Raw genomic sequence first — 115,343 nt, 5'->3', positions numbered from 1 at the left:
ATCCAGAATTGTTTGCTTTCACTGAAGAATGCCGTAATACCAAAGTTGCAGAAGCAGAACTAGCAACGATGGAAAAGAAAGGTATGGATACAGGCTTACGTGCTATCCACCCCCTTAATGGTCGTGAAGTGCCAATTTATGTCGCAAACTTCGTATTAATGGATTACGGCACTGGTGCTGTAATGGCGGTTCCTGCTCACGATCAACGTGACTACGAATTTGCAACTAAATACGGTCTAGATATCATCCCTGTAATCAAGCCAGAAGATGGCTCTGATGTTGATGTATCTGACGTTGCTTACACAGAAAAAGGCGTTCTATTTGATTCTGGTGAATTCGACGGTCTTGCTTTCCAAGACGCATTCGATGCGATTGCTGCGAAACTAGAAGCAGAAGGTAAAGGCAAGAAAACGGTAAACTTCCGTCTACGTGACTGGGGTGTTTCTCGCCAACGTTACTGGGGTGCCCCAATCCCAATGGTAACCACTGAAGACGGTGAAGTTCACCCAGTACCTGCGGATCAACTGCCCGTAATTCTTCCTGAAGATGTGGTGATGGATGGCGTAACTAGCCCAATCAAAGCTGATAAAGAATGGGCAAAAACAACATTCAACGGCGAACCAGCACTGCGTGAAACAGATACCTTTGATACCTTCATGGAATCATCTTGGTACTACGCACGTTACTGTTCTCCACAAGCTGACGATATTCTAGACCCAGAAAAAGCAAACTACTGGTTACCAGTAGACCAATACGTTGGTGGTATTGAACACGCTTGTATGCACCTATTGTACTCACGTTTCTTCCACAAGCTTTTACGTGATGCTGGTTATGTCACGTCAAACGAACCATTCAAGCAACTTTTATGTCAAGGTATGGTGCTTTCTGATGCATTCCACCACACCAATGAAAAAGGCACAAAAGAGTGGATCGCACCAACAGACGTTACCATTGAACGTGACGCTAAAGGTAGAATCGAAAAAGCAGTTGATGATCAAGGCCGTGAAGTTCAACACTCAGGCATGATCAAAATGTCTAAATCTAAAAACAACGGTATTGACCCTCAAGAAATGGTTGATAAGTTTGGCGCCGATACGGTTCGTCTATTTATGATGTTTGCAGCACCTGCAGATATGACACTAGAATGGCAAGAATCTGGCGTTGAAGGTGCAAGTCGCTTCCTAAAACGTGTGTGGAAATTAGTACACGAGCACACAACAAAAGGCACAACTGAAGCGTTAGATGTTGCCGCTCTTTCTGGTGACCAAAAAGCACTACGCCGTGATGTTCATAAAACAATTGCTAAAGTAAGTGATGATATTGGCCGTCGTCAAACATTCAACACTGCTATTGCTGCAATCATGGAATTAATGAACAAGCTAAACAAAGCACCTCAAGGATCAGCACAAGATCGTGCTCTTCTTGATGAAGCATTGAAAGCCGTTGTTGTTATGCTTTACCCAATGACTCCACACGCAAGTTTTGCGATGTGGGAAGCATTAGGTGAATCAAACATTGATACGACAGCATGGCCAACATTCGATGAGAAAGCACTGATTGAAGATGAAAAAACAATCGTTGTTATGATTAACGGAAAATTACGTGCAAAATTAATTGTTGCTGCTGATGCAACAGAAGAACAAGTGAAAGAGCTTGGTCTTAACGATGAAAATGCACTTAAATTCCTAGATGGCCTAACTATACGTAAAGTTATCTATGTTCCAGGTAAGCTTTTAAACATCGTAGCTAACTGATCATAAAGTTAAACTATAATAAAAAATGAAATGGAACTATTTTATCCATTTCATTTCTATAAAGCATAAGCAGTCTATCTGCTTATGCTTATTTAAGCGCTTTAATTATCATTACTTACTATGAGCCAAATTATTAAACACGTTTAAATAAGCATTTTTATCACCATTTGAGGGAGTTCTCGGTGAAACGACTTTTATCTCTATTTTCAATCCGCGCAGTCATCATTATTGCTCTTTCTATTATGACCTCAGCTTGCGGTTTCCAGTTACGTGGTAGCTATTTACTTCCAGAAGAAGTTCATGAGGTATCATTAACGAGTTTTGACCAATACAGTAATTTAACCCGTGATGTTCAAAAACAACTGAGAATGAATGGGGTTAAACAAGTTGCACCGACAACGGTAACGCCTACGCTCAACCTGATCAGCGAAACAACAAGTGAGCGTACGCTTTCACTTTATCAAAATAGCCGTGCGGCAGAAATAGAACTGACTTATACGGTTCAATACAGTGTTCTTATTCCTGGCCATGATTTAAAAACCTATACCACCACCGTAAATCGTAACTATCTTGATAACCCATTAACTGCATTAGCCAAATCAGTTGAACGAGACATGATTGAAGATGAAATGCGAACTCAAGCCGCAGAACAAATTCTACGTCAAATGGCGCGTTTAAAAGCAGATGGCGAATTATTAGATGATACTGATATTATTAGCAACAAAGACGAAACAGAAACTAAAGTAACAACAAAAGAGATGGCTCAAAGTATGGCTACCTCTACAGATAATAAAAAATAATCATGCGAGTATTCCCTGAACAGCTAGTACAAAACTTAGAACGTGGTTTACGTCAAAATTACCTATTATTTGGTAATGAGCCACTTCTAAAACAAGAATGCCTCGATCAAATCCGTAAGCACAGTTTTCAACAGGGTTTTGAAGAAAAGCATCAATTTACGTTAGACAAACAATTGGACTGGAACCTGATCTTCGATTGCACTCAAGCATTAAGTCTATTTTCATCAAGACAAATTATCGAATTAACCGTTTCAGATACAGGTTTAACTGCGGCTCACACCAGTAAAATAAAAGAACTCGTCCCTATGTTACACGACGATATTTTGTTGATATTTCAAGGCCCAAGAGTCAATAAAAGCCAAGAAAGTACCCAATGGTTTAAAGCATTAACACAACAAGGGTTATTTATTCCTTGTAACACCCCTGATAACCAACAATTACCTCGTTTTATTCAACAACGTTGTAAATTATTAAAATTAAAACCTGACGCAGAAGCAGTACAAATGCTAGCGCAATGGCATGAAGGTAACCTACTTGCACTTGCTCAAAGTTTAGACAAACTGTCTTTATTATACCCCGATGGGTTACTGACTCTTATTAGAATAGAAGAAGCGTTAAACCGTAATAATCACTTCACTCCTTTCCAGTTAATGGATGCTTTATTATTTGGTCAAGCAAAGCGTGCACAACGAATCCTTCGTCAATTAGAAGGTGAAAGTGTTGAAGTTGTGATTCTCTTACGTACGATCCAAAAAGAAGTGTTCTTATTGCTCTCATTTCAACAAGCAATCAGCCAAGGTGAAGCAATGTTTACTGTTTTTGATCGTTATAAGGTATGGCAAAACCGTCGTTCATTGTATCAAGCAGCATTGCAACGCTTATCAATGACACAAATTCAAGCATTAATAAAATCATTAGCTCAGCTTGAAGTTGCCGTTAAAACCGATTTTGATACCAACTGTTGGCCACAACTTAGCCAGTTAAGCTTAGATATCTGTAATATTCACATTTCAGTGACACCTCCACCATCTCATTCATAGACGTTCACTGATATACTTCCTTATAAATAATCGATCCTAGGTGATACTTTGCAAGATAAAGAACTGCACGACTTTCTATTCAATCATGTTGATGACATGAAAGCTGAAAATATTACAACAGTTGATGTACGTGATAAATCAAGCATTACAGACTTTATGATTGTATGTACGGGTACATCAAAACGCCACGTCAGCTCAATTGCTTCAAATGTATCGGACAAAGCAAGAGAAGCTGGGCTGATCCCTTATGGTGTTGATGGAGAAGCCGAAGGTGAATGGGTTGTTGTCGATATGGGTGATGTAATGATCCATATTTTACAAGCTGAGCACCGTGAGCTATACCAACTTGAAAAACTGTGGAGCTAATCCATGAAACTTCAATTAATTGCTGTTGGCACTAAAATGCCTAAATGGGTAGAAGAAGGTTATAAAGAATATAGCCGTCGCTTCCCAAAAGACATGCCTCTTGAACTTATAGAGATCACCGCAGGTAAACGCGGTAAAAATGCAGATATAGCACGAATTCTTCAAAAAGAAGGAGAAGCAATGCTTGCTGCCGTTCCTAAAGGAAACCGCATTGTCACGTTAGACATCCCAGGTAAACCTTGGAATACAGAACAACTAGCAGAACAATTAGAAGTCTGGAAATTAGATGCTCGCGATGTATCAATTCTTATTGGTGGTCCTGAAGGTTTATCTCCCGCTTGTAAAACCGCAGCAGAGCAAAGTTGGTCTTTGTCACCATTAACGCTTCCTCACCCTCTTGTTCGTGTAGTTATGGCTGAAAGCCTGTACCGAGCATGGAGTATTACGGCCAACCACCCTTACCACAGAGAATAAGAGTTGTTTAAGCGCAGACGCACACAGATACGTGACTATCATGCAGAATCGAGATTATTTGTTTCTAGAGCAATAGTCTCTTTTGTCGGGATATTGGTTCTCATTAGCCTCTTATTGACTAATTTATACAATATCCAAATCAATGAATTTCAAGATTATAAAACACGTTCAAACGATAACCGCATAAAAATCGTACCTATAGCCCCAAATCGAGGCCTTATTTATGATCGTAATCGTATGCCACTCGCGGAAAATCGTCCTGTTTTTAATTTAGAAATCACACCAGATAAAGTGAAAGATCTGTCTGCGCTATTTACTGAAATACAGACTATCTTGCCTATTTCGCAAGATAATATTGATGACTTCACAAAAGAGCGTCGTCGTACTCGTCGTTTTAAATCCATACCAATTCTGTCTCAATTAACCCAAGAACAAGTGGCCATTTTCTCAGTAAACCAACACAAATTTTCTGGTGTAGAAATAAAGGCTTATCTAAAACGCTTCTATCCTTATGGAAAAACGTTTACGCATGTACTGGGCTATGTTGCAAAAATTAATGATAGAGATTTAGCTCGATTAGCTAGAGAAGAAAAAGATGCCAATTATCAAGCTACCCGAGATATAGGTAAGCTAGGTATCGAACGCTACTACGAAGATACCCTTCATGGTACGGCGGGTTATCAAGAAGTCGAGGTTAACAGTCGCGGTCGCGTAGTACGTACATTAAAATACGTCCCACCAATCCCAGGCAAAGACATTGTTTTAAATCTTGATATCGAAATTCAAAAATTTGTGGCTAAACAATTAGACGGCCGTCGTGGTGCTGCAATTGTATTAGAACCGAACACAAGTGCCGTATTAGCGATGGTATCAAGCCCTAGCTATGATCCAAATTTATTTGTACATGGCATTTCCAGTAAAAACTATAACGCATTATTGAATAATCCAGATCGCCCATTAGTTAACCGAGCGACGCTGGGTATCTATCCACCAGCGTCAACGGTAAAACCTTTTATTGCCGTCTCTGCATTAGAAGAGAAGATAGTTACTCCGCTCACCACCCGCAATGATCCGGGCTACTGGCGTATTCCTAACTCAAAAACCAGACCATTCCGAGATTGGAAACGTTGGGGTCATGGAACCGTGAATTTAAAACAAGCGATAGAAGAATCTGTTGATACTTTCTTCTACCAAATATCTTTTGATATGGGAATTGACCGCTTATCAGCATGGATGATGAAATTTGGTTTTGGTGATTATACCGGCATCGATATCCATGAAGAAAGCAAAGCAAATATGCCAACTCGAGATTGGAAAGTCGCTCGTTTCCGTACACCTTGGTATCAAGGCGATACGATTCCAGTCGGTATTGGACAAGGTTATTGGACTGCAACACCGATGCAAATAGCTAAGGCGACTTCTGTGCTCGTGAATCGCGGTAAAGTTCAAGCGCCTCACTTATTGAAAACAATTATTGATGGTAACGTTGAAACCCCGTTTGAACCAGAACCGTACCCTCCAATAGAAGGGATTAGAGACAGTTATTGGCAGCTCGCCATTGATGGCATGATCTTAGTGAATAATGGTGCTAAAGGTACAGCCAGACGTGTGTTTGCTGGCACTCCTTATGTTAGTGCAGGTAAATCAGGCTCATCTCAAGTCTTTGGTTTAAATGGCCAAGAATACAACGCTGATGAGATTGCAGAACGTTTACGTGACCATGCTTTGTTTACTGGCTTTGCTCCAGCAAAAGATCCAAAAGTCATTATCTCGCTCGTTCTTGAAAATGGCGGCGGCGGTTCTAGCCAAGGCGGCCCAATTGCACGAAGTGTATTTGACCATGTGTTATTACCAGCAACAGGAGAGGTGAGTAATAAATAATGAGAGTTGATATCGCATCAGGAAAAAATCGTGACTTTTTCCATCGAATTCATATAGATTTGCCCTTACTGCTTGGCATCTTATTATTAATGGCTTGTGCTCTTGTCATTATGTACAGTGCCAGCGGGCAAAGCTTATTGATGATGGATAAGCAAGCAATGCGAATGTTACTCTCCTTAGGCGTTATGGCTTTACTTGCCCAAATACCACCAAGAACTTATGAGGTCGCTGCACCTTATCTCTTTGCTATTGGTGTTATCTTATTATTAGGGGTTTTATTCTTTGGTGAATCCTCTAAAGGCGCTCAACGTTGGTTAAACTTAGGATTTGTTCGTTTTCAACCTTCGGAATTAATTAAGCTCGCCGTTCCCTTAATGATTGCCAGATATATAGGTAATAAACCTCTTCCTCCAACGGTTCGTACCTTGTTTATCGCGTTATTGATGGTATTTGTTCCTACCATTATGATCGCCAAACAGCCCGATTTAGGTACTTCTATCTTAATCGCAGCTTCAGGTGTTTTTGTTATCTTTCTAGCGGGCATTAGTTGGAAAATAATTACTGCCGCCGCCATTGCGGTTGGGGGGTTTATTCCTATCCTATGGTTCTTTTTGATGCGGCCTTACCAAAAAGTAAGGGTTGAGACATTATTTAACCCAGAATCTGATCCTTTAGGCGCTGGCTATCACATTATCCAATCTAAAATTGCTATCGGTTCAGGAGGGTTATTCGGCAAAGGGTGGTTGCATGGTACCCAGTCTCAACTCGAATTTATTCCTGAGCGCCATACTGATTTCATTTTTGCCGTTATCGCAGAAGAATGGGGACTCATTGGAGTCATGGTATTGCTCACGATCTATTTATTCATTATTGGCCGAGGATTATTCTTAGCAAGCCAAGCCCAAACTGCTTTTGGACGAATGATGGGGGGCAGTGTCGTTTTAAGCTTTTTTGTTTATATTTTTGTAAACATAGGCATGGTTAGTGGTATTTTGCCCGTCGTTGGCGTTCCTCTTCCCCTCGTTAGTTATGGCGGTACATCAATGGTAACGTTGATGGCAGGATTTGGCATTTTAATGTCAATACACACACATAAAAAAATACACTCCAAGGCAAACTAACTCATGCGTATTCTTCTACTGGTTATTTCTCTTATTTTGGTTGGTTGTGCTTCTGAACCACCAATAAAAAATACAGATGAGCCTAATGCAGGGCGTTATCAAATAGATAATGATATTGCCCCAAATACCCCAATTTCGGTGGAACATATAGAAGATGCCCATCCTCGTTATGAACCTAAAAGCTTATACGGCAACAAAGACTACACGTTATTAGGTAAAGACTATCCTATTGTTCGAGATCCTAAAGGATTTAAGCAAGAAGGGAAAAGCTCTTGGTACGGCAATAAATTTCATGGTCATAAAACCTCCAATGGTGAGATTTATGATATGTACTCAATGAGTGCTGCACACAAAACACTTCCGATACCAAGCTATGTAAAAGTCATCAATAAGGACAATGGAAAAACAGCCATTGTTCGAGTAAATGATCGTGGTCCTTTCCATGAAGGACGCATAATAGATTTAAGCTTTGCTGCTGCCACAAAATTAGATGTGATAAAAACGGGAACAGCCAACGTAAAAATTGAATATATTTCTATCGATAAACCAACGAATGCTCAGGAATGGCACGCGATCGATCCTAATCAATATTATATTCAAATGGTGGCAGTAAAAAGTGAACAAAGTGCCAATTCAATAGCAAAAAAACTACAAACACAATTTAATGCACCGACACATATTGTGAAATCAAAATCGATTTATCGCGTTCGTCTGGGCCCGTTTATTGACAGAGATATTGCAGATAAAACATTGCTCGATGCAAAAAATGGACAATACACCTCAGCGTTTATCATCCAAGAAGCAAAGAAATAAACACCTAATTGGTTCATATTATCAACAGAAATGTCAATATTAAGTAAAGATTGTAACTAAATCGCCTGAAGCCGTAATAAATGCAATTTTATATGAACTAATTATTAGCCGTATTGTCTTTAGAATACAATAAGATATATCCATATTAAAAATGAAGCCGATGAATTTTTATTACCTTTCTTTCTCATAGAAAATCAGTTATTTAATTACACATCTGGTTATGATATTCAAATCTGCTATTATGTACGCAGTTTCACTACCTCAAAGTGCAAAGTTATTATTATGAAAAATTCAGCTAAACAGTTAAAACGAATCATCTTATCGAGCTTTATTTTAGGCTCCACCGTTGCTGTAGCTGCTCCTGCAGTTATTCCAAATGCACCACAAATAGCTGCAAAAGGCTACGTACTAATGGATTATCATTCAGGCAAAGTTCTGGCTGAAAAAGACATGAATGTTCGTATGAATCCTGCAAGCTTAACCAAAATGATGACAAGCTATGTTATCGGTCAAGAGATTGCGAGTGGTAATATTTCAATGGATGACGATGTTGTCATCAGTAAGAACGCATGGGCGAAAAACTTCCCAGGTTCTTCTAAAATGTTTATTGAAGTCGGTAGCGTTGTTAAAGTTCGTGATTTAAACCAAGGTATTATCGTTCAATCAGGTAATGATGCTTGTGTGGCAATGGCTGAACATGTTGCTGGTTCAGAAGACGCTTTTGTTGATCTAATGAATGCATGGTCTAAAACATTAAATCTTCAAAACACACACTTTGCAAACGTTCATGGTTTAGATCGTGACGACCTATATTCAACACCTTATGACATGGCATTAATTGGCCAAGCATTGATCCGTGATGTACCCGAAGAATATCGCGTATACTCTGAAAAATCATATACTTATAACGGCATCACACAATATAACCGTAATGGCCTATTGTGGGATAAAAGCATGAATGTAGATGGCATCAAAACAGGTCATACTGACGGTGCAGGTTACAATCTAGTAAGCTCAGCAACCGAAGGTAAAATGCGTTTAGTTGCTGTAGTAATGGGAACTAAATCAGGTAATGCTCGTAAAGCAGAAAGCAAAAAATTACTGAATTATGGTTTCCGTTTCTTCGAAACAGTTTCTCCACACAAAGCAAACGAAACTTTCGTAACAGAAAAAGTATGGATGGGTAGCACGGATGAAGTAGCCCTTGGCGTTGCTGAAGACACTTATGTTACTTTACCTCGTGGTCAAGCGAAGAAAATGACAGCAAGCTTTGTTCTAGAAAAAACATTGAAAGCACCAATATCTAAAGGTGATGTCGTTGGTAAACTTTTCTATCAAATTGATGGTGAAGATATTGCTGAGTATCCTCTACTTGCTTTAAATAATGTTGACGAAGGTGGTATTTTCAGTCGTCTTATTGATTACATTGTTTTGACATTTAAAGGTTGGTTAAGCTAAACGCTGACTAACTAATTGATTAAGGCGGCTTAGGCAGCCTTTTTTATACCTGATTTTTAGTGATGTAAACTCGATGACTTATAACTCTTGTTATCTGACTTAGGTCACAGTAAAATTGCTTTCTAATATTTATCCACTCTCGATTGGAGACGGTTATGCAAGAGCAACCAAAGCTAAAAGATCTTCTTGAATTCCCATGTAAATTTACCTATAAAGCCGTTGGCCTTGCTCATGAAGACCTTCCTGTCCTTGTACTTGAAGTTATTCAACGTCATGCTCCAGGTGATTACACGCCACACGTAAAAGCAAGCGGCAAAGGTAACTACAACTCTGTATCTGTAAGTATTACGGCGACATCGATTGAACAAGTAGAAATACTGTATAAAGAACTTGCTGACATCGAAATGGTTCGTATGGTTCTTTAATATATTTGGTAGGTAATAAGCGTACTATTTAGTAGAAAATATTACCTGCCATTTTTAAATTTTGATATACCCCTACATTTCTTATCTATTCCTTCCTTTCTATCCTTGCTATCATTAGCCAAATTTTCAAATCAAGTGTGATCCTATTGAACAAGCGTCTAGTAGTTAAAAACCTTGGCCGACAAGATTATGAGCCGGTATGGAAAGCGATGCATACCTTTACTGACGAACGCGATGAAAACTCGTGTGATGAAGTATGGTTAGTTGAGCACAATCCAGTATTCACTCAAGGACAAGCAGGTAAAGAAGAACATGTTCTGGCTGCTGGAGATATCCCTGTCGTAAAAAGTGACCGTGGCGGGCAAGTAACCTACCATGGACCAGGTCAACTCGTCGCTTATGTTTTGATTAACTTACGCAGAAAGAAAATAGGTGTCCGTGAATTAGTCACACACATTGAAAACACGGTAATCAACACATTAAGTCAGTTTACTATTGAATCAGCAGCAAGACCTGATGCTCCGGGTGTGTATGTTGATAATAAAAAAATATGTTCTCTTGGTTTGCGTATCCGCAAAGGATGTTCATTCCACGGACTGGCACTAAACGTAAACATGGATTTATCTCCTTTCCTAAGAATTAACCCTTGTGGTTATGCTGGAATGGAAATGATACAACTGCACGATTTAATTAAAGAAAATGATACGGTAGAGAACAAAGCAGAACACGTTGAAGATGTTCACCCTTTACTTATTAAAGAATTAACAACATTACTTGATTACACTGATATTGAGTACATAACGGAAAGCAGCCATCATGAGTAAGCCAATTCAAATGGAAAAAGGCGTTAAATACCGCGATGCCGATAAAATGGCATTAATTCCAGTTAAAAACATGCCAACAGAGAAAAAAGAAGTATTACGTAAGCCTGAGTGGATGAAGATCAAACTTCCATCAAGCAGTAAGCGTATTGATGAAATTAAATCAGCAATGCGTAAAAATAATCTTCACTCTGTATGTGAAGAAGCATCTTGCCCTAACTTAGCAGAATGCTTTAACCATGGTACGGCAACCTTCATGATCTTAGGTGCAATTTGTACCCGTCGCTGCCCTTTCTGTGATGTTGCTCATGGACGCCCAGTCACTCCTGAAGCTGAAGAGCCGAAGAAACTGGCAAAAACGATTAAAGACATGAAACTGAAATATGTGGTAATCACATCAGTCGACCGTGATGATTTACGTGATGGCGGAGCACAACATTTTGCGGATTGTAATCGTGAAATTCGTGAATTAAACCCTGAGATCCGTATTGAAACGCTAGTTCCTGATTTTCGTGGTCGTATGGATCGCGCATTAGATGCGATGCATAGCAACCCACCAGATGTATTCAACCACAATTTAGAGACCGCTCCACGCCTATACCGTAAGGTTCGCCCTGGCGCAAATTACCAGTGGTCACTTGACCTATTGAAGAAATTCAAAGAACAACACCCAACAGTACCAACCAAATCTGGTGTGATGATGGGTCTAGGCGAAACAAAAGAAGAAATAGTCGAAGTACTAAAAGACTTACGTGCTCACGGTGTAACGATGTTAACACTGGGTCAGTATTTAGCACCAAGTCGCCATCACCTACCCGTTGAGCGTTACGTTCCACCTGCAGAGTTTGATGAATTAAAAGTGATTGCTCTTGAACTTGGATTTACCCATGCGGCTTGTGGTCCATTTGTTCGCTCTTCTTACCATGCTGATCTTCAAGCGAAAGGCGAAGAAGTTAAATAGGGTCTAGGGTCTAGGGTCTAGGGTCTAGGGTCTGAATAATAAAAAAGGTTGACGTTTTAGCGTCAACCTTTTTTGTTTTTACTAAACATTAATCAATATGATTATGGGCGAATAAGATAATCCGCTTTCCCCACCCATTTGTAACTTGTCAGCTCTTCTAAGCCCATTGGACCACGAGCATGAAGCTTCTGGGTTGATACCGCAACTTCAGCGCCTAAACCAAACTGAGCCCCATCAGTGAAGCGTGTTGATGCATTCACATACACGGCAGCTGAACCTGCGGTATTAATGAACTTTTCAGCAGATTCAATATTATTTGTTAAAATAGTATCAGAATGACTCGCGTTATGTGTTTGCATATGAGCCGCTGCTTCATTTACATCAGACACCACTTTCACACCTAATGTGTAACTTAGCCATTCAGTATCAAAATCACCGTCTTGTGCTTCACGTAATGACACGTTTTTAAACTCTTTTAGTAACGAATAAGCTTTTGGTTCAGCAACCAATTCAACACGACCTGCCATTTTATTCGCTAATAATGCTAAGAATTGTGGAGCCACTGCCTCATGAACTAACAGTGTATCAAGTGCATTACATGCAGATGGGCGTTGTGCTTTTGAGTTATCAACAACCAACAAGGCTCTTTCTAAATCAGCACTGTCATCAACAAACGCATGGCTAATACCAAACCCGCCAATGATGACTGGAATTGAACTGTTTTCTTTACACATTTTGTGCAAACCAGCACCACCACGTGGAATGATCATATCAACGTAGTCATCCAGACGTAATAGCTCTGAAACTAGTTCACGATCTGGTTTCTCTATGTATTGTACTGATGCAGCTGGTAAGCCGGCTTTTTCAAGAGCAACTTGAATGACCTTAACTAACTCCATATTAGAGAAGAACGTCTCTTTACCACCACGTAGAATACTCGCATTACCGGTTTTTAAACATAATGAAGCGATATCGATCGTTACATTTGGACGAGCTTCATAGATCACACCAATCACACCAATTGGTACACGGCGGCGAGAAAGTGACATGCCATTTTCAAGCATTTTACTGTCAATTTCACTACCAACAGGATCATTTAAGTTGATCACATTACGAACGTCATTAGCAATAGCAACTAAACGCTCTTCTGTTAGTAATAAACGATCTTGCATTGCCTCTGAAATGCCCGCTTCTACCGCTGCACTAATGTCTTTTGCATTAGCCGCAAGAATCGCCTCTTTGTTCGCTTCAAGTTCATCAGCAATAATCGCCAATGCTTTGTTCTTCTGGGCTGTTGGAGCTACCGCTAAGTCAAACGCTGCATTTTTTGCTGCTTGACCCATTTTTGTTAAATTCACAATAAATATCCTTTACTAAATCAGTACTAAATCATCTCGGTGGATAGCTACAGGCCCATATTCATAACCTAATACTGCGTAAATATCCTGACTGTGTTTTCCTAAAATCTTATGTAAATCGTCACTTGAATAACGAGAAATACCTCGGGCAATTAACTCACCTTTCGTATTTACAATCTTAGCAACACCACCGCGAACAAAGTGGCCAGAAATCGACGAAATCCCTTTGCTCAATAAACTGCTGCCTTTTTGCTGTACTGCATTCACAGCACCGTCATCAATAACAATCGTACCATTAGATGCAGGACCAGCAAGAATCCAACGTTTACGACTCTCTAACGCACATTCAACAGGCAAGAATTTTGTTCCTTGAGGCTTTGAATCTACAACATCAGTAATCACATTCTCAGCGCTGCCAGCAGCAATAACAACTTCAATACCCGCTCGACGAGCAATATCAGCCGCTTGAAGTTTAGTTGCCATGCCACCGGTGCCTAATGCCGTCCCACTACCACCTGCAATCTTACGTAGTGTTTCATCAATGGTGTGCACTTCTTTAATCAATTCGGCTTTTGGATCTTTACGCGGATCAGCCGTAAACAAACCAGATTGATCCGTTAACAGCAATAATTTATCTGCACTCGCCAAAATACCAACTAAAGCAGAAAGGTTATCGTTATCCCCAACCTTAATTTCATTTGTTGCAACCGCATCATTCTCATTAACGATAGGAACAATGCCATTTTTTAATAAAGCTTGCAGCATGTCACGGGCATTTAGATAACGTTCACGATCATCTAAATCCGCTCGAGTTAATAACATTTGGCCAACGTTAACACCATAAATAGCAAATAAACTCTGCCAAGCTTGAATTAAGCAACTTTGACCAACAGCAGCTAATAACTGCTTGTTAGCCATGGTTTTGGGTAGTTCGGGGTAATTTAAATGTTCACGTCCAGCCGCAATTGCGCCAGAAGTTACAACAATCACTTGATGACCTAACTTTTTCAGATGCACACATTGGCGAACTAATTCAACCATGTGTGCTCTGTCTAGTTTTAATGTGCCACCAGTGAGTACACTTGTACCAAGTTTAACGACTATGGTTTGAGATTGTGTATTCAATTCCCTACTACCTATATTAACTAATAATGTTTTGTATTACGAAATACATTCATCGTAATAATAATATAAAAATCACCCTATTTTTAGCAAGCAAATCAGAACAGTACAAGCCTAAAATAAGATTTTATGACATTTCATCTAAATCAATGAAATAAAAAGCCAGATTAGTGTTTCATCTCTTCTTTTATCCATTCAATCATTTGGTTTAATGCGTCTTCATAACCACTGTGCAATGTCTTATTTTTTAGCTCAACACCTTTACCATATTTACTGAACATTGCCGCTAATTTATTATCTGATTTTGGAGAAACAGGATCCCCCGCTAACCCAATAGCTAAAATAGATACCGATGTTTTTCTTCCACCAGATAAAAAACCTTGGAACTTAAGAGACCATGCTTTCATTTGCCCAGTTAAACTATTAACGTCCACCACTTGTTTTGCCAAGCGAGATGCCAATATGTCTAAATACATTTTTGGCATTTTCTTTAGTTGTGTGGAGTTTGACAACACTTGATGGATTGGAGCACCAAGAGCAACGCAAGTTTTCAGTTTATTCGGTTCAAGAAAAGACAAACGCAATGCGACATTTCCACCAAATCGGAACCCCATAACAGCAGCATGAAAACGATCAACCCAAGGAATATGAGGTAAATAATTTAGCACAGCTTGATGCAAGCAACTTGAGTCTTCAGTTAGCGGCCAGTACGAACTGTGTCCAATCGATGGCATATCTAATGTTAGCATTGCCATATTATTTGGCGCTAAATAATCACGGTACAAAGACCACATGTCCGTTTGTAACGAATCCATACCGCCACTGACAATAACGACAGGTAACGGTTTTTCAGTATTCGGTAAATGCAAATAACAGGTGATTTTTCGACCATCATAAGGGACTAAAATCTTTTCAATTCGATGAGAGGTCTGTTTTGCCGCCATATCATAAGCTTTGCTAGCAAGCACCTGTGCCTGAGTGGCTAAATTATCCCCTTTTATATGCGGATAACCGGCAATGCTAAAATATAAACTGGCTTTAAACAAACGTTCCGCAGCCTCGTTCCCTTCAAGGTCTGACGCACATTTCTGATGCTCCATTCCTGCATTAATCCACTCATAAGCCCAGTTACCAGCGCGATATCCAGTGACAGTATCTAACCATTCAGGTTTCGTTCTGTCTTTATCACTGCTTGCCATTTTAGACAAAATTCCTTCTAACTCAATCGGATAAACCCCTTGCCAAATCCATTGAGGACGACGAAGTTCGCGATACCAATTTCGTTCTGAATTTTTTGATATCTGTTCTAAACTGCTTGGAAGATAAGGCACAAGGCAAGAGGTTTCTAAAGCTTGCTTATTGGTTTTAAACAACTTAACAGAGAGATTTTCGCTTTCAGGCTGGGTCATATCAAACACCGATATACATAAAGTAATTAGGCCTACTATATACTGAAAGCCTATAAATAGGGTAATCAACTTACTCTTGAATTTAATTAATATCGATAAATGACAAGCAAAAAAAATGACCCTTAAAAGAGTCATTTTCTATTGGTTATAACGTAAGTTTATTTTTTACAAATAGGATCTACGTACGTTACAGCCATGTCCCATGGTTGCTCGATCCACGTATCTTGTGGAATATCGACAACATACGCATCAACTAAATCAATGCCTGCAGGTTTTGCACATACAGTGACTAATTTACCTTTAGGGTACATCTGGCGCAATTTAACGGCAGTGTCACCACTATCAACTAAATCATCAATGATGATGAAACCTTCACCATCACCTTCCATCGCTTTAACAACCGTCATATCACGCTGATGATCGTGGTCATAACTTGAAATACATACGGTATCAACATAACGAATATTTAATTCACGAGCTAGAATTGCCGCAGGGACAAGTCCACCACGGCTCACAGCCAAAATACCTTTCCATTGTTCAGCAGGAAGTAACTGTTCAGCAAGCTGACGAGTATACATCTGCATGTTATCCCAAGTTATTACAAATTTATTAGCCATAATAGACAAAACCTCTCAGTGGCACAGTTAACAACAACTATGCCGTAAAAATAAATTTCAGCGTGAATAGTGCAGCAAGAACCCAAACACTGATATGAACATCGCGACCTTTACCACTTAACAACTTAATCGCTGCATAAGAGATAAAGCCTAGTGAAATACCATCAGCAATAGAGAAGGTTAAAGGCATTAGCAAGCATACCACAACAACTGGCGCCGCTTCAGTAAGATCTCTCCAATCAATACTCACAAGACCCGACATCATTAAGATTGCGACATAAAACAACGCACCGGCCGTTGCATAAGCAGGAACCATCCCAGCTAATGGAGCAAAGAATAAAGCCAATAAAAACAGAATGCCCACAACAACAGCCGTCAAACCAGTTCGACCACCGGCAGCTACACCAGCAACACTTTCAATGTATGATGTTGTGTTTGATGTACCTAATAAAGCCCCTACAGATGTCGCCGTTGAATCCGCCAGCAAAGCTCTATTTAGACGAGGAATATTGCCATCTTTATCCATGATCCCTGCCTTTTGAGATACACCAACTAACGTACCGGCAGTATCAAATAAATCAACGAATAAGAAAGCAAAAACAACGCTTAGCATACCAATGTCAAAAGCACCTGAAAAATCGAGTTGTAAAAATGTAGGTGCAAGACTTGGTGGCATTGACATAATGCCAGCATATTGAACTTCACCAAAAAGCAAGGCAAGTCCAGTAACGGCTAAAATAGCGATCATAACAGCCGCTTTATAGCCACGATGAACTAAAGCGATAGTTAAAAATAAAGCCAATGCCCCCATAGCGGCAGGAAAGCTATTAATATGACCAATAGACAATAAAGTTGCCGGATTATCGACAACTATGCCTGAATTCTTTAGAGCGATGAAAGCCAAAAATAAACCAATACCCGCCGAAATACCAGTGCGTAAAGAAAGAGGAATCGAATTAATAATCAACTCTCTTATTTTACATAAACTTAGAAGAATAAATAACACACCTGACATGAATACAGCAGCGAGCGCTACTTGCCATGTATGACCCATTCCCAGTACAACAGTGTAGGTAAAGAACGCATTCAACCCCATACCTGGAGCTTGAGCTATTGGGAAGTTGGCAACAAATCCCATGATAAAACACCCTATTGCAGCAGCAATACACGTTGCAACAAAAACAGCGCCTTTATCCATTCCAGCATCAGCCAAGATTGCTGGATTCACAAAAATAACATAAGCCATTGTTAAGAAGGTGGTTAACCCGGCAATAATTTCAGTACGAACGTTCGTACCATTAGCTTTAAGTTGAAATAGTTTTTCAAGCATTGGGGCTCATTCCTAGTCTGCTTTATACTGATTAAACGTTTGCGTAATCGATTGGCTGAGAATTATAAAGAGGTATTATGGGAATTTCTAGCGATTATTTATCTTTTACTGTGTTAATAGTAAATAAAGTGGATGCTCTAATAGAAAAAGATAATATTTATTAATAGGTTGGATACATAGAGGAGAATGTTTAGGCAAAAAAACGCCACCCAAATATTTTGGATGGCGGAGAATGTAATATAACCCAAGCGGGTAAATTAGAATTCCAATTATAGGGGTATAACTTTAACGTATAAAACCGAAGTTTTATTAGTAACCAAAGCTCATTGGGTATACAAATTGACTTGTGTATACAGAGCGTTGATTCCAGAATTTAGAAGAGCTTATGCAATACATAACATCACCTTATCAATTGATAGTTAAAAACAATAAAATTGATCTCGGTTCCTTGGAGGCGATAAATCGGACTCATCCTATGAGCATTTACAGTATCTGAAGACTCTCTAGCAGATGAGAAAACTATACTCTCAATGAAACTTTATTACAATAAAAACTTGAAGTTGATCACATAAAACACATTAACCAGTCAGTCAATTGAAATATTACGTAACTAAATAACGAAAACGCTCGCTATTTATCCGTCTGTATTTTTCCTTAATCCCAGTAAAGAAGATTCAATAAATTTACGATATCAAACAGGGTAATTAGCTAATTTGAGGGGTATACTTATTTGTATTGGTAATCAATTACCCAAAAAGACAGCGCATTAATTTGCTATTTACTGTTTTCAAAAGGAGATACTTGTGTCTGAGATCAGTCAACTAACACCACAACCTATTTGGCAATTTTTCGATAAAATTTGTTCTATCCCCCACCCATCTAAACATGAAGATGCATTAGCTCAATATATTATTGATTGGGCAACAAGCGAAGGTCTTGATGTTCGCCGCGATCCTACGGGTAATGTATTCATCAAAAAAGCGGCAACGCCGGGAATGGAAGATCGCAAGGGTGTTGTACTTCAAGCCCATATTGATATGGTTCCACAAAAAAATGAAGATACTGACCATGATTTTACTAACGATCCAATCCTTCCATATATAGATGGCGAGTGGGTTACAGCAAAAGGCACAACACTGGGTGCCGACAATGGTATGGGCATGGCTTCATGTCTTGCTGTTTTAGCCTCAAAAGAATTGAAGCATGGCCCATTAGAAGTATTATTAACCATTGATGAAGAAGCAGGCATGACTGGTGCCTTTGGTCTAGAAGCCGGTTGGTTAGAAGGTGATATTCTTCTTAATACCGATTCAGAACAAGAAGGGGAAATCTACATGGGTTGTGCTGGTGGTGCTGATGGTGCTATCAAATTAATGATCGAACGTGAAGCACTGCCTGCTGGCTATGTTACTCGTCAAATCACACTAAAAGGCCTAAAAGGCGGCCATTCTGGTTGTGACATTCATACTGGTCGTGGTAACGCGAACAAATTACTGGGTCGATTCCTTGCTGGCCACGCTGTTGAACTGGATTTACGCCTTGTTGAATTCCGTGGTGGTAGCTTACGTAATGCTATTCCTCGTGAAGCATTCGCAACGGTTGCCGTTCCTGCTGAGAATGAAGCAAAACTGGCTGAGCTATTTACTTTTTATACCGATCTATTGAAAGACGAATTAGGTCGAGTAGAAACGAATATTGTAAGCATCAACGAGACAGCCTCTGCTGAAAATGTCTTGACACTAGCCACTCAAACTCCGTTCATTGCGACACTAAATGCCTGTCCAAATGGTGTTATCCGCATGAGTGATGATATTGAGGGTGTGGTAGAAACGTCTTTAAATGTGGGCGTTATTACTACTGAAGAAAGCACAATCACAATTCTATGCCTAATCCGTTCATTAATGGATTCTGGCCGTAGCATGGTTGAAGGAATGCTTTCATCTGTGGCTGAATTAGCAGGAGCACAAGTCAGCTTCTCTGGTACATATCCAGGTTGGAAGCCAGACGCAGATTCTGAAATCATGCATGTGTTCCGTGATGTCTACGAAGGCATTTACGGAAATAAGCCAAACATCATGGTAATTCATGCAGGTTTAGAGTGTGGTCTATTTAAAGAACCTTATCCTAAAATGGACATGATCTCATTTGGTCCAACCATCAAATTCCCTCATTCTCCAGATGAGAAAGTGAAAATTGATACGGTTGCTCTTTACTGGGAACAAATGGTTGCCATTTTAGAGAACATTCCAAAAAAATAATCCTTTAATATTAGGATTATAAAAAACGGTCAGCTTATGCTGACCGTTTTTATTTATAGTCAAATGACGTCAATCATTAAAAATAAACTTTTGGGTTAGTTGCCCCCCAAATAACATAAAGCTCAGGCATACTTCGGCTACTAAATGCTTCCATTTCTTTAGTTTCAATCGTCTGCTCATTTTGTTTACCAAATAGAACAACTTCATCACCAGGCTGAACATTCTTAATATCAGTCACATCAACCATTGTTGTGTTCATTGATGTCACACCAACTACATTCGCTTTCTGACCATTGATCAACACATACCCATTATTACCAATAGAGCGAACATACCCGTCAGAATAACCTAAAGGTAAATTAGCTAAAATTGAATCTCGGCCTAACACATAAGTGCTGCTGTAGCCTATCGTGCTGCCCTTTGGTAAGTAATTCAAAGAAGCAACTGAGGTCTTAAAACGAACAATACGCTGATATTCAGGGTTACTTGGCATATCTCCATACAACAATCCACCTGGACGAACCATATCTAAATGTGCTTCAGGTAAATTAATCGTGGTGTAAGAGTTTGCGACATGCAGAGTGATGTTTTCACGATTTAACTGAGCTTCATCAATAAGCCATTTACTTTCTTGCTTAAATAAATCCAGTTTTGTACGGATCTCATCAACTGATTCATTAGGGAAATGCGTCATAATACCAACAATATTAATATGACCATTAAAGGCAATATTTAACGCCTCTTTTTTCCCTTGAGGTTGAGATAAATCAAGGCCATTGCGTCCCATTCCGCCCGCATTCAATGCAAGATGAACAGGTATTACGGTATTATTTTTTTTTGCTAATTTAGCAATAGTATTTGCTTGCTCACTTGAACCAATAAGCTCTTCTATTTGATAATTTAAGCCTGATTCAATTTCATTTGGTGTCGCAGCACGAACACGCATGATCTCACCAGAGAATCCTTTCGCTCGAACAATACGCGCTTCTTCATTACTTAACCTGAATTCTGGATAAGGCTGAACTAATTGCCCACCTAACGATCAGATCTTTCGACCAAGAATTATTTGAACGTATTTTAAAAGGTGGGCAAGATGAATAAATTAGTTGATATATTTTGTGATGTCGATGATTTTTGTTATCAATTCTTATCTCAATGGGAAAAATACCTTGTTGAGGCTAGTGAGAGAAAAAGAAAACGTCAGTCAGTAATGTCTACTAGTGAATGTATGACTATTGTCATCGCTTTTCATCAATCAAATCATAGAGATTTCAAGAACTTCTATATCGGGTTAGTTCATCAATATTGGAAAGGATACTTTCCAAATTTACTTAGCTACACTCGATTTGTGAGCAAAATGCCTAGCCTAATCGCCCCAATGTGTGCCTATTTTCAATCTATCAAAGGTAAGCCGACTGGCATTGCTTTTGTTGACTCCACGAGTCTTAAAGTATGCCATAACATTCGAATTCCTCGCCATAAAGTCTTTGATGGTGTTGCGAAAAGAGGAAAAGGTACCATGGGATGGTTTTTCGGCTTCAAACTTCATTTATTGATTAACCATCTTGGAGAAATTATTTCGCTGAAAATCACAGCTGGCAATGTAAATGATAGGACTCCTGTACCTGATTTATGCAAAGAACTCTCGGGGAAATTGTACGCTGATAAAGGGTACATAGGTAAAAAGTTGAGTGAGAGCTTAAAGAACTCTGATGTCGATTTAGTGACTACCTCGCGAAAAAACATGAAAGCAAAAGAGATAAGTGCTTTTGATAAGGCTATGTTATCAAAGAGATACATTATCGAAACGATAAATGACCAATTGAAGAATATCTCTCAAATTGAACATAGCCGTCATCGTAGCGTGACTGGTTTCATGCTAAATGTAATTTCAGGCGTTGTGGCTTATTGTTTAAAAAAACAAAAGCCACGAATTAAGCTATCAGAATGTGAATTTGAACTAATCCTCGCTTAAAGCATGTTTTATCCAGAATTCAGGTTACTTATGATACCAATACATTCAACATCACGACTAATCACAGAATCCATGAGTCCTTCAATTCCATTACCGTATGCATCCGCTTTCATGATCGCACAGATTTTAGTGTCTGAATTAAGTGATTTTTTTAATGTATCAATATTATGTTTAAATGCTTGAGTATCAATTTCTAACCATGCATTTGTTTGTTGAATTTTCTCTTGAGAAGTGAGTGTGTCTAGCGTTAATAATGGCGCAGAAATAGCTGATGTCGGTAAAATAAGGCTTAACGCCAAAGCACATTTTGTAAAGTTCATAAACAACCGTATGTATAATAATTATATCGTAAATTACGACGTTATATTATATAGAGATGGTTATTTAGCCTCTATGATATTTGTCTATACAACAATCGGTTGCCCATTATATGCTCGATAAACACCAAATTGAAATCACCTATATATATACAAGTAATCTAACCAAAACAACTGCTACTCAAATGCAACATTTTATAAACCATCAAAAGTGAGAATTATTGATAGTTTTATTAGAAGAAACTTAATTGTTGAGTGACTTCCTTATCTTTAAGCATTACGTTTAATCCGATAAGTCGGATCTCCCTCCCTTTTTGCCTTTCTAATACTTCAATCAAAAGCTCTTCAAAAAATGCTAACGTTAATTGATTATGCACATGCTCAATCGTCGTTTGATTTGATTCCCAAAGCTTAATTCTTATCAATAATTACTAAACAGTTAAAAATAAAGAAAAAAGAATAAGTAGAATACCCGAAACTTAATTGACAGTTATCAATCGTCTACATATGCTTTTATTATGTACAATTATTTAAGTGATATGCATGAATTCCTCAACACTTAAGAGCTTATCCAAATTAGAAGTCATACGCTCTAGCAAATACTTTGAATGGTTAAACTCTATCGCAAGAACACACATCAATGATGACTCCTATCGCAATAGAGTTTTAAATATTTATGCAGCCTATATTTACATAACAGAACCCAAACCCTATTCATTCTCAGGAACGAATATATTAAATAACAGTCATGCAATAAATGAACACCTTCAATTACTGATTGGATTTATCTATTCAGAAATAAGCTTCGGAACCAGAGCAAAATATGACCATACAAGATACGTATATGCGATATTTTCCACTATAGCGAGTAACTTACAGCTAAGCTTATCTAGCATTGATATTAAAAAAAGTAGAATTAGCGATGATATAACGCAATATATAGTTGAATATAATGATCTAGACCTTAATCAAGGTAAGTTGAACTACCTCAATGGCTGGCAAATTAAATCAAAAGAAGGGGCAGTTTTAGAAGTCAATCTTGACTCAATTTTTTGCCAGTATGGCTCTAACTTTACTGAAAAAATTCATCATGCATTACAAAATTATGGACTAAAACACAAATCTGCAACATTAAAAAGCACTACATCCGCTCTTTGTTATCACTTATTGTACTTTTTCACCCTCAATAAAAATCAATCACTTAAAGAGCTCTATATCAAATTATCTGCTAGAAATGTTCAACATTACTTTGCTGAGATTATGGATATAGGTTTTGCTAGAGCCAAAATTGAAGGTCACGATGAAAACACTTTTTATATTCTCTGGAATCGAGCGATCCAAACCTATATTGTATGTTTTATTAAAATCGGTTTTTTTGAAGCTCCTATTAAACCTTTCTTAACTCCTAAATGGAAAAAACCTGTTAATGAAAACTTATCATTCAGCATTGGTGGTAAGACAACGGAAAATGAAGCTGAACGTTGGTTTAGTAATATAGGTCTACACATCAAAGACGAAGAGGCAGTAGCCGAAATTCAATATCGACTCAATAAAGATTTAAACTATATTCACTTAGTATGCACACATATTTTTGAGCAAGTAAAAGCCATTAATATCCGTAATAAGAAATACCTTCTCGCGGGTAAGATTAAACCTCTAAAAAAACTAACACATAACGATCAATGCCCTATTGGTCCAGAAAATCTTGAAAACACCATAGCCACATTTTTCCATCACGGTATTGGAGGAAAACATAATGCCTATAGTAGTTTTTTAGGATTTGTAGGCAATACTCCTCTCCTTACCAAAGAACTAGCACTCCCTACCCTTTTAACATTGAACGCAATTCTATCTCTATTGATTTTAAATCATCCCAAAATTACACCTAGTTGGCTTCAAGAGTGGGAGCTGCTTGACAAAAAAGGGAATAGATCTGGTTACAAACAGGTTGGGGACCAATGGATGATTATATCCCTCAAAAATCGAAGAGGAGCAACTCTTGCACAACAAGAGGTTGTTCTTAATAAGAAATCTAAGGAGATAGTTGATTTTTTAATCGAACATACTCTTTTGGCGAGAGAGCGATTAAAGGCTCTCGGTGATGCTAACTGGCGAAAAATGATCATCACCGCCACACCAAGTAAAGTAGCTACATATAAAAGCTTAGGCTCCAGCTTGTCCTGCGATATTTCTTTTTACGAAACCTTAAGAAACTATAAAAACTTACCTCATGGACACATACTTAATCAAAACGATGTTAATGCTATTTCTGAAATATTTTCACTACGTTCACTTCGCCGCCACCGGGGCTTACAAATCTATCTTGAAACAGAATCCATGGGGGCTGTTGCAAGAGCATTAGGACATAAAAGAGTCCAATTACATTTGCTAGAAGGCGTTTACCTACCTAAGCCTCTTATGGATTTTTTCCTTGAGCGCATTATACGTCAATTTCAAAACTCCATTTTATTTGAAGCAATGAAAGAGTCTCAGTACCTCTTAGATGCTGTCGATATATCAGAAGGAAATATCACCGAGTTTCTTGAACATCATGGTATCAGCGACATTCCTTTCTATCTAGGGAACAGTGCGAATACACAAACAAAAGTAAAAGATATAGTTCTTTCTTTTGATGGTATCGTATTCACTATCAGTACAGCATTGTTGCAATTGCTTATTGCGATAAAAACAACAGTTGAAACAGCAATTGAAGATACACAATTTAAAGAGATTGTCGAACATTGGTATCAATGCGCGTTATTTATTCTATTATCTTTAGAAACAGACCAATACAATGAAGAAGATGATTATAAAAATATGCTAGAAAATGCTAGGGCGAACCCAATGGATAATAATAGAATCATGGGAGCGTTAATATGCTAAAACCTCATTTAAAGCTAATAGAAGATATAAAATCAGAAGAACGTACATTTTCCTCTCTTTCTAAATTCGAACTTGAAGAAATGTATAAAATTTCAATTGCTAGTGGTGATTTCACAGCTTTAAGGATGTTAACAAATCACAATACCGGTATTTATAATTATAATGAACGAGAACCATCATGGCTTGATTCAGAATTTTGGGCTCCTATATGGACGCTAATGCTAACAAGTAAACCTAAAACTATTCGATGGGACTCTGTTTTCCTTAATGATGGTAAAAAGCTCACTGACCCCAAGCACATAAAACTACTTAATGCTTTTAAATACTGGATAACCGCAACGGATAACCCACTAGAGAACGGCGGTAATATTGAGTTCTCCAAAAAGACAATTTATATAAAAGTTACTTATATTATTAAATTAATCAATGCCATCTTATTACACAGTAAAGAATTGCAATTAGCTGAATATCACCTACTTCATGTTGATGATAGCTTTTGGTTATCTATTTTTAGTAATATGGCAACCTACGATCCATTTGAAGGGGTATATCGGTTTAAAGATAGAATAAAAGCATTGATTGATAAGGAAGCAACTACCATTAGTGATGAAGAATGCGTAAATTTCGTTGCCAAATATCCTCTATTACTATCAAAACTTCCAACTGATGACTTATCGATCTATCCAGAAAACAGACAAAAATCATGTGTGTGGCTATTCAAACAGGGATACTACAAATCCTATAAAGGAAAACCAAAATATGATGGTAATAGCGCTGTTCTCACCCGCCTTATTTTAAATGGAAAATGTTTATTTGAAGATATCAATACCCCTAATTTTGTAGAGTTTCATTTAAAACAAAAAAAAACATCTACAGAGTACATACCAATTAACAATCATGATTCATCAATTGGTATGAATGCTCAGTCCTTGGGTCAATATATTTCATACCTAAAGTTGATACATACCAATTTAGACCGCAATGATTCCTGCACACCTTCAATGATCACTGACACACTCACGATAAATTCCATTAATAATATAAAAGGAGTGCATCTAAAAAAGACTATGCGTACTCGGACGCAGCCTCCATCACTTATTTTTAACCTAATTGAAAAATGCTTTCAATTCACGCAAGAGAACCAAGATGAATTGCTAAATCAATGTTTAACTGCGCTCAAAGAAGGTCGAAGTAAACTAGGGAAATCAAATAGCAACAAGCTTAAACCTCAAGCAACATTCAAAGCATTTGATGAAGCAATTCATAGTGACATGTCTGGCTCTGAACGCGGACATTGGTTTGATACAGAAGCTATTAATTGCGTGACCAGCAAATGGAAAAAAAAAGGGATTAAGCAAGTTGCTGCGTTTGATATCAAAACGCCCAACCGTCATCAGCGCATCAGAAATAATGAAAGTTTATTTGAATTATTTCAAGCACTTGAAGGTTCAGTTCAGTTTTTAGTCGGTGCGATAATGGCTAGACGACAAGATGAACTGTCATCTCTAAAGCCATACGGCAATCTAATTCCTAACAAAAATCCTTTTTCTATTGATGATGAAGACTACTTTATCAAAAAAGGAAAAGACGGTTCAGTTAAGGCTCAATATAATTTAAAATTCAAGCTAAAAAAATCAGGTTACAAAGGGAAAAACACACACCTTATTCGTCCAATCCCAGTATCGATTGCAAAACTCATTTGGCGTTTGGAAGAATTTAATCAAGAAACTGAAAAAGCAGGATTAACCACCGGTAAGTTATCACTTTTTAATAGTTTAGAATCCAAAGCTTGTAATCTATCAGCAGCTAACACACATAGCTTCAATAACAATTACGATGCTATGTGCGATTACTTTGAAACGGACTTGGTGTTAATGGATAGTGGAGAGTATCGTCGCAACTATATCCGTCAGCATCAGCTTAGACGCTTCTTTGCGTTAGTCTTTTTCTGGTCAAAGAAAAAAGAAAGCTTCGATGCTCTTCGTTGGATGCTTGGTCATACTGATATGGAACATCTTTATCACTATATTTCAGAATCAGAAACAGGTGCAGTCTTAAATAGTGCTAAAGCTAGTGTTCTCGCAAGTAGCGTACTCAATAAGGATATCAGCGATGTAGACGCCAAACAGCTGGATAAACTTCGAGAACTCCTTGTAAAACGATTAGCTGGAAACGAAAGAGCTGAAGTGATCATTAATACTCTAAGTAATACCATTGATGATTATCACGAAAGTGATTACGAAACTACTCCACACATAAGCGTAATCGAAAAAAATCAAATTATGGAGAATGAAGTTCTCCGATTATTAGATAATGAAGTGATCTCTCTTGAACCTAATTTTTTTATTGTAACAACCCCCAATGGAAGCACTGAAAGTACTTTTAATTTAACATTAACATTCAATGAGATAAATTAGATGTCGGCAAAAGAAATTAATCAAATAAAGGTATTTAATACCATCGCATTTTTGAAGTGTATTATTACTACACCGCATAAGTTTAAAAACGATGAAGTCCTGAAGAAAGCATTAAAATCTCAAACTGGTATTGCGAAATATGAAAATAAAGATCAAGAAATCACCATCTGCTCCTTAAATACACTAAAAACAACTTCTGACACACTCTTAGGTAGAGGTTTCCTTGAACTAAATGAATTGCGCTTAAACGCAAAAGATGCTCTTGAAAATACTATAGAGGGTAAAAAATCGAATAAAAGAACAAAAACCGGACTGAACAACAGAGTGACAGAGTTAGAAGCTAAACTTGATATCGCTTACCGTAGCAACTTCTTACTTACAACAATGATAAGTGAACTTCGATCTCAACTAAAACAAATCGCTATTTATGAAGGTTCTGTAGAAGAACGAAAGGAACTCTATCGAAAATTCAACGAAGGGGCCGAAACAAAATTAAGTTACACCCTTAATGGGAAGTTTTAATATGCCTTATCGTAAATTAAGAAATTTTAAAAGTTGGAGTCATATTGACCCACTAAGCAAAAAATTAAAATTTAATTATTCTAAAGACATACAATTCTTTACGTGGAGCAATCATAATCCTTGTTATGAAGCAAATATGTTCGTGCATCAACGAATGCTAGCTAAAATAGCAAATTCAACATTAAAACAAGAAGCAGGATTAATTATTCATCTTATCCACTTTGTTGAACAGCAACCCTCCCTTACCTCTTTTAATCAACTTACCGACGCTACTTTCACTCTCTTTGTTCAAAATTTACAAAACGAAAGAGAACCTACCGGCGAATTAAAACGCTCCAACAATCGTGTTATTGATATTGCAGAAAAATGTTTGGACTTTCTTAAATTCATTCAAGACCTTAATGATTTATCTCACTTCATAGGGAGTGATAAAGCCAATGCTATACGAACAACCGAAAAACCTTACAAAATAAAAATAGATGGACATAAGGGATATAAAATATGTATTTCAATTTCTCATAATAGTATTCCATCTAAAGATGCCATTAGAACAAGACACCCAATATCTTCAAGTGATTCCTTAAAACTCTGGAACTACCTCAAGGCACAACCAGTAGGAAGAGATAAACGAACTAGAGATAAGGCAATGTATGTTGTGATGGAGCAACTTGGTGCGAGGATCACAGAGTTTCACCTTATAACAATCTCAGATTATGAGGAGGCAAGAAAAACAGGGTCGATAAAACTAACTACATTAAAGCGAAAAGAAGATAAACACCGCTTCCTTCCTATTCCCCAAATGGTTTTGAATTACATAGCTCCCTATATAAAAATTCGAAAGAGAGTCATGAATAAGAAAAGAACAAAACATGACATGCTGTTTATTAATTTAAACAATGGAGAAGCATTTTCACCTAGTTCTTGGGGCGCTTACCTAAACCAGTGGAAAAGGGAAATAGGTATAGAGGGAAATTTACATGCTCACCTTTATAGACATGCGTTTATTACTGATAAGTTGAAAGAAATCATCCTTGCCCACAATGAAATAAATGGAAAGGATGGTTTTCGTAAACATTTATTGCACACGAAAGCATTCAAACAAGAGTTGCAGCAATGGACTGGGCACACTCTATTGAGCTCATTGGATACCTACATTGATTTAGTTTTTGAAGATATCAACGGGTATACTGAGACCTATAATGCTGTTTCATTAAAAAACAGTGTTACACTTATAAAACGTCAACTTACTGATTTAAAAGACATCTATAAGAAAAAAGAACTAACCCTAGGTGAATATAACTTACGTCTGAATGAAATGTTAAATAGCTTTGAGCAAGATATCGACAATAGTATAAACACATAATTTTGATACTCATCAGCGAAGATAATTAAAGCCTCAATTGACTGTATATTTAAACAGTTATCGCGTACAATTTAGACTTAAAGAACTAATCTAAAACAACCCGTCATGAAACCTAATCTTAGTATAATGGTATAGACGATTATTGAATTGAATCCGTTAGGCTAAATTGTTTTGTCTCAAAAAATAATTCACATTGACCTTGATTGTTACTACGCAGCTGTTGAAGCGAGAGACAACCCAGAGTTACGGGGAATCCCTATTGCCATTGGAGGCTCTCAACATCATCGTGGCGTGCTTTCAACATGTAATTATGAAGCACGGGAATTTGGCGTTCGCTCTGCCATGTCTACCGCTAAAGCCCTACAGTTATGCCCGAATTTAACCGTTGTACCTGGTAACATGGATAAATACAAAACCGTTTCAAAACAAATTCATAAAATATTCTCAGAATATACTGACCTCATTGAACCACTTTCATTGGATGAAGCCTATCTCGATGTCACCGACTCTCCATTATTTCACGGTTCCGCTACTTTAATTGCAGAAGATATTAGGAAAACGATCTGGAACGAGTTACAACTAACAGCAAGTGCGGGAGTAGCACCTTTAAAATTTATAGCTAAAGTTGCATCCGATGTAGATAAGCCTAATGGAATCTGTGTTGTTCCCCCAAACAAACTAGATAGTTTCATTGAACAGCTTGAACTAGGAAAAATATCCGGCGTTGGTAAGGTAACTTTAGAAAAGCTACATAAGTTTGGTTTCTATAAAGGTCAAGATATTAGGGAGTGCGATCATCATACACTGCTAAGCAACTTTGGAAAATTTGGTCAAGTTATATGGGAAAGATGTAATGGTATAGATAACCGTAAAATTGAAACAAATCGAACTCGTAAATCTGTTGGTGTAGAAAGAACCTTCCAAACTGACATTTATTCTGAACAAGAATGCATTGAAGCTATTGAAGTTCTTTATCCAAAACTAATTGAAAGACTACAAAAATCCTCAAGTAATAACAGCATTATAAAGCAAGGGTTAAAGTTAAAATTTCAGGATTTCAAGCAAACTACTATCGAGCATAAAAAATCACAATTAGATAAAGATTACTTCTTAGAATTACTACGAGAAGGGTTAAAAAGACAACAAAACCGAGGCATTAGATTAATAGGTATATCTATTGGTTTAAATACAGAAAAAGATAGTGGTCAAATTAACTTATTCTAGAATAGATTAGCATTTAAATTAACTCGTTGTTGTCCCAAATTTTGTTACGTTACAAATTTCATTATTCAGATAATTAGCTAGTTTTAAAATACAAAAAAATAATATGTCGGTTACCCATTGCGACCATATTTTATTGTTTATTTATGGTTCTCATGAAGCTGATTTCCTTCAAAGTATTCCAGTTCAATTTCGCTTCCATCAGTCAGCCAAAACCACTATGAAAATTCATACATAGCTCTCCTCTCAAGACAACCTACGTTATAGTAGGATGAGTGACGAAGTAATGACTATATAGAATAGGGCGGTTGCTTTTCTTTTAATATTTAAACTACTTGTTTCATAACTTTGATCCTTGAGGTTCCTTTAACCATCTGATTATAATAAAATATCAGAAATATAAATTTTTAGGTGACTTCATTATGATTGAGTATGTATTCGGTAAAAAAAGTAACCCACAGGCAGTCGAATGCTTAGTTGAGTGTCTTAACACCCTGGAGTTAGAAGGTACATTGTATGTTGGATATCCGATATTCGATGTCGATGATGAGTCTTTATTAACAGATGCTTTACTCGTAACTAAAGAGCACGGTGTAGTTGCGTTCGACTTAACAACTCAAGTCGGTTCTACTGAAGATGATATCCTCAATTACCAAGATGATATATATAGAGGTCTGCTGAAACGATTCTTGACTGAAAAGTCATTGGTAATCAGGCGTAAACTAAGTTTCGAAATTACAATTTTTAGTTTGAGACAGTTATCTGAAACTGATATTGAAGTTGAAATTATTACTCCTGCAGATTTTGAAAATCAATTGATTTCATGCGCTGCTATTAGTGACGAACAGTTCAAGCTAATTAATGCATCTATTCAAAAAACTTCAGTATTAAAACCTCAGAAAAAGCGTAATAAAGCAACAACTGATGGTTCATATGGAACCATTATGAAGCAAATTGAAAAAGAAATAGCTAACCTTGATAAATGGCAAAAAAAGGCTGCAATAGAATCACCAGAAAAACCTCAACGAATTAGAGGACTAGCAGGCTGCGGTAAAACTATTATTTTAGCTATGAAGGCTGCTTATTTACATGCGTACAATTCAGAACTTAAAATTGCTGTAACCTTTCAATCAAGGGCTCTTTACCAGCAATTCGAAAAGCTTATAGATAAATTCTATTTTCAACATCTTGCAGATGAACCTGATAGGGATTTTCTAAAAATTCGCCATGCGTGGGGAAGTACTAGAGAGGTTGGACTTTATTCAGAAATCTGTGAGCAGCTTGGAATTGAGCCTTTAAGCTTTTATGCTGCTCAGAGTAAATATGGTCAGGATAAAGCCTTTGAAGGAGCATGCCAAGAAGCTTTGGAAGTTGCAGAAAAGATATCAATTGAACCATTGTATGATTATATTTTGATTGATGAAGCGCAAGATTTTCCTACATCATTTTTCAAACTTATATACAAGTTTGCATCTAGTAAAAAACAAGTTATTTGGGCGTATGATGAACTACAAAATCTAGGTGAATTTGTAATGCAGCCACCAGAAACATTATTTGGACGTACTAGTCTTGGTGCTCCTTTAGTAACCTTAGAAAATGAATCAAACAAGCCGCTTCAAGATATCATGCTACCTATATGCTACAGAAATCCACCATGGACCCTATCGTTGGCACTTGCTCTTGGTCTTGGTCTTGGTATTTATAGAGAGCAAGGCTTGGTTAGAATGTTTAATGACCCAAGTTTTTGGAAACATATTGGTTATGAGGTTATTGGTGGTAAATTAGAATTAGGGGGTACCGTTAACCTTCAACGTAGCGCAGAACGTACTCCTGATTATTTTTCTAGACTATTAACTCCTGAAGATTCAATTAAGTATGAAAGTTTTAATTCAAAACAAGATGAAGCTGTATGGGTCGCTAACGACATAAAAATAGCATTGAAAACAATGAATTAGATCCAAGTGATGTTTTAGTCGTATTCCCTAAAGCCTATACCCTTGGCAGTGACAGTGCTTTCTTAATGAATGAATTAAGGAAAAGAAATATTAATTGTCATGTTGTTGGCAAAAATACAAGTCGAGATATCGTGTTTGTTGATGACTCCATTGCTATTACTCATATTTATAGAGCTAAAGGAAATGAAGCACCTTTAGTTTACGCAATGGGAGCTAATTATAATAATTCAGGTCTTGAGTTGGGCAAAAAAAGAAATGCTCTATTTACTGCAATAACTCGAGCTAAGGCGTGGGTCCGCATTACTGGAGTTGGTGATGAAATGGATGACCTGTCAAAAGAGATAAATAAAGTTTTTGAACGTCAATTCCAATTAGAATTTAATTATCCAACGGCAACTAATCTTGCCTTACTAAGCACGGCTTACCAAGATAAAACAGATGATGAGAAACAAGACTTATATGAAGGGTTCGGTCAGATTAAAAAGTTGAAAGCCATGTATGAAAGTGGTGAACTCTCGAGAGAAGATATTCCAGAAGACCTTAGATCACTATTTGAGTAACGTACTATGGAAATTAGAGATGTTCATTTAGTAGAGTCCATTAATAAATTTATTTTTCAATGGCAAATTAAAGGCTTAGTTCACGACTCTCGTAATCATTCTGTTTTTAGAAAAGCAGGAGGCTTAAAAGAAATTACTTGGGGCAATGATGGATATATTCTAAAAGACGAAGAGTTTTCATCAATATCAGAATATTGTAGTTTGGTCGAGAATAGGCAATATTCCATGCTTCTTTGTGATGGTTCACTGTTTCAGATCTCATATACATTAGACCGATCTACCATCGTTAAGCATCGGTTATGTTGGTATCCTTGTCCAATTCATGTCGATTCATCTGATTTAGATGGTAATGATATTACTGATATTATCCTAGAAAAAATGAGCACTGGTGATATAGAGTCTTTTAGAGCTAGGAGTCCCTTGCGGTTTGATTATGCGCCAAGTCAAGCTACGGAAGATCATCCTACTGTTCACATGCATTTAAGTGAGGAAACGTGTCGAATTCCAGTAAAATCACCATTATGCTTAAAAGAGTTTGTTACTTTTATAGTCCGGAATTTTTATGATGTCCTCACTCAGGATCCTTCTTTGTATCAAAATTTAAAAACATGGGGAAGGATTGACACTCTGACTCAGGAGCAAAAAAATCGATTGCACATAAATACACTCTAAATGCGTAATTACTAACTAACAGAGGAAGAACTTATCATCGTTCTTCCTCCTCATTCACTATATAGTGGCTCGTAGATGATTTTCATTCTGCCATTACATTGACTCCCATGGAGTTAACAACATTTTAAATGCTTTTAACATTTTTCTATCCACAGCGAGATAGAAAAACCAAATTGAATATCTCGCAATGGGTGCATATCACTTTATTTTGAGCGTATCATTGTGTGATTGAACATATTTACCATTACTATCTATCGAAACACATCTACGATTTGTTGCCTAAAGCTACCCACAATATCAAAGTAGTGTTCATCCGATTCTTCTAAATAGTTAGAAACTCCCGTAAACGGGAACTCACTACTCTTTTCATTTAAAGGACACCACTCTCCCAGACCGATTCTTATGTCAGATATTAAGCCTTTTGAGTCGTTTTCTTTTGGTTCTAAAGGAGTGAAGACCGCCACGTCCATATCCTCACAAAAAATTAAATTCTGTTCTGGGATTTCTTGATCAATCCTATGAGCATATTCAACCAAATTTGGTTCGGCGAATGTGTATAACCATGCTTCTTGATTATCACCATTGTTTACTCTAAGAATCCGACCTAATACCTGCCTAAAATAGAGCTCGGTTTTTACTCTGCTTAAGTGGCAGCATACTTGAAGTCGAGGAATATCAGTCCCCTCACTAACCATACCAACACTTACAATCCATTCAGCCTCGCTGTGTCGAAAGTGATTTATCGTACTGGTTGGATCATTATGTTTATAAGTAACCAATACAGTATCTTTCTTGAATTCATTGGATAGTATTGAGAATAATCTTATTGCGTGTTCAACTGATGATGCTACGACTAATCCGGCCGCATTTTTTTTATTTTTACGGATTTTTTCAAGTTTTTCTATGCCTTTTTCAAGCAGGTACATCATGCACTTTTCATCATTAATTAGTGTCTGATAAGAACCAAAAGAATCGTTTAAAAAATCATTAATACAGGTAAAACTCTTTGCTTCAGACTTTGAGCTCTTTAAAGTAATCTTTTCGTTATCGACTAAAACAATTTTAGGGGAACGACAAACACCATCGCTTATAGCCTGATTTAACCCGTAAACGTAATTACATTCGATTTCATTATTAGGATTGATATAATTAGATAAGCATATTGGAGCTTTGTCAGAGCGCCAAGGTGTTCCCGACAGAGCCAGAGTGTATGTTGCTTGAAATTGAATATTTTCAATTATTTTTTCTCCCCAGGAATTTGCATCCTTAAGGCTTGATCCTGCACAATGATGAATTTCATCAAAGACCACTAATACACGATTTTTCTTTATCAACTCCCAGAACTTGTCATCAAAGAATTGTAAGTTTTGATAGGTATAAGATGCTCCTAAAGCACCTATAATGCCATCAAAACGGCAATTTAAACGTGAAGTAAAGGTCTGTTCTAATCCTTGAGAGATTGCTGTAGAGGGAGAAAAGCACAACACAAAATCAATTTTGTTTCCCTTAAAAAGACTAAAAGCGACTTCTGCGGCCATAACAGATTTTCCAGCTCCTGGGGTAGCTAAACAAAGAAAGTGTTGATGCCCACTATCATAACGCTCTAGCGTCAACTTTACACACTCTGCTTGCCATTGACGTAAAGGCATCATGATAAAGTAAGAGCCATCTTAATAGCTCGCATTTCACCAACAAGCTTGGAGCTCTGCGTTTTAGTTTGACCCTGGACATCAAGTAAGCTATCCGCTAAATGAGGATATTCCGAACACAAGCTTTTATAGGTTTCAAATTCATGAATACATGCTAGAAAATCACTTTCGCATTGCTCAAGCCGCTTTTGAAGTGTCATTTTAGGAAAAAGGAAGCTTCCCTCCTGATGCTTAGGTTCTATTAATTCAGGAGCTCTTTCTTCAATGACTGTATTCCATACTGCTTTAGAAAATAAGACTGTTTTTCGATATTTAGCTTTTTGGGAAGTTTTTTCTATAACTCTCTCCAGTAACTGCATCCTTTCAAGACGTAAGATATGACGATAAACAAAACGCCTTACATTATCTTTATCTTGGAGTAACTCAGAGGATTTCATAAATGCATCTCTTAGCTCTAACACTGAGAAGCTATCCAGTTGGTCTTCAATCAGGATTTTGTAAAGAGAATGGTTTAAATCTATTGATTTGGTTGTCATGGTTAATGGTTACCGGAGTTAAATAACTTTACTTTCAATATGCGGATTATAGTCCGTGGCTTTATATGTCGCAACTAAGGATAGTTTTTGTCTTTGTCTGGGCGATAAATGAAATACTTAGCGGCAAATTTTGGTAAAAAACTACGAGAAATACGAAAGGTGAAAGGAGTATCTCAAGATAAGTTAGCATTAATAGCAGATATAGATAGAAGTTATGTGGGTCGTATTGAGCGCGGTGAAGTAAATATCACCCTTGAGAAAGTCTACAAACTTGCCGACGCTCTTGAATGTGATGTAACGGAGTTGCTGCCACTAACCTGAAAGTAAACAATGTTAAGGATCATCTCTGATTCAGTTATTTTTAATGCCTATCGAACCATAAGATTCTCTCCATCAGATAAATTGGGCAACAAGTTGTTGCCCAATTGCTCAAAATCCTGTTTCAACATTTTATGAATATATATATTTCCTAATTATGCGCGGAGCTATTGTACAAATTTAGGCAGAACACTACACCTCGTCTTTTATTAGTACAAAACTTTACATACGCTACTAATACTTAAAAGCAAAGGTGACCCACACATCAACACCATCAAAAAACCATCTAATCTTACTAAAAATAATTTATTTGAAATCAATTATATCGACACGTGATCGCCAATAAAATCGGACTTGATTTTAGTTAGTTTGAATAAAAAAACCGCCTAAAGGCGGTTTTTTACTAACAATATCTTTTATAATCGTACGCACATAGCAGTCGTCGATATCCAGTTCCTTTTTTATCAGGCATCTGCTTAAGAAATACTTCAACCTCATCTAAAGGGACTTTGTCATGCCATACTGACCACATAATGGCATTGAGCTCATTCGCTCGTGTGACTGAATCATCATCAAAAATACCTTGTAAACACATATGTGTCGTTTCAACGGTACTTGGCAAACCTGAAACGTTATCATCAATTTTTCTTAATTGTTGATCTTTTAATACTGCTGAATTTTCTAGGTCAGAATAAATCAAATCGAATGCATAAATAGGAAACCATTGCGAACTCGCTATTTTTATCTTATCGATTAGTCTAATCAAATGATGGTTTGATTCTTCAACAATTTCAAAGTAGTCAGACATAAAACTTGATGCGTTTTTATGTTCATATGTAATGGATTTAGCCGAACCGATTACGAGAATCTTGTCGCTATTGTTAAGTGAGTCTATATCTTCTGTAATGTTTACCTTAATACTACTTCCATCATCACTAGCACCAGAATAGATATCTTTAACAATGCTCTGAACCTTTCGAATATCCATTGCAGAAACAGGTAAGTTCAGATTAGAAAGCGATGTATAGATTTCATTAAAGTCATCTGTTTTCAGCTTATTGATTCGAATGGTTGAAAATCCCTCTAAATCAATATCATGCTCACTAATTTCATGCGATAGAGAATCACGTTCATACTCAACTAATAAAAAATTATTACGGATTCTTTCTGCATCTGCAGAATTAGATTCAACATAAGTGAAAATAGTCTTCAACAGACTCTTAATATTATCATCCCCAATACCGTACCCCATAAAAATAATAGGGTTATGGATAAAGATTGAAAGTAGCTGAGCTCGAATTAATTCGTATTTATCATTGAATTGGCTGTAGTCCTCTTCTGTGATTATTACTTTCGATGGGTCAATACAACAGCCATGGATTTTGTAAACTGAACCATAAGGGTTACTAAGTAACCTGAATTCTGGATAAAACATGCTTTAAGCGAGGATTAGTTCAAATTCACATTCTGATAGCTTAATTCGTGGCTTTTGTTTTTTTAAACAATAAGCCACAACGCCTGAAATTACATTTAGCATGAAACCAGTCACGCTACGATGACGGCTATGTTCAATTTGAGAGATATTCTTCAATTGGTCATTTATCGTTTCGATAATGTATCTCTTTGATAACATAGCCTTATCAAAAGCACTTATCTCTTTTGCTTTCATGTTTTTTCGCGAGGTAGTCACTAAATCGACATCAGAGTTCTTTAAGCTCTCACTCAACTTTTTACCTATGTACCCTTTATCAGCGTACAATTTCCCCGAGAGTTCTTTGCATAAATCAGGTACAGGAGTCCTATCATTTACATTGCCAGCTGTGATTTTCAGCGAAATAATTTCTCCAAGATGGTTAATCAATAAATGAAGTTTGAAGCCGAAAAACCATCCCATGGTACCTTTTCCTCTTTTCGCAACACCATCAAAGACTTTATGGCGAGGAATTCGAATGTTATGGCATACTTTAAGACTCGTGGAGTCAACAAAAGCAATGCCAGTCGGCTTACCTTTGATAGATTGAAAATAGGCACACATTGGGGCGATTAGGCTAGGCATTTTGCTCACAAATCGAGTGTAGCTAAGTAAATTTGGAAAGTATCCTTTCCAATATTGATGAACTAACCCGATATAGAAGTTCTTGAAATCTCTATGATTTGATTGATGAAAAGCGATGACAATAGTCATACATTCACTAGTAGACATTACTGACTGACGTTTTCTTTTTCTCTCACTAGCCTCAACAAGGTATTTTTCCCATTGAGATAAGAATTGATAACAAAAATCATCGACATCACAAAATATATCAACTAATTTATTCATCTTGCCCACCTTTTAAAATACGTTCAAATAATTCTTGGTCGAAAGATCTGATCGTTAGGTGGGCAATTAGTTCAGCCTTATCCAGAATTCAGGTTAAGTAATATATCGTTACCCACTAGAGGCTCAAAACCAAAAACATCCTCTACCAGTCCATCATAATTGGTAGTGATTACAGAACCAATATTTTTGCGTATCTTCTTTAGCTCAGCGAGTTCTTCTCGCTTTTCTTCTTTGTAGTCAAGTTCACTAACTAACTGTGAAATATATATTTTGAAACGGCTAAGGTAGTTTTCCTTTTCCATCTCACGATAGAAAACATCATTGATTTCTTTAAATTTTCCGTTTCGATTTTTTCCCAGTTCAGCATTGAACTCTTGCTCTATTTTTGTAGCGACCTTGGTGTAATCATATCTACCGTTATCTCGACATTCAGCTTTGGTATCAAGATAAAACTCATTATTCCCTTTTAGCTCAAAAGAGATGTATTTTAATAATCCATCCCATGTAAAAGCATTATTTAGATAGCGTAGGCTTAAACTTGCCCCTACAAACAAAACAGGGTGGTTTCTGTAATGCCCTATAAACTCACGTATGTTCATTTTTATCCCTGCCAATTCATGTTTCTAATAGTGTACTATAAGTTATAAACTCTTCTATAACATCATTAAAAAACAATGATGTAACTCAATATACTAAAACAACACCACGCAATTTCTGGTGAAAAAACATCCATACAGCTGACTAAATCAGTAAATTTACAAACACACATCTATCTAAAAGGTATTGGTATACCGTTAGTGAACAATGACAAACTATTATCGTTCCATACAATAGGTTAATTAAGAATTAAACACACTATTAGTACATTATGCGCTAATTATTATAATTACTTACATACTGTTATTCATTGACAATAAATCAGCTAAAAACATGCATTAGGAAAATGTTGGAAGTCTGCGAACTTAATTTTAATACCTTGCTTAGCAATATAATTATCACCATTTGCTTTTATTAGTCTCGACTCTAATTCAGGATACAAGCGTGTTTTAATGACTTCCCAGCATTCTTCAAACATGCTGATATTATGAGAAAATGTTCTTTCTACGCCTACGGACTTTCGATTACGCTCTGTAATCACTTCTCTTTCATCAATTCCATGAGATCGCTTCCATAATGAAGCCCCCATTTTTCCAAATAACAATAATAATTCACGTTGGTCAAACTGTTGGACGTCCTTGCAAGTATGCAGTCCTGATCGATGTAACCGCTCTAAGCTTACTTTTCCGACCCCTGGTATTTTCTCCAATGGTAATGAGTCAATTTCATCCATAACCATATTCGGAGTAATCACATACTGACCATCAGGTTTATTTAAATCAGAAGCGATTTTAGCTAAAAATTTAAGAGGGGCAATTCCTGCTGATGCGGTTAATTGCAGTTCATTAAATATGTCTCTACGTATTTGTTGAGCTATCAATGTCGCCGAACCATGCAACAACGTACATTCACTAACATCGAGATAAGCTTCATCTAAAGAGAGTGGTTCTATTTTATCGGTATAGCGACGAAATATACGGTGTATATGATGAGAGACTTGCTTGTAGACCTGCATGCGACCAGGTACAACCACTAAGTGAGGACAAAGGGATAACGCACGTCCTGTTGGCATTGCAGAATGAAGACCAAACTTCCTAGCTTGATAGTTACACGTACTTAATACACCACGCTGTCTTTCACTTCCACCAACGGCCAAAGGAACGTCACGTAATACAGGATTATCTCGCATTTCAACCGCTGCATAGAAACAATCCATATCAATATGAATGATTTTACGCACCTTTTTATCTGCTTCTAATTCCACGTTTTCAATCTCAACACTCACATCAACTGTATAAATACACAGTTAAATAATAGCGATGAAATGATTTTTTTACAATAAAAAACAGCATCTATAAAGATGCTGTTTTAAGATAGTTATAGAGTAAAAAACTTACGCGATGCGATCTTTTTCCCATGCAGCTAGTTTTTCAGCTCGAATGATTTCTTTAGCTTCACGTTTTTTTCGTGCATCACAAGGTTCTGGACAGTTACACACTTTATCTATCCCAACAGAACCAAGGCCACCACAACTGCCTTTCACTACTTTACGTTGTACAATATAACCAATAGCCATTGCACCAATAACAGTAAGAAAAACACCAAACGTAATTAGAAAAGTATTCATTATCTACTCACTTATTTCAAAAAAGGCTTAAAGGCTTCAGAAGAGAGTTCTTTAAAGCCATTTTTAGTTTTCACAATCATGAAAACAGGAATGTTATGTTTATTCGCAACGGCCATGCCTTGCTCTTCACCTAACACCATTAACCCTGTAGCAAGTCCATCAGCAGTCATTGATGATTTATCAAGTACTGTAACTGAGACAACTTTATTTGCTATTGGGTTCCCTGTAATAGGATTAATAATATGAGAGTAACGTACACCTTCTTTTTCAAAGTAAATACGGTAATCACCAGACGTTGCAACCGCATGATGCCCTGGTTCTATTATTTCTTGAATAGAACGTTCATCAACCGTTGGCTTTTCTATCGCGATACGCCAAGCAACATTCTCTTTATTATTCCCTTTAACTCGCATTTCACCACCGACTTCGACCATATAGTCAGTAATGCCTAATCCTTCTAAATAATTAGCAACAACGTCAACTCCCCAGCCTTTTGCTATTGTTGATAAATCAACATAAAGGTTAGGGATATCTTTTGTAACGGTTGTTTCTGTCGCACTTAAATGCTGAATACCGACAATAGCACGACGAGCATTCAATTCATCTTCAGTAGGAACAACCTCAGGACGAGCTTCTGGACCAAAACCCCATATATTAACTAAAGGACCAACCGTGATATCTAATGCACCCAAAGTGACTTTATTTAAGCGAATCGCTTCACTAATCACTGTGGCTGTATCTTTAGAAACCGTAAATGGCGTTAATGCTGTACTCTGATTAAATTGACTCAGTTCTGAGTCTTTACGGTACGTCGACATTTGGTCATTTACTAACTCTAGTCGTTTATCTATCTCTGCATGAATAACATCTTGCTTTGGTAAGCCATCTTTATTAATAAATTTAATATTATAGCTTGTCCCCATCGTTGGACCATTTAAATACACTTGTTCACGTTGTTGTTCACCACAACCGGTAAGTAGTAGTAAAGCAAAACAAGATAACAAAATCAGTTTGGTTCTATTCACTAAATGAGTAACACTGACAATCACTGCCAACTCCTTAATTAACATAAATTTAAATAACAAAACAATACACAGGAATATACATTCCAAAAAACCTATAACCCTGTACTTTGTCTGGTTAAATGTAGTGCACTAATACGAAAAAAGGCTGACTCAATTGATGAGCCAGCCAATATTTTTCACTTCGAGAGATTAACCACCGAAGTCATCTAGTAAGATGTTTTCATCTTCAACACCAAGATCTTTCAGCATACTGATAACAGCAGCATTCATCATTGGTGGACCACACATGTAATACTCACAATCTTCTGGTGCTTCATGATCTTTCAAGTAGTTTTCATAAAGTACGTTGTGAATGAAACCTGTGTAACCATCCCAGTTATCTTCTGGCATAGGATCAGATAAAGCACAATGCCATACGAAGTTATCATTGTTAGCCGCTAGGCCATCAAAATCTTCAACGTAGAACATTTCACGTTTAGAACGCGCACCATACCAGTAAGACATTTTACGCGTTGATTTAAGGCGTAGAAGTTGGTCAAAGATATGAGAACGCATTGGCGCCATACCAGCACCACCACCGATAAATACCATTTCATTATCAGTGTCTTTTGCAAAGAATTCACCAAATGGACCAGAAATAGTACATTTGTCGCCTTCTTTTAAAGACCAGATATAAGATGACATGATACCAGGCGCTACGTTTGGATTATTTGGTGGCGGAGTAGCAATACGTACATTAAGCTTGATAATGCCTTTCTCTTCTGGGTATGAAGCCATAGAGTAAGCACGGATCGAATGCTCTTTAACGATTGACTCGTAACGGAATAAATTAAATTTATCCCAATCACCACGATATTCTTCAGGAATATCATAATCAGCGTATTTAATATGATGTGGTTCAGCTTCAATTTGAATGTAACCACCAGCACGGAACGGAACTTCTTCGCCATCAGGGATAGCAAGAACCAATTCTTTGATAAAAGTGGCTTCGTTGTCATTCGAAGTAACAGTACATTCCCACTTTTTAACACCAAAGATTTCTTCTGGAAGTTCAATTTCCATGTCAGTTTTCATTGCAACTTGACATGCTAGACGCTCGCCTTCACGAGCCTCACCTTTAGAAATATGATCAAGCTCTGTTGGTAGAATATCACCACCACCAGACTTCACTTTTACACGACACTGACCACAAGAACCACCGCCACCACACGCAGATGATACAAAGATACCAGCGCTACCAAGAGCACTAAGTAGCTTGCTACCTGGTTGTGTAATGATCGCTTTTTCAGGATCGCCGTTTACAGAGATAGTAATGTCACCTGCAGGTACTAATTTAGATTTAGCGAATAAAATCACTAATACTAAAATTAATACAATAATGGTAAACATCGCTACACCAAGAATAATGCTTTGCATTTTTTATTCCTTATAATTGGGTGCTTACCCTACAGTTGAACACCAGAGAAAGACATAAAGCCTAACGCCATCAAACCTACTGTAATGAAAGTAATACCTAGGCCACGAAGACCTGGAGGTACATCTGAATATTTCATTTTCTCACGAATACCCGCAAGTGCCACGATAGCTAACATCCAACCAACACCAGAACCAAATCCGTATACGATCGATTCAGTGAAGTTATAGTCACGTTGTACCATGAAAGATACACCACCGAAAATTGCACAGTTAACTGTGATTAACGGAAGGAAGATACCTAATGCATTGTACAAAGGTGGGAAGAAACGGTCTAAAACCATTTCTAAGATTTGTACAAGAGCGGCAATAACACCGATGAAAGTTATGAAGTTAAGGAAACTTAAATCCACACCTTCTACTAGCGCGCCATCTTTTAATAAGTAGGTATAAACCAAGTTATTTAAAGGCACAGCAAGAGTCAGTACAACAACTACTGCAACACCAAGACCAAATGACGTCTTTACTTTTTTAGATACGGCAAGAAACGTACACATACCTAAGAAAAATGAAAGTGCCATGTTCTCGATGAAGATCGATTTTACAAGCAAACTAATATAATGTTCCATTTCGACCTTACTCCTTCGCTTCTACTTGTTCAGGCTTAAAGATACGGATAGCCCAAATCATAAAACCAATTAAGAAGAATGCTGATGGTGCTAGTAACATTAAGCCATTTGGTTGATACCAACCGCCATTAGAAACTAACGGAAGAACTTCAACACCAAACAATTTACCAGAACCTAATAGCTCACGGAAAAATGCAACAGTGATAAGAACAAAACCATAGCCTAAACCATTGCCAATACCATCAATAAAAGATGGTAACGGCTTAGATTTCATAGCAAAAGCTTCAGCACGTCCCATTACAATACAGTTTGTAATAATCAGACCGACAAAAACAGACAGTTGCTTAGAAATATCGTAAAGATAAGCTCTTAAGATTTGGTCAACAACAATTACTAATGATGCGATGATTGCCATTTGAACAATAATACGCACACTACTAGGTATATGATTACGAATTAATGAAACAAAAAAGTTAGAGAATGCAGTAACAAACATTACTGCAATAGTCATAACAAATGCTGTTTCTAATTTCGTTGTTACTGCAAGCGCAGAACATACACCAAGAACTTGCAACGCGATTGGGTTGTTATCCAATACTGGCGCTAAAATATTCTTTTTAAGATCTTTAGTATTCATTAGTTAAGGTCTCCTGCTTTCACTTTAGCAAGGAAAGGACCGAAACCCATATCGCCAAGCCAAAAATCAAACGTATGCTGAACACCGTTACTTGTTAATGTTGCGCCAGATAATCCATCTACGCCTGATACAGAATCAGCAGGAGCGCCACCTTTAACGACTTTAATAGCAAGAGTGCCATCAGCGTTAAACAGTTTCTTTCCGATGAATTGTGCGCGCCATTGTGGATTTTCTACTTCGCCACCAAGTCCTGGGGTTTCAGCTTGATCGTAATATGTAATACCAGCAATAGTATTACCATCAGTCTCAATCGCTAAAAACGCGTACATCATCGACCAAAGACCAGACCCATGAATAGGTAAAATAATACGAGTAAGCTCATTGTCTTCTTTTACTAGGTAAACTAACCCAATATTAGAACGACGAATGATTTTCGCTTTATCTTGTTCAGGCGTAAGCTTAATTGATGTTGCTGAATCTTTAGCAGAAGCACGTTGGTTAAAACTTGCTGCATTGCCTTCAACGAATTCACCTGTTGAAAAATCAACTAAACGAGGCTCAATATATTCTTGGTATATCGCAGGAATATCTGTGCCTTTGTCATTTAAGCTAGCAACAGCAACAATATTTTTTTGCTTATCAAGAACCGCATTATATTGTTGCTTATCTTTTAATAAAGAAGCCGCCATTGATACGACAAGTGAGCACACTAAACTCAAGCCGACAACAACTAGCAGTGTCTTTTTAATGCTATCGTTATTACTTGCCATAGCGTTTTAGTCTCCGTTTCACGTTACCTTCAACAACAAGGTTATCAAACAGTGGAGCAAATAAGTTTGCAAACAGAATAGCTAACATCATACCTTCTGGGTACGCAGGGTTAACTACACGGATCATTACAGCCATACCACCAATTAAAATACCGTACCACCACTTACCTTTACTGGTAAATGAAGCCGATACAGGGTCTGTTGCCATAAAGATCATACCAAACGCAAAACCACCAAGAACTAGGTGCCAGTGCCAAGGCATGCTAAACATTGCGTTTGTATCAGAGCCGATAAGATTAAACAGTGTAGAGACTGCAACCATACCAATCATAACACCCGCAATAATACGCCAAGATGCAATACGCATGTAAACGATCATTAGGCCACCAAGGATCAGAGCAAGTGTTGAAACCTCACCAATTGAACCTGGGATATTACCAATGAATGCGTCCATCCAAGAGATAGTGTTACCAGTGACTGTATTAACTAAGCCACCTTGACCGCCTTGTGCCCATTGGCTAAGTGCTGTAGCACCAGAGAAGCCATCAGCAGCAGTCCAAACTGTATCACCTGAAATTTGAGCTGGGTATGCAAAGAATAAGAATGCACGACCCGCAAGCGCTGGGTTTAGGAAGTTACGACCAGTACCACCAAAAATTTCTTTTGCTACAACAACACCAAAGGTAATACCTAACGCTGCTTGCCATAGTGGAAGAGTTGGTGGAACGATCAATGCGAAAAGAATCGAAGTAACAAAGAAACCTTCGTTTACTTCATGCTTACGCACCATACAGAACAACACTTCCCAGAAGCCACCAACAATAAACACAACGGCATATATTGGTAAGAAGTAAGTTGCACCCAGTAGCATGCTACTGCCCCAACCTGCATCAGCACTTATAGTGCCGCCAAGCATTTCGGTAAACCAGTAGTGCCAGTCACCAGAAACGACAGCTGCTAATTCAGCGCCAGAGTACATGTGCTCAAGAGCAACAATCGCTTGATGACCTGAGTTGTACATACCCCAAAATGTTGCAGGGAATACAGCAAACCAAACCATGATCATGATACGTTTTAAATCAACGCTATCACGTACATGTGAACCACCTTTGGTAACTAAACCAGGCGTATAAAACAGAGTTGCAGCCGCTTCATAAAGCGCAAACCACTTCTCATATTTACCGCCAGGTTCAAAATGAGGTTCAATTTTTTCAATAATCTTTAACAGGCTCATTGATTACCCTTCCTTCTCGATGGTATCCAAAATCTCACGAAGCATTGGACCATACTCATATTTACCAGGGCACACATACGTACATAGACCTAGATCATCTTCATCTAATTCTAATGCACCTAAACGTGCAGCACTGTCAACATCACCAGCACAAAGGTCACGCAATAACATGGTAGGTTCCATGTCTAAAGGCATTACACGTTCGTAACTACCAATTGGCACCATTGCACGATCACTACCATTGGTAGTTGTTGTCATGTTAAACAATTGACCTGAGAATACATGGCTTAGGAATGAACGAGTAACAGAGAATTTGTTTTTACCAGGGACAGCCCAGCCTAAAAACTCTTTCTCACGACCTTCACGAAGAACACATACTTGCTGATGGTAAGGACCAAGGTAGGCATGAGGGCCAGACGCTTGAGTACCATTTAATACAGAACCAGAAATGATTCGTACTTCACCAGGCATTACTTCGCTGTCAGTTAATTCAAGTAAGCTAGCACCAGTAATAGTACGAACTAAACGAGGATTATTTACGGCAGGTCCAGCTAAAGATACGATTCTGTCAGAGTAGATTTCACCCGTTAAGAATAATTGACCAAAAGCAATAACGTCTTGGTAGCCAATGCTCCACGCCACATTATTTAGATCCACAGGATACAAATAATGCATGTGAGTACCCGCTAACCCTGCTGGATGAGGGCCATCAAATACATGTTCTTCAACATTGCCTTGAGAAGAGCGAGGTAAACTCCCACCTTTCTTACATACATAAACCTTCTCACCTGTTAACACAGATAATAAATCTAGGCCTGCAACAAAAGCGTCTTCTTGTTGGTTGATGATCACTTCTGCATCAGCTGCTAAAGGATTAGTATCCATAGCAGTTACAAAGATAGCCTTTGTTTCAGAATCGATCGCTGGAACCTTGCTGAACGGACGAGTACGTAATGCAGTCCATGCACCAGAATCAATAAGCTGTTGCTTGATCGCATCACGATCAAGAGAAGCCAACTGATTTGCTGCATAGCTATTAAAAGTAACCTGCTCTTCGCCTTCAACTGCAATTACTACAGATTGAAGTACACGTTTAGCACCACGGTTAATTTCAACAACTTTACCACTTACTGGAGATGTAAAAATAACACCAGGATTCTTTTTATCAGCAAAAAGAATCTGACCTTTTTTAACTACATCTTCAACGCGAGCATGCATCGTAGGACGCATACCAACATACTCTTCGCCAAGCAAGGCGACTTTAGTGATGGAATTACCATCATTAATCACCTGAGTTGGAACTCCTGCTATAGGAAGATCCAAACCCTTTTTTATTGTAATCATACGCACTTGCACTAATTTAATTGGGAAAAAGGATTCTATATAAGACACGACATTACTAATTCATGTTCAGTGTTAATAATTAAAACTATCAACACAATAACAATCTAGTAATATGCTTTTTACATAAAGACGAAAAAAGCTATTTTAAGGCGGAAGATTCTAGCATTTTTTATAGTGTGCATGCCACGCTCAATAGCCAGATTCCCACAATTTTTTGCTCTTCATTGTTAGAAATCATTGAAATGCTTTACGCATTTTAGATCCAGTGCACAATTATTGCTCAAAAATCAAAAATACCACCTTAGTGGCAATGACATGGGTAACACGTAAAAAATCAACAAGAAAAAGTAACCATTGTTTGCTTAATGTTAAGGAATAAACAATCTTGTTTCATCATTAACTTTTTGATCCACCCATACAATTAGGTGAGCTCGGAACCAATTCAGAATCCAACGCCTGCCATTCTGATTCCGTGTAAGTATGAATGGCTAGTGCATGAATATGGTTCGCCAATTCATCCGCTAATATTGCATTAATCATTCGATGACGAGCTAATAAGCGCTTATCATTAAACTGATCACTAACCACTATGACTTTAAAATGGCTCTCAGATCCTTCTGGTACATTGTGCATATAACTCTCATTCAATACTTTTAAGTATGATGAAGACAGCTCTGAGTGTAATTTTTGCTCTATTTGTTGCTGAATCATATAAATCCCTTCTTTATTTCAATTCTTCTATTTCCACTTTATACACCATTTGCGACAATAGCCAGAAGCGTTCCTTATTTGAAGATCCTATATATGAAAACTGAATTATGTTTGTTTGATCGTACTCTCAATCTACAGCGTTACCCAAAACGTGCTCAAGAATTATTACAAGCATGGGATGCCGGTGATGAGTTCATCATTAAGCATGTAGAAGAAGAGCTAAACCTAGAAGACAATAAAAACATCCTTATCTTAAATGATAATTTTGGTGCTTTATCTTGCTGGTTCTCTGAAAAGCACAATGTCACCATGATGACCGATTCGTTTGTTTCTCAACGAGGTACATTAAAAAACCTACAACGTAATCAATGTAACCGCGTACAGTTGATCTCTTCAACGGAGGAAATGCCTGAAGGTTTCGACCTTGTGATAATGCAAATCCCAAAAAACAATCGAATGCTCGCTTGGCAACTTCAACAGCTTCGCCAATCAATGACGGCTGAATGCCCAATTATTGCCGTAAATAAAGCGAAAGAAATACACAGCTCAACACTTGAAGTTTTTGAAGACTATTTAGGGGAAACCAAGACATCATTAGCTTGGAAAAAACACCGCCTAGTTTTCTCAAATGCAAATGCAACCAATCCACTAACCATTGCAGAAGCCGTGTGTTGGAGTGTTGATAATGAAGATATCGATCTGCTAAATTACCCTAATGTGTATTCAGGTGAGCGTTTAGATCAAGGCGCTCGTTTTATGCTTGAACATATTCCAGTTGATGCAGAATTGCGTCATATCATCGACTTAGGTTGTGGCAATGGTGTTTTGAGTGTTAAAGCTGCTCAACTAAATCCAGAAGCACGAATTACCTGCATAGATGAAAGCTTTATGGCTGTAGAATCAGCTCGTCGTAATTTAGAAGTCAATCTAGGCAAAGAACGTCAATTTCAGTTTATTGCGAATAACTGTTTGGATGGATTTAAAAAACACAGCAGTTACTTAGTATTATGTAATCCTCCTTTTCATCAAGGCCAAGCCGTTACTGACCATATTGCATGGCAAATGTTCTGTGATGCTAAGCACATCTTATGCAAAGAAGGGAAATTATTAGTTATTGGAAACCGTCATCTTGATTATGATGATAAATTATGTCGCTTGTTCGGTGAAGAAAACGTCACCACCATTGCTAGCAATTCCAAATTCGTTATTTTAGAAGCCGTTAAAGCTGAAAAATCAAAATAAAAAGGATTCCCCAATGAAAAAGGCCATTATTGCCCTTTCTGCTCTATTTTTAGCTGCATGTAGTGCTCCTTCTGATCCTCAGTTGGATATCCGACCTGTTGCTTCTTCAAGTGCACACCAAATTGTTGATGGCACGACGCTTACTTTGGATAGTAGCGATCTTAGAACAGCACAATACGTCGCTGTTATTGATAACGGACGCCAGAACGTACAACCTATTCACGCTAAGCAAAATTTACGCGTAACGCTGGAAGATGCGTTATCTACTCAATTGAAAGCTCAAGGGTTTGTAATTACCGTAGACAGTGATAACACCTTACGTTTAGACATCATTGAAGCATTAGTCAGTGTTCAACACTCTCTAATGAGCAATGACATGAAAACAGAAGTGAAACTTCAAATAACCGCTGAAACTCCACAAGGTAAATTTGTTAAAACCTACACTGGTGTTTCTGAGAAAACGGGCGCGATGAGTGCTGATAATGAAGCAATTGAAGGCGTACTTAACGATCTTATCAATGCAGTATTAGATAAGATTGCCGTTGATGAAGAACTTCAAACCTACATTAAAGGTAATTTCTAATCATGAAACTAACATCAAAAGTGGCTCTTTTAATTGCCGCACTTGGCTTCAATCAATCAGCATTGGCTGAATCCGTAAAATTTGATACCACATTAGGGAGCTTTACTATTGAGCTCAATGCAGAGAAAGCGCCAATTTCTGTCGCTAACTTTATTCGCTATGTCGAAGATGGAAGCTACGTAGGAACGCAATTCCATCGAGTGATCCCTGGCTTTATGGCTCAAGGCGGCGGTTTTGATAAAGACATGCTGAAAAAATCGAATTATGGCCCAATTAAAAACGAAGGTTATAACGGTTTAGGTAATGATACCGCTACGGTTGCAATGGCTCGTACCAATAACCCGGATTCAGCAACTCGTCAGTTTTACATTAACTTAAATGACAATGATTTCTTAAACGCAAATCAACGTCCACCAGGTTATGCTGTTTTTGGTAAAGTAACCCAAGGTTTTGACATTATTCAAAAAATGGCCTCAAAACCAACCAAAGCCCTTGCCAATGGGATGCGTGATATTCCCGTTGAGCCAATTATCATAACTAAAGCAACATTGATTAAATAATCAAGTTAAGATAATCCAATTACAGAGCAGCTTTCGAGCTGCTCTGTTGTTTATGCTGAATTATTTCCCTCTTTTATTCCTATTATAAGAATAACAAGGAGCGTTACATGTCCCATTCGATGCAATGGAAAACCGCAATTAAAAGTTACATGGATAAACGCCTACTTTGGGTTTTTATGCTTGGTTGTTCAAGTGGTTTCCCGTGGGTTCTTATCGGCTCAAATATGTCAGGTTGGCTTCAAGATGCAGGGTTAACTCGTGCTGCTATTGGCTATTTCGGTTCAGTATTTGCAGTTTATGCCATTAATTTTATGTGGGCACCTTTGGTTGACCGTGTAAAATTACCTTTCCTGAGTAAAAAATTAGGGCAACGTAAAAGTTGGATTTTCCTCTGCCAAGGCATTGTATTAGTCTCAACCTTCCAAATTGCAGGTTTAAACCCTACCGATAATCTGGTGCTTATCTCAATGTTCGCACTCGTTATTTCAATCGCTTCTTCTACTCAAGACATTGCCATTGATGCCTTCCGTATAGACACTTTTCCTAAATCAGAGTCAACCAAAATGCCACAAGCTTCTGCAATGGCCGTTATTGGTTGGTGGACTGGTTACTCCCTCCCTGGATATTTTGCTTTTGTTAATGCAGATACTATCGGATGGAATAATGTCTACTACGGTATGACCGCGATTGTGGCTCTATTAATGGTCTTCACTTTATTAGTTGGAGAACCAAAAACTAAACGTGATGAACTGCAACATGAAGCAGAAGAACGATACAATAAAGTCATTGGCTCAAAAACGGCTACTTGGTTTTCCGTAACGATCATCGAACCATTTTATGATTTCTTTAAACGTAATGGCGTAAAAACCGCTTGTACCCTGTTGTTATTCGTTTTCTTATTTAAAATTGGCGAAGCCTTTTTAGGAAGAATGTCGATTACGTTTTACAAAGAAATTGGATTCAGTAATGAACAGATTGGTTATTACTCAAAATTAATTGGTTGGGGAGCGACCATCTTCTTTACACTTTTAGGCAGTTTAATTAATGTCCGTTTTGGTGTTATTAAAGGTCTAATGATTGGTGGGGTAGCGATGGCAGCAAGTAATTTGATGTTTGCATTGATTGCAAATGTTGGCCCTAACGAACACTTATTCTTAGCAACCATCATTGTTGATAATTTCACAACGGCTTTTTCTACCGTTGCCTTTGTGTCCTTCTTAACTATTTTAACTGGCGAAGCTTTCTCTGCAACGCAGTACGCCTTACTTGCCTCTTTAGGGAACTTAGGTCGGACGACATTAGCCTCTTTCAGTGGAGAGCTTGCCGACTATCTAAATAGTTGGCCTCTATTCTTCATATTGACAGCGGTAATGGTTATCCCAAGCCTAATTATGTTGCTTATGCTTAAAGATCACTTTAAAGCCCTACTTGATAAGTCTCAAGGTTCTTAAACCAGAGAAGTCATAACAAGTTTGCTACCAAAGCCCCCCTAACTCGGGGGCTTTATTGTTTCCAGATCACAAAATCATGTCAAATTAACGTCAAGTAAGTGATTTTGATCACTGTTTATTTAAAGTTAAATTTATAAACAAGATCAAGATCTACATATAACATCAACATTACATTTTTTGCATTTAAAAAAGTGAACTTTATCTATATTATGTGCACAACTTAAGGGCAAGAATTAAACCTACTTGCTGATTATTAGTAATACATAACTATAGAGATGCCATTATGCGTAAATCCCTTTTAGCTCTATCTGTTCTTGCTACTCTTTCTGCTCCTACTTTCGCTGCTGATTACACCGACGGCGATACTCATAAAAACGATTTTAAATTCATGTAGTTTAACTACATGTATTCAATTGATGAGAAGCCAGCATCAAGCACAGCTGCAGAAAACACACATGACTATTTAGAGATGGAATTTGGCGGTCGCTCTGGGATCTTTGATCTTTATGGTTACGTTGATGTATTCAACCTAGCAAACAAAGACGACACAGATAAATCTACATCACCAGATAAAATGTTCATGAAATTTGCACCACGTATGTCTTTAGATGGACTAACTGGTAAAGATTTATCTATGGGTCCTATTCAAGAACTGTACGTTGCAACTCTATTTAACTGGGGCGGCAATAACGGCGGCGTAAATAACTCTTTCTGGGGTTTAGGCTCTGATATCATGGTTCCTTGGTTAGGTAAAGTTGGTCTTAATGTTTATGGTCTTTACGATTTAAACACTAAAGATTGGAACGGCTACCAAGTGTCAGCTAACTGGTTCAAACCATTCTACTTCTTCGATAATGGTTCATTCATTTCTTACCAAGGTTACATTGATTACCAATTAGGTATGGACGATGATAAGGCTGGTACAAAGAGCAATGGTGGAGCTATGTTTAATGGTATCTACTGGCATTCAAACCAGTTTGCTGTTGGTTACGGCCTAAAAGCTTACCAAGATATTTACGGTTTAGATGATGGTTCTGCAACTAACTTCTTCACAGGTGATACTGGCAAATGGGAATCATCAGGCGTGAGCCACTATGTAAGTGTTACTTACAAATTCTAATTTAAGCTAGAATCTCGATTTTATTAAGGCGCTCATCATGAGCGCCTTTGTTTTTTCCAGTAAACCCATTACACTACTTTCATTATTTATCTTCGACGGATATGAGTGTGAATATCACCATTCTTGGCCCTGGAGCCGTAGGTTCATTGTGGGCATGTTATTTTCAAAAAGCAGGTCATAACGTCTCTTTATGGACAAGAAATACCGTCCCTTCAGATATATCACTGTCTTTGTCTGCACAAGAAAACTCATCTCATCAATTCTCTTGTGACAATCCTGAATCATTACCCCATTGTGATTTACTTTTTATTACAGTCAAAGCATGGCAAGTTAACCTCGCCCTTCTTCCGTTACTTCCTCTTTTATCAAAAGAGACCATATTGCTTTTCATGCATAATGGTATGGGTGCAATTGATACCATGGAAAATGAACTAACGCATCACCCTATACTGCAAGCCACAACGACGCACGCGGCACTAAAACACAATAAAAACCACGTAGAGCATACTGGTGTAGGTGCAACGGTTATTGGTCCATTTAACTCATTAGGTAAGCAATGCTTATTTATGAAAGAGGTACTCGATCACTCTCTTACTAATGTTGAATGGAATGACTCAATCCAACCCGCACTTTGGAAAAAGCTCGCCATTAACTGCGCAATAAACCCATTAACCGCAATCCATCAATGCAAAAATGGCGATCTACTGCATCCTAAATTGCATAGTGATGTTTTAACTATCTGTAATGAAGTCTATCTGGTGCTTGAAAAAAATCACAGTGATTGGTCTTTAAAGGAATTAATCACCACCGTTAATCAAGTGATTACCGCAACGTCTGTAAATTACTCGTCAATGAATCGAGATTGTTTTTATCAACGAAAAAGTGAAATCGACTTCATTACTGGTTATCTTTTACAGCAAGCCAAGAAACATCGCATTTCAATCCCAACCAACCAAGCCTTGTATAATAAAATTAAACAATTAGAAGAGTACTTATTATGACCACCAATATTCTAGTCTGTCTTGCTCCCGGAACGGAAGAACTTGAAGCAATTACCGTTATTGATATTTTAGAGCGCGCTAAATTTAAGGTCACCATTGCTAGTACGGCCTTTGATGGTTCATTAACAATGAAAGCAGCTCAACGAGTAACACTAACGGCAGACGTAAAATTAGTCGATGTGGCTGATGAAGAATTTGACTGTATTGTCCTTCCTGGTGGATTAAAAGGCTCTGAAAACTTCCGCGACAGTACATTATTAATTGAGCTACTAAAACAACAAAAAGACGATGGTAAATGGGTTGCAGCAATTTGCGCAGCGCCTGCCATCGTACTCCAACATCATAATATTTATCCTGCCGCTTTAATGACGTGTTACCCAGCACTAATGCACCACATCCCAGAACAAAATCGCCGAGTAAAACGTGTGTTTACCGATGTACTAAATAACCTAATTACAAGTCAAGGCCCGGGTTCTGCACTGGAGTTTGCAATGGAAATTGTGACGCAATTTGGTGGTAAAGAACTGACCGCTCAATTAGCGACTGACTTAGTAACACTACCAACATTAAATTACCATCAAGCCTAATCGGATGCTTGAAATCCCAATACCAAATAAAATTGCCATTGGGATTTCCTTCTTTTTTCTTTCTCTACACTATGATACGGTTTCTTTTCTCGTCACTATGAAGGTTACGATAAAAATAAGACTTGCTCCCATTATTTGAATAACAGTAAAACTTTCACTCAACCATAAAAAAGCAAACAGAGCACCGAATATAGGCTCACTTCCCATTAAAATAGACACTCTGATCGGTGACATCCTCTTCACGCTGTAATTTTGAGCATAGAAAGCAAATACGGTACAAAATAAAACAAGATAAAGAGCTAACAGCCAGAAAGAGAACTCCATTGGAATGGTGTCAATAAATTCAGTACCATGAATAGACAACAATAAAATAATAGAAAGAATCGAGACAACACTTGATTGAACGCTTGTCACCATAATAGGGTCAACCTCTTTATCAACCATCACTTTTTTAGTCAATACGACCATAAACCCTCTTAATACGGCCGCCATTAACATTAAAACATCGCCAATATTTATATTAATTTGATGAACGTTAGCATTGGTTAATAAAAACACACCAATGACAGACATAATAGATAAAAAGAAGAGCTTATTCGTGGGTCTATTTTTATTTATCAGCCATTCAACAAATGGAGTAAAAACGACAAATAAACTAATAAGGAAAGCAGCATTAGACGCTGTCGTGTTTTTTATTCCATACGTTTCACAAATGAAGATTAAAAATAAAATAAATCCTGTTGGAATAACCGATTTCCAATGCGCTATATTTTTTCGATAAATAACGATGGGTAATAAAATGAGTGTCGTCATAACAAACCGAATCATTAAAAAAACCAACACTCCAGTAAATAAAAGGGCTTCTTTCGCAATCCCATAACTTGTTCCCCAAAATATAGCGACAAGTAATAACATCAAAGGAGGAATATATTGATTAAGGGAACCTTGTTGCTCTCTAGTTACACAGCTTTCCATCGCTATTCTCTTTTTTCTTTGTGAGATAACATAACTCACATCCTTATTTGCACTAACATACTGGAAACTGATAGGTTAAATAATCCCCTCTTAAATCAAATCTTTTGTGACTGATGGACATAAATAAGCTAATTACCCTATTACCAGATATGGCTGCCTTTGTAACCGTGGTGGACTCAGGAAGTTTCAGTAAAGCTGCGATCATTCTTGATATGACACCATCAGGAGTAAGTCGTCAGGTTTCTCGTCTTGAAAAAGCACTACAAGTGAAGCTATTAGAAAGAACGACTAGAAAACAAATTCTGACCGTTGCTGGACAAGATACTTATAATTATTGTAAAAACATTGTCGATAACGCTCAAGAGGTTGTAAACGTATCTGACAGTAATAACAATAAAATTGAAGGTGAATTAAGGATTGCCACACCGAAAGCCTTTGGTAATAAAGTGCTGCAACCTCTTCTTCGTATCTTTGTTCATCACTACCCACACATTACTCTCAAGATAAAAGTAACCGATCAACCTTGCGATCCTATTCATGACAATCTTGACTTAATTTTCAAACTTACAAATAGTCCTCAAGAAAACTTAGTCGCTAAAAAACTAGGGGATGTAGATTTGATCCTTTGTGCTTCTCCAGAGTATTTAAAACAAAAAGGAATCCCCAACCATCCTATGGAATTAAGTGCTTACGACTGTTTATACCTTGGTGAAACTCAACATGATAACCAATGGCTATTTGAGAAAGGTAATGAGTGCTTAACCATGACGGTTAATGGTCGGTTTATTGTTAACCACACAGAAATGCGATTGGATGCAGTTAAACACCATCTTGGTATTGGTGTCTTTCCTGACTTTGTTGTAAGAGAAGATCTTACTCATGGGAAGTTAATAGAAGTAATGCCAGATTGGACACTTCAGGGAAATTACACAGGTGAGATCATCATGCAGTTCTTAAGAAGTAATCATATGCCTAATCGGTTGAGAGTATTTATTGATTTCATGGTTCAACAATTTAAAACGCAGACATAAAAAAAGAGAGCTAATTATTCAGCTCTCTTTATCTCATTCTACCGAATTAACACGTCGCGTGTTACGGACGGTAAACTTTCACATTTTTATAGCCATTTTCAATTAACAATAACGCTTGAAGTCGGCTCATTACACCGTGATCACAGTACAATAAGTACTCTTTAGATTGGTCTAAATCACCAAACTGAGTCGCAATTCTAAAGAAAGGTAAGTGTTTAACCTCTACGCCTTCAATGATTAATGGACTTTCATCTTCTTCTTCCGCACTACGGATATCAAGAACAACCACATCAGAACCTAACTCAGACACCATTTCAACTTCAGGTGCTTGCTCTTGGCTTTCTTTTTCAATCGCACGAATATCCATCACACGAGCATCGTAAATTACTTGATCAAGAATAGAAAAATCAAACTTAGCTTCTTCTTTCTCTAATTTTAACTTTTCAGCTTTGATGGTTGGTTTCTTAGAAATAACACCACAGTACTCAGGCATTGTTTTAGCAAAATCTTCGGTACCAATATCACGAGCAACATTAATGATGTCTTCTTTATCCCAGTTGATTAGCGGGCGAAGAATCAATGTATCAGTGACATTATCAATGTGACGTAAGTTAGTCAGTGTTTGGCTTGATACTTGACCTAGCGCTTCACCAGTAACCATACCTTGGATACCTAACTTCTCAGCAACCATGCCACCTGCACGCATAAACATACGCTTTAGGATAACACCCATTTGACCATCATCAACTTTCTCAAGGATCTCAGCAACCACAGGTTCAAAATCGACCGCAATGAATTTTACTTTTGCAGATGAACCATATTTCTTCCATAAGAAATGAGAAACTTGTTTAACACCAATTTCGTGAGCAGGGCCACCTAGGTTAAAGAACATGTAATGCACTTTTGAGCCACGCTTGATATGTAAATAACTTGAAACGCCTGAATCAAAGCCACCAGAGATCAAGCTTAATACGTCTTCTTGAGTTCCAAGAGGGAAACCACCAAGACCTTTATGACGAGCAATCACTAAGTTTAGTTTTTCATTTTCAACTTCAAACTTAACGGTAACGTCAGGATTTTTTAATTTTACTTTTGCAGATTCAACCGCCTGATTTAAACCGCCACCTACGTAACGCTCTAATTCAATCGAGGTAAATGGATGAGTACCACGACGCTTCACACGAACACAGAATGTTTTGCCTTCAATGATCTCACGGTTCATCTCTAAACATTGTTCATAAATGTCGTGCATATCAGCAAATGCTGTTTGTTTTACTTCTAACGTATGGTGAATACCCGGAGTATGCGTTACAGCCGTAAGTACTTGATTACGGTATGTGCCATCAAGACCTGAAACTTCAATGTAATCACGACGGTTAATCACTTCAACGCCTTTGGTATCACGTTGAATGATGCTACGTAAATTCGTTTCAAGAATACGAATAAAACGCTTACGTACTGAATCACTTTTAACAAAAACTTCTGGATGTGGCTTAACGATAAACTTCATAAATAGGCTTCACTGGTGTGGTGTAACGATCAAATAAATACGATTAGATTAGATTGGCGATGCCCTAATCTGAGGCGCAAGATTATACCCAAAAAAAAGGCAGGTTGCTAATTCAACCCGCCTTTCCTGTTTAATATCCCTAATTACGTTACGTAATTAGTCTTGTTTAGTTTTTCGCTACAGGTACTTCATCACTTTCATACGGTTTACCTTGCATGATACTGATTTCAACTCTACGGTTTCGAGCCCGTTGCGCGGCTGTTTTATTAGGACCTAATGGTTCTGTTGATGCCATACCACGAACTCGTAAACGATCGCTATTAAACCCTTTAACTCGCAGCATTTCATGCCCAACCGATACCGCTCTCTGAGCTGATAGATCCCAATTAGAACGGTATAATTCCGACTCTAATGGTTGGTTATCAGTGTGACCAGAAACACGAATAATGCCCGGAACATCTTTAACTAGCTCACCAATCTGACGAATCAACGGGCGAAATTTAGGTTGTAAAAATGCGGACCCCGCAGGGAATGCACCTTTTTCACGAATACGAATAACAAGTTGCTGACCTAAGTTTTCAACTTCTACTGCACCTTCCGCAATTTCACGCTCTAACGCTTTTTTAATTGTCTCTTCTAACTCTTGCTGACTCTGGTTTTGACTTTGAGATTCAGCGTCACTTTGCGCATTAGTTTGCGTCGATGTGGACGATGATTCTCCACCAGTTAAATTACCAGCTTCGCGTTTTGAACCACCCGCACGATCCGATTCTCCATCATGAAAATCCAATGTTTTCTGAGGAATATCGATCGTTTGCTGCATAATCACTTCAATCGGTGTCGGCTCTGGTCGCCCAGGTCTAAACTCTTGCGCAATCACACTTGTCCCTTTTGGAATGTCTTTTACTTCAAGCACATTCTGAACGCCGAACGCGAATTTCATGGAGCCTGCAATTTGTTTAAATTTCAGTACATCCATTTCCGAAAAAGAAAGCAATAAAACAAAGAAACACATCAATAGCGTTGCTAAATCCGCAAATATTGCCATCCATATAGGGGAACCAGGAGGACATTTACACTTATCTTCATCTTCCATCATGAGCTCCTAGTCTATTCTTCGCCAGTATCAACAACGCGTTTTTTCTCGTTTAAATAATTACGTAGATAACTATCAATAACACGAGGATTTTGACCATCTTGAATAGCAAGAATGCCATCAAGGATCAAACGACGGTTTAGTTTTTCTTGTTCTTTACGTAATTCCAATTTATGTGCAATAGGGAATGCAATCATATTTGAAATAACTGAACCATAAAGCGTCGTTAAAAGTGCGACAGCCATGGCAGGACCAATTGACTTAGGATCATCCATGTTTGATAACATACCGACCAAGCCGATTAGTGTACCGATCATACCCATTGCAGGTGCTACATCACCAAAGGCGGTAAAAACACCAATGCCTTTTTCATGTCGCTCATTCGTCAATGCGATGTCTTTTTGCAGTGTCGCTTTAACGACTTCCGCATCATGACCATCAACCAATAAATCAATGCCTTTTTGCATAAATGAATTGCTGATCTCTTTTTCTTCTAGTGCAAGAAAACCTCCCTTTCGAGCAGCATCAGCCATTTCAACAATGGTGACAATTAAATCAACGGGTTCATCGGTTTTAAAAATAAAAGCTTTAGCCGCAATTTTACCTGCGCCAAAAAATTGACCTACCGTAAACTTCATTAGTACAACAAATATTGAACCACCAAATACAATAAGAACTGATGTAACATCCATAAAGATGGCTAGGCCACCCGCTAGTACCATTGCCATGATGATAAATGCAAAACTACCAACTAAGCCTATTAACGTTGCTAAATCCACAGAGCGCTCCCCTATCTTGCTGCTTGTGTTTATGTATAGTGTGCTAAGCAAAAATTAAGCCACTAATATATGGCAGATTTTTACCGCTTCTTTTTATATCGACCACAATGCAGGATGGTTTAATTTTATTTGTGAAAAAACATGCTTTAAAGCGCGTTAGATTAAAAAGTAACCCTTTATTACTAAATTTTACCTTTATCCTACACTTTCTCACCAGTTCAATTGACCCTCTCCCCTCTCTGAGTTACCTTTCTTGGATCATTTTAAGAGTGAATCATTATGGCTGTAAAAAAACCGGAAAATTTGACGTTTGAAGCGGCAATTGAAGAATTGGATTCTGTCGTTAATCAGTTAGAAAGTGGCGACTTGCCCCTTGAAGATGCCTTAAAGAAATTTGAGCGTGGCATTTCATTAGCACGAGCAGGTCAAGAAAAACTGACTCAAGCTGAACAACGTGTCGATATTCTCCTTCAAGCTGATGATAATGCAGAACTAACCCCTTTTGATGCCAATGATGACTGATTCACTAAAACAACAACTGCCTATTTTTCAACAGCGTAACATTGAACATTTAAATCAATGGTTTGAAAAGATTGAAATTCAACAACAACCGCTTACTGATGCAATGAAATACGCATTACTATTAGGTGGCAAACGCGCACGTCCTTATCTCGTCTATATTACGGCTAACATGTTAGGCATAGATAGTGAGCATGCAGATGCACCTGCGGCGGCAGTTGAATGTATTCATTCTTACTCATTAATTCATGATGATTTACCAGCTATGGATAATGACGATTTACGTCGTGGTCATGCGACTTGTCATATTAAATTCGATGAAGCAACAGCCATTCTCGCTGGCGATGCATTGCAAACCTTAGCCTTTGAAATTTTGGCTAACGGTACCCTAGCAGAAGAAGCAGAATCCTCGCGTATTGATATGATCCGAGTATTATCTAAAGCATCAGGGGCATCAGGGATGTGTATGGGTCAATCACTTGACCTACAAGCCGAAGGGAAGCAAGTTGATTTACTCTCTTTAGAGCAAATCCATGCCAACAAAACCGGTGCATTAATGAAAAGTGCCATTCAACTTGGTGCGTTATGTGCTGGTGAAAAAGGCAAACAAATACTTCCACAACTTGAAAAATACGCAGACGCTATTGGTCTCGCCTTTCAAGTTCAAGATGATATCTTAGATATCACAAGTGACACCGAAACATTAGGAAAACCTCAAGGCTCTGATATAGCCTTAGAGAAAAGTACCTATCCTGCTTTATTAGGCCTTGATGGTGCTAAACTGAAAGCAGAACAATTATACCAAACGGCTATCACTGCATTAGATGATATTCCATATAACACGGATGCAATGCAAGCGTTCGCTCAATACGTCATCGAGCGTAAAAACTAAAACAGATAAGCGCTGAATAATTATGTCACTTGATATTTCAAAATACCCAATTCTGGCTTTGGCAAACACACCAGATGAACTACGTTCTTTGCCAAAAGAAAGCCTACCTGCTTTATGTGATGAGCTTCGTGCTTATCTTTTAAAGTCTGTCAGTAAATCGAGTGGCCATTTAGCTTCTGGGCTTGGTGTTGTTGAACTGACTGTCGCTTTACATTACGTCTACAATACCCCATTTGATCAACTTATTTGGGATGTAGGCCATCAAGCTTACCCTCATAAGATCTTAACGGGTCGTCGTGAAAAACTGTCTACCATTCGTCAAAAAGATGGATTACACCCTTTCCCATGGCGCGATGAAAGCGAATATGATGTGCTTTCTGTTGGTCACTCTTCAACTTCGATAAGCGCCGCTCTGGGTTTAGCTATCTGTGCTGAAAAAGAGCAAGCCAATAGAAAAGTCATTAGTGTTATTGGTGATGGTGCTATTACGGCAGGCATGGCGTTTGAAGCATTAAACCACGCCGGTGATATACATCCAGATATGTTAGTTGTCTTAAATGACAATGAGATGTCAATTTCAGAAAATGTTGGCGCACTTAATAATCAATTAGCTCGCGTATTATCAGGCAGTTTATACACCTCCATTCGTGAAGGTGGTAAAAAAGTACTCTCTGGTACCCCTACGATTAAAGAATTACTTAAGCGTACTGAAGAACATATCAAAGGGATGGTCATTCCTGGAACGATGTTCGAAGAACTAGGCTTTAACTATATTGGCCCTGTCGATGGTCATGATGTAAACGAATTAGTTCGTACTCTTAAGAATATGCGCAACCTAAAAGGTCCGCAGTTCTTACACATTATGACGAAAAAAGGCAAAGGCTATGAGCCTGCAGAAAAAGATCCTATTAGCTACCATGGTGTACCTAAATTTGATCCAAGCAATCACTCATTACCGAAGTCATCAGGTGGAAAACCAACGTTCTCAAATATTTTTGGTGATTTTCTTTGTGATATGGCAAAGGACGATGACAAATTAATGGCCATCACGCCTGCAATGCGTGAAGGATCTGGCATGGTTCGTTTTTCAAAAGAATTCCCAGGTCAATATTTTGATACCGCAATTGCAGAGCAACACGCAGTAACGCTAGCCAGTGGTATGGCTATCGCAGGTTATAATCCTATTGTCGCCATTTATTCAACGTTCTTACAACGTGGTTATGACCAACTGATTCATGATGTTGCCATCATGAATTTACCTGTAATGTTTGCTATCGACCGTGCTGGTCTGGTTGGTGCCGATGGTCAAACCCATCAAGGTGCTTTTGACATCAGCTTTATGCGCTGTATTCCAAACATGGTAATTATGACCCCAAGCGATGAAAACGAATGTCGCCAGATGCTTTATACGGGACATAAACATACTGGACCAAGTGCTGTTCGCTATCCTCGAGGAAGTGCGACCGGTATTGAGGTTAATAAAGAGATGCAAGCGTTAGAAATAGGTAAAGGTCGATTAATCCGTGAAACTAAAATCACAGAAAAAGGCGAACGTGTTGCTATCTTAAACTTCGGCACCTTTTTATCGAACAGTGTAGAAGCAGCAGAAAAACTAGACGCAACGGTTGCCGATATGCGCTTTGCTAAACCGTTAGATGAAACCTTACTTTGTGAGTTAGTCACAAGCCATGATGTATTAGTGACCATCGAAGAAAATGCAATTTCAGGTGGTGCCGGCTCAGGCGTTATTGAGTTCCTAATGAAAAACCGTCTAATCAAACCAGTACTTCAACTTGGCTTACCTGACCAATTTATTGCTCAAGGAACACAAGAAGAAATGCATGCTGAGTTAATGTTAGATGCAACAGGTATTGAAAAACAAATCCGAGATTATCTGGATTTATAATTCATATCATTTCATAAAAAAATGCCACAACGTTGTGGCATTTTTTATCACTGTAATAAGTACGATTATCTAATTTAATTTCGGTGCATCAAAATCATTCGGTTCATCACTATAAATACATACATTCCACTTATCGACCAACCCATCTTCAGCAATGCATTGCTGCTCAAAAAATTGTTTAATTTCTTCACGTTGGCAATGAGCCTCAAATACATCGTTATTAGCCCAAATCTCATTGAATGCAATAGGATAGCTTTCTCCTTCAGCAAATGGACTCTGTAACTGACGAGTCACTGTATATTGCTGACAACCATCTTCTCGCATAGTGTTAGGCTCTAACGCTTGCAGCACACGAAATAGTTCATTCAATTTACCTTCTTTTGGTAAAAATTGAGCAATGCAATAGACTTTCTTAGACATGGTAATTTCCCTATATTATGGTTGAATAGTAACAATGCGTTGAAAATAAGATTATCATGGTTTTGTATATATATTACTGGTGAGCCCAATGAAATCAGACGTAGATAAAATGTTGAATAAACATCAAGACTTAACTCATAGTACGGATATGAAAGTAACCTCTCACACTCAACGTGAAGTTGGGGATTGGGTGCTGCATACCGTTATGATTGAAAACTGCAATACTCCGTTTAAATTTAAACGAAGCCAAGCCTACAAATCACTTAAAGGCGCGAACGTAAACATGACTTACTATCCTAGTACTGAGTCTCTTGCCGGTTTTGAACTTGAAATAATGAAAGTTGTTCGAATTAAACGCAGTTAATTTTTCCGTTTTAGCTCTGCTTTATAAAAAACCAAAGCATCTAAAATCGATTTTTCTTTAATTGGCTTAGTTATAATGTAATCCGCACCTGCAGATAAGAATTCGTTTGTCGCGTCTTCTAAAACATCTGCAGTATAAGCATAAATTGGCAGACTCAAATTAAGTATTTTTCTTATGTATCTTGTGGCTTCTATCCCACTCATTTCTGGCATTTGATTATCCATCAAAACCAAATCAAATGAGTGTTCTTTAATCATTTGAATCCCTTCAGCCGCAGAAGTTACCCACGTTACATCTAAGCTGTATTTTTGACAGTATGCTTTTGCGATATACGCATTAGATTTATTATCTTCTACCAATAATACTTTCAAATTTGTTGGCAATAAATATTCATTATGACTTGAAGCGGCTAAAGGCAGTTCTTTTTTATACTCGATCACTTCAACAGGAAGCCTAATCGTAAATGACGTCCCTAAACCCGGTGAGCTAACAACCGTAATCGACCCATTAAGCAAATGCAATAATTGCTTAACGATCGCCAAACCGAGACCACTGCCACCAAATTTTCTTGTTCCAGTCGATTCCACTTGTATAAATGGGTCAAACACCGATGCTTGGTTTTCAATATCAATACCAACCCCGGTATCCTCAACATCAAAACATAAAAATATTTGTCCATTTTTTGATTCAAGATTTAAGCTAAGGGTGACCTGTCCAATCTCAGTAAACTTCACGCCATTACTCAATAAATTAAATAGGATTTGAGTTAATCGAACTTTATCTGTATATAAAATAACATTATTATCAATGTTATTATTTAGATTGAACGTAATATTTTTTTCCATACAAAGTGGCGTATATATCGCATTAATCGTATCGAGTACATCATCAAGAACAAACTCTTCAAAATTAATATTTAACTTATCTTGCTCTATCTGAGAGAAATCTAAAATATCGTTTAATACCGCTAATAAATGCTCTCCCCCTTGATGAATGATTTGAATTTGTTTTTTCTGCTCTAAAGGAAGTTGCGCTTGTTTTAATAAACCAGAGATCCCTAGAATACCATTCAGTGGCGTGCGGATTTCATGGCTCATTCTTGCAAGAAAATCAGATTTTACTAGCGTTAATTTTTCAGCGGCTGCTTGTGCTTTATGACTCTCTTCTTTTGCCTCAATAAGCTCAATAAAGATACCTTCAAGCTTTGCGCCTATTTGATCAAATTCAAGAATCCCACTGCCAAGATAATGCTTATTCCCATTCTTTTTCGATACACTTTTTGCATAAGAAAGAAGCGCGTTTAATGCTAATAAAATTCGGTGTTCAAATAGGCCACGGACTAATACCGCAATAGCAATCAATACAAAAAAGGAAAGAACAACACTGTAAATAAAACGCTGTTCAAGTAAAGTCACATTCTCTTTATTTTTTAACGATACGATCGATAAAGAACCATTTAATGATTTTATTTTTAGCGGGGTATAATTTAATATTTTTCCAGAAAAGGTATCTACACCATTTCCGATACACTTTTCGACCTCTGCGTATCTAGGGGTACTTTTCTTTATCGTTGACGATATTAATTTTTTATTATTAACGATAAATATTTCTTGGCTACGACTCACTCTCTTTAAACTATGAACAAACGAAATATTATTATTTAATATTGCGGCATTGTATAAATAACTTCTAACTTCTCCAGTAAAAGAACTAACAACAGGTGTTCGCCTAATCAAAAGATGCGTTATTTTTTCATCTGTAGTAACCGTTAAGTAATACCACGTATTAATATAAATGTTTTTATCTATAATATATTTTAAATTTTCAGAGTTCATACCAAGAAACAAATGATTATCATCGCTCCAAAAAACATGATTATTTGCTTCAAGAAAACGAAAGTCAGGTGAGTTTGAGGGTTCTTTAGCTTCTATATCTGAAAAATATTGTTCTAAATTTAAAATTCGACCATTACCATAATGATCTGTTAGTCCGAGGCTGCCCGCATCGGTATCTTGTCTAATTTGTAAAATAGCTAAACGATGATTAAAATAATTTTCTAATAGTGCCGATGTTTGTTCTAAATTCCGTTTAACTTCTTCATTAATGGTATTCACGCTTAATTGATAAGTATGAATAGTAATGCCTACGGTCAAAATAGAAAATATAATAAAAATAGCACGAAATATTAAATCGGCTAACGACGCTTTTTTCAGTACTTTTCTTTTATCATTCATGCGATCAATCAATTCCTGAGTAACGGAATGCGCATTCTTTAAATTGACGTAACTCTTCTTCTGTCGTTTCTGATGTTACCATTTCAAAATCGCCAGAAAATACAGTCGGTACTTCCTTTCCCTCTAAATCCAGCTTTATCGCTTCAGCCATTGCCACTCCGGTATCGTCATTCATACGCATAACGGTTGCATCTAACCTTCCATCTTCAATCGCCTCTAGCTCTAAAGAGCCTCCTCCCCATCCATTAACAAGGGGATTCAAAGTCGGCATCTCCCCTAACGCTTCAATTGAACCAAGAGCGATATCTGTTGATGATGCATAAATAAAATCAACATCACTGTTATTTTTCATGATATTTTGAGTCGCTTTATAGGCACTCTCTGCCGTCGCTTCCGTATAATATGACGACGTTAATGTATATTTATTATTATCCATTGATTGTACAAAAACATCGCCTCTTGCCGTACTTAAATAACCATACGAATAATAAAGCATTCCGTATTTAGCACCATCAGGAAATCGATTTTTAAAGTAATCAGCAATTAACCTCGTACCAATAATATGGTCAAATCCAACAATGGTTGACTATCAGCCCATGCTTTTACTGGTGTCGTTATATTTTGAAGTATTATTTTAATATCGGGGCTTTGAATTACATGCTCCACAAACTTACGATGTCGACTTGTATTTAATGTAAAAATTAAATAATCAGATTTATTATTTATGGCTTCATATAATGATCGACTCTGTTCTTTAAAATCAACATTGAGGCGTGTCGATACTTGTATTAATTCATAATTAATACCTAAAGATTTTAATCGAGATTCAAATGCGACAATATTTCGAGTCCAATAATCAGATGACTGCTCACCTGGATAAATAAAGGAAATTTTAATTGGTCTTTCTTGTTTAATCGTCAATGGAATAGGTTCATTATTAACCATGACTCTTAACTCATTTGTAAGCACTTTTTCTTTTGGGTGCTCTGCTAAATACTCATCATATCCCCAATAACCAATAACCAACAAGCACTGGGTCAGCGTGAGCAAAACTCACGCTACTTAAACAATAAAAAGTAACAACAAATAGAGATCTTAACGTTAAACAAGTTTTACTCATTTACAACCAACCAGAATATTTACCAATTAACCACAAGCTAATTAGAGCCATAAATCCAGCGACAATATCATCAATCATAATACCAACGCCGCCATGAACTTTACTATCTAGCCATCCAATTGGCCAAGGTTTTACCATGTCGAAAAATCGAAATAATATAAACCCTGTAAGTAACCATTTCCAATCTGTTACTGATAAATTTAAATAAGGCACAATGCTCATAGTGATCCAAAGACCAACAAACTCGTCCCACACAATAGATCCGTGATCATGTACTTTCATATCTGAAGACGTAATATCACAAATCTTAATACCAATAAGAGCAGAAAAAATCACTGCAATTACAAAAAGGTAAAAGGGAAGCTGAGCCAATAATAAATAAAATGGTATCGCAGCAAGGGTGCCCATCGTTCCCGGAATAATAGGAGCCAAACCACTGCCAAAGCCTGTCGCTAATAAATGCCACGGATTTTTTAAACTAATAAGTGCTAATGGATTTGTCATGCTTAACTCCTGAAATGATCGTAACCGTATAGACTCCAATCTAATTGCTTGCCTTCTTTCACTAATTGTACGCCACTCTGTAAATTAGTAAATGGACCCTGTGTTATTTCACCAATTATACTAACGTTTTGATTTAAAAGAGTCGTTATTTTTTTTATTGCTTCGCGATTCTCTCTTGGTGCAGTAAAGCAAAGTTCATATTCTTCTCCACTTATTAATGCCATTTTTTGACACTTCTCATCATCACCATGATGATAAGATTTTAGCTCATTAGAGATAGGCAAAAGAGTGACTTCTAATAATGCATTCACGTTTGATTGTTTCAGTATATGGCCTAAATCAGAAATTACACCATCAGAAATATCCAGTGCCGAATGGCATAAATGACGTATTTCTTGCGCTAATTCGATTCGTGGTGATGAATAATAATGTCGATGTTCAAGCTCTTTTGCTAAGGGTAATTCAATATCATTTGTCTGTTCAAGGATAACCTCAAGACCTGCAGCGCTATCACCTAATGTTCCTGTCACATAAATATCATCACCGCAGAGTGCACCTTTACGAGTCATCGCTTCCCCCTTTGGAACAATACCTTGAACTGTAATTGTAATACTTAATGGCCCTTTTGTTGTATCTCCACCGATAAGTTGCACGTTATGCAATTTCGCTAAACAAAAAAAACCTTCACAGAACCCTTTAAGCCATTCTTCATTTGGCTCTGGTAATGTTAATGCCAAAGACACCCATGTAGGTTTTGCTCCCATCGCAGCTAAGTCACTTAAATTTGAAGCAAGCGCTTTGTAACCAACATTGACAGGGTCAGCAGTTAAAAGAAAATGAGTTCCTGCAGCTAAAGTATCTGTCGTAATGGCTACATGGTGATTTTCTGGTACTGACACTAAAGCGCAATCATCTCCAATACCAAGTTCTACGTCTTTTCTTGATAAGTTCCCTTCAACAAAGAACCGTTCAATTAAATTAAATTCACTGGTCATATTATTAAGTATTCTTATCTTGTATTTAAGATATAAAAAAGGCCAGCAATTAGCTGACCTTTAGTATTAATTAGTATGCTAATTCCAACTTACTTTTTACGTAATGTTGGAGCCGCTTTATCTAATACACCATTTACAAATTTGTGGCTATCTTCTGCTGCGAACACTTTTGCAAGTTCAATCGCTTCATTGATAACTACTTTGTAAGGTACATCGTCACGATTCATCATTTCATAGATAGACATACGTAATAACGCAAGTTCCATCTGATCAAGATCCTGAAGTGGACGAGATAAGTATGGACGCATTTTACCGTCTAACTTAATGTGGTTAAGAGCAACACCTGAGAAAAGATCGCGGAAGTACGCTACATCTGTCTCTGGAGCTTGTAGTTTAGGCTCTTTTGCATGATGCTCTTCTTCATCATACTTATCTGCAGTTAAAAACTGTTCTTCAATAGCAGCAACATTTTCTTTGCTTATTTGCCATGAATAAATTGCTTGAAGCGCAAATTGACGTGCATTACGACGTGCGGCTGGTTTCACACTAACTCCCATTAGGATTCTATTTGAGACAGAACATTAATCATTTCGAGTGCGCTTAGTGCAGCCTCCGCCCCTTTATTACCAGCCTTGGTACCGGCGCGCTCGATTGCTTGATCGATTGTATCAACAGTCAAAACACCAAATGCCACTGGAATGCTATATTCCAAAGATACTTGTGCTAGACCCTTATTGCATTCACTACATACGTATTCAAAATGTGGTGTACCACCACGGATAACAGAACCCAATGAAACAATTGCATCATATTTTGCTGTTTTAGCTACTCGTTGAGCAACTAATGGTAATTCTACGGCGCCAGGGCAGCGAACAACAGTGATGTTTTCTTCAGATACTTGACCAAAACGCTTTAGAGTATCGATAGCGCCTGAAAGTAGACTTTCATTAATAAAGCTATTAAAGCGAGAAATGACAATTGCAATTTTCGCATTAGGAGCAGCAACGCCGCCTTCAATTACGTTCATAAGCCTTCCTGTATCTATATTATTCCAATTAAACTGGGTAACTATTTTCAACTACATATCATAGTGAGAATCGGCGAATTCTATCACAGCTTTGTGACAAATATCTAATTATTTGGGCTCTATTTACACAATAGAGCCCATCAATACACTTATTTTGAGACGTATTCTACTACATTCAGACCAAAGCCTGACAATGAATGATAGCGCTTTGAAGAAGATGACAGCAGACGCATGTCTGAGATACCCATATCCGCTAAGATTTGTGAGCCTACACCAACGCGACGCGACGTACCTTGCTTCTTCGCCATTGTAGGCGACTCACCATTATCCTGACGCTCTAATGCTTTGATTTTATGAACAATGCTGTCCGTTGATTCTTCATTACCAAGAATAATAAGTACACCACCTTCGGCCGCTATACGTTGCATTGCCATTGGTAATGTCCAGCTACGTTCTGCACAACGATCTGAATAAAGAATATCAGTGAAGGTGTCTTGAAGGTGAACTCGTACTAATGGCGCAATGCCTGATGTATTTTCTTTTTTCATTGCATAATGAAGCTGATTATCAATCGTGTCACGGTACGTCACTAGATCAAAATCACCAAACTCTGTTGGTAATTTACACTCAGCAACACGTTCAATCGTTGTTTCGTTATTATTACGGTATTCAATTAAGTCAGCAATCGTACCCAATTTAACATCGTGTTTTTCAGCAAAAATTTCCAAGTCAGGACGACGAGCCATAGAGCCATCATCATTTAGGATTTCAACGATAACACCTGCAGGTTCAAAACCGGCTAAACGAGCTAAATCACAACCCGCTTCAGTGTGTCCAGCACGAGTTAACACACCGCCTTCTTGTGCAGCAAGAGGGAAAATGTGGCCTGGCTGAACAAGATCAGCAGCAACGGCATTTTTAGCAACTGCAGCTTCAACAGTACGAGAACGGTCTGCTGCTGAAATACCCGTAGTCACCCCTTCAGCGGCTTCAATAGAAACCGTAAAGTTAGTTGTAAATTGTGCGTTATTGTCTTGCACCATTGGTGGCAGACCTAACTTTTCACAGCGATCTTTTGTCATTGTTAAACAAATTAAACCACGGCCATGTGTTGCCATGAAATTGATTGCTTCTGGTGTAATTTTTTCTGCTGCAATGATTAAATCGCCTTCATTTTCACGATCTTCATCATCCATCAGAATAACCATCTTACCTAAGCGAATATCTTCAATAATGTCTTTTGCTGAGCTAATTGCCATGTGAAATACCTTTAATATATTAGTTAGGTTAAATGGTTAATTTAAAAAACCTGATTTTGCCAAAAGATCCATCGTAACAGAAGACTGAGGTTGCTCTTCTTTCTGTCCGATCACAAGTTTTTCTAAATATCGTGCAATTAAGTCCACTTCTAGATTCACTTTTTTTCCAACAGTGAATGTATCCATCGTTGTTTCCGATGCAGTGTGGGGCACAATAGTAAGTTTAAATGCATTTTTACGTAAATCATTCACGGTCAAACTGATGCCATCGATCGTTATTGAGCCTTTTTCTACCACATATTTAGCTAAATCCTGAGGTAATTGGATCCAAAACTCGACCGCTCTGCCTGTTTGGTGACGTTCAATTATTTCCCCTACCGCATCAACATGGCCAGAGACAATGTGTCCACCAAAACGAGTTGTCGGCAACATCGCTTTTTCAAGATTGACTTTATCGCCTGCTTTATAATGGACAAAACCAGTACGCTTTAATGTCTCTAAAGACAAATCAGCGGTATAACTATTTTTTGTCATCGCTACGACGGTTAGACAAACGCCATTAGTCGCAATACTGTCGCCTAATTTCACATCGCCCATGTCTAATTTGCCAACATTAACTGTGACACTAACATCTTCACCTTTAGGCGTGATGGCTTGAAGTGTACCGATTGATTCAATAATTCCTGTAAACATACGTTACCTTACTATTGTTGCTGTAATTCGAATATCTTTGCCGACCATTCGAATATCACTAATGTCTAAATTAATTGCTTCAGACATCGCTTCTAATCCGATGAGGTTCACTATACTTCGGCCATCTGCACCCATTAACTTTGGCGCTAAATAGATAATAAGTTCATCGACCAGACCTTCGCAAATCATACTTGCAGCAAGTGTTGCACCAGCTTCAACCCAAAGATGGTTTACATTATGTTCTTGGGCTATTTTTTGTATTACATCAGACAATACTAATTGTTTATTATTATCAAGATCACAATACAAGTGGCTTTCTGGATGGCTAAGAGGATGTGAAGGTTGGTGAGAAACGGTAACCACGTTCCCAGTAGTGTTAAACAGAGCAAGTTCAGAAGTAAGTTGATGTTGACGATCTAAAATGACACGTAATGGCTGCCTTACCTCTGCTTCTAAATACGATTCTTGAATTGAATTAGGTAAATCACTCCAACGAACATTAAGGGAGGCATTATCCTCAATGACCGTTTTTGCCGTCGATAGAATCACTCCGGCTTGTGCACGATAACGCTGTACATCTTGTCGTGCTTCTTTTGATGTGATCCATTGACTTACACCATTTTTCAGCGCTGTTTTACCATCTAAGCTGGCCGCCATTTTTAATTGAACAAACGGTTTACCCGTTTCCATTCGAGTTAAAAATGAAGGATTCAGTGCACGAGACTCCGTTTCTAATAAGCCCGACGCTGTCTCTATTCCTGCGGCTTCTAGCATCGCTAAACCTCGACCCGCTACTTGTGGGTTTGGATCAACCATGGCACAAATAACTTTTACTACGCCTGCTTTTATTAGCCCCTCAGCACAAGGTGGGGTTCGACCATAATGAGAACACGGTTCTAAAGTAACGTAAGCCGTTGCCCCCTTCGCATTCTCACTTGCTTGGCGTAAAGCATGAACTTCAGCATGAGGCTCACCCGCTTTAAGGTGTGCCCCTTCACCAACAATAAGACCATTTTTAACGAGTACGCAGCCCACATTTGGATTCGGTGCCGTCGTATAAATACCACGTTTAGCTAATTGAATAGCGCGCTGCATCATCAAGTGATCTTGAGGAGTAAATTTCATTTTATTTCTCTAGTTTTGCAATTTCTTCGCCGAACTCTTTAATGTCTTCAAAGCTACGATATACGGATGCAAATCGAATATACGCCACTTTATCGAGTTCCTTTAGTTGATCCATAACGAAATTGCCGATCATCTCCGAAGGTACTTCACGTTCACCAGTAGCTCTTAGCTTTGATTTAATTGTATTCAAAGCAAGCTCAACTAAATCAGCACTTACGGGACGTTTTTCTAATGAACGATACAAACCACCCGATAATTTATCTTCATCAAACGGTTCACGATTGCCATTAGACTTAATCACTTTAGGCATAACAAGTTCAGCGGATTCAAACGTAGTAAATCGTTCACTGCACGCCAAACATTGGCGACGACGACGAACTTGATGACCATCAGAAACCAATCGAGAATCGATAACTTTTGTGTCTGTAGCACTACAAAATGGACAATGCATTCTTGCCTCCTATTATTTTTTGTTTAGTGTACAAGAAAAGCGGATCGGTGCCTATCACCGAGACTAAGAAGACGTAACTAATACAAAGTTTTTACTTATTCTTTACTAAAGGTTTCCAACTTGTTGCCGATATGTCGGCATACCCATAATAATTAAAAGGTTACTCGATGAAGTTATCTATTCTAAAAAGTATAAAAACTCGCTTATTGCTCATATCACTCTTACCAACCCTAATCATTACTCTATTTTTAACTCAGCTACTCATTCAAGAAAATCAAAAAGTTCATGACGCTAATTACTCATTAGAAGCCGTTTCTTTATTTAACTTACTGGATAATGTCGCCCATAACTTTGCCGTTGAACGAGGAATAACCGCAGGTTATCTCGCCTCCCAAGGGAAATCAGGTAATAGTAAGCTCATTGAACAAAGAAAAAAATCAGACACAGCTGAACAGGCATTACGTAACTTTACTCCTAATTTTTTAGAAAAAACGATTGTGTCATCTTTACTCTTTGAGGTAACCCAGCAATTAAATAATAAAAATAGCATTCGCTCTCAAGTCGATAACTTTTCAATTACACACTCTCCATTTGTTTATTATTCAACGCTTAATCAACTCTCTCTAGACTCTATCTCTATTATTGTATCAAAAATAAATTCTCCTATATTACGCAGCGAAATGCAGGGGTTATCCGCATTATTACAAGTCAAAGAAGAAGCAGGAAAAGTGAGAGGGGCTTTAAATGGTGCATTTGCAGGTAAGACATCAAGCCTTGATAAATATGCTGACATTAGCAGTTACCTTTCAACTGAATATTTTTCTATTCGCCAAGCTAAATCGATTCTTTCTGCTGATTTTGTTCAACAGTTAAACAACGCGATGTCTTCTAATACTTGGAAAAAAGTGACGGATACGCAGTCTATTTATCTGTCTCAAAAAAATACATTGGCAACATTACAAGGACCAAGCGCAAATGTTTGGTTTCCAATGGCCACTCAACGTATTGGCCTCATAAAAACGATCACCGATAATCTATCAAAAAGTCTTAATATCGCTGCAACAAAAGAAATGTCACAATCAGCATTCATTCGAAACGGCTACATAGCGGTTGCTCTGTGCCTCATATTACCTATTATTTTCATTAGTTTTTTTACCGCGAAATCGATCAATAGCCGAATGACTTCGTTTAGCCTTCGTATTAATGAAATATCTGCCAGTAAAAATTTAACACTCACATTGGAAAACAACAATGAGAATAAGTTCGATGCTATCGCAAGAGATATTAATTCATTACTTGAAAATATAGCACTCCCGCTACGTTCAGCGCATAACGTCGCCTCTCAAACACAAAATGAACTAAACTTACTAAGTGAACACTTGAAACAAGCGACGCAATCAAGTCAAACAACGCTGACTCATTGTGACAGTATCGCGACAGCTATGACTGAAATGGCACAAACAAGCTCTGAAATTGCAGGGGTTACCAACAGCGCTCATGAAACAACAACACAAGCAACCGCGAACGCAACAGAATGTAAAAACCAAACTCTAGCCACAACAGAGACGGTTAACGAACTGCATAGCAGTATTATTAATACTCACCAACACGTTGAACATTTAGAAAAACAGACACTCAATGTGTCTGAAATATTAGATACGATTACAGCGGTCTCTGACCAAACCAATTTACTGGCCCTTAATGCGGCAATTGAAGCGGCCCGTGCCGGAGAACAAGGACGAGGATTTGCGGTTGTTGCGGATGAAGTAAGAAAACTCGCTCAACGTAGCCAAGAAGCCACTCATGACATTCGTCAACTACTTGATGGCATTGGGGTTAATGCAAAACAATCCTTTTTATTAATGGAAGAAAGTAAGTTATTGAGTGAAACAACTCAGGACAGTGTCACGGATTCCGCTCAATACATAGAGTCACTTAGTCATTCGGTTTCTGAAATAGATAACTTTAACACCAGTATTTCAGCGGCAACATTAGAGCAATCAGAAACAGCAAATGCGGTTAATACTGATATTGATGAGTTGGCCTCTCTGGCAAACAGTACGAACGAATTAATTCATCATCTTGAACATGAAATGAAGCAACTTGAAACGAAAATGAGTGAATTAACCACTCAAATTAATACCATAACCGTCTAAAAATCATGGTACGAATTCTCGTTTTATAAGTTAGAAACTCGCATTCATTTTATTAACAAGATATATTGAAGGCATAATTTTGCTTAAGGAATAGTCAACATGAAAAAAATCAGTCTAGCGTGTGCTTTCGCACTTGTTTTAGCCGGTTGTAGCAGCGCACCAAAACAACAAGACAATTACCAAGATGCGTCTTTTGAGCTATGTAATACAGAAGTAAAAGTCTATTCAGTAAGTGATGATGGTCGCGTTCGTATCATCTGTAGCGATGGTTCTAAATTCCAACTGAACACAGAAAAAACATTAGATGTCATGAGAGATATCAATGTTGACTATTGTACAGGTGAAGGTCTAGGCAAATTTAATGAAACAAGCCGTTACTATACTTTCCAATGTAAGTCTGGCGCGTTGATTAATATTAATAAGTAATTTTCAGCTTAGATAACAGATAGTAAAAAGCCCTCAAACGATAATCGTTCGGGGGCTTTTTTAATCACACGATTGGCTAACTATTAATTAGGCAAAGCATTAATCGTTAACGGATCTATCTCAGGTTTTTCTAAACGTAATCTCGTTAATGCATTTAATCCTGCATCACTGATCCCGCCAGAATATACTTTAGTTCCATCAGCATTCGTTACTGAAGTTTCACCCACATTCCATGTCATGAAAAAATCTCTTAAATCATAACCTGATACGTAAGAGCTGCATACCATCATTAAATCACCCGCGTTTAGTCCACTATCACGAGAACTACAATAATTTACGCCATTATCACCTTGTTGATCGCCTCGAGCTTTTCTGTGCATTAATTTAACCATATTCCAACCTTGATCTTGATTGTAAATCGTCGGTTTAACATCACCATCAACATACCAGTCATCAATTTTAAAATGGCTTTCTGCCCAAATTTTCAACTGACCAAACATAACTAAACGAAGTCCAGCATCGCCTTGACTCCATGCGTGACCATCATTAGAACTTAACCAAATAGGCGCTTTTTGAATACTCGTTCTAATTCGATCCATTTCAGGCTTATCATTACGACCGTCTAATTCTTGCATATATAACGCTAGAATATTATTCGTCACTTCAGTACTGCCAGGAACAGAAAATGGTGCAGAAGCTAGATTATGACCAACTTCATGCCATACCAACCAATCATCAATTGCATTCGTTGGTGGCTTCGTTGCGTCTACGTTAAATGAACTGCTCATTACAGGATAACCTGAGTGCGCTGCACCAATAGAAATTTGCACATCATTAACAAAACGATGGCGGAACTCTTTTAATGCAGGGTAAGTAAAGCGACGATGTTGGCCACCTTCACTCACTTCATCACGCCCATAAAAATCACTTGCTGCATTAGCAAAGCGGTTCATATTATAACTAACCTGAATTCTGGATAAGGCTGAACTAATTGCCCACCTAACGATCAGATCTTTCGACCAAGAATTATTTGAACGTATTTTAAAAGGTGGGCAAGATGAATAAATTAGTTGATATATTTTGTGATGTCGATGATTTTTGTTATCAATTCTTATCTCAATGGGAAAAATACCTTGTTGAGGCTAGTGAGAGAAAAAGAAAACGTCAGTCAGTAATGTCTACTAGTGAATGTATGACTATTGTCATCGCTTTTCATCAATCAAATCATAGAGATTTCAAGAACTTCTATATCGGGTTAGTTCATCAATATTGGAAAGGATACTTTCCAAATTTACTTAGCTACACTCGATTTGTGAGCAAAATGCCTAGCCTAATCGCCCCAATGTGTGCCTATTTTCAATCTATCAAAGGTAAGCCGACTGGCATTGCTTTTGTTGACTCCACGAGTCTTAAAGTATGCCATAACATTCGAATTCCTCGCCATAAAGTCTTTGATGGTGTTGCGAAAAGAGGAAAAGGTACCATGGGATGGTTTTTCGGCTTCAAACTTCATTTATTGATTAACCATCTTGGAGAAATTATTTCGCTGAAAATCACAGCTGGCAATGTAAATGATAGGACTCCTGTACCTGATTTATGCAAAGAACTCTCGGGGAAATTGTACGCTGATAAAGGGTACATAGGTAAAAAGTTGAGTGAGAGCTTAAAGAACTCTGATGTCGATTTAGTGACTACCTCGCGAAAAAACATGAAAGCAAAAGAGATAAGTGCTTTTGATAAGGCTATGTTATCAAAGAGATACATTATCGAAACGATAAATGACCAATTGAAGAATATCTCTCAAATTGAACATAGCCGTCATCGTAGCGTGACTGGTTTCATGCTAAATGTAATTTCAGGCGTTGTGGCTTATTGTTTAAAAAAACAAAAGCCACGAATTAAGCTATCAGAATGTGAATTTGAACTAATCCTCGCTTAAAGCATGTTTTATCCAGAATTCAGGTTATTTAGATTGGGCAGTTGAAGCGTTTAAGATCTCAGCAGCCAGTGCAAAATCAGAAACACAAATTCATACCCACATGTGTTACAGCGAATTTAATGAGATTATTGAATCGGTGGCGGCACTTGATGCGGATGTGATAACGATTGAAACGTCTCGTTCAAACATGGAATTATTAAAAGCGTTTGAAGATTTTAATTATCCAAACGAAATTGGACCGGGTGTTTATGATATTCACTCACCCAATATTCCAAGTGAAGAATGGATTATCGGTTTAATTGAGACAGCAGCAGCGAAAGTTCCTGTAGAGCGTTTATGGGTGAACCCAGATTGTGGCCTTAAAACTCGAAACTGGAAAGAGACAGAAGCTGCGCTTGAAAACATGGTAAAAGCCGCAAAAGCATTACGTAAGAAATGGCAAGTTAACGCGGCTTAAATATCGTGTATTAAATAGAAAAAGCGAAGCTATATTAGCTTCGCTTTTTTATTGTTTAAATAGTTATGATTATCGAGTTGCGATCCAAAGACCATGAATCACTCCTGGTATCCAGAAAAAGACAGTTAGAATGATATTGATCAATAGATCTTTACCTACGCCTTTAGCAAAGAAAACACCGACAGGAGGAAGTAAAACACACAGAATAATTAATACGAGCTTGTTCATGATATCCCTAATTAAGTTTGTTAAATAAATGCATATAGTTTGTATGCTGTCTTTTTGTTAAGCGATATATCAAGGGTTATGTGATTTTTCGAAGTAACATCAGTTCATCTTTATTGATATTTATATAAAATAACCAAATGACGCCGTACATTTTGTTAAATCTAATGATTAGCTATTTATATTAAATATAGATGCTATAAAATACCTCGCAACTAATAAGCTCTTAAAGTTGTTTTAGGTCTCTTCTTGTCAATTTGATAGCACAATTAGTGTCGCAAATTAATATTCTTCAGTTTGATGGTCTTGATGAGTATGATTTTTATGAGACAAATGCACTGTTTGTATTAAATTGTTACATAGAAAAAGAACAAGGTAGCTTAGCTTATATTGATTATTTTAATAGTATATATAGAGTAATAACTCTGAACTTAACTAAAAAATCAATAACTTAGTAATGTTTTGTAACCGTATGTCAGATTTCTATCAGTCTACTTCCTTGTGAGTATTCATCGTTGATATAGGATGGTATAGTCTGACTCCATATCTTTCTCATATTAAAAGTAGAGTGAATGTCTAATTCTTTGTTATTCCATAAAACCTATGAACATGAATCAAGCTCAAAGTGGGTTGTATTTGTTCATGGAGCAGGTGGAAGTTCCACTACATGGTTCAAACAAATCGCTGCTTTTAGAAAGAATTTTAATATTTTGCTTATTGATTTACGTGGCCACGGTCGCTCAAGTCACTTCTCACAATTAAAAGAATTCATTAATAAACAGTATTCTTTTAAGGTCGTAAGCCAAGATATTATCGATGTCCTTGATCACCTTAATATTAAATCAGCACATTTTGTTGGTATGTCTCTTGGCACCATCATTATTCGTAACCTAGCGGAACTGGCACAAGACAGAGTCAGTTCGATGGTATTAGCCGGTGCAATTACGCGTTTTAATTTCCGCTCTCAGTTTTTGATTAAAATGGGCGATATTACTAAAAATATCATGCCTTATATGTGGCTGTATAAATTGTTTGCTTATGTTGTCATGCCACAAAAAAGCCAAAAAGAATCGCGTCATATTTTCACCAGAGAAGCTAAGAAATTATGCCAGAAAGAGTTTAAACGTTGGTTTAAATTAGCTGCGGATGTGAATCCATTAATGCGCTGTTTTAAAGATAAAGAATTACCAATCCCCACGTTGTATGTCATGGGTGAAAATGACTACATGTTCATGAAACCAGTACAAGAAATGGTTGCGGTACATGAACACAGTCATTTATTGCAAATTCCAGAATGTGGTCACGTATGTAATATCGACAGGCCGAGAGAATTTAATAAACACGCGATAGAGTTTATTACTGCACAATAATTGAATTCAAATTAAGAACAAATAAAAACGGAGATCATGATGATCTCCGTTTTTTTGTATTTACGACATTATTTAAAGAATAACGGTCTTATTACCATAAACAAATACATGGTCATTCAGAACTTTTGTTAAGGCTTTACTTAATACTGATTTCTCAACGTCACGTCCTGCCATTGCCATATCTTCTGCACTGAAGTTATGATCAATAGGGATAACATCTTGTTTGATGATTGGACCTTCATCTAAATTATTGGTGACAAAGTGTGCTGTGGCACCAATGATTTTCACACCACGATCATAAGCTTGCTGATACGGTTTTGCACCAATGAATGCAGGTAAGAAACTGTGATGGATATTGATGATTCTTTTTGGAAATTGCTCAACAAATTCAGGGGTAAGTACACGCATGTATTTTGCTAAAACGACGTATTCAGGATCGTATGAATGAATAATGCTTAGCATTTTGTCTTCATGCTCGCCACGTGACAAGCCTTCATGAGATACATAATGAAAAGGAATATCAAACTTCTCAATCAAGGCACCTAATGTATCGTGGTTGCCAATAACCGCCGAGATCTCGATGTTCATCGCACCAGAATAGGCTTTGATTAGAATATCGCCAATACAATGAGCTTCTTTAGTGACAAGAATAACGACTTTCTTTTTTGGTTCTAATACTAACTTTCGTTGGCTGCCTGGCGGCAATGCTTGATCAATATCGAGTAAGAAGGTTTCATCATTAAAGATCCCTTCAAGTTCCGTTCTCATGAAAAATTGACCCGTAACGTTGTCTACGTATTCATTATTGTGAACAATGTTCAGTTGATGTTTGTAACAAATGTTGGTTATTTTGGCGATTAGCCCACGAGAATCAGGGCAATCCGTTAATAATATTTTCTTTTCCATTATATCTCTCGTGCTCACAAAGTGTGTCTATAAATTTGGACTGTCTATGGTTGTACCGACAAAAGAAGAGAACGTAAAGTGTTTTTCGCCCTGAAAAATCAAAAAATATAAATAAGATACCGATCATAATGCATTGTAATTAAGGAACTGCGCGATGGTTAAGATGCTGGCGAATAAACATTATAAAGTCGGTGGAGCATCAATTATGTAAAACGCCATAATGTCATGTTGATGAGAGTAAATTACTTGGTTTGTTAGAAATAATATTTATTGGGGTTATGAAGACAAAGTACTGAGTCCGCTAATTCAACGTTTATGACCAACTCGTTATCTGAATAAGTAAACTTAACGTTTAGTTTCTCTGTAAATCTTGGCATAATCTTAACCCTATTTTAAAATCACGATGAGTATGGGTTGATATGATTGCTAAGATTTTTTCGTCATCAGGCGCGTTAGGAAAAGCGATTCCGGGTTTCCAACCTCGTCAACCTCAATTAGATATGGCTCATGCGGTTCATGCTGCTATCAAAGATGGTACACAATTAGTGGTAGAAGCGGGTACGGGTACAGGAAAGACGTTTGCTTATCTTGTTCCTGCTCTGATTAGTGGCAAAAAGACCATTATCAGTACGGGTTCTAAAAACTTACAAGAACAGCTTTTTCATCGTGATTTACCTTTAATGACATCTTCACTGGGTTTTTATGGTCAAGTGGCTTTATTAAAAGGACGCTCAAACTACCTTTGTCCAGAGCGTTTAAACCAGCAATTAGTCGAAAGTCATACTCCTCAAGCTGATCCTGAGTTATTAACGCAACTTGTTAAGGTGCGTGCTTGGTCATCAGAAACAAAAACAGGGGATCTTGGTGATTGCACCGCGATTGCCGAAGACAGCCCGATAATTCCTTCAATTACTTCCACCAACGACAACTGTTTAGGTAAAGATTGCCCGAGCTTTGATGAGTGTTTTGTGGTTAAAGCGCGAAAGAAAGCAATGGATGCTGATGTCGTGGTGGTGAACCATCATCTATTTCTTGCTGATTTAGCGATCAAAGAAACAGGTTTTGGTGAACTGATTCCAGAAGCCGATATTTTTATTTTTGATGAAGCCCATCAATTACCGGATATTGCGAGTCAATATTTTGGGCAAAACCTATCTAGCCGCCAGTTGACCGAATTAGCAAAAGACATCGAAATTGGCTATCGCACCGAAGCAAGAGACATGCGCCAATTGCAAAAAGTAGCAGAGCGTCTAGCGGGTGCAGCAATGGACTTACGTATTGTATTAGGTGAACCCGGATTTCGAGGTAATTGGCGAGAGGCCATTAAGTCGGCGGCGGTTCAACGTGAAATTGTACGTATAAATGATGCGTTTGAGCTGGCTCATGATGTTTTGAAATTAGCATTAGGGCGTAGCCAGCTATTGGATGCCGCTTTTGATCGTTGTGCCTTATTAAAGAATCGTCTAGAGCGTGTATGTGATACCACGATTGGTGGTTATTCCTATTGGTTTGAATGTACTCCTCGTCATTTTAGTTTGAATATTACACCATTGTCTGTCGCTGATAAGTTTAAAGAACAAGTGGCAGATAAAGAAGGGGCTTGGATATTTACGTCGGCAACACTGGGCGTAAATGATGATTTTTCTCATTTTACCGAGCGCTTGGGGTTGGAACCAACAAAACAGTTTTCATTACCGAGTCCGTTTGATTATCAAACTCAAGCGTTGTTGTGTGTTCCGCGTTTTCTTCCTGAACCGAACAGTCATGGTATTGCGAATAAACTTGTGGAATTACTGCTACCAGTGATTAAACAAAATAATGGTCGGTGTTTCTTTTTGTGCACGTCACATCAAATGATGCGGGATTTGGCAGGACAGTTCAGAGAGATGTTAGATCTGCCGGTATTAATGCAAGGTGAGACGACCAAGCAAAAATTGTTGGCGGAGTTTATGGAACTTGGCAACGCGTTATTGGTTGCTACAGGGGCTTTCTGGGAAGGTATTGACGTTAGAGGTGATGCGCTAAGCTGTGTTATCATCGACAAACTTCCCTTTACTGCCCCTGATGATCCGCTCTTGAAAGCGCGCATTGAAGATTGTCAGCTAAGTGGTGGTGACGCATTTTCACAAGTACAAATACCTGATGCTGTTATAACCTTAAAGCAAGGGGTAGGACGATTAATTCGCGATACCAAAGACAAAGGGGTATTGATTATTTGTGACAATCGTTTAGTTACTAGGCCTTATGGGGCTACGTTTCTACAAAGTTTACCGCCGATACCAAGAACTCGAGATTTAAAAAATGTGTCTGAATTTTTAGCGAAAGCAGATCAACATAAAAAATTAGAGAAACAAGAAGTTATTTTAGAAAATTGAGGCACTAATGAGCGTAAAAATTTTAGCGGTAGATACCGCCACTGAAAACTGTTCTGTCGCATTAATCATTGACGGAAAAGTCCATTCTCGAAGTGCAGTGGCACCGCGTGAACACACCATTAAGATTCTTCCGTTTGTGGATGAAGTATTAAAAGAAGCGGGTGTGCGTTTGCAAGATTTAGATGCATTAGCATTTGGACAAGGTCCTGGTAGCTTTACCGGTGTTCGTATTGGTATTGGTATTGCTCAAGGTTTGGCGTTTGGTGCCGATTTACCTATGATAGGTATTTCTACATTAGAAGCAATGGCTCAAGCGGCTTACCGTATTCATGGTGCAACACAAATTGCAGGCGCAATTGATGCACGAATGAGTGAAGTCTATTTTGGCATGTATCAACGTAATGACGATGCAACGTGGTCACCACTTGTCTCTGATATGGTTTCAGTTCCGGCTGAATTAGCGGCTAAACTACCAGATCAAACGGGTGAATGGCTAACGGTAGGCACTGGTTGGGATGCTTATCCTGATGCATTAGAGACATTGCCTCTTGAGACAAAGGCGAGTGATATTCTATACCCTGAAGCTCAGGATATGGCGATACTTGCATTACAAAAATTTGAACAAGGCTTAGCGGTTCCTGTTGAGGAATCAACGCCTGTTTATGTTCGTGATACCGTGACATGGAAAAAATTACCAGGTCGTGAGTAATCTTTCTATCTCTAACAGCGAGCTTAATTAGCTCGCTGTTATTATTAATTTAAAAGGCCACTATGGTTTCTATTCAGGGTTTACCTCCTGCGCTAATACAAAAGCAGCAAGCAGTAGGAAAGAAAAATCAGGTAAAGAAAGCAGGAGGTGATAAAGCTTCTGTTTCTCAGCCATCTCAAGTGGCCAAAGCAGTAACTAATCACATTAAACACCTTGATGCATCTGCTTATGCTGATTCTCGACTTCAATATGATTTACCTGAGGGGCGAAATCGTCATGCGATGGAAGAATACATGGATATCATGTTGCAGAAACGTCGAGACGAACTTGCTCAATTAGTGGGTGTCGATCTTTATATCTAAATTAATAAGGAGAAAGTGATTATGAAACGTTCATTATTTTTATTATGTGCTTTGTTTTTAGCTGGGTGTAGTTCTTTACCGACCGAGCTAGAGTCAAACCAAGAAAATACGATTGTTACCTATACGCCATTTTCTGATGCGTCGGAATCAGGAAGCGTGGTTGCTGTTCGTTTAGGGGGAGTGATTGCTCGTATTGATAATCAAGCAGAAAAAACTCGAATTGAAGTCGTTAACCTACCGATCTCATCGGCTGGAAAACCCGATATATCAGAAGAACCGAATGGACGATTTGTTGTTTATATGGATGGTTTTGTTGATCTAATCGCTTACGCGAAGGGACGACTTATTACTGTGTTAGGAAAAACAGCATCGATTGAAAAAGGGAATGTTGGTGACTATGAATATTCATTTCCTGTGATTAATGGCAGTGCACTGCATTTATGGCAAATTCAAGAATACGTAGTAACGAATGATTTTGATATGGATTATATGCCATGTCGAGGAACGCGCTGTATGTATCAACGCAGTCATATTGATACTCGTCGTGGCAAAGTCGTTCAGGAAGTTCAATAAGCGATTATGCACGCATTTCATCAATATGACCTATCGCTTCATCACGGTTCGTTAGCGGTAATAGAGCTTGGACCTAACAATGCCGATAATGTAGTTTTATTTTTACATGGTTGGCAAGATAACGCGGCTACGTTTTTAAGTACAATGACGGCTTTTTCAGTTTCTAACCCGACCTGTCGCTTAATTGCATTTGATTGGTTTGGGCACGGATTATCTGATCATAAAGGCGTCGATCATTTTTATCATTTTTTTGATTATGTTGATGATCTTCATCAGGCGATACTGTCTTTAAAACTAGATAGCGTTATTTTGGTGGGGCATTCATTGGGCGGGTTGATTGCGAGTGCTTATAGCGCGGCTTTTCCTGAAAAAGTGGCTGCATTAATGATGATAGAAGCATTAGGCCCTTTAAGTGAAGAGGCGGAGAAAACATCCGAACGATTACGTGAAGGTGTATTAAGTCGTCAGCGTTATCGTCATAAGCCACAAAGAACATTAAAAGATAGGCAAGCAGCGTTAGCGTTGCGCTCTAAGGTAAACCAATTACCAGAAGTGTTATTAGAACCTATAATGCAAAGAGCAGTACGTTCAACCTCTGATGGGGTGCAGTGGACGACGGATGCGAAAGTAAAATGCGAATCTTTGTATCGAATGTCAGAAGCCCACGCATTGGCTCTACTGTCTGATATAACATGTCCCGTGATTGTCATTATTGGGGTTGACGGGTATGAACATTTAAAGCAAAAAGAGCATCGCTATTCTTATATTCAACACGTTGAGTCTTTTCAAATCGAGGGTGGGCATCATTGTCATTTACAACACCCGGAAAAAATATCAACGTATTTAAATGTGTTATTTAACAAAATTAATACTTAAAAAACGTTTAAATGTAAACTTTCGTCACATTCATGATGAAATTTCAGTCAAATCTATAATTGATAATAAAATAAGTTGACTATAATACTAGAGTAAATAGTCTACCCACTTAAAGTGATGCTTATCACAGCCTGAGGCTTATTGTGAGATAAACAATGAGTCTCTTATAAAGATATAGGAGAAAAGCGTGGATAAAGTTTGGCTTTCACGTTACCCAGAAGACGTACCTGCAGAAATTAACCCTGATGCATACACCTCATTAGTTGATATGTTTGAGCAATCAGTTCAAAAACATGCAGACCAACCTGCATTTATTAACATGGGTTCAGTCATGACGTTTCGTAAGTTAGAAGAGCGCAGTCGTGCCTTTGCCGCTTACTTACAAAATGATCTGAAGCTTAAAAAAGGTGACCGTGTTGCATTGATGATGCCAAATTTACTGCAATACCCAATTGCATTATTTGGTGTATTACGTGCTGGTATGATTGCGGTCAATGTTAATCCTCTTTATACCCCACGTGAATTAGAGCATCAATTAACCGATTCAGGTGCTGCTGCGATTGTTATTGTTTCAAACTTTGCCAGTACACTAGAAAAAATCGTAGATAATACGCCGGTTAAACACGTTATTTTAACGAATCTTGGTGAGCAGTTACCAAGAGCGAAAGGGACCATTGTCAATTTCGTTGTTAAATACGTGAAAAAAATGGTGCCTAAATACAGTTTGCCACATGCGACCTCTATGCGTAATGCATTACGTAAAGGTCGTAGAATGCAGTACATAAAACCATTTATTGATAGTGAAGACTTAGCTTTTCTACAATACACGGGTGGTACGACGGGCGTTGCGAAAGGTGCAATGCTAACTCACCGCAATATGGTGGCGAATGTAATGCAAGCTAAAGGTGCTTATGGGCCTGTACTAACGGAAGGGCGTGAGCTTATCGTTACGGCATTACCTCTGTATCATGTATTTGCATTAACAGTGAACTGTTTATTATTTATTGAAATGGGAGGCCGTAATTTACTAATTACGAATCCTCGTGATATTCCTGGCTTTATTAAAGAGCTACAGAAATACCCATTTACGGCCATAACCGGTGTAAATACACTGTTTAATGCGCTGGTTAATAATGAAGATTTTCATGGGTTAGATTTCAGTAACCTACGCTTATCTGTTGGTGGTGGCATGGCTGTGCAACGTGCAGTTGCAGAACAATGGCAGCAGCATACTGGTTGTTATTTACTTGAAGGCTATGGTTTGACTGAGTGTTCACCACTAGTTGCAGCTTATCCTCATAATTTAACGTCATATAATGGTTCAATTGGTTTGCCAGTTCCATCAACCGAAGTTCGTATGGTTGATGATGAAGGTAACGTTGTTGGAAATGATGAGGTTGGTGAGCTTCAAGTTCGTGGCCCTCAAGTTATGAAAGGTTATTGGAATCAACCTGAAGCCACTAAAGATATGATCACGGAAGATGGCTGGGTAAGCACTGGCGATATCGTTAAGTTTGATGAAGGCTTCCTACATATTGTTGACCGTAAAAAAGACATGATCTTGGTTTCTGGTTTTAATGTATACCCTAATGAGATTGAAGATGTTGTTGCACTGCATGGCAAAGTATTAGAAGTTGCAGCAGTAGGTAAACCTCATCCAACGTAAGCGTGCGGGGAACTACACCTTGTCTTTTACATTCCAAGGTAAAAGTGAATCGATATCTGGCGATCCAACACATAAACGATCTAGACAATACCTAATATAATCGTAAGGGATTAATCCGTTTGCCTTTGCTGTTTCTACAATGCTGTAAAGCATTGCACTTGAATCTGCACCAGCCGTTGAACCCGAAAATAACCAGTTTTTCCGGCCGATAACAAACGGTTTAACCGCTCGCTCTGCTCGATTGTTATCAATAGATAACAATCCATCATCAATATAACGAACTAATTTATCCCATTGATTTAATGTATAGCTAATCGCCTCACCTAATTTTGTTTTAGGTGATACTCGACTAACTGCGCTATCAAGCCAATCACGGAGCTCTTTAAGTAAATCGCGGGCTTCTGTCTGCCTAGCAACATACTTGGCTTCAGGGGAAGCCTCTTTTAATAACGATTCGATCCGGTATAGCTTTTGGATTTTACTCAATACCCAATCTGCACTCCCTGTTTTCCCTTTTACTTGAACACGTTGAGCCTCAATAAATCGTCGACGTGCGTGTGCCCAACAGCCAACTAACATCGCTTCAGTTTGTTCATAACCTTGGTAACCATCGGTATGTAAATACCCGTTATAACCTTTTAAAAAGTTAACTGGATGGTAGCCATGCCTGCTAGATTGATAATCATAAAGTACAATTCCAGGCAAAACACCAGAGCCTGGAGAATCATAGCCAGAGCAGTAGACCCACATATAACATTTTGCTTTTTCAACATCCAACACATTTACCGTTGTTTCATCACAATGCAGAGTGGGTTGTTCAAGCAAAATACGATGTAACTCGTTATTAAGAGGGGTAAATAGTACCGAGCATTTTATTAACCAATCCGCCATCGTTCGCCGTCCAATAATGATACCCCATTGCTGAAATAACGTTTCTTGACGATAAAGTGGAAGACTGTATTGAAATTTAGCCGTAATAATTTGAGCAAGTAAACTTGCGGTCGCATCCCTTTAGGGATTGGTGACGCTGGCATTGGGGCTTGTTTAATGTCTACTGAAGTATTGTTTTTTCACAATTTCGGCAAGCATATTTAGGACGAACATGTTGAATAACTTCCACTTTAGCTGGTACAAATTCCACTTTTCACTGATGTCTTTACCCATCGCATGCATCTCTAGACCGCAACACTTACAAGTTTTATCTTTTATGTCGTGGATAATAACAGTACGCGGTAAGTCTTCAGGTAAGCGTTGGCGTTTTGGCTTTTGACGAGTGTAGGTAATCGTTTGTGTGTCATCATTTTCAATGATGATTTCTTCTTCTGTTTCATTGAATAAATCAAATTGAGTCGAGTCAGATTCACTGCTTTTACCAAAGCGCTGATGTTGAGCCAGTCGAAATTGCTCTAGAAGACGGTTATATTTATTTTCAAGCTGAAGCACAAGTGCTTTCAGCTCGTCAATGGTATCAGGAAGTGGTTTTATTTTATCAGTCATGTAGATGACTATATAACGATAATACAGGTAATCAATCGGTTGCCTCCTATTCTTGACTGAGAATCAACTATTTAAAGGGTTGTTTGATAATGTACTGGTTGATGTCCTAAGATATCAAAACCTTGTAATAGCAGTGTCAGTTGCTGCTCTGATAATGCTAACGTATCGTTATTTATATTTCGTGGCCATTTGAAGCGGTCTTCATCTAATCGCTTGTACCATAAAGCGAATCCTGTTTTATCCCAATACAATATTTTGAGTTTATCACGAGGCTTATTGCAAAATATAAATAGAGCATCACTAAACGGTGATAGTTGCATTTCTTGCTCAACAATCACGACAAGGCCATTAATGGCCTTGCGAAAATCGACAAAATCACGATGAAGATAAATGGTGGAAACATCAGTAAATACATTCATGATTGATACCCTTTTAATAAGAGTCCTATCCAGTGAGGTTCAGTATTAGCTGGCAATGTTAATCGCAATTTTCCGATAGAAAGTTGAATATCTGGTAATTGTGGAGTGGCGATGATAGTTGATGTTAACGCTTCTACTTTCAAGAAAGTAGAAGCGTTAATCTTTTGTTTCCATCGTGCTTTACGTGCACTAAATGTCTTTGGCAGAATATTATGGTTACGACAAAATTCAGCGGCACTAAGCTTGCTAGATTGCTGAGATTCAAATAGAGCGTGCCATTGCTCTGGTGTTCTCTTTTTATCTTTTTGCATAATTACGTTCTCGTTAAATGAAAGATCGTAAGATACGCATAATGAATTTTATTTGTTAGGTGTAGTTCCCCGCACGCTTACATTGTGACTTGTCGTTTCATCTGTTAAATACACTTGGTCTGCTTTCCAAGGGCTCACGCAGACTTCAGAACCGTCATTTACGGTAACAGTACGTGTTGCTGTCGCTGTTTGATTTGCACTGTCTTTTACTGAATACGTTAATGAGTATTTACCAGCAAGAGTCGTATCGACTGATCCTTCAACGTTGATTTGAGGCGTTAGGTCACCGTCTTCAGCGTCTGTTGCTTTTACGCCCGCTAATGGATCAAATGTAGAGTCGATTTTGATTGTCGTATTGGTTACACCTGTAAGTTCAGGTAATGCACTGTAAACTTCGACATTACGGCCTTGTTTTGTTTCGTTGCCATCAGAATCGGTCACGCTATAAGTAAGTACATTATCACCAAGTACTTGTGTGTTTACTGAGCCTTCGACCGTGATTGATGACGTTACATCGCCGTCTTCTTTGTCCATCGCTTTTACACCCGCTAATGGCGAGAATACGGTACCGTGTTGAACTCGTGTATCAGATAGGCCGCTAAATACAGGTTTACCAACGACTGGCGGCGGTGGTGTTTGACCATGAACATAAGGGCCATAATCATTAATGAAACTGCTGTTGTATGGGTTACCCGCTGCATCTGTACCGACATCCCAGTTAATTGACCATGTCATTACGCCACGTAATGGTTGGCCTTGTTGTTTTAGTGCATCGAATGCGTTGTAAAGATCTTGAGGTTCTTTAACAAACCCTGTTGCAGCTGCATCGCTATTGGTAGGAATACCGAAAACAAGCTTGTCATGAGGGATCTTATGGAAACCACGAGTTCCATTGATCAGAGAGTCAGAGATGTAATAAATAAACTTCTCTTTCATAGCATCACTGTTTTGAGTAATCCAAGCGTTCTCTTCATCAACCCAGACACCATCACCACCTTGGTTATAGAACTGTGGGTTTATCCAATCGTAGTAACCTTCTAGACGTTCAAGGTATGGGATGTACTTGTCGCCTGCTTTTAAGTAAGGGAATTCAGGAGCCATTGTGATGAGAAAGTTTTTACCTTGAGTACGGTAATGATCTTTCACCATTTTTAATGCTTCAGGAATTACCCATTGGTTATCTGCTGCGGTGACGGCGGCTTGTTCTAAATCGATGTCTAGGCCATCAAAGCCATACACTTCAACAAGACGAATTATTTCGTCTGCAAATGCCGTTTCGTCGCCACGCTTTAATTCGATGTGTGCATCAGCACCACCAAGAGCAATCACAACAGATCGACCTTGTGCATTTAATTCTTTAATTTGTTCGATGAATTCCGCTTCACTTAAACCAACGGTAGGATCAAGACGGAAAGTAGGGATACGACCTTCAGCGGTGTCGTATACTTTCATGAATGAAATATCGACCACGTTATACATTGGGTTTGTTTCTTTAAGTGTCATATAAGGCGCGTTACCTGCTTGGTAACCACGGCCATCACACCAGTTGTGCCAATAACCAACAACAATACCGCCTTCAGGGTTTGTCATATCATTTGCGTGGGATTGAACTGAAAAACCAGCACCTAATAACGCTAATGCGATAGTGTTTAGCTTCATTTTATTTGTTAGTAATGCCATACATAATTCACTCATAAAAGGTAAGTTAATCGGATTAATTAAATATATTAATAGATTTAATTAACGGTGATTAATAAAGAGAAATGAAATTATCATGGATATTTAAAAGTTATATTTTACAAATGTAATAAGATGTTTCCGTAAAGAATATTTTTAATTTAATATTATTTATTTGTGTGATTAACAATGAAGAAAGCAGGTATTTTTAAGTTAAGTAATTAATTATTAACGATAATAATTAAGTTCGGTTTTATTGGGTAAATCTGGAATAAGTATCACTTTAGTTGCGTTATTATCAATATATTCGATTGGGAATAGTTAAAATAAGGTGGGAGTAATGTCTCTTTTTATATTAACGTTTGTTGTTTTTATATTGATGAAATGATTAAATATAAATATTAATATATAAATTTAATAATAAAGTAAGCAAGGAAATAAGGGAGAGGCGAGAAGTGTTATTAAAAGGGAAACGATATATTAATTTCCCTTGTTAAATAGATTATCTGAATTGTTTGGCTTCTTCTAAATAATCGAAACCAGCGTCAGCTAATCTCTTTATTAATGCATCTTGATCTAATTCATAGAATTTCACGAAACAGTGAAGATCCCCAAATTCATCACGAATTTTCATATTAACGATACTCATTAACATAATTGGATCCATTGAAGCGACTTTTTCAGGTGTCATTACGCATCCTCAAAATCAGAAATTAATAAGTTTGCAGCAGCAAATGCGGCTTTTTCACGGGTTTCTTTTGGAAGAGAATCGTCGGCTGCAATGTCGTTTAATGATTTAACTGCACAGTTAATCGCTTGAGGAATATAACCTTGATCGCCACTGCCAATTAATGAGTACAGTTCACGAACCATGTCACAACAATCGTATACTTTCATAATACTTTCCATCTTAAAATGATAACTGTTATGAAGTTTACACTGAGAAATAAGGAAAACATAGATTAAAAAAAGCTGAAAAACGTAAGGGGAAACGTTTTTCAGCTTAGGAGCTAAATTAAGGCGTGTGGTTAACTAAGTTATTCTTTATTTAAGAAAATTTGCGGCTCTCATTTTTTCAACGACCGTTAACTTTTGCTCTGCGCTTAGCGGCATTAGTGGTAAACGAGGATCACCAGCATTAATGTCGTGAAGTTCCATCGCGATTTTTCCTGCGGCCACACCACCAAACTCAACCAGCACTCGGATTAATTCAATAACGTTGGTCATTTTATTAAATACAGCGTCGTGGTCACCCTTATTGAAAGCCTCAATAATAGAATTAAAGTGAGGTGCTGCGTAGTTATAAGTACTGCCTACTGCACTTTTTGCACCAACGGCTAATGCGCCGGGTAGGAACTCATCAACACCAAACGGTACATCAAATTTACCATCACAAGCACGAAGACAACGTTGGTATTCGTATAAATCACCGCTGTTAAATTTTAAACCAGATAAGTTAGGAATGCGTTTATCGGCTTGGATTAAAAATTCTTCCATATTCAAGTTTACGCCAGACATTCCCGAATGATAGTAATAGAAACCTTTAGATGGAGCTGCTGCCGCGATAGTTGCACAGTATTCCACTAGGTCAGACACGCTACCTGGTTTAAAGAAACAAGGACCAATGGCTGAGGTCGCTAAAATATCAAGCGTATCGGCATGACGAGTTAGTTCTAATGTATCTACAATGCTAAGCGCACCAGTGTGAACAATGATGTCGAGTTTATGATTACAAGCACTTACCCAGCGTTCAGCAATTGCTTTACGTTCTTCTACGCTGCAATGAATGCCTTCACCTGTTGTGCCACAGACATAAATACCTTTTACGCCATCATTAATTAAATGCTTGGCAATTTTATCAATCTCTTCAAAATTAACGTTACTTGAACTATCGAATGGAGTATGTGGAGCTGCAATTAAACCTGTTAACTTTTTCATGTCATCCTCATTAGATTATCTTTTTGAAGTCATTCTTCATTAATTTAAATACTTTGGAGTTAAACTAATACTATGGAGTAAAGTTTCATTTTGCAATATGAAAATGGGAGGGGGATGCTGTAAATGTGATCTGTAAGCCCAATTTTTCAGATAAAATTTTTATATGCGCCTGATTTTCGGTTTTTAGGGGCGGTTAGTACAAACTAATCACGGAGTTACACTTCACAAATAAGGAGTGCCGTGACAAAATAAAATCAGTAGGTTGTTTTATTCAAGGATCATTTAATAATGTCCAACCATCATATTCAAATCAAAGCTGGCAATATCATTGATATGATAGGCAGTCTTTATAATAGCTTAACGCCATCATCAAAACGCATTGCTGATTATGTTATGGCTAACGCGACACAAGTGAGCAAGCACTCTATTGCAGAGTTATCACAGATCGTTAATGCGGGTGATGCGACCATCATTCGTTTTTGTCGTACTTTAGGATTTAAAGGCTACCAAGATTTTAAAATGGAACTTGCGATTGAAGTGTCTAATCTTCAAGGTCGCGAAAAAGAAATTTTTGATACGGATGTGACTGCGGAAGATAATGCGGAAGTCATAGGGCACAAACTTCAAGCTACGATTGAAAGTGTATTGTCAGAGACCATGAACTTACTTAATTTTCAGTCTTTGGAGTTGGTAGCAGAAGCATTAAAAGATGCGAAAGCGATTTATTTTTTTGGGGTTGGTTCTTCTGGATTAACGGCAGAAAGCGCAAAGCATAAGTTTATGCGAATTGGTCTAAATGTAGATGCATTTACCAATAATCATTTTATGTATGTAAAGTCATCGCTAATGCAACCTGGCGATTTTGCTGTGGGTATTAGCCATTCTGGGTGTTCAGTCGAAACGACTAAAGCGTTGCGTTTAGCCAAAGATAACGGGGCTACGACGATTGCGATAACCCATAACCCACGCTCTGATATTACTAAGTATTCTGATTACGTGTTGGTTAATGGCAATAGACAAGGCCAATTACAAGGTGATTCTATTGGTACGAAAATTTCACAGTTATTTGTATTGGATTTAATTTATACCTTATTAGTGAAACGAGACATCAATGGTGCAAAAGCCAATAAATTGAAGACAACGGAAGCGTTGTGTCATAAATCCTAATAAAAGAAACCGCGAGTAGGATCTCTGCTCGCGGTTTTATTATCGTTGATAAGCTAATTTACCGTAAGCGTGCGGGGAACTACACCTTGTCTTTTACATTCCAAGGTAAAAGTGAATCGATATCTGGCGATCCAACACATAAACGATCTAGACAATACCTAATATAATCGTAAGGGATTAATCCGTTTGCCTTTGCTGTTTCTACAATGCTGTAAAGCATTGCACTTGAATCTGCACCAGCCGTTGAACCCGAAAATAACCAGTTTTTCCGGCCGATAACAAACGGTTTAACCGCTCGCTCTGCTCGATTGTTATCAATAGATAACAATCCATCATCAATATAACGAACTAATTTATCCCATTGATTTAATGTATAGCTAATCGCCTCACCTAATTTTGTTTTAGGTGATACTCGACTAACTGCGCTATCAAGCCAATCACGGAGCTCTTTAAGTAAATCGCGGGCTTCTGTCTGCCTAGCAACATACTTGGCTTCAGGGGAAGCCTCTTTTAATAACGATTCGATCCGGTATAGCTTTTGGATTTTACTCAATACCCAATCTGCACTCCCTGTTTTCCCTTTTACTTGAACACGTTGAGCCTCAATAAATCGTCGACGTGCGTGTGCCCAACAGCCAACTAAAATCGCTTCAGTTTGTTCATAACCTTGGTAACCATCGGTATGTAAATACCCGTTATAACCTTTTAAAAAGTTAACTGGATGGTAGCCATGCCTGCTAGATTGATAATCATAAAGTACAATTCCAGGCAAAACACCAGAGCCTGGAGAATCATAGCCAGAGCAGTAGACCCACATATAACATTTTGCTTTTTCAACATCCAACACATTTACCGTTGTTTCATCACAATGCAGAGTGGGTTGTTCAAGCAAAATACGATGTAACTCGTTATTAAGAGGGGTAAATAGTACCGAGCATTTTATTAACCAATCCGCCATCGTTCGCCGTCCAATAATGATACCCCATTGCTGAAATAACGTTTCTTGACGATAAAGTGGAAGACTGTATTGAAATTTAGCCGTAATAATTTGAGCAAGTAAACTTGCGGTCGCAATCCCTTTAGGGATTGGTGACGCTGGCATTGGGGCTTGTTTAATGTCTACTGAAGTATTGTTTTTTTCACAATTTCGGCAAGCATATTTAGGACGAACATGTTGAATAACTTCCACTTTAGCTGGTACAAATTCCAACTTTTCACTGATGTCTTTACCCATCGCATGCATCTCTAGACCGCAACACTTACAAGTTTTATCTTTTATGTCGTGGATAATAACAGTACGCGGTAAGTCTTCAGGTAATCGTTTGTGTGTCATCATTTTCAATGATGATTTCTTCTTCTGTTTCATTGAATAAATCAAATTGAGTCGAGTCAGATTCACTGCTTTTACCAAAGCGCTGATGTTGAGCCAGTCGAAATTGCTCTAGAAGACGGTTATATTTATTTTCAAGCTGAAGCACAAGTGCTTTCAGCTCGTCAATGGTATCAGGAAGTGGTTTTATTTTATCAGTCATGTAGATGACTATATAACGATAATACAGGTAATCAATCGGTTGCCTCCTATTCTTGACTGAGAATCAACTATTTAAAGGGTTGTTTGATAATGTACCGGTTGATGTCCTAAGATATCAAAACCTTGTAATAGCAGTGTCAGTTGCTGCTCTGATAATGCTAACGTATCGTTATTTATATTTCGTGGCCATTTGAAGCGGTCTTCATCTAATCGCTTGTACCATAAAGCGAATCCTGTTTTATCCCAATACAATATTTTGAGTTTATCACGAGGCTTATTGCAAAATATAAATAGAGCATCACTAAACGGTGATAGTTGCATTTCTTGCTCAACAATCACGACAAGGCCATTAATGGCCTTGCGAAAATCGACAAAATCACGATGAAGATAAATGGTGGAAACATCAGTAAATACATTCATGATTGATACCCTTTTAATAAGAGTCCTATCCAGTGAGGTTCAGTATTAGCTGGCAATGTTAATCGCAATTTTCCGATAGAAAGTTGAATATCTGGTAATTGTGGAGTGGCGATGATAGTTGATGTTAACGCTTCTACTTTCAAGAAAGTAGAAGCGTTAATCTTTTGTTTCCATCGTGCTTTACGTGCACTAAATGTCTTTGGCAGAATATTATGGTTACTACAAAATTCAGCGGCACTAAGCTTGCTAGATTGCTGAGATTCAAATAGAGCGTGCCATTGCTCTGGTGTTCTCTTTTTATCTTTTTGCATAATTACGTTCTCGTTAAATGAAAGATCGTAAGATACGCATAATGAATTTTATTTGTTAGGTGTAGTTCCCCGCACGCTTACCACTAAACTACATCGCGCTCTTTGTTTATCTTGGGGCGATTATGGGGGTGGGTGTCTATTTTGCTCGTCGCCAAAAGTCAGCGGATGACTACTTTAAAGCTGGGGGGCGTATCCCCGGTTGGGCCGCAGGATTCAGTGTTTTTGCAACAACCCTCAGTTCGATAACGTTTATGTCTATTCCAGCAAAAGCATACACCAGTGATTGGACATTCTTAATAGGGCAATACGTTGCTATTGCTATTCTTCCTATCGTTTTTTGGTTTTACATCCCTTTCTTTCGTAAATTAAATTTAACCTCTGTATACGAATACTTAGAAAGACGTTTTGATGTGAAGATGCGCTTATTTGGCAGTATTTCTTTTATGCTTTTTCATATTGGGCGAATAGCAATCGTTACTTATCTAACCGCATTAGCGCTAATGCCATTTATTGATATTAGCCCGTTGATGATTGTGTTTTTAATTGGTGTTCTTTGTATTATTTATACGTTTTTAGGGGGCATTGAAGGGGTCATTTGGACTGATGTAATTCAAGGCATAATGTTATCTGTTGCGGCTATTTTTATCTTTGTGGTGGTTTGTTTTAATGTTGATGGCGGTATTGTTGAAGTGTTCAGCATGTCAAATCAAGCGAATAAATATTTTCCCGCGGAACAATTTAGTTGGAGTTGGACAGAGAGCACAATCCCTGTATTAATGATTGGGTTCTTCTTTGCTTCTTTACAACAGTTTACGGCAAGCCAAGATGTGGTTCAACGTTATATCGTGACAGAGAATATTGAAGAAACGAAGAAAGCATTGATTACGAATGCCAAGTTAGTGGCGTGTGTTCCTGTCTTCTTCTTTGCTGTGGGGAGTGCGTTATTTGCTTATTACACTCAAAATCCTGAGTTGCTTCCTGCGGATTTTAATACCGGGGGGATCTTACCTTTCTATATTATTTCTCAAATGCCGGTTGGTATTGCGGGTTTAATTATTGCCGCTATTTTCGCCGCATCACAATCAAGTATCTCAAGCAGCTTAAACAGTATTGCGGCGTGTTTTACTTCTGATATTTATGAAAAACTCAGTAATAACCCGACCTCAGAGCAAAAACTAAAAGTAGGTCGGATTTTAACGGTTATTGCGGGGATCTTAGGGGTAATTGCGTCAACGTACTTAATTATGTCGAATGAAAGTGAAATATGGGATGCCTTTAATAGTTTACTTGGTTTAATGGGGGGGCCTATGACGGGACTCTTTATGCTTGGCATCTTTTTCCGTAGAGCAAATGCGAACAGTGCTTTATTAGGCGTCATTGCAAGTATTGTTACGGTACTGTGGGTCCGTTCAGCAACCGATTTAAACTTCTTCTTCTATGGTGTTATCGGGACGTTGGTAGTCGTGATTGTGGGCTATTTCACCGCGCCTCTTTTCAAAAATGACTTAAACTCAGATGAAATTGATGAGTTAAGTGCAGTAAAAGAAAAGAAATCAACACAAGCCGCTAAAGCGTAATTTTATTATTTATCTGAGCCTTTATTTTATTGTAGAGGCTCTTCTAAGGACTGTTTATGATTTATGGTCATATTGAACATCAAGTAACAAATCAGTATTTACCGCCAGTTATTCAACAATGTTTAACGTATTTAAATGAGACGGATTTAGCGCGATTAACAACGGGAAAACACATCATTGATGGTGAGCGTATTTTTGCTAATGTGATGGAGTTTGATACGGGGTTTGCGAATGACAAACAAGCGGAGGTGCATAAAGAATATATTGATGTTCAATGCTTAATTCATGGGGAAGAACGAATTCAATATTCGTTGGAAAATGAAGTAAACCCAATAGCTAAAGCGTACGATGAAGAGAACGATTTTTATTTAGTAGAGAGCATGCATCAGTGTAGTGAAGTGATTATGCACCCAAAGATGTTTGCGATTTTCTTTCCTGAAGAACCGCATAAACCGGGCTGTTTAGTAGAACAATCGATGCCAATTAAAAAAATAGTCATTAAGGTACATCGCAGCTTACTCAGTTAATTTATCTGATTTAATGCATAAAAAAAGCTAAGTCATACGACTTAGCTTTTTGTGTTTGATGAAGTGTCGAATTAGCTTAGTTGTGCTTTAATGTGCTCAACGATGTTTGCAATTTCGATTACTTCTTTGCTGTTTGCACGACGGTTCTTATACTCAAAGTTACCTTCGTCCATGCTACGATCGCCGATCACAACGGTATGTGGAATACCGATAAGCTCGATATCCTTGAACATAACACCTGGGCGCTCTTTACGATCATCAAATAGAACGTCGATACCCATCGCTGTTAATTCTGCATACAGTTTTTCTGCCGCTTCTTTAACGCGATCAGATTTGTACATGTTCATTGGAACGATAGCAACCGTAAATGGTGCAAGCGCTTCTGGCCATACAATGCCGTATTCGTCATTGTTTTGCTCGATAGCTGATGCAACAACACGTGAAACACCGATACCGTAACAACCCATCTCAAGGATAGAGTTTTTACCGTTAGCATCAAGTACGCCACAGTTCATTGCTTCTGAGTAGGCTGTACCTAATTGGAAGATGTGACCGACTTCGATACCGCGTTTCAGTTGTAGAGTACCTTGGCCACATGGGCTTAGGTCACCTTCAACTACGCTGCGTAAATCTTCAATTTGACCAAGCTGTACATCACGATCCCAGTTCACACCAAAGAAGTGTTTACCATCGATGTTTGCGCCTGTACTAAAATCACTCATTACCGCAACAGAGCGGTCAACGATGAATGGCAGTTCTAGGCCTACAGGACCAAGAGAACCAGCACCAGCACCGATTAGATCACGAAGTTGTGCTTCGTCAGCCATCTCTAGTGGAGATAAAACGTGTGGAAGGTTTTCAGCTTTAACTTCGTTAAGCTCGTGATCACCACGGATGATAAGTGCAATGATATCAGCATCAACTTCATCAGATGCTTTAACAAATAATGTTTTCACTGTTTTTTCAATTGCGATACCGTGTTGCTCAACCAATTCTGCAATTGTTTTTGCATTTGGTGTATCAACCGTTGTCATCTCTTGAGTAGGAGCAGCACGTTCAGTTGTCGGTGCTAGTGCTTCTGCTTTTTCGATGTTTGCAGCGTAATCAGATTCTGTTGAGAATGCGATTAAATCTTCGCCGCTTTCTGCAAGTACGTGGAACTCTTGAGAACCACTGCCGCCGATAGCGCCTGAGTCAGCCAATACTGGACGGTACTCAAGACCCATACGGTCGAATGCTCTGCAGTAAGCATCGTGCATCGCATCGTAAGACTTTTGTAGGCCTTCTTTATCGATATCGAAGCTGTACGCATCCATCATGCAGAATTCACGTGCACGCATTACACCAAAGCGTGGACGACGTTCATCACGGAATTTAGTTTGGATTTGGTATAGGTTTAGCGGAAGTTGCTTGTAAGAGTTCACTTCGTTACGCACAAGGCTAGTGATAACTTCTTCAGCCGTTGGGCTAAGTACAAATGGACGAGCATGACGGTCAGTAAAACGAAGCAGTTCAGGCCCCATCTCTTCAGAACGGCCTGTTTCTTCCCAAAGCTCAAACGGCTGAACTACGGGCATCAACGTTTCGATTGCACCTGCATTGTCGATCTCTTGACGAACGATATTTTCGACTTTACGCAATACACGTAGACCAGTCGGTAGCCAAGTATATAAACCTGAAGCTAGACGACGGATCATACCTGCACGTAGCATGAGCTGGTGGCTCACTACTTCTGCGTCGTTTGGAGTCTCCTTCAGTGTTGAAAGAAGGTATTTGCTAGTGCGCATGTTTTCATCCATTTGTTAGTTATGAATATTGGAATAGCTCGATTTAAACAGTTAAACCGAGAGTTCAATTTTAGTAAGAGTATGTTCTTTAAGAATGGGCTCAAACCTAAAATTAAGCCCTCCATGATATCAGCCTAAAAGCGATCTCAAAAGCGATCAATTGCAGTTACCGTGATGGAATTGCTGTCAACGGTGAATTTCACGTTCAAATCAAACAAATTTACCGCATATTCCTTAGTATCCACTTTGCCTTTTTTATAGGCTGGGCGGGGATCTTGTCCAAGAACTTCTTTTATCACGGCTTCAATGTGTGATTTTTGAGGGTGTGATGCGAGTGATTTTTGCGCCTCAATCGATAAGTACACGTTGAGAACATCGGGTTCTTTTTCTGCAAATCCCCCCAATGCAGTAGGGATTGAATCGGAATAAGGGATGTAGGGTTTTATGTCGATAATCGGTGTGCTATCTACCAAATCAACGCTGCCTAATTCTAAATACGTTTGATTACCTTCTTGAATAACGCCTTTTAATTCGACGGCTGACATACCAATACCATTGGGACGAAAGGTCGCTCGTGAAGCAAAAACTCCAATGCGTTCGTTTCCGCCTAAACGTGGTGGGCGAACTGTGGGTCTCCAGCCTGCTTCTAGATTTTGGTCAAATAAGAATAATAACCATAAATGAGAAAACTGTTCAATCCCACGAACCGCTTCTGGTGAATTTGCATCTCCCACCAATTTTAGGCGAGATGTCGCGCTAGGTACTAAACGAGGTTGACGAGGAACCGCAAACTTTTCTTTATAAGGCGATTGAATAAAACCAACAGGATCGATGTGATAAGTCATTTATGTAAGCTCAACGGTGAATATGGATGAATTTTATCATAACTAATGAATCGTCACTTTTTTACTTTATATGATAATAGTTCGCAATTGCTAATTGTTATGTTATAACATAACAATTAGTGGCGATTTATAGGGAGAGAAAAATGAAAGAAGGCATTCATCCAACATACAGAAAGGTTCTTTTTCACGATACGAGTGTTAATAAATATTTTCTTATCGGGTCAACATTACAAACAGACAGAACGATGAAATGGGAAGATGGAAAGGAATACCCTTACATGACATTGGATATCTCTTCTGAATCACACCCATTTTATACGGGTGAACAAAGAGTGGTTTCTACGGAAGGACGAGTTGCAAACTTCAATCGTCGATTTGGTGCATTAAAAGGTAAGGTATAATGAAAGTATTAAGCTCATTGAAAAGTGCTAAATCTCGACATAAAGACTGTCAAATCGTAAAGCGAAAGGGGCGAGTCTTTGTTATTTGTAAAACAAACCCTCGATTTAAAGCGGTTCAAGGAAAGAAGAAAAAGTAAGACATAAAAAAGGTTGGCAGTGATGCCAACCTTTTTAGGTTTGATTGCGTTAAAAGAGGGGTTACCAACCTTTAACTACGCCACCTTTAAATGTTTTTAGAGCGGCTTGGTAAACTTCTTCTGATTGGTAAGCTTTAACAAAAGTCTTTACGTTTTCAGTGTTTACGTTATCAGTACGACCAACAATTAAGTTTACGTATGGAGAGTCTTTATCTTCAACAAAGATGCCGTCTTTTTCCGGTGTAAGGTTTAGGCTACTTGCGTAAGTTGTGTTGATTACAGACAGGGCCACATCATCAAGAGAACGAGGAAGTTGTGCCGCATCTAGCTCAACAATTGTGATGTTTTTAGGGTTAGCGGTAATATCACGAACCGTTGCAGCAAGACCTGAACCGTCACGTAATGTGATTAGACCTTGTTCTTGAAGAAGAAGAAGAGAACGGCCAAGATTAGTTGGATCGTTTGGTACCGCAATACGTGCACCGTCTTCAATTTGGTCAACAGCAGTTACTTGCTTAGAGTAACCAGCAATTGGGTAAACAAATGAATTACCAGCAACTTCAATTTTGTAACCACGGTCAGCGACTTGTTGGTCTAAGTATGGTTTGTGTTGGAATGCGTTCAAGTCAATTGAACCATCATCTAATGCTGCGTTTGGTGTTACGTAATCGGTAAATGTCACTAACTCAACATCAAGACCGTATTGCTCTTTTGCTACTTTTGCTGCAACTTCAGCGACTTGTGCTTCAGCACCTGCCATTACACCTACTTTAATTAGGTTTGTGTTTGTTTCTTCTTGGCCACAACCAGTAAGAATAAGCGTTGATGCTAGACCCGCTATTGCTGCCAGTTTTTTTATGTTCAATACCATTATTTACTCCTTAAAAATGAATTCCATTTAAATTTTAAATTAGATTAACGGTGATCAACTTTTTTAACTAAGTTATCACCAATTGATTGAATGATTTGAACCAAAACAATCAACATAACAACGGTCACAGCCATGATGGTTAAATCATAACGGTGGAAACCATAACGAATCGCTACATCACCTAACCCGCCGCCGCCAACTGTTCCAGCCATTGCTGAGTAGCTAACGAGGGTAACCAGAGTGATAGTCACTGAGTTCACTATCATAGGCAAAGCTTCAGGAAGCAATACCTTAGTTATAATTTGAAGAGGAGTTGCGCCCATTGATTGTGCGGCTTCAACTAACCCACTTGGTACTTCAATTAATGCGCCTTCAACTAAACGAGCAACAAAAGGAATTGCCCCGATGGTTAATGGAACAATGGCTGCCGTGGTACCAATAAAGCTGCCCACAATAAACTTAGTCACCGGAATGATAGCAACCATGAGTACCAAGAAAGGCACAGAACGCCCCATATTTACAACAGCACCAAGGATGCTATTGAACGCTGGGTTTTCCATTAATCCACCTTTTTTGGTGATATGCAAAATAACACCCAGTGGAATACCAATAGCAAAACCGACAATTCCAGCAACAGAAACCATGTACAGAGTTTCGCCAGTCGCGTTTAATAATAGCTTGCTGTTTAAATCAAGCCATGCGGAAATCACATCAAACGACATAACCTAACACCTCTACTTTTACATGATGATTACGTAAGAATTCAATCGCTTGTTTTGTTGACTCTTGGTTACCGAAAAACTCAGCAAGCATTAGGCCAAATTTAACGCCGCCAGCGTAATCAATATCAGAGCTTAAAATACTGATATCAATATTGAATTCACGAGATATTTGACTGATAACCGGTGCATTCACCGTTGCGCCAGTAAACTCTAAACGGATCAGAGGGTAACTGCCTTCGACATAAGTATCGTGTAGACGCGTTTTAAAATCGTCAGGAATTGATAAATCTAATGTCGCTCGAATGAATTCTTGAGCTAAAACGGTTTTAGGGTGAGCAAAAATATCACTCACAATGCCTTTCTCAACCAATTCACCATCACCGATGATCGCGACTTCATGACAGATGTTTTTTACCACTTCCATTTCATGAGTAATAATTAAGATAGTGATGCTTAATTTACGATTTAGATCTTTAATCAGTTCTAGAATTGATTTCGTTGTCGCAGGATCAAGCGCACTGGTTGCTTCATCACATAACAATACTTTTGGATCGGTTGAAAGCGCACGAGCAATGGCCACACGTTGTTTTTGACCACCGCTTAAATTAGCAGGGTAAGTGTGGTGTTTGTCTGACAGTCCGACGAGATCTAATAAGTCATTCACTTTCTTATTAATCTCTTGTTTTGATTTTCCTGCAAGCTCTAAAGGTAAAGCTACATTTTCAAATACAGTGCGAGAAGACAAAAGATTAAAGTGCTGAAAGATCATCCCAATATTACGACGAGCCTTGCTTAATTCACTTGACGACAGTTTAGTTAAATCAACACCATCCACAATGACTTCGCCATTGGTTGGTTTTTCTAACATGTTTACACAGCGTATCAGTGTGCTTTTCCCTGCACCTGATGAACCAATAACACCGAAGATGGTGCCTTGGGCAATATGAAGGTTAATATCTTTAAGGGCATTAATTTCCTTTGCACCTTGATAAAAGACCTTATTGACGCGGTTTATTTCAATCATGATTCGCCTTGAACTGAACTGCTAAGCAATTGGAATTTAAATAACGTTACACAAAAGTTCACAATGTTGCAAAAGTTGAGCTATATCGCATTTTAAATTATTTTTTAATGTAGGACGATGCTATTTCGAATGGATAATTAAGTCAATAGATATTTTTACGTCTAGACGGCTAAACGTATAAATAAGATGCTAATCATTTAAAAGCGTGAGATAATTTTATCATTAAGAGATTCGACAATTAGAGGGTTTTACCTTGTCTAAACCAGCAATATTTATTGATAGAGATGGCGTGATTAACGTTGATCGTGGCTACGTTCATAAGCGTGATGACTTTGAATACATTGATGGTGTGTTCGATGCTGTTAAGATATGCAAAGACATGGGCTACTTACTTGTATTAGTGACCAATCAATCAGGCATTGCACGTGGTATCTTTACTGAAGAGCAGTTTGAAACATTAACTGAATGGATGGATTGGAACTTTGCTGAGCATGACATCGATTTTGATGGCATTTACTATTGTCCGCATCACCCTGAAGCGACAGTAGAACAGTACAAAGAAGAGTGTGATTGTCGTAAACCAAATCCTGGTATGTTCATGTCAGCTCAAAGCTTCTTAGATATCGACATGGAAAAATCTGTGATGATCGGTGATAAGAAAGAAGACATGATGGCAGCTCAAGTGGCTGGCGTTGGTACACGTATTCTTGTTCGTACGGGTAAACCTGTAACAGAAGAAGGCGAAGCATTAGCAACAACGGTACTTGATAGTATTGCGGATGTGCCTAAGTTTTTATTTGCTTAATTAATACCGATACAATGAAATTTCAGACGCCTATAGAGAAATCTATAGGCGTTTTTTTTGATCTTTATTGGAACAAAGGTCAAGTAATTGATTTATTAATAGTTAAATTTTATAAAATCACAACTGATTGATTACTCTCGGCATTTAATTTTATTTTTCGACGTTAACTCATCAAAATGGTGAATGTCTTACAAGCTATTGAGACTTCGGCTTATTGATGAATATATCTAATTGATATAAGTTCTCATTTCTATTTATAGTAAGTTTAACGGAGTAACCATGAAAACTATGACATTTATTGGCTTAGTTGCCTTTACTACCTCAATCTCTGCTTTTGCAAACGCCATTGTCTTTCCTGATTCTGAAAATAATGCTAGAATAGAAACCGAGATTGTTTTTCCTAAAGATAAAACGCCAGTACCATTGGTTGGTGGATATCAAATTGAAAATGGAATATTAACGTCAAGAACATACAATTGCGGTATTAATATTAGCGATCTTGATATCGAAGCTAAATTGCAATGGAATGGTGCAACACCACAGTTGCTCATTGTTGGTGTGTATCCAAGCTCTATGTGCCGAGCAGGATTTACTGGCCCACGGTCAGTGGATTTAGCAGAATTTATTCATAGCATACCTGCTCATGTCCTAGATAGATTAGTTGTTGCTAATCATTCCCCTCTAGATTTATAAGTCCCTTTTTTCATTTTTAATTCACTCAATAAGCTTGAAGTCCATTTTCTAGTTTTTTAGTTTGCCTATTGAGTGTTTTTTCAAAAATATAAGAATAATTAATAATATGAAATTAAATAATTTGATGCTTGTTTGTTCCTTGCTCTCAACGGGCGCTTCCGCTTTAGAACTGTGCCGGGTAGGCGATGAAATCAATGTTCTCGATAAAGAGTCGTTTAATAATTTAAGTAAGAAAAATTACCGTTCTTTTAGTGATGAAATTATGCCAGAGGATCTTTTCCCAAAAGTACCAGACCATTTCTCAAGTTTAAAACCGAATCTAAGCGAAGCCACCCACGTTTACAGCGACACTTCTTCTTTACTCGAAACCGGTCCTGCAAGCTCTTTTGCTGTAGAAACAGAAGAAGCTTCGCGCTTATTGTCTACTATTGGACGATCTGCATCTGAAGCAGGCAGTGCTGCACTTGAGGCGTTAGGACCAATTGGAGAAGCCGCTGCAGTAGGCCTTTGGGCGCGTGATGTCGCGGATACATTTGAAGATGAATCTCGGACATCCTACGATCGTTTTGCAACCGTTATGGGGTTGGTGGATTGGTTTGGGGTTCTCAAACTTCCTGAGCGTGCTGTTGATCGTTATATTATTAGTAATCGTTGGGACAGCATGGCTTCTGGTAATCATTACAGTTTTACTATTTATGATGATATTGTGACGCAGCAAGATTTAAGGGATAAGAAACACTGGGCGGAATTGGCGAGTAATCAGCACAGAACCCTTGAATCAATAGTAAAAAGCTATGCTTCTGATGTCGCATTAAAATACCAACTGCATTATCAAGAAACGGTCAAGGCACAAGCATTACTTGCCAATGAATTGATAAGTGCTGTAGATCAGGAATTGGAAAAGACACTTCATTTTCAATTAGGAATAAATAAAGAGGGGTCACGATTATTTTCGTCGGATATAGCAAGTACGTGCCGAACAGAAACTGACGCTTTATTTGCTCTTTATCCTAACCAACAAGAAAATAATAATCGTCCACCTTCGGTTCCTTCAGCTCGTGTCGCAAATCGTACGTTAGCCGCGCTGCAACATTGTCAGCAATACATTCTTGATCAAGCGGTGACTAAGCTGGATGAAATACGTAATGGGCAGTTGAATGGTTTGAACCATCTTGCGCTAACTCAACTTTATACACGTACATTGAACGCAAAGAAGAAGATTGCTGAAACGGCCGATAATCATGTTCGTATTACGAGTATGAAATTACAAAACTCAATGAAAAATGATGGTTTAGCGCTAATTAATCGGCTTTTTGATTCGGGTTCGGTAGAAAAAGCGAATGCATTTTTTAAAGAGCAAGCAAGTCGCTATGCGGTTGATGAGATGGCGAGAAGTTTGCTGTATCGACCTGCAACTTCAAGAGAGCTTTCTTCTAAGGTTTTAGTACTGAAAGAGACTTATAAGTATTGTTCTAGTGTTGGCGTTTTAGCGGGAGATCCTAATTTTAGGGGGTGTCTAAAATATACATGGGAGCCAGCAGAAACGCGTCGATTTGACTCTTCTCAAGATGATGTGACTAGCCAAATAAAAATGCCGTTACGTGAAACGTATTACGAGGTATTTGCTACCACGCTTAACCTATTGATTAAAGAGGGTTGGAATTCAGAAGTCGAAGAACAATGGCTTGAGCAACAAATTCTCGATTATTCAGAACAACAAAATCAGATGGTTCAGAGCCGAGAAAATAAAGCTGAAATCTATCGTTGGTTGTTTGATTCACGCGCCCAACTGGGGAGTGAATGCATCGGTGAGCGAGAATGTTCAGGATGGAGTTCGTCATATTTAGCCAAAGAAAATCTGTCTCGAACTTCTTCTCTTGCTCATATTGCTCGTTGGTTGGCGGATTACTCGGGTCGAGGAGCGTACATTCATCGTAAACGATTGGAAAAACTGGATGAATTAATTAAACCCGCTTTAGAAAGCGATTGGAAAGCCACGCAAGGCAGTCAGTTTTATAGTTACGCTTATCCGAGCAGTTTTGATATGGAAAAATACGCGCCATTGATTGCCTCTGCATTGAAAAGCTCAACCCTTGATGTGACTAATTTATCAGGTAATGCACTCCCATTAGCAAAAGGGATTGTAAAATCGCGCTTGATTGAAGCGGTTGAATTAGGTGAACAAAATGGATCTGATTGGTTACTTTCTCAGGTTGGTGACTTTCAACGTTATGCCGCAATTGTTCATTCACAACATACCAGTGTTGGGCGTCACGCGCCTGAAATGGAAGAAACCCCCGTTTTATTTTCAGAGATGCTGCCTGCTTATATTTTACGTTATTTAGTGTCTGATTTAATTCCAGACAGTTACGATGCTCGTTTGGTTAATTCTATTAATGCTTTGTATGACCCTTCTTCAGAGTTAGGCCAAAAGATCACACAACTTGTAGACGTTAATCAAACACTTAATGACCGTTCAAATAGAACGTGTGACATCAACTTTATGCCTCTAAAAGAAACCTTACTTGCTATTTCAGGTGATGAATCATTGTATTGGCTATCACCTATATCGAGTTGGTTGGATAATTTAACGCGTCAACAATTAACGAGCCAGGCGGTGATTGGATGGGGATCGAGAAAACAAACTGAGTTTGGGATTGAATGTGGTATCAGTCCCAATAGCCTCTCTTACCAATAATCTCAGGAGAATAGGCAATGAAAAAATATATTCTTTTGATTTTATGGGCGTGGGCAGCGTTTACCTTTGCGTCTCCTTTTGAGGTTTTCAAACAACCCACTCGTTCGAAAGAGGCCATAACGGAACTTTCTGAAGGGTTTAAGGATTGGTCTAAAAGTAATGCCAATTGGAAATCTAAATTATTAAGCAATGCAGAAGCGGAAGCTTTGGAAGATTTTTCTATATCAGGGTACCGGACGGCCAATCAATATTTACATGCGGCTGAAACGAAATCGTGGGGTTCATCGGGTAGAGAGATCAAAGGTTTTGTTCGCACATTGAAATCTGGGTTAAACAAAATGCCAGAGTATCGCGGCACAACTTATCGAGGTACATGGTCAAATAAAGCGATGATAGAACAGCTAGAGGTAGGCGATGTTATGTATGAATCAGGCTTTTTGTCTACCTCTGTTATTCCTGAAGTTGCTCGACGTTTTGCCGTTGTGCCTCCTAATTCAGGTAATCGCACAGTAAGGGCTCTTTTTCATATTGAGACAAATCGACGCAGTTTTTCAATTGCATCCATTTCAGACTATAGCTCAGAGGCCGAAGTGGTTATTTCTCCGAACAGTTATTTTAAGGTGACAGGTATTGAACGAGGCGCTCTTAATAATTACATCTCACTAGAAACGGTGTTGCCAAGATCGGTTCGTATGGGAAGCGATCGACTGTTCAATTTATATTCAGGTGAGCAGCTGCCTCCTTCTCGTTGGCAGCAGATGTTCTGTCGTTAATTCATTAATTTAGGAAATATACGAATGTTTAAAACTGTGGTAGTTATCTTTTTTACGTTTATGTCATTCTTAGCGCAATCCGAAGATTTCTCAGAGTTTAAAGGAAGGGAATTAACTTTCTTTGAAGAAGAGAAAATTACAGAAAATCTAATGGATTGGGTAAAGGCTCACCATGTTAAGGCTGCAAAAAAATTGCTCCCAAATGAGTACTCGGCTATGAAAGCGTATGGCCGAGTTGATCATCATATTATGAATCAATTTCTACGGACAGGAAAATCGACGGACTTTTTGAAACTAGGGATATATGAAAGTGTAAAAGGAAAGGTAGATAGCTTACGAGGGGCTCTTAATAAACTCCCGAATTATCGGGGAACGGTGTATCGAGGATCTTCAATCAAAGATAGCTTGTTAGAAAAACTCAATGTTGGTGATATTTTGCATGAAAAAGCCTTTCTATCAACGAGTACAAACTCTAGTTTTGCGAGAAACTTTTCTGCTTCAGCAACGAATGAAGAAGTCTCTCTTTCTGCTGCTCAATTTAAAATTGATTTAAAATCGTCAGGTAGGGCTATTAGCGATTACACCTTTAAGCCTGATGAAGCTGAAATTCTGGTTAAACCCAATACGTATTTTCAGGTGGAAGCGATTGAACGACATTCGATAGAATACAACTTCATTAAATTAAAGGAGATAAAAAATCCTGGACGTCATTTGAGTATCGAACCTGATGTTGCTATTTATGACAGTTTTAGTGGCGATGAAATATCCTTACGTTCCCGTTCATCTCTTTTTTGTATTTAAACATAAAGGTCTCCTAATTATGAGGAGACCTATTTTTATTTAATGGAATAAATAAGTTTATGGCTATTAATAGTTAATTTGAAATATTGTGGTATATATATTATGGATTTTGTTATTTACTATTGATGGTTTTTTTAAACAGACAGACTTCTGATGCTGATATATTTTCTCCAGTGTGCATGTCTTTAATTGGTCGTTCTCCGATATCGTTTAAACTAATTTCTCTATATATAACGTGATTCCCTTCCTGAGTGATGTTAATAGCCGTTACCTCAAATGTACTATTCCTATTAATCAACACTTCTAGTTCATCCATTCTAATATTTGGCATAACAATCGCCGCGTCGCCTTCTTTTAATTCAAATTTAGAGGTTTGCCCTTTGTAAACGGCTGATTGAAAAAATAGTTCGATATAATATAGTCATCTTATGTTTACGGTAATGGATTGGAATTATTATTATGAAGATTTATTTATAAAATATAACCATGAGAAATGAATGTTGTGATCTTATTCACTTAATAATATATTTAGTTATCTCTGTTATATGAAAATAATAAATTGTTATTTATAATTTAAATATTGAATGCAAAGATCATAAAACTGCTGTGCTTGTGGCGAAATAGTTCTATCAGCGAGTTGAAATATGCCAATTTGTCGCTCTAATGGAGGATCGATAAGAGGGATCCACACTAAACGAGTCTCATTGGTTGGGAAGGCTAATTTCGGAAGTGTCGTTATTCCTATTCCTAATTCTAATATTGAAAATAAAGAAGTAATGTTTTCAACAGAATATAAGGCTTGCTCACTGAGTACTCGAGCTGGTGTTGAGTTAAGCAATGTACAAGTTCCGTTTCTAATGAAAGTTTGTTTAAGTAATGTTTTCCATTCGATCCCTTCAGGATGAGTGGCGATAGGATTGTCTTTTAAGCAGACAACACCAATAGGATCGCTTATCAACGGGGTAAAGTGAATGGCTTTTTCTTCCAATTGTGAATAATTTCCTAGCGCTAAATCGACCTCTCCTGACAGTAGGCGAGCTTCTACACCTGCGGCATTGTCATCAATTAGGCTGACTTCTACGTTAGGGTATTTTTCACTGAATGCGCCTAGCACACTCGGGATTAATTTTGCGGCAACAGAAGGAACACTGGCAATCCGAACGCGTCCTTGTTGTCCTGCGGCATCCGCACGTAAATCATTAGTGAGTCGGTCATAGACGTCTAAAAACTGAGTTATTTTTGGAAAGCAAATTTCACCAAAAGGCGTTAGTTTTGATTTGTTTCCGGCTTCAAATAAAGGTTGTTCTAAAATTCGTTCGAGTTCTTTAATTGAGGTTGATAGTGCGGCTTGCGATCGATTTGCACGGCCAGAGGCGGCACGAAACCCGCCTTCTTCTACGACTAAAGTAAAATGTTTTAATTGTTGTAATTTAATGCTCATTTTATCGACCGCCTTGTTAGCCCTTTATTTATCGAACTCTCACTAGAGTGATAAGTTTTTCTTATCGAACGTAATAAATTTACCGTTAGATTTATCATCTGTCAATGTGCAATATTTAACCGTATTGAAACATTGTGATTACATGACGAATGAGAGCGTGAGACTAAAATGAAAAAGCATTCAGTAAAAACCGATTTATTTGCCTCTAAAGCGCCTCTTGAGTGGGCAATTGTTAACAACGGCACGCTATATACGGCTCAAATTCCGATTGATCAATCAGGCGCGGTCGTTGAGGGAGGGATTGAAGCGCAAACTCACCAAACGTTTAAAAACTTAGTACACACTTTGGAATGTGCAGGAGAGTCGTTAGATTCTGTACTTCAAGTATTGATTTATGTGACTGACAGAGCGTACTTAGCAACCGTAAATAAAGTGTACGCAGAATACTTTAATGCCCCTTATCCAAACCGTGCAGCAATGATTGTTGCGGGGTTAGCTCGCGAAGAAATGTTGGTTGAATTTGTTGTGTATGCAGCGGTTGAACCAAAATAGCGGGAAAGTAGTTTTGATTAAATTTGTATAAACATCATTTATTGCCAGACTTAAAGGCAGTGGATCTCAGAGACAAGGAAAGTAGCATGACAGTTCAAGCACAAAATATCTCAGCAGAAAAATCGTTGTACATCGGCGGAGAATGGCAATCAGGCATCAGTACGATTGCGAACATTAACCCATCAGATATTAGCCAACATTTAGGTCATTTTGCTCAAGCCAGTGAAAGCCAAGTTCAAGATGCGATTTCAGCGGCCAAAAAAGCACAGCCTGAGTGGGAAAGAACACCACTAGAGCGTAAGCAAGCCGTATTACAAGCGATTGGTGATGAGTTAATTGCACGTTGTGATGAATTAGGCCGTTTACTTTCGAGTGAAGAAGGTAAGCCTTTTATGGAAGGTCGTGGTGAGATTTATCGTGCGGGTCAGTTCTTCCAATATTTTGCAGCTGAAGTGTTACGTCAAATCGGAGACAGTGCCGATTCTGTAAGACCGGGTGTTTCTGTTGAAGTGACGCGTGAAGCCGTTGGGGTGATTGCGGTTATTTCGCCTTGGAATTTCCCAACCGCAACCGCTGCTTGGAAAATTGCACCAGCATTGGCGTTTGGTAATAGCGTCATTTGGAAGCCTGCAAATCTAACGCCTGCAAGTGCCGTGGCATTAACTGAAATTATTCACCGCCAAGGTTTACCCGAAGGGACGTTCAATCTGGTGTTAGGCAATGGATCTCAAGTAGGTAACGCACTGATTAACTCAAAAGAGATAAACGGTGTGAGCTTTACGGGCTCTGTTGATACTGGTCGTAAAGTAGCAACAGCAACCGCTCCAAACTTTGTGCGTTGTCAGCTAGAAATGGGCAGTAAAAATGCACTCGTTATTGCAGATGATGCCGATATTAACATTGCGGTTGAAGCCACCATTGCCGGATCGTTTTCAGGGGCGGGCCAGAAATGTACCGCGTCATCTCGTTTGGTTGTTATGGATGGCATTCATGATGCGTACGTTGAAGCGTTAATCAAACGAATGAGCCAACTTAAAGTGGGGCATGCATTGGAAGAAGGCGTATTCATGGGACCGGTAGTTGATGGTAATCAACTGGATGCGAACTTTGGTTGGATGGAAAACGCACGTCAAAGTGGCGCAGAATTGGCGTTTGGTGGTGAGCGTTTAAGTCTTGAGCATGAAGGCTATTACATGTCTCCAACGCTGTTTATTAATACCAGTAATAAATGGGAAGTGAACCAAGAAGAAGTGTTTGCACCAATGGCAAGTGTGATCCGAGTGGCTGACTTAGAAGAGGCTATCGCAACCACCAATGATACTCGTTTTGGGTTAACCGGCGGCATTATTACGCAAAGTTTACGTACCAGTGCGTTATTCAAACAACAAGCTCAAACGGGCTGTGTCATGGTCAACTTACCAACCGCAGGTACGGATTATCATGTTCCATTTGGCGGTCGTAAAGAATCAAGCTTTGGTCCACGAGAGCAAGGCCAATACGCAAAAGAATTTTATACGGTAGTGAAAACGGCTTATCAACGTCCTTATTAAAATGGATGGAAAATCTACTCAACTAGATGAAACCGAAATGAAATAAGGAGCGTGTTATGTATCAACAACGGATTGTTATCGATGGTTTGCAATACTGCAATTGGGATAGAGAGTATTTTCAGACTCTAAAAGCCAGTGGCATTACAGCGGTTCATGCCACCATGGTGTACCACGAAAACGCACGAGAAACGTTGAGTCGTTTTGCTGAGTGGAACTTACGCTTTGAGCAAAATGCCGATCTTATAATGCCTGTCTATTCAATGGCGGATATTGAATTGGCGAAAGCGGAAGGCAAGGTGGGTATTTTCTTTGGTGCGCAAAACTGCTCTCCGATTGATGATGAAATTGGCTTAGTTGAAGTCATGCGTCAACAAGGGTTGCTCATCATGCAATTGACCTATAACAACCAAAGTCTACTCGCGACGGGATGTTATGAAAAAAATGATACTGGTATTACTCGTTTTGGTCAGCAAGTGATTGAAGAGATGAACCGCGTAGGGATGATCGTCGATATGTCTCACAGTGCAGAGCGTTCAACGCTTGAAGCAATTGATTTATCGTCACGCCCTATTTGTATTAGTCATGCCAATCCTTCTTTTGCTCATGATGCATTACGTAATAAATCAGACACGGTAATTAAAGCATTAGCAGAACGTGGTGGACTACTTGGTTTTAGTTTAT

108 protein-coding genes and 9 pseudogenes (2 of these 117 only partly in view) are annotated in these 115,343 nt (G+C 38.2%); 59 read left to right on the top strand and 58 right to left on the bottom strand.

Features of this window, described 5'->3' with window-relative positions; all coding sequences use genetic code 11:
* The 12 genes from leuS to lipA all read left to right on the top strand — a co-directional run.
* Positions 1-1,754 carry the 3' portion of a leucine--tRNA ligase gene (gene leuS / locus VSAL_RS05450; RefSeq protein ID WP_012549754.1) on the top strand. Its footprint begins 823 nt before the window's first position, so only the last 1,754 of its 2,577 coding nucleotides appear in the window; the start codon falls outside the window, past its left edge; its stop codon occupies positions 1,752-1,754.
* A 242-nt stretch (positions 1,755-1,996) separates the two neighbouring features.
* Positions 1,997-2,554, top strand: coding sequence for an LPS-assembly lipoprotein LptE (locus VSAL_RS05445; RefSeq protein WP_164998984.1), 558 nt, complete (start codon positions 1,997-1,999; stop codon positions 2,552-2,554).
* A 2-nt stretch (positions 2,555-2,556) separates the two neighbouring features.
* The gene (holA, locus tag VSAL_RS05440; protein WP_012549752.1) at positions 2,557-3,594 is read left to right on the top strand and encodes a DNA polymerase III subunit delta; all 1,038 of its coding nucleotides are present in this window, start codon (positions 2,557-2,559) and stop codon (positions 3,592-3,594) included.
* 48 nt (positions 3,595-3,642) lie between these two features.
* Positions 3,643-3,960: a ribosome silencing factor gene (gene rsfS / locus VSAL_RS05435; protein ID WP_012549751.1), complete on the top strand. Its 318-nt coding sequence runs from the start codon at positions 3,643-3,645 to the stop codon at positions 3,958-3,960.
* Positions 3,961-3,963: 3 nt separating this feature from the next.
* Complete coding sequence (rlmH, locus tag VSAL_RS05430) at positions 3,964-4,434, top strand: 23S rRNA (pseudouridine(1915)-N(3))-methyltransferase RlmH (protein WP_012549750.1); 471 nt, start codon at positions 3,964-3,966, stop codon at positions 4,432-4,434.
* A gap of 3 nt (positions 4,435-4,437) precedes the next feature.
* Complete coding sequence (mrdA, locus tag VSAL_RS05425; RefSeq protein ID WP_012549749.1) at positions 4,438-6,315, top strand: penicillin-binding protein 2; 1,878 nt, start codon at positions 4,438-4,440, stop codon at positions 6,313-6,315.
* Positions 6,315-7,436, top strand: coding sequence for a rod shape-determining protein RodA (gene rodA, locus VSAL_RS05420; protein ID WP_012549748.1), 1,122 nt, complete (start codon positions 6,315-6,317; stop codon positions 7,434-7,436). Before mrdA ends, rodA begins: the two co-directional genes overlap by 1 nt.
* Positions 7,437-7,439: 3 nt before the next feature.
* Positions 7,440-8,249, top strand: a complete 810-nt coding sequence (locus VSAL_RS05415) for a septal ring lytic transglycosylase RlpA family protein (RefSeq protein ID WP_012549747.1) — start codon at positions 7,440-7,442, stop codon at positions 8,247-8,249.
* 282 nt (positions 8,250-8,531) lie between these two features.
* Positions 8,532-9,707 carry a serine hydrolase gene (locus tag VSAL_RS05410; protein WP_012549746.1) on the top strand — a complete coding sequence of 392 codons (1,176 nt, stop codon included), beginning with the start codon at positions 8,532-8,534 and terminating at the stop codon, positions 9,705-9,707.
* Positions 9,708-9,862: 155 nt separating this feature from the next.
* Entirely contained in the window at positions 9,863-10,132 is a 270-nt protein-coding gene (ybeD, locus tag VSAL_RS05405; protein ID WP_012549745.1) for a DUF493 family protein YbeD, read from the top strand.
* Positions 10,133-10,278: 146 nt separating this feature from the next.
* Positions 10,279-10,956, top strand: a complete 678-nt coding sequence (gene lipB / locus VSAL_RS05400) for a lipoyl(octanoyl) transferase LipB (protein WP_035470463.1) — start codon at positions 10,279-10,281, stop codon at positions 10,954-10,956.
* Complete coding sequence (gene lipA / locus VSAL_RS05395) at positions 10,949-11,914, top strand: lipoyl synthase (protein WP_012549743.1); 966 nt, start codon at positions 10,949-10,951, stop codon at positions 11,912-11,914. The genes lipB and lipA overlap by 8 nt, the downstream gene beginning before the upstream one ends.
* Positions 11,915-12,015: 101 nt before the next feature.
* Here the strand turns inward: lipA and VSAL_RS05390 are convergent, their stop codons facing one another.
* From VSAL_RS05390 to VSAL_RS05370, 5 genes are all read right to left on the bottom strand, one after another.
* Entirely contained in the window at positions 12,016-13,272 is a 1,257-nt protein-coding gene (locus VSAL_RS05390) for a glutamate-5-semialdehyde dehydrogenase (RefSeq protein WP_044583209.1), read from the bottom strand.
* 15 nt (positions 13,273-13,287) lie between these two features.
* A complete protein-coding gene (gene proB / locus VSAL_RS05385) occupies positions 13,288-14,397 on the bottom strand; it encodes a glutamate 5-kinase (RefSeq protein WP_012549741.1) in 1,110 nt (369 codons plus the stop codon).
* 164 nt (positions 14,398-14,561) lie between these two features.
* Entirely contained in the window at positions 14,562-15,803 is a 1,242-nt protein-coding gene (frsA, locus tag VSAL_RS05380; RefSeq protein WP_012549740.1) for an esterase FrsA, read from the bottom strand.
* A 158-nt stretch (positions 15,804-15,961) separates the two neighbouring features.
* Positions 15,962-16,420, bottom strand: coding sequence for a xanthine phosphoribosyltransferase (gene gpt / locus VSAL_RS05375; RefSeq protein ID WP_012549739.1), 459 nt, complete (start codon positions 16,418-16,420; stop codon positions 15,962-15,964).
* Between the two features lie 37 nt (positions 16,421-16,457).
* On the bottom strand, positions 16,458-17,750 hold the full coding sequence (locus VSAL_RS05370) for an NCS2 family permease (RefSeq protein WP_012549738.1): 1,293 nt from the start codon (positions 17,748-17,750) through the stop codon (positions 16,458-16,460).
* Positions 17,751-18,553: 803 nt separating this feature from the next.
* On the opposite strand from VSAL_RS05370, the gene VSAL_RS05365 reads away from it, so the two are divergent.
* Positions 18,554-20,008 carry an aminoacyl-histidine dipeptidase gene (locus VSAL_RS05365; RefSeq protein WP_012549737.1) on the top strand — a complete coding sequence of 485 codons (1,455 nt, stop codon included), beginning with the start codon at positions 18,554-18,556 and terminating at the stop codon, positions 20,006-20,008.
* A 76-nt stretch (positions 20,009-20,084) separates the two neighbouring features.
* Here VSAL_RS05365 and alr read toward each other — a convergent pair.
* Positions 20,085-21,005, bottom strand: a pseudogene (gene alr / locus VSAL_RS05360) (alanine racemase); the annotation flags it as partial.
* 96 nt (positions 21,006-21,101) lie between these two features.
* Between alr and VSAL_RS05355 the strand changes: the two are divergent.
* On the top strand, positions 21,102-21,983 hold the full coding sequence (locus VSAL_RS05355; protein ID WP_012548944.1) for an IS982-like element ISVsa6 family transposase: 882 nt from the start codon (positions 21,102-21,104) through the stop codon (positions 21,981-21,983).
* Between the two features lie 8 nt (positions 21,984-21,991).
* On the opposite strand, the gene VSAL_RS05350 is transcribed toward VSAL_RS05355, so the two are convergent.
* The gene (locus VSAL_RS05350; RefSeq protein ID WP_044583208.1) at positions 21,992-22,303 is read right to left on the bottom strand and encodes an alanine racemase; all 312 of its coding nucleotides are present in this window, start codon (positions 22,301-22,303) and stop codon (positions 21,992-21,994) included.
* A 540-nt stretch (positions 22,304-22,843) separates the two neighbouring features.
* Between VSAL_RS05350 and VSAL_RS05345 the strand changes: the two genes are divergently transcribed.
* The 8 genes from VSAL_RS05345 to VSAL_RS22290 all read left to right on the top strand — a co-directional run bounded on the left by VSAL_RS05345 (position 22,844) and on the right by VSAL_RS22290 (position 33,893).
* Positions 22,844-25,183, top strand: a complete 2,340-nt coding sequence (locus tag VSAL_RS05345) for a hypothetical protein (RefSeq protein ID WP_012549736.1) — start codon at positions 22,844-22,846, stop codon at positions 25,181-25,183.
* On the top strand, positions 25,177-27,600 hold the full coding sequence (locus tag VSAL_RS05340; RefSeq protein WP_012549735.1) for a hypothetical protein: 2,424 nt from the start codon (positions 25,177-25,179) through the stop codon (positions 27,598-27,600). Before VSAL_RS05345 ends, VSAL_RS05340 begins: the two co-directional genes overlap by 7 nt.
* Positions 27,601-28,122 carry a hypothetical protein gene (locus tag VSAL_RS05335; RefSeq protein ID WP_012549734.1) on the top strand — a complete coding sequence of 174 codons (522 nt, stop codon included), beginning with the start codon at positions 27,601-27,603 and terminating at the stop codon, positions 28,120-28,122.
* A 1-nt stretch (position 28,123) separates the two neighbouring features.
* Positions 28,124-29,485, top strand: a complete 1,362-nt coding sequence (locus VSAL_RS05330; protein WP_012549733.1) for a tyrosine-type recombinase/integrase — start codon at positions 28,124-28,126, stop codon at positions 29,483-29,485.
* A gap of 171 nt (positions 29,486-29,656) precedes the next feature.
* Positions 29,657-30,709, top strand: a complete 1,053-nt coding sequence (gene dinB / locus VSAL_RS05325; RefSeq protein ID WP_012549732.1) for a DNA polymerase IV — start codon at positions 29,657-29,659, stop codon at positions 30,707-30,709.
* 419 nt (positions 30,710-31,128) lie between these two features.
* Complete coding sequence (locus tag VSAL_RS05320) at positions 31,129-32,661, top strand: DEAD/DEAH box helicase (protein WP_049940332.1); 1,533 nt, start codon at positions 31,129-31,131, stop codon at positions 32,659-32,661.
* 65 nt (positions 32,662-32,726) lie between these two features.
* Positions 32,727-33,221, top strand: a complete 495-nt coding sequence (locus tag VSAL_RS22680; RefSeq protein ID WP_049940331.1) for an ATP-binding domain-containing protein — start codon at positions 32,727-32,729, stop codon at positions 33,219-33,221.
* Positions 33,222-33,227: 6 nt separating this feature from the next.
* Positions 33,228-33,893, top strand: a complete 666-nt coding sequence (locus VSAL_RS22290) for a DUF2290 domain-containing protein (RefSeq protein WP_012549731.1) — start codon at positions 33,228-33,230, stop codon at positions 33,891-33,893.
* 251 nt (positions 33,894-34,144) lie between these two features.
* On the opposite strand, the gene VSAL_RS05310 is transcribed toward VSAL_RS22290, so the two are convergent.
* Entirely contained in the window at positions 34,145-35,545 is a 1,401-nt protein-coding gene (locus VSAL_RS05310; protein WP_012549730.1) for a DEAD/DEAH box helicase, read from the bottom strand.
* Positions 35,542-36,078: a hypothetical protein gene (locus VSAL_RS05305; protein WP_012549729.1), complete on the bottom strand. Its 537-nt coding sequence runs from the start codon at positions 36,076-36,078 to the stop codon at positions 35,542-35,544. Before VSAL_RS05305 ends, VSAL_RS05310 begins: the two co-directional genes overlap by 4 nt.
* A gap of 108 nt (positions 36,079-36,186) precedes the next feature.
* Between VSAL_RS05305 and VSAL_RS05300 the strand changes: the two genes are divergently transcribed.
* Complete coding sequence (locus VSAL_RS05300; protein ID WP_012549728.1) at positions 36,187-36,399, top strand: helix-turn-helix domain-containing protein; 213 nt, start codon at positions 36,187-36,189, stop codon at positions 36,397-36,399.
* 400 nt (positions 36,400-36,799) lie between these two features.
* Here the strand turns inward: VSAL_RS05300 and VSAL_RS05295 are convergent, their stop codons facing one another.
* From VSAL_RS05295 to bolA, 13 genes and pseudogenes are all read right to left on the bottom strand, one after another.
* Positions 36,800-37,831, bottom strand: a complete 1,032-nt coding sequence (locus tag VSAL_RS05295; RefSeq protein WP_231850880.1) for an SIR2 family protein — start codon at positions 37,829-37,831, stop codon at positions 36,800-36,802.
* Between the two features lie 3 nt (positions 37,832-37,834).
* A complete protein-coding gene (locus VSAL_RS05290; protein WP_012548944.1) occupies positions 37,835-38,716 on the bottom strand; it encodes an IS982-like element ISVsa6 family transposase in 882 nt (293 codons plus the stop codon).
* A gap of 77 nt (positions 38,717-38,793) precedes the next feature.
* Positions 38,794-39,315 (bottom strand): SIR2 family protein, encoded by a 522-nt coding sequence (locus VSAL_RS05285; RefSeq protein ID WP_049940330.1) that lies wholly within the window; start codon positions 39,313-39,315, stop codon positions 38,794-38,796.
* A 347-nt stretch (positions 39,316-39,662) separates the two neighbouring features.
* A pseudogene (dinB, locus tag VSAL_RS05280) lies at positions 39,663-40,577 on the bottom strand (DNA polymerase IV); the annotation flags it as partial.
* Positions 40,578-40,706: 129 nt separating this feature from the next.
* A complete protein-coding gene (nqrM, locus tag VSAL_RS05275) occupies positions 40,707-40,940 on the bottom strand; it encodes a (Na+)-NQR maturation NqrM (protein WP_012549726.1) in 234 nt (77 codons plus the stop codon).
* Positions 40,941-40,951: 11 nt separating this feature from the next.
* On the bottom strand, positions 40,952-41,989 hold the full coding sequence (locus tag VSAL_RS05270) for an FAD:protein FMN transferase (RefSeq protein ID WP_012549725.1): 1,038 nt from the start codon (positions 41,987-41,989) through the stop codon (positions 40,952-40,954).
* A 165-nt stretch (positions 41,990-42,154) separates the two neighbouring features.
* On the bottom strand, positions 42,155-43,381 hold the full coding sequence (nqrF, locus tag VSAL_RS05265) for an NADH:ubiquinone reductase (Na(+)-transporting) subunit F (RefSeq protein WP_012549724.1): 1,227 nt from the start codon (positions 43,379-43,381) through the stop codon (positions 42,155-42,157).
* Positions 43,382-43,410: 29 nt separating this feature from the next.
* Complete coding sequence (gene nqrE, locus VSAL_RS05260; protein ID WP_012549723.1) at positions 43,411-44,007, bottom strand: NADH:ubiquinone reductase (Na(+)-transporting) subunit E; 597 nt, start codon at positions 44,005-44,007, stop codon at positions 43,411-43,413.
* A gap of 7 nt (positions 44,008-44,014) precedes the next feature.
* Positions 44,015-44,644, bottom strand: a complete 630-nt coding sequence (locus tag VSAL_RS05255; RefSeq protein ID WP_012549722.1) for an NADH:ubiquinone reductase (Na(+)-transporting) subunit D — start codon at positions 44,642-44,644, stop codon at positions 44,015-44,017.
* On the bottom strand, positions 44,644-45,414 hold the full coding sequence (locus VSAL_RS05250) for a Na(+)-translocating NADH-quinone reductase subunit C (RefSeq protein ID WP_012549721.1): 771 nt from the start codon (positions 45,412-45,414) through the stop codon (positions 44,644-44,646). Before VSAL_RS05250 ends, VSAL_RS05255 begins: the two co-directional genes overlap by 1 nt.
* A complete protein-coding gene (locus tag VSAL_RS05245) occupies positions 45,404-46,648 on the bottom strand; it encodes an NADH:ubiquinone reductase (Na(+)-transporting) subunit B (RefSeq protein WP_012549720.1) in 1,245 nt (414 codons plus the stop codon). Before VSAL_RS05245 ends, VSAL_RS05250 begins: the two co-directional genes overlap by 11 nt.
* A gap of 3 nt (positions 46,649-46,651) precedes the next feature.
* A complete protein-coding gene (locus VSAL_RS05240; RefSeq protein WP_012549719.1) occupies positions 46,652-47,992 on the bottom strand; it encodes a Na(+)-translocating NADH-quinone reductase subunit A in 1,341 nt (446 codons plus the stop codon).
* A gap of 396 nt (positions 47,993-48,388) precedes the next feature.
* Positions 48,389-48,703, bottom strand: coding sequence for a transcriptional regulator BolA (bolA, locus tag VSAL_RS05235; RefSeq protein ID WP_012549718.1), 315 nt, complete (start codon positions 48,701-48,703; stop codon positions 48,389-48,391).
* A 93-nt stretch (positions 48,704-48,796) separates the two neighbouring features.
* On the opposite strand from bolA, the gene VSAL_RS05230 reads away from it, so the two are divergent.
* The 7 genes and pseudogenes from VSAL_RS05230 (at position 48,797) to VSAL_RS05200 (ending at position 55,247) form a co-directional block, all read left to right on the top strand.
* Entirely contained in the window at positions 48,797-49,945 is a 1,149-nt protein-coding gene (locus VSAL_RS05230; RefSeq protein ID WP_012549717.1) for a methyltransferase, read from the top strand.
* 13 nt (positions 49,946-49,958) lie between these two features.
* The gene (locus VSAL_RS05225; RefSeq protein WP_012549716.1) at positions 49,959-50,528 is read left to right on the top strand and encodes a YajG family lipoprotein; all 570 of its coding nucleotides are present in this window, start codon (positions 49,959-49,961) and stop codon (positions 50,526-50,528) included.
* On the top strand, positions 50,528-51,088 hold the full coding sequence (locus VSAL_RS05220) for a peptidylprolyl isomerase (RefSeq protein WP_083799281.1): 561 nt from the start codon (positions 50,528-50,530) through the stop codon (positions 51,086-51,088). Before VSAL_RS05225 ends, VSAL_RS05220 begins: the two co-directional genes overlap by 1 nt.
* 107 nt (positions 51,089-51,195) lie before the next feature.
* Entirely contained in the window at positions 51,196-52,539 is a 1,344-nt protein-coding gene (locus VSAL_RS05215) for an AmpG family muropeptide MFS transporter (protein ID WP_012549714.1), read from the top strand.
* 283 nt (positions 52,540-52,822) lie between these two features.
* A pseudogene (locus tag VSAL_RS05210) lies at positions 52,823-53,659 on the top strand (nucleoside-specific channel-forming Tsx family protein).
* A gap of 101 nt (positions 53,660-53,760) precedes the next feature.
* A complete protein-coding gene (gene panE / locus VSAL_RS05205; RefSeq protein ID WP_012549713.1) occupies positions 53,761-54,660 on the top strand; it encodes a 2-dehydropantoate 2-reductase in 900 nt (299 codons plus the stop codon).
* A complete protein-coding gene (locus VSAL_RS05200) occupies positions 54,657-55,247 on the top strand; it encodes a DJ-1 family glyoxalase III (RefSeq protein WP_012549712.1) in 591 nt (196 codons plus the stop codon). The genes panE and VSAL_RS05200 overlap by 4 nt, the downstream gene beginning before the upstream one ends.
* Before the next feature lie 69 nt (positions 55,248-55,316).
* On the opposite strand, the gene VSAL_RS05195 is transcribed toward VSAL_RS05200, so the two are convergent.
* A complete protein-coding gene (locus VSAL_RS05195; RefSeq protein ID WP_044583207.1) occupies positions 55,317-56,222 on the bottom strand; it encodes a DMT family transporter in 906 nt (301 codons plus the stop codon).
* A gap of 113 nt (positions 56,223-56,335) precedes the next feature.
* Between VSAL_RS05195 and VSAL_RS05190 the strand changes: the two genes are divergently transcribed.
* Entirely contained in the window at positions 56,336-57,253 is a 918-nt protein-coding gene (locus VSAL_RS05190) for a LysR family transcriptional regulator (protein ID WP_012549710.1), read from the top strand.
* 61 nt (positions 57,254-57,314) lie between these two features.
* On the opposite strand, the gene thiI is transcribed toward VSAL_RS05190, so the two are convergent.
* The 3 genes from thiI to pomA all read right to left on the bottom strand — a co-directional run bounded on the left by thiI (position 57,315) and on the right by pomA (position 60,638).
* Entirely contained in the window at positions 57,315-58,763 is a 1,449-nt protein-coding gene (gene thiI / locus VSAL_RS05185) for a tRNA uracil 4-sulfurtransferase ThiI (protein WP_012549709.1), read from the bottom strand.
* Positions 58,764-58,929: 166 nt separating this feature from the next.
* The gene (locus VSAL_RS05180) at positions 58,930-59,859 is read right to left on the bottom strand and encodes a flagellar motor protein MotB (protein WP_012549708.1); all 930 of its coding nucleotides are present in this window, start codon (positions 59,857-59,859) and stop codon (positions 58,930-58,932) included.
* A 14-nt stretch (positions 59,860-59,873) separates the two neighbouring features.
* Positions 59,874-60,638 (bottom strand): flagellar motor protein PomA, encoded by a 765-nt coding sequence (gene pomA / locus VSAL_RS05175; protein WP_012549707.1) that lies wholly within the window; start codon positions 60,636-60,638, stop codon positions 59,874-59,876.
* Positions 60,639-60,917: 279 nt separating this feature from the next.
* Here pomA and xseB point away from each other — a divergent pair, with 279 nt between their 5' ends.
* From xseB to dxs, 3 genes are read left to right on the top strand one after another with little or no spacing between them, the layout of a single operon-like run.
* Complete coding sequence (gene xseB / locus VSAL_RS05170) at positions 60,918-61,160, top strand: exodeoxyribonuclease VII small subunit (protein WP_012549706.1); 243 nt, start codon at positions 60,918-60,920, stop codon at positions 61,158-61,160.
* Positions 61,153-62,049 carry a (2E,6E)-farnesyl diphosphate synthase gene (gene ispA / locus VSAL_RS05165; RefSeq protein ID WP_012549705.1) on the top strand — a complete coding sequence of 299 codons (897 nt, stop codon included), beginning with the start codon at positions 61,153-61,155 and terminating at the stop codon, positions 62,047-62,049. The genes xseB and ispA overlap by 8 nt, the downstream gene beginning before the upstream one ends.
* 22 nt (positions 62,050-62,071) lie before the next feature.
* Positions 62,072-63,955, top strand: a complete 1,884-nt coding sequence (gene dxs / locus VSAL_RS05160) for a 1-deoxy-D-xylulose-5-phosphate synthase (protein WP_012549704.1) — start codon at positions 62,072-62,074, stop codon at positions 63,953-63,955.
* A gap of 69 nt (positions 63,956-64,024) precedes the next feature.
* Here the strand turns inward: dxs and VSAL_RS05155 are convergent, their stop codons facing one another.
* Positions 64,025-64,375, bottom strand: a complete 351-nt coding sequence (locus VSAL_RS05155; RefSeq protein ID WP_012549703.1) for a putative quinol monooxygenase — start codon at positions 64,373-64,375, stop codon at positions 64,025-64,027.
* 88 nt (positions 64,376-64,463) lie between these two features.
* Between VSAL_RS05155 and VSAL_RS05150 the strand changes: the two genes are divergently transcribed.
* The gene (locus tag VSAL_RS05150; RefSeq protein WP_012549702.1) at positions 64,464-64,739 is read left to right on the top strand and encodes a hypothetical protein; all 276 of its coding nucleotides are present in this window, start codon (positions 64,464-64,466) and stop codon (positions 64,737-64,739) included.
* Here VSAL_RS05150 and VSAL_RS05145 read toward each other — a convergent pair.
* The 11 genes from VSAL_RS05145 to nrdR all read right to left on the bottom strand — a co-directional run bounded on the left by VSAL_RS05145 (position 64,736) and on the right by nrdR (position 74,147).
* Positions 64,736-66,973, bottom strand: coding sequence for a LuxQ periplasmic sensor domain-containing protein (locus tag VSAL_RS05145; protein WP_012549701.1), 2,238 nt, complete (start codon positions 66,971-66,973; stop codon positions 64,736-64,738). The two genes, VSAL_RS05150 and VSAL_RS05145, sit on opposite strands and share 4 nt — an antisense overlap.
* A gap of 4 nt (positions 66,974-66,977) precedes the next feature.
* Positions 66,978-67,517, bottom strand: coding sequence for a substrate-binding domain-containing protein (locus VSAL_RS23760; RefSeq protein ID WP_231850912.1), 540 nt, complete (start codon positions 67,515-67,517; stop codon positions 66,978-66,980).
* Positions 67,517-68,023 carry a type 1 periplasmic-binding domain-containing protein gene (locus VSAL_RS23755; RefSeq protein ID WP_231850879.1) on the bottom strand — a complete coding sequence of 169 codons (507 nt, stop codon included), beginning with the start codon at positions 68,021-68,023 and terminating at the stop codon, positions 67,517-67,519. The genes VSAL_RS23760 and VSAL_RS23755 overlap by 1 nt, the downstream gene beginning before the upstream one ends.
* 70 nt (positions 68,024-68,093) lie before the next feature.
* Positions 68,094-68,597 carry a phosphatidylglycerophosphatase A gene (gene pgpA / locus VSAL_RS05135; protein WP_012549700.1) on the bottom strand — a complete coding sequence of 168 codons (504 nt, stop codon included), beginning with the start codon at positions 68,595-68,597 and terminating at the stop codon, positions 68,094-68,096.
* Between the two features lie 2 nt (positions 68,598-68,599).
* On the bottom strand, positions 68,600-69,592 hold the full coding sequence (gene thiL / locus VSAL_RS05130) for a thiamine-phosphate kinase (RefSeq protein ID WP_012549699.1): 993 nt from the start codon (positions 69,590-69,592) through the stop codon (positions 68,600-68,602).
* Positions 69,593-69,681: 89 nt separating this feature from the next.
* Positions 69,682-70,149 carry a transcription antitermination factor NusB gene (nusB, locus tag VSAL_RS05125; protein ID WP_012549698.1) on the bottom strand — a complete coding sequence of 156 codons (468 nt, stop codon included), beginning with the start codon at positions 70,147-70,149 and terminating at the stop codon, positions 69,682-69,684.
* The gene (gene ribH, locus VSAL_RS05120; RefSeq protein WP_012549697.1) at positions 70,149-70,619 is read right to left on the bottom strand and encodes a 6,7-dimethyl-8-ribityllumazine synthase; all 471 of its coding nucleotides are present in this window, start codon (positions 70,617-70,619) and stop codon (positions 70,149-70,151) included. Before ribH ends, nusB begins: the two co-directional genes overlap by 1 nt.
* Positions 70,620-70,768: 149 nt before the next feature.
* A complete protein-coding gene (gene ribBA / locus VSAL_RS05115) occupies positions 70,769-71,878 on the bottom strand; it encodes a bifunctional 3,4-dihydroxy-2-butanone-4-phosphate synthase/GTP cyclohydrolase II (RefSeq protein ID WP_012549696.1) in 1,110 nt (369 codons plus the stop codon).
* A gap of 36 nt (positions 71,879-71,914) precedes the next feature.
* Positions 71,915-72,571 (bottom strand): riboflavin synthase, encoded by a 657-nt coding sequence (locus VSAL_RS05110; protein ID WP_012549695.1) that lies wholly within the window; start codon positions 72,569-72,571, stop codon positions 71,915-71,917.
* Positions 72,572-72,574: 3 nt separating this feature from the next.
* Positions 72,575-73,696 carry a bifunctional diaminohydroxyphosphoribosylaminopyrimidine deaminase/5-amino-6-(5-phosphoribosylamino)uracil reductase RibD gene (gene ribD, locus VSAL_RS05105; RefSeq protein ID WP_012549694.1) on the bottom strand — a complete coding sequence of 374 codons (1,122 nt, stop codon included), beginning with the start codon at positions 73,694-73,696 and terminating at the stop codon, positions 72,575-72,577.
* Between the two features lies 1 nt (position 73,697).
* Positions 73,698-74,147 carry a transcriptional regulator NrdR gene (gene nrdR, locus VSAL_RS05100; protein ID WP_012549693.1) on the bottom strand — a complete coding sequence of 150 codons (450 nt, stop codon included), beginning with the start codon at positions 74,145-74,147 and terminating at the stop codon, positions 73,698-73,700.
* Between the two features lie 167 nt (positions 74,148-74,314).
* Between nrdR and VSAL_RS05095 the strand changes: the two genes are divergently transcribed.
* Both VSAL_RS05095 and VSAL_RS05090 read left to right on the top strand, forming a co-directional pair.
* Positions 74,315-76,303: a methyl-accepting chemotaxis protein gene (locus VSAL_RS05095; protein ID WP_012549692.1), complete on the top strand. Its 1,989-nt coding sequence runs from the start codon at positions 74,315-74,317 to the stop codon at positions 76,301-76,303.
* 99 nt (positions 76,304-76,402) lie between these two features.
* Positions 76,403-76,729 (top strand): hypothetical protein, encoded by a 327-nt coding sequence (locus tag VSAL_RS05090; protein ID WP_012549691.1) that lies wholly within the window; start codon positions 76,403-76,405, stop codon positions 76,727-76,729.
* A gap of 83 nt (positions 76,730-76,812) precedes the next feature.
* On the opposite strand, the pseudogene VSAL_RS05085 reads toward VSAL_RS05090, so the two are convergent.
* Positions 76,813-77,697 (bottom strand): annotated as a pseudogene (locus tag VSAL_RS05085) (M60 family metallopeptidase); the annotation flags it as partial.
* Between the two features lie 89 nt (positions 77,698-77,786).
* On the opposite strand from VSAL_RS05085, the gene VSAL_RS05080 reads away from it, so the two are divergent.
* Positions 77,787-78,668, top strand: coding sequence for an IS982-like element ISVsa6 family transposase (locus tag VSAL_RS05080; protein ID WP_012548944.1), 882 nt, complete (start codon positions 77,787-77,789; stop codon positions 78,666-78,668).
* Positions 78,669-78,693: 25 nt separating this feature from the next.
* Positions 78,694-79,125 (top strand): annotated as a pseudogene (locus tag VSAL_RS05075) (5-methyltetrahydropteroyltriglutamate--homocysteine S-methyltransferase); the annotation flags it as partial.
* A 69-nt stretch (positions 79,126-79,194) separates the two neighbouring features.
* Here the strand turns inward: VSAL_RS05075 and VSAL_RS22545 are convergent.
* Positions 79,195-79,353: a YqaE/Pmp3 family membrane protein gene (locus VSAL_RS22545; RefSeq protein WP_012549690.1), complete on the bottom strand. Its 159-nt coding sequence runs from the start codon at positions 79,351-79,353 to the stop codon at positions 79,195-79,197.
* Between the two features lie 569 nt (positions 79,354-79,922).
* Here VSAL_RS22545 and VSAL_RS05065 point away from each other — a divergent pair.
* The gene (locus VSAL_RS05065) at positions 79,923-80,720 is read left to right on the top strand and encodes an alpha/beta fold hydrolase (RefSeq protein WP_012549688.1); all 798 of its coding nucleotides are present in this window, start codon (positions 79,923-79,925) and stop codon (positions 80,718-80,720) included.
* A gap of 72 nt (positions 80,721-80,792) precedes the next feature.
* On the opposite strand, the gene purU is transcribed toward VSAL_RS05065, so the two are convergent.
* Complete coding sequence (purU, locus tag VSAL_RS05060) at positions 80,793-81,626, bottom strand: formyltetrahydrofolate deformylase (RefSeq protein ID WP_012549687.1); 834 nt, start codon at positions 81,624-81,626, stop codon at positions 80,793-80,795.
* Positions 81,627-82,045: 419 nt separating this feature from the next.
* On the opposite strand from purU, the gene VSAL_RS05055 reads away from it, so the two are divergent.
* The 6 genes and pseudogenes from VSAL_RS05055 to fadD form a co-directional block, all read left to right on the top strand.
* Entirely contained in the window at positions 82,046-84,001 is a 1,956-nt protein-coding gene (locus VSAL_RS05055; protein WP_012549686.1) for an ATP-dependent DNA helicase, read from the top strand.
* 7 nt (positions 84,002-84,008) lie between these two features.
* Complete coding sequence (tsaB, locus tag VSAL_RS05050) at positions 84,009-84,710, top strand: tRNA (adenosine(37)-N6)-threonylcarbamoyltransferase complex dimerization subunit type 1 TsaB (protein WP_012549685.1); 702 nt, start codon at positions 84,009-84,011, stop codon at positions 84,708-84,710.
* A gap of 62 nt (positions 84,711-84,772) precedes the next feature.
* The gene (locus tag VSAL_RS05045; RefSeq protein WP_012549684.1) at positions 84,773-85,072 is read left to right on the top strand and encodes a hypothetical protein; all 300 of its coding nucleotides are present in this window, start codon (positions 84,773-84,775) and stop codon (positions 85,070-85,072) included.
* A 21-nt stretch (positions 85,073-85,093) separates the two neighbouring features.
* On the top strand, positions 85,094-85,645 hold the full coding sequence (locus VSAL_RS05040) for a Slp family lipoprotein (RefSeq protein ID WP_044583204.1): 552 nt from the start codon (positions 85,094-85,096) through the stop codon (positions 85,643-85,645).
* 6 nt (positions 85,646-85,651) lie between these two features.
* Positions 85,652-86,521, top strand: a complete 870-nt coding sequence (locus tag VSAL_RS05035; RefSeq protein ID WP_012549682.1) for an alpha/beta fold hydrolase — start codon at positions 85,652-85,654, stop codon at positions 86,519-86,521.
* A gap of 187 nt (positions 86,522-86,708) precedes the next feature.
* Positions 86,709-88,178, top strand: a pseudogene (gene fadD, locus VSAL_RS05030) (long-chain-fatty-acid--CoA ligase FadD); the annotation flags it as partial.
* A gap of 21 nt (positions 88,179-88,199) precedes the next feature.
* Here fadD and VSAL_RS05025 read toward each other — a convergent pair.
* From VSAL_RS05025 to VSAL_RS04995, 7 genes and pseudogenes are all read right to left on the bottom strand, one after another.
* Positions 88,200-89,684: pseudogene (locus VSAL_RS05025) on the bottom strand (IS66-like element ISVsa2 family transposase).
* A 71-nt stretch (positions 89,685-89,755) separates the two neighbouring features.
* Complete coding sequence (gene tnpB / locus VSAL_RS05020; RefSeq protein ID WP_012548924.1) at positions 89,756-90,103, bottom strand: IS66 family insertion sequence element accessory protein TnpB; 348 nt, start codon at positions 90,101-90,103, stop codon at positions 89,756-89,758.
* Positions 90,100-90,414: an IS66 family insertion sequence element accessory protein TnpA gene (gene tnpA, locus VSAL_RS05015; protein ID WP_012548925.1), complete on the bottom strand. Its 315-nt coding sequence runs from the start codon at positions 90,412-90,414 to the stop codon at positions 90,100-90,102. The genes tnpB (VSAL_RS05020) and tnpA (VSAL_RS05015) overlap by 4 nt, the downstream gene beginning before the upstream one ends.
* A gap of 81 nt (positions 90,415-90,495) precedes the next feature.
* Positions 90,496-92,094: pseudogene (locus VSAL_RS05010) on the bottom strand (immunoglobulin-like domain-containing protein); the annotation flags it as partial.
* Positions 92,095-92,593: 499 nt separating this feature from the next.
* Complete coding sequence (locus VSAL_RS05005; RefSeq protein ID WP_012549681.1) at positions 92,594-92,782, bottom strand: DUF4250 domain-containing protein; 189 nt, start codon at positions 92,780-92,782, stop codon at positions 92,594-92,596.
* The gene (locus VSAL_RS05000) at positions 92,782-92,988 is read right to left on the bottom strand and encodes a YaeP family protein (protein WP_023603694.1); all 207 of its coding nucleotides are present in this window, start codon (positions 92,986-92,988) and stop codon (positions 92,782-92,784) included. The genes VSAL_RS05005 and VSAL_RS05000 overlap by 1 nt, the downstream gene beginning before the upstream one ends.
* A gap of 147 nt (positions 92,989-93,135) precedes the next feature.
* Positions 93,136-94,029, bottom strand: coding sequence for a dihydrodipicolinate synthase family protein (locus VSAL_RS04995; RefSeq protein WP_012549679.1), 894 nt, complete (start codon positions 94,027-94,029; stop codon positions 93,136-93,138).
* A 288-nt stretch (positions 94,030-94,317) separates the two neighbouring features.
* Here VSAL_RS04995 and VSAL_RS04990 point away from each other — a divergent pair, with 288 nt between their 5' ends.
* Entirely contained in the window at positions 94,318-95,196 is an 879-nt protein-coding gene (locus VSAL_RS04990; RefSeq protein WP_012549678.1) for a MurR/RpiR family transcriptional regulator, read from the top strand.
* Positions 95,197-95,275: 79 nt separating this feature from the next.
* Here VSAL_RS04990 and tnpC read toward each other — a convergent pair.
* The 3 genes and pseudogenes from tnpC to tnpA (VSAL_RS04975) all read right to left on the bottom strand — a co-directional run bounded on the left by tnpC (position 95,276) and on the right by tnpA (VSAL_RS04975) (position 97,458).
* Positions 95,276-96,728 (bottom strand): annotated as a pseudogene (gene tnpC, locus VSAL_RS04985) (IS66 family transposase).
* A 71-nt stretch (positions 96,729-96,799) separates the two neighbouring features.
* A complete protein-coding gene (gene tnpB, locus VSAL_RS04980; protein ID WP_012548924.1) occupies positions 96,800-97,147 on the bottom strand; it encodes an IS66 family insertion sequence element accessory protein TnpB in 348 nt (115 codons plus the stop codon).
* A complete protein-coding gene (gene tnpA / locus VSAL_RS04975; protein ID WP_012549677.1) occupies positions 97,144-97,458 on the bottom strand; it encodes an IS66 family insertion sequence element accessory protein TnpA in 315 nt (104 codons plus the stop codon). Before tnpA (VSAL_RS04975) ends, tnpB (VSAL_RS04980) begins: the two co-directional genes overlap by 4 nt.
* A gap of 122 nt (positions 97,459-97,580) precedes the next feature.
* Between tnpA (VSAL_RS04975) and VSAL_RS04970 the strand changes: the two genes are divergently transcribed.
* Both VSAL_RS04970 and nanQ read left to right on the top strand, forming a co-directional pair.
* Complete coding sequence (locus tag VSAL_RS04970) at positions 97,581-99,035, top strand: sodium:solute symporter (RefSeq protein ID WP_231850877.1); 1,455 nt, start codon at positions 97,581-97,583, stop codon at positions 99,033-99,035.
* Between the two features lie 56 nt (positions 99,036-99,091).
* Positions 99,092-99,562: an N-acetylneuraminate anomerase gene (gene nanQ / locus VSAL_RS04965; RefSeq protein ID WP_012549676.1), complete on the top strand. Its 471-nt coding sequence runs from the start codon at positions 99,092-99,094 to the stop codon at positions 99,560-99,562.
* Between the two features lie 71 nt (positions 99,563-99,633).
* Here nanQ and VSAL_RS04960 read toward each other — a convergent pair whose 3' ends face one another.
* Together VSAL_RS04960 and tsaA are read right to left on the bottom strand one after the other, a co-directional pair.
* The gene (locus VSAL_RS04960) at positions 99,634-101,349 is read right to left on the bottom strand and encodes a proline--tRNA ligase (protein ID WP_012549675.1); all 1,716 of its coding nucleotides are present in this window, start codon (positions 101,347-101,349) and stop codon (positions 99,634-99,636) included.
* Positions 101,350-101,495: 146 nt separating this feature from the next.
* Positions 101,496-102,194 carry a tRNA (N6-threonylcarbamoyladenosine(37)-N6)-methyltransferase TrmO gene (gene tsaA, locus VSAL_RS04955; protein WP_012549674.1) on the bottom strand — a complete coding sequence of 233 codons (699 nt, stop codon included), beginning with the start codon at positions 102,192-102,194 and terminating at the stop codon, positions 101,496-101,498.
* Positions 102,195-102,337: 143 nt separating this feature from the next.
* Between tsaA and VSAL_RS04950 the strand changes: the two genes are divergently transcribed.
* Positions 102,338-102,595 (top strand): type B 50S ribosomal protein L31, encoded by a 258-nt coding sequence (locus tag VSAL_RS04950; RefSeq protein WP_012549673.1) that lies wholly within the window; start codon positions 102,338-102,340, stop codon positions 102,593-102,595.
* Positions 102,595-102,732 (top strand): type B 50S ribosomal protein L36, encoded by a 138-nt coding sequence (ykgO, locus tag VSAL_RS04945; protein WP_012549672.1) that lies wholly within the window; start codon positions 102,595-102,597, stop codon positions 102,730-102,732. Before VSAL_RS04950 ends, ykgO begins: the two co-directional genes overlap by 1 nt.
* A gap of 61 nt (positions 102,733-102,793) precedes the next feature.
* Here the strand turns inward: ykgO and VSAL_RS04940 are convergent, their stop codons facing one another.
* Genes VSAL_RS04940 through metN form a run of 3 tightly spaced genes read right to left on the bottom strand, consistent with a single transcriptional unit; the run spans position 102,794 to position 105,349 of the window.
* Positions 102,794-103,603, bottom strand: coding sequence for a MetQ/NlpA family lipoprotein (locus tag VSAL_RS04940; protein WP_012549671.1), 810 nt, complete (start codon positions 103,601-103,603; stop codon positions 102,794-102,796).
* Positions 103,604-103,647: 44 nt separating this feature from the next.
* Entirely contained in the window at positions 103,648-104,325 is a 678-nt protein-coding gene (locus VSAL_RS04935) for a methionine ABC transporter permease (RefSeq protein WP_012549670.1), read from the bottom strand.
* Positions 104,315-105,349 carry a methionine ABC transporter ATP-binding protein MetN gene (metN, locus tag VSAL_RS04930; protein WP_012549669.1) on the bottom strand — a complete coding sequence of 345 codons (1,035 nt, stop codon included), beginning with the start codon at positions 105,347-105,349 and terminating at the stop codon, positions 104,315-104,317. Before metN ends, VSAL_RS04935 begins: the two co-directional genes overlap by 11 nt.
* Before the next feature lie 253 nt (positions 105,350-105,602).
* Between metN and gmhB the strand changes: the two genes are divergently transcribed.
* From gmhB to VSAL_RS04905, 5 genes are all read left to right on the top strand, one after another.
* Positions 105,603-106,154, top strand: a complete 552-nt coding sequence (gene gmhB / locus VSAL_RS04925; RefSeq protein WP_012549668.1) for a D-glycero-beta-D-manno-heptose 1,7-bisphosphate 7-phosphatase — start codon at positions 105,603-105,605, stop codon at positions 106,152-106,154.
* Between the two features lie 279 nt (positions 106,155-106,433).
* Positions 106,434-106,847: a hypothetical protein gene (locus tag VSAL_RS04920; protein WP_012549667.1), complete on the top strand. Its 414-nt coding sequence runs from the start codon at positions 106,434-106,436 to the stop codon at positions 106,845-106,847.
* A 106-nt stretch (positions 106,848-106,953) separates the two neighbouring features.
* Positions 106,954-109,545, top strand: a complete 2,592-nt coding sequence (locus VSAL_RS04915) for a hypothetical protein (protein ID WP_012549666.1) — start codon at positions 106,954-106,956, stop codon at positions 109,543-109,545.
* 17 nt (positions 109,546-109,562) lie between these two features.
* Positions 109,563-110,318: an ADP-ribosyltransferase gene (locus VSAL_RS04910; RefSeq protein WP_012549665.1), complete on the top strand. Its 756-nt coding sequence runs from the start codon at positions 109,563-109,565 to the stop codon at positions 110,316-110,318.
* A 24-nt stretch (positions 110,319-110,342) separates the two neighbouring features.
* Positions 110,343-111,119 (top strand): ADP-ribosyltransferase, encoded by a 777-nt coding sequence (locus VSAL_RS04905; protein ID WP_012549664.1) that lies wholly within the window; start codon positions 110,343-110,345, stop codon positions 111,117-111,119.
* A gap of 112 nt (positions 111,120-111,231) precedes the next feature.
* On the opposite strand, the gene VSAL_RS04900 is transcribed toward VSAL_RS04905, so the two are convergent.
* Together VSAL_RS04900 and VSAL_RS04895 are read right to left on the bottom strand one after the other, a co-directional pair.
* Positions 111,232-111,450 (bottom strand): hypothetical protein, encoded by a 219-nt coding sequence (locus VSAL_RS04900; protein WP_012549663.1) that lies wholly within the window; start codon positions 111,448-111,450, stop codon positions 111,232-111,234.
* A 231-nt stretch (positions 111,451-111,681) separates the two neighbouring features.
* The gene (locus VSAL_RS04895; protein ID WP_012549662.1) at positions 111,682-112,560 is read right to left on the bottom strand and encodes a LysR family transcriptional regulator; all 879 of its coding nucleotides are present in this window, start codon (positions 112,558-112,560) and stop codon (positions 111,682-111,684) included.
* Positions 112,561-112,728: 168 nt separating this feature from the next.
* Here VSAL_RS04895 and VSAL_RS04890 point away from each other — a divergent pair, with 168 nt between their 5' ends.
* The 3 genes from VSAL_RS04890 to VSAL_RS04880 form a co-directional block, all read left to right on the top strand.
* Entirely contained in the window at positions 112,729-113,112 is a 384-nt protein-coding gene (locus VSAL_RS04890; RefSeq protein WP_012549661.1) for a RidA family protein, read from the top strand.
* An 86-nt stretch (positions 113,113-113,198) separates the two neighbouring features.
* Entirely contained in the window at positions 113,199-114,662 is a 1,464-nt protein-coding gene (locus VSAL_RS04885; RefSeq protein WP_012549660.1) for an aldehyde dehydrogenase family protein, read from the top strand.
* A 56-nt stretch (positions 114,663-114,718) separates the two neighbouring features.
* Positions 114,719-115,343, top strand: the 5' portion of a protein-coding gene (locus tag VSAL_RS04880; protein WP_012549659.1) for a membrane dipeptidase. 365 nt of this gene lie beyond the right edge of the window; only the first 625 of its 990 coding nucleotides appear in the window; it begins with the start codon at positions 114,719-114,721; its stop codon lies beyond the right edge, outside the window.

It is taken from the genome of Aliivibrio salmonicida LFI1238, assembly GCF_000196495.1.
GTDB lineage: Bacteria > Pseudomonadota > Gammaproteobacteria > Enterobacterales > Vibrionaceae > Aliivibrio > Aliivibrio salmonicida.
This window is presented reverse-complemented; position numbering and strand designations above follow the sequence as displayed.

Coding starts and splice junctions, on each gene's coding strand:
- VSAL_RS04990 (WP_012549678.1), top strand. CDS start 94,318: ATGTCCAACCATCATATTCAAATCAAAGCTGGCAATATCATTGATATG.
- VSAL_RS05290 (WP_012548944.1), bottom strand. CDS start 38,716: ATGAATAAATTAGTTGATATATTTTGTGATGTCGATGATTTTTGTTAT.
- VSAL_RS04920 (WP_012549667.1), top strand. CDS start 106,434: ATGAAAACTATGACATTTATTGGCTTAGTTGCCTTTACTACCTCAATC.
- VSAL_RS04935 (WP_012549670.1), bottom strand. CDS start 104,325: ATGTCGTTTGATGTGATTTCCGCATGGCTTGATTTAAACAGCAAGCTA.
- VSAL_RS05040 (WP_044583204.1), top strand. CDS start 85,094: ATGAAACGTTCATTATTTTTATTATGTGCTTTGTTTTTAGCTGGGTGT.
- VSAL_RS05155 (WP_012549703.1), bottom strand. CDS start 64,375: ATGTCTAAGAAAGTCTATTGCATTGCTCAATTTTTACCAAAAGAAGGT.
- VSAL_RS05355 (WP_012548944.1), top strand. CDS start 21,102: ATGAATAAATTAGTTGATATATTTTGTGATGTCGATGATTTTTGTTAT.
- VSAL_RS05200 (WP_012549712.1), top strand. CDS start 54,657: ATGACCACCAATATTCTAGTCTGTCTTGCTCCCGGAACGGAAGAACTT.
- nanQ (WP_012549676.1), top strand. CDS start 99,092: ATGATTTATGGTCATATTGAACATCAAGTAACAAATCAGTATTTACCG.
- VSAL_RS05285 (WP_049940330.1), bottom strand. CDS start 39,315: ATGAACATACGTGAGTTTATAGGGCATTACAGAAACCACCCTGTTTTG.
- nrdR (WP_012549693.1), bottom strand. CDS start 74,147: ATGCATTGTCCATTTTGTAGTGCTACAGACACAAAAGTTATCGATTCT.
- VSAL_RS05310 (WP_012549730.1), bottom strand. CDS start 35,545: ATGATGCCTTTACGTCAATGGCAAGCAGAGTGTGTAAAGTTGACGCTA.
- VSAL_RS05240 (WP_012549719.1), bottom strand. CDS start 47,992: ATGATTACAATAAAAAAGGGTTTGGATCTTCCTATAGCAGGAGTTCCA.
- rodA (WP_012549748.1), top strand. CDS start 6,315: ATGAGAGTTGATATCGCATCAGGAAAAAATCGTGACTTTTTCCATCGA.
- VSAL_RS04890 (WP_012549661.1), top strand. CDS start 112,729: ATGAAAAAGCATTCAGTAAAAACCGATTTATTTGCCTCTAAAGCGCCT.
- VSAL_RS05250 (WP_012549721.1), bottom strand. CDS start 45,414: ATGGCAAGTAATAACGATAGCATTAAAAAGACACTGCTAGTTGTTGTC.
- bolA (WP_012549718.1), bottom strand. CDS start 48,703: ATGATTCAGCAACAAATAGAGCAAAAATTACACTCAGAGCTGTCTTCA.
- VSAL_RS05090 (WP_012549691.1), top strand. CDS start 76,403: ATGAAAAAAATCAGTCTAGCGTGTGCTTTCGCACTTGTTTTAGCCGGT.
- VSAL_RS05305 (WP_012549729.1), bottom strand. CDS start 36,078: ATGACAACCAAATCAATAGATTTAAACCATTCTCTTTACAAAATCCTG.
- VSAL_RS04885 (WP_012549660.1), top strand. CDS start 113,199: ATGACAGTTCAAGCACAAAATATCTCAGCAGAAAAATCGTTGTACATC.
- VSAL_RS22290 (WP_012549731.1), top strand. CDS start 33,228: ATGGAAATTAGAGATGTTCATTTAGTAGAGTCCATTAATAAATTTATT.
- thiI (WP_012549709.1), bottom strand. CDS start 58,763: ATGAAGTTTATCGTTAAGCCACATCCAGAAGTTTTTGTTAAAAGTGAT.
- VSAL_RS05215 (WP_012549714.1), top strand. CDS start 51,196: ATGTCCCATTCGATGCAATGGAAAACCGCAATTAAAAGTTACATGGAT.
- holA (WP_012549752.1), top strand. CDS start 2,557: ATGCGAGTATTCCCTGAACAGCTAGTACAAAACTTAGAACGTGGTTTA.
- metN (WP_012549669.1), bottom strand. CDS start 105,349: ATGATTGAAATAAACCGCGTCAATAAGGTCTTTTATCAAGGTGCAAAG.
- ykgO (WP_012549672.1), top strand. CDS start 102,595: ATGAAAGTATTAAGCTCATTGAAAAGTGCTAAATCTCGACATAAAGAC.
- tnpB (WP_012548924.1), bottom strand. CDS start 97,147: ATGAATGTATTTACTGATGTTTCCACCATTTATCTTCATCGTGATTTT.
- VSAL_RS04905 (WP_012549664.1), top strand. CDS start 110,343: ATGTTTAAAACTGTGGTAGTTATCTTTTTTACGTTTATGTCATTCTTA.
- VSAL_RS04910 (WP_012549665.1), top strand. CDS start 109,563: ATGAAAAAATATATTCTTTTGATTTTATGGGCGTGGGCAGCGTTTACC.
- VSAL_RS05095 (WP_012549692.1), top strand. CDS start 74,315: ATGAAGTTATCTATTCTAAAAAGTATAAAAACTCGCTTATTGCTCATA.
- VSAL_RS05145 (WP_012549701.1), bottom strand. CDS start 66,973: ATGAATGATAAAAGAAAAGTACTGAAAAAAGCGTCGTTAGCCGATTTA.
- VSAL_RS04940 (WP_012549671.1), bottom strand. CDS start 103,603: ATGGTATTGAACATAAAAAAACTGGCAGCAATAGCGGGTCTAGCATCA.
- xseB (WP_012549706.1), top strand. CDS start 60,918: ATGGCTGTAAAAAAACCGGAAAATTTGACGTTTGAAGCGGCAATTGAA.
- VSAL_RS05370 (WP_012549738.1), bottom strand. CDS start 17,750: ATGCTTGAAAAACTATTTCAACTTAAAGCTAATGGTACGAACGTTCGT.
- gpt (WP_012549739.1), bottom strand. CDS start 16,420: ATGGCTAATAAATTTGTAATAACTTGGGATAACATGCAGATGTATACT.
- VSAL_RS05180 (WP_012549708.1), bottom strand. CDS start 59,859: ATGGAAGATGAAGATAAGTGTAAATGTCCTCCTGGTTCCCCTATATGG.
- tsaB (WP_012549685.1), top strand. CDS start 84,009: ATGAGCGTAAAAATTTTAGCGGTAGATACCGCCACTGAAAACTGTTCT.
- VSAL_RS05320 (WP_049940332.1), top strand. CDS start 31,129: ATGATTGAGTATGTATTCGGTAAAAAAAGTAACCCACAGGCAGTCGAA.
- ispA (WP_012549705.1), top strand. CDS start 61,153: ATGACTGATTCACTAAAACAACAACTGCCTATTTTTCAACAGCGTAAC.
- VSAL_RS05410 (WP_012549746.1), top strand. CDS start 8,532: ATGAAAAATTCAGCTAAACAGTTAAAACGAATCATCTTATCGAGCTTT.
- tnpA (WP_012549677.1), bottom strand. CDS start 97,458: ATGCAAAAAGATAAAAAGAGAACACCAGAGCAATGGCACGCTCTATTT.
- frsA (WP_012549740.1), bottom strand. CDS start 15,803: ATGACCCAGCCTGAAAGCGAAAATCTCTCTGTTAAGTTGTTTAAAACC.
- VSAL_RS05300 (WP_012549728.1), top strand. CDS start 36,187: ATGAAATACTTAGCGGCAAATTTTGGTAAAAAACTACGAGAAATACGA.
- VSAL_RS05295 (WP_231850880.1), bottom strand. CDS start 37,831: ATGTTTTATCCAGAATTCAGGTTACTTAGTAACCCTTATGGTTCAGTT.
- VSAL_RS05190 (WP_012549710.1), top strand. CDS start 56,336: ATGGACATAAATAAGCTAATTACCCTATTACCAGATATGGCTGCCTTT.
- ribD (WP_012549694.1), bottom strand. CDS start 73,696: ATGAAATTTACTCCTCAAGATCACTTGATGATGCAGCGCGCTATTCAA.
- nusB (WP_012549698.1), bottom strand. CDS start 70,149: ATGGGAGTTAGTGTGAAACCAGCCGCACGTCGTAATGCACGTCAATTT.
- ribBA (WP_012549696.1), bottom strand. CDS start 71,878: ATGGCAATTAGCTCAGCAAAAGACATTATTGAAGATATTCGCTTAGGT.
- VSAL_RS04995 (WP_012549679.1), bottom strand. CDS start 94,029: ATGAAAAAGTTAACAGGTTTAATTGCAGCTCCACATACTCCATTCGAT.
- VSAL_RS05080 (WP_012548944.1), top strand. CDS start 77,787: ATGAATAAATTAGTTGATATATTTTGTGATGTCGATGATTTTTGTTAT.
- VSAL_RS05150 (WP_012549702.1), top strand. CDS start 64,464: ATGAAATCAGACGTAGATAAAATGTTGAATAAACATCAAGACTTAACT.
- ribH (WP_012549697.1), bottom strand. CDS start 70,619: ATGAACGTAATTGAAGGCGGCGTTGCTGCTCCTAATGCGAAAATTGCA.
- VSAL_RS05065 (WP_012549688.1), top strand. CDS start 79,923: ATGTCTAATTCTTTGTTATTCCATAAAACCTATGAACATGAATCAAGC.
- VSAL_RS04960 (WP_012549675.1), bottom strand. CDS start 101,349: ATGCGCACTAGCAAATACCTTCTTTCAACACTGAAGGAGACTCCAAAC.
- tsaA (WP_012549674.1), bottom strand. CDS start 102,194: ATGACTTATCACATCGATCCTGTTGGTTTTATTCAATCGCCTTATAAA.
- VSAL_RS22680 (WP_049940331.1), top strand. CDS start 32,727: ATGAATGAATTAAGGAAAAGAAATATTAATTGTCATGTTGTTGGCAAA.
- dxs (WP_012549704.1), top strand. CDS start 62,072: ATGTCACTTGATATTTCAAAATACCCAATTCTGGCTTTGGCAAACACA.
- VSAL_RS05245 (WP_012549720.1), bottom strand. CDS start 46,648: ATGAGCCTGTTAAAGATTATTGAAAAAATTGAACCTCATTTTGAACCT.
- VSAL_RS05045 (WP_012549684.1), top strand. CDS start 84,773: ATGGTTTCTATTCAGGGTTTACCTCCTGCGCTAATACAAAAGCAGCAA.
- nqrE (WP_012549723.1), bottom strand. CDS start 44,007: ATGGAACATTATATTAGTTTGCTTGTAAAATCGATCTTCATCGAGAAC.
- VSAL_RS05035 (WP_012549682.1), top strand. CDS start 85,652: ATGCACGCATTTCATCAATATGACCTATCGCTTCATCACGGTTCGTTA.
- ybeD (WP_012549745.1), top strand. CDS start 9,863: ATGCAAGAGCAACCAAAGCTAAAAGATCTTCTTGAATTCCCATGTAAA.
- VSAL_RS05415 (WP_012549747.1), top strand. CDS start 7,440: ATGCGTATTCTTCTACTGGTTATTTCTCTTATTTTGGTTGGTTGTGCT.
- panE (WP_012549713.1), top strand. CDS start 53,761: ATGAGTGTGAATATCACCATTCTTGGCCCTGGAGCCGTAGGTTCATTG.
- thiL (WP_012549699.1), bottom strand. CDS start 69,592: ATGACCAGTGAATTTAATTTAATTGAACGGTTCTTTGTTGAAGGGAAC.
- VSAL_RS04895 (WP_012549662.1), bottom strand. CDS start 112,560: ATGAGCATTAAATTACAACAATTAAAACATTTTACTTTAGTCGTAGAA.
- VSAL_RS05230 (WP_012549717.1), top strand. CDS start 48,797: ATGAAAACTGAATTATGTTTGTTTGATCGTACTCTCAATCTACAGCGT.
- VSAL_RS05345 (WP_012549736.1), top strand. CDS start 22,844: ATGAATTCCTCAACACTTAAGAGCTTATCCAAATTAGAAGTCATACGC.
- VSAL_RS05445 (WP_164998984.1), top strand. CDS start 1,997: ATGACCTCAGCTTGCGGTTTCCAGTTACGTGGTAGCTATTTACTTCCA.
- nqrM (WP_012549726.1), bottom strand. CDS start 40,940: ATGAATACTTTTCTAATTACGTTTGGTGTTTTTCTTACTGTTATTGGT.
- VSAL_RS05000 (WP_023603694.1), bottom strand. CDS start 92,988: ATGAAAGTATACGATTGTTGTGACATGGTTCGTGAACTGTACTCATTA.
- VSAL_RS05335 (WP_012549734.1), top strand. CDS start 27,601: ATGTCGGCAAAAGAAATTAATCAAATAAAGGTATTTAATACCATCGCA.
- VSAL_RS05005 (WP_012549681.1), bottom strand. CDS start 92,782: ATGACACCTGAAAAAGTCGCTTCAATGGATCCAATTATGTTAATGAGT.
- tnpA (WP_012548925.1), bottom strand. CDS start 90,414: ATGCAAAAAGATAAAAAGAGAACACCAGAGCAATGGCACGCTCTATTT.
- VSAL_RS05350 (WP_044583208.1), bottom strand. CDS start 22,303: ATGAACTTTACAAAATGTGCTTTGGCGTTAAGCCTTATTTTACCGACA.
- VSAL_RS05225 (WP_012549716.1), top strand. CDS start 49,959: ATGAAAAAGGCCATTATTGCCCTTTCTGCTCTATTTTTAGCTGCATGT.
- VSAL_RS05110 (WP_012549695.1), bottom strand. CDS start 72,571: ATGTTTACAGGAATTATTGAATCAATCGGTACACTTCAAGCCATCACG.
- VSAL_RS05255 (WP_012549722.1), bottom strand. CDS start 44,644: ATGAATACTAAAGATCTTAAAAAGAATATTTTAGCGCCAGTATTGGAT.
- VSAL_RS22545 (WP_012549690.1), bottom strand. CDS start 79,353: ATGAACAAGCTCGTATTAATTATTCTGTGTGTTTTACTTCCTCCTGTC.
- VSAL_RS05195 (WP_044583207.1), bottom strand. CDS start 56,222: ATGGAAAGCTGTGTAACTAGAGAGCAACAAGGTTCCCTTAATCAATAT.
- purU (WP_012549687.1), bottom strand. CDS start 81,626: ATGGAAAAGAAAATATTATTAACGGATTGCCCTGATTCTCGTGGGCTA.
- lipA (WP_012549743.1), top strand. CDS start 10,949: ATGAGTAAGCCAATTCAAATGGAAAAAGGCGTTAAATACCGCGATGCC.
- VSAL_RS05055 (WP_012549686.1), top strand. CDS start 82,046: ATGATTGCTAAGATTTTTTCGTCATCAGGCGCGTTAGGAAAAGCGATT.
- tnpB (WP_012548924.1), bottom strand. CDS start 90,103: ATGAATGTATTTACTGATGTTTCCACCATTTATCTTCATCGTGATTTT.
- VSAL_RS04970 (WP_231850877.1), top strand. CDS start 97,581: ATGGGGGTGGGTGTCTATTTTGCTCGTCGCCAAAAGTCAGCGGATGAC.
- nqrF (WP_012549724.1), bottom strand. CDS start 43,381: ATGCAAAGCATTATTCTTGGTGTAGCGATGTTTACCATTATTGTATTA.
- VSAL_RS04915 (WP_012549666.1), top strand. CDS start 106,954: ATGAAATTAAATAATTTGATGCTTGTTTGTTCCTTGCTCTCAACGGGC.
- VSAL_RS04950 (WP_012549673.1), top strand. CDS start 102,338: ATGAAAGAAGGCATTCATCCAACATACAGAAAGGTTCTTTTTCACGAT.
- VSAL_RS05340 (WP_012549735.1), top strand. CDS start 25,177: ATGCTAAAACCTCATTTAAAGCTAATAGAAGATATAAAATCAGAAGAA.
- pgpA (WP_012549700.1), bottom strand. CDS start 68,597: ATGACAAATCCATTAGCACTTATTAGTTTAAAAAATCCGTGGCATTTA.
- rlmH (WP_012549750.1), top strand. CDS start 3,964: ATGAAACTTCAATTAATTGCTGTTGGCACTAAAATGCCTAAATGGGTA.
- VSAL_RS04900 (WP_012549663.1), bottom strand. CDS start 111,450: ATGCCAAATATTAGAATGGATGAACTAGAAGTGTTGATTAATAGGAAT.
- VSAL_RS05330 (WP_012549733.1), top strand. CDS start 28,124: ATGCCTTATCGTAAATTAAGAAATTTTAAAAGTTGGAGTCATATTGAC.